Below are 113,138 nucleotides of genomic sequence, written 5' to 3'. Positions count from 1 at the left end.
GAGATTTTTGGCCAGTTCGTTAGCCAGAGCTTGCAACTGCTTTTCGTCCATAAATTAACCTGTTTTTGATGTTGGATTGAAGATATCAAAATCAGGCAATTACACAAATCTATGTACAGGCTCTTTTCAGCCTGGGAAATCTGAAACTCGGCGACTGACATGCCGATCAAGTCATTTCCCGCCACGATCGGACAGGCATGTCAAAGGTTATCCAATAATAACCCGCCCGGCCTTTAATAGCGCGCCGTAATCCTTCCACCAGTCCGTCCCCGCCGGTACCCATGTCACCTTTCCATCGTCGATAAGCTTTTGCTCCGGCGAGCCAATATCGCGCGCCCCCGCCAAAATTGCCGCCGATAAATCCAGACCACCGCCTGGGCCCGAGTCCCATAAACCCACCGGCCCCGCGATGGTAAAACCGCCAATATAACCCGTTGGATAGCTATGTGGCGTATTCAGATCGGCATGGGCATCAAGCCAGACGCCGCAGGCAACTGGATGATGCCGGGCAACCACCGGCAATGTTGCCATATAGGCCGTGCAACGGCTGGATGGCGTAAAGGGTTTGCTGTTTTTCGCGAACAGCCGGTGGACCATCCTACTGCTCCAGCAACTTTACATCTTCCGCCGACAACCGCACCTCGGCCGCCGCCAGGTTTTCTTTCAGATGCTCCGGCGACGACGTACCGGGAATCAGCAAAATATTCGGCGAGCGCTGCAACAGCCAGGCCAGCGCAACCTGCATGGGGGTGACGTTCAGCCTGTGGGCGACGTCGTTAAGCGCCCCGGATTGCAGGGGTGAAAAACCACCCAAAGGGAAAAACGGCACCAGGGGAATACCCTCTGCGGCAAGCGTATCGATAAGGCTATCGTCCTGGCGATTAGCCAGATTATAGAAATTCTGCACGCAGGCGATGGGGGTGATCTTCTGTGCGTCGGATAGCTGCGTGGGGGTGACGTTGCTCAAGCCGATATGCCGAATCAGGCCGCGTTCCTTCAGCTCGACCAGGGCGGTCAAAGGGGCTTCCAGTGAACCTTCCACGGGACGCTGGATATCCAGCATACTGCGCAGGTTGACGACATCGATCACATCCAGTCCCAGATGGCGCAGGTTGTCTTCTACCGCCCTGGTGAGCTCTTCCGGCGATGAGGCCGGTGACCAGCCGCCCTTTTCATCGCGAACTGCGCCCACCTTGGTGACAATACACAGATCGTCGGCGTAAGGATGGAGCGCTTCCTTGATAAGCTGGTTGGTAATATGCGGCCCGTAGAAATCGGACGTATCGATATGGTTTACGCCGGCGGCCACCGCTTCGCGCAGCACGCGCAGGCACATGGCGGGATCTTTGGGCGGACCGAACACGCCCGGCCCCGCCAGTTGCATCGCCCCATAGCCAATACGGTTGACCTGCCGATGGCCAAGTTGATAACTGCCGGAGGTATTGATGTTGGACATAGTGGCTCTCCTGTGCAATGTGTCACTCATTGTATGGCCGCCAGACCTGTGCGACTATAGGGTTAAATAGAGACAGGCTGTGCGGAATTCTGGACAATGCAGATTGATCTTGGACTGTTAAACGCGGTTATCGCCGTTGCCAAGGCAGGCGGTTTTCGGGAAGCGGCTCGGGCCATCAACAGCAATCCATCTCGCCTGAGCGACGCCGTACGGCGCGCCGAGCAGCAACTGGGCGTACGGCTATTTAATCGCACCACCCGTACCGTGGTCCTGACCGCAGCCGGAAAGATGTTATTGGATCGATTACTGCCGGCGATGAACGAAGTGGAATCGGCGCTCGACGCCGTTAACAAATTCCGCGATACCCCCGCCGGCATGCTGCGCCTGAATGTGCCTGTCAGCGCGGTGCGCTTGGTTTTACCCGCCATCGTCCCGGCGTTTCTGGCCAGATATCCTGAAATTAAGCTAGAGATCGTGGCTGACAGCAATGTGGTGGACATCTTTCGCGCCGGATGCGACGCGGGAATACGTTACGACGAAAAGCTGGAACAGGATATGATTGCCGTGCCGATCGGCCCGCGCAGGCAGCGTTTCGCCATAGCCGCGGCGCCCGGTTATCTTGACCGCCAGGGCAGGCCGCAACATCCGCGGGACCTGCTGCACCACGCTTGCCTGCGGGGTAAATATGCCAGCGGCGTCATGCCGGAATGGGAATTTGAAAGGAACGGGGAAATTGTCAGGTTGCAGCCTTCGGGGCCGCTTATCGTCACCGTGGGGGCGGCGGTTGAACTGGCGGTGGAGGCGGCGGTGGCGGGAGTCGGAGTTATCCAGCTCTTCGAGGAGTGGCTAAGGCCCCATATCGCCAGCGGCGCGCTCGAACCCATACTGGAACCCTGGTGGACAGATTTTCCAGGCCCTTATCTTTATTACCCGGACCGGCGACTGGTGCCGACGCCGTTGCGCGCTTTTATTGATTTTATCCGCGAAGATCAACAACAATTTTTCAACCGAGGTATTTAAAGGCCATAGCGTTAATTTTGACTATTGGCTGGATTGCCTGATGACAAGTGGTCCCACCCCCAAAATATTTTGTCCCCAGGCACATCTGAAGAAGGAATAAAAAAATCAATTAAGGTAAATTGATATTTAACAAACTAACGAATAAATAAACCTAATAAATATGTTTAGTGTCCATTTTTATTAATCTTATAACAAACAGTTCAATACTCACTCCTGCATGGCTAACGGAAACGACCCGACGATCTAATTTATTATTCTCCTGTTCATAAGCTGACCCAGCTCTCATTGATGCCGGTATGAGGCTGTTATTATTACTTTACTCATCACTGTCTGTTTAATACCTGGAAGGCGCTATTGGCCAAGCGGTTAGCCGGTTTTATTTCCTTGCAGGATAAAACGAACGCGTAAATGTCTTTTGCGAATAACCTATTTTTTTGCCATATGGAGGTCATTAAATGACTACTTCACCGGTAAAGTCGTCTGTTTCACCGCAGAACCCGGATATCGCCTGGTATAGGCTGGATACGGAAGAAACGCTGCGCCAGCTCGGGACCATCGATAGCGGATTAGAGCCGCAAGAGGCTGCCGAGCGGCTGCGCCGCCATGGTCCCAATGAGCTGCCGGCGCGCAAAACCCGCCATCCCTTATTGCAATTCCTGGCGCATTTTAATGATGTACTGATCTACATACTGCTGATTGCGGCGGTATTAAAAGGAATTATGGCGCAGTGGGTCGACATGGTCATTATCCTGTTGGTGGCGGTGATTAACGCGCTGATTGGCTTTGTGCAGGAAAGCAATGCCGAAAAATCGCTGAAAAGTATCCAAGGCATGTTGTCCAGCACGGCGGTGGTGATCCGCGAGGGGATTACCCAGACCATAGAAGCCAGGGATTTGGTGCCCGGCGATATCGTTACCCTACGCCCGGGCGATAAGATTCCGGCCGACCTGCGGCTACTGGAAGCTCATAACCTGCAGGTGGAAGAGGCCATTCTCACCGGTGAGTCAACGGTGGTGGTAAAGCAGACCGGGGCGATTGACCGCGAGGTGACTATCGGCGATCGCATTAATCTGCTGTTTTCCGGTACCACCATCAGCGCGGGCACGGCCAAAGGCGTGGTGACCGCCAGCGGCGGCGATACCGAATTGGGCCATATCAACCAGATGATGGCCGCCATTGATCCCCATCGCACGCCGCTTTTAACGCAGATGGATCGCCTGGGCAAAGGAATTTTTATGCTGATCCTGGTGATGATGGCGGTGCTGTTTGTCTTCGCCTTTTTCCTGCGCGATATGCCGTTCACCGAGCTGCTGCTGGCGCTGATAAGCCTGGCCGTCGCGTCGGTGCCCGAAGGATTGCCGGCCATTATCTCGATTATCCTGTCGCTGGGCGTGCAGTCCATAGCGCGGGCGCGGGCGATTATCCGTAAGCTGCCGACGGTGGAAACCCTTGGGGCGATGACCGTCGTCTGCTCCGATAAAACAGGCACGCTGACGATGAATGAAATGACGGTGAAAACGGTGGTCATGGCGGATCGCAGCTATCGGGTGGAAGGAGAAAGCTATGAGCCGGTCGGTAAAATTTACCCGCAGGGGAGTGAACGGTCCGTTAATCTGAGTGAAGATGCCACCCTGGAGCGCTTTATCACCGCGGTTGAACTGTGTAACGACAGCCAAATCCGGCAGGATGGGCAGGGCCATTGGGGTATTACCGGCGGACCGACGGAAGGCGCATTAAAGGTCCTGGCCGCCAAGTCCGGCCTGCGGCTCGGCAATGTGAATTTGCTGGATAAAATCCCGTTTGACTCTGCATATAAATACATGGCGACCCGCCATCAGATCGACGATCAGATTTATATCTTCCTGACCGGCGCGCCGGATGTGCTGTTTACCTTCTGCCCCCAGGAACTGACGCATGAGGGTTTACGACCGTTTCGCCGCGATTATTGGGAAGAGGAAATGGCGCGTTATGCCCGGCAGGGATTGCGCATGGTGGCCGCGGCGTTTAGAAGCCAGACGGCGGCGGAGCCGGCCCTGGGGCACGAAGCCATTCAGCAGGGCATGGTCTTTGCGGGCATCGCCGGAATGATGGATCCGCCGCGTCCGGAAGCTATCGATGCCATTGCCCAGTGCCAACGGGCCGGCATCCGCGTGAAGATGATTACCGGAGACCATCAGGAAACCGCGATGGCCATTGGCGCCATGCTGGGTATCGGCAATGGGACCGACTCCATTACCGGCAACCAGCTGGAGCATATGGAGGATGAATCCCTGGCCGAAGCGGCGGTGCATTATGATATTTTTGCCCGTACCAGCCCGGAGCATAAGCTGCGGCTGGTAAAAGCCTTGCAGACCAGAGGCGGGATAGTCGGCATGACCGGCGACGGCGTCAACGACGCGCCGGCGCTCAAGCAGGCCGATGTGGGCATTGCCATGGGGATTAAGGGTACCGAGGTCACCAAGGAAGCGGCGGATATGGTATTAACCGATGATAATTTTGCCACGATAACCAACGCGGTAAGAGAAGGGCGGCGCGTCTACGATAACCTGAAAAAAACCATCCTGTTTATTTTGCCCACCAACCTGGCGCAGGGCCTGTTGATTATTTTTGCCATACTGGCCGGCGCGATCATTCCTCTGACCGCCCTGCAGATACTGTGGGTCAATATGGCTACCTCCACCACGCTGTCATTCGGCCTGGCTTTTGAGCCGGCGGAAAAAGGCGTTATGGTACGCCCGCCGCGCGATCCCGCCCGGCACGTGCTGGACGGCCACGCCATCTGGCGCATCGGTTTTGTCGGCACGCTTATCGCCTGTAGCGCTTTTTTATTGGAATCATTCCTGCAACCTCGCGGCTATAGCGGCGAATTTATCCGTACGCTGGTAATGCAAACGCTGGTCACCGCGCAGTGGATTTACATGTTTAACTGCCGCGTGACGGACAGGTTCCCGCTGAACCGGGAAATGTTTTTGAATAAGGGATTGTGGCTGGTCACCGGGGTGCTGATATTGCTGCAGTTGGCCATCATCTATCTGCCGTTTATGAATCGGGCGTTTGGCACCGAACCGCTGCCGGCCTATTACTGGGGCGTAACACTGTTGGTCAGCATCGGTATATTTATCATTGTGGAAATTGAAAAATGGCTGTTTGCCCGGTTCCGCTCCACCGCTAAAGCGACCTGAGCCATGGCGGTCAAGCCCGGCCGCCGACGCCGGGCTTGTTACCGGCCCGCGCATAGCGTAACCACAACATCACCCGCAAACCCGCAAATAAGCAAACAGCAGGGCCAGCGCCACGATAATAATCCCGCTGACCAGAGCCAGCCGTTCGGCAAACAGTCGTTGCATAGCGTGTTTTCCTCAAGCAAAATTATAACGTTCGGTATGATATTTAACCATCGGCACGCCCATCCCGGACAGCGCGTTTTCAACGGCATCCATCATCACATTGGGCCCGCAAATAAAGTATTCATGCATGTCAAAGGGCGGCGGCAGGTGACGTCGGAGTATCCCGGCATTAATAAAGCCTTTTTCTCCCGTCCAGCTGTCATGGGGGCGGGCCAGGACGTATACCAGCGTCAGATCAAGCCGCGCCCGCAGCGCCTCGAGTTCCTCGCGAAAAGTCAGGGAATCCCAGTCCCCGCCGCCGTATATCAGCACCACCGGGCGTTTGTCGCCGCGGTCGGCCAAGGTGCGCACTATGCTCATCATAGGGGTAATACCGATACCGCCGGCGATTAACACATGCATATCCGCCGGGTGGCCGATGGTGAACGCTCCATACGGGCCGTCGAGATAAACCCGTTGTCCGGCGGCGACCTGGGAAATTTTAGCGGTAAAATCGCCCAAATTACGCACAGACATTTCGACGCGGCCGTCCTTGACCTCGGCGCTGGATGAGAAGGAGAACGGATGCCCGGTGATTTTAAACGGGCCGTTCCATAACGTCAGCCAGCCGAACTGACCCGGCGTAAACCGAAAACCCGTATGTCCTTCCGGCTTCATCACAAGCGTGGTGGTATCGCCGCGTTCGGCTTTCACCCGCGTTACCCGGTACGGCCGGCGCAGCATAAACAGCGGTTTCACCAGGCGGACATACAGCAGCAGGGACAGCCAAAACAGCGTCAGCCCGCACCACAGCGCCCTTTTCAGCGGGTCGTTCAGATAAAAGCCCCACGCCGCCATATGCAAAAGCCCGGCCGCCACGGCGACCACCGCCAAAATGATGTGGGTGAGATGCCAAAACTCGTAGCTTAATCTAAGCTTTACCCGCCACAACGCCATAACGATCAGGGCAATCAAAGAATAGGTGGATATTGCCGCCAGCCTGGCGCGCCAGGGGGCCTCGACAAAATTAAGCAGCGCCAGCAGTTCCGGGCGTACAACAAACAAAATCAGCGGGTGTGCCACCACCAGGCCAAGGGCGATTAACGATATCCGCCGGTGGAAATGATAAATAATATCCTCGCCCCAGGGTTTGGTTACCCAACGAAAGCGCGCTATCAGGCCGAATTGCAACCCCATTATCGCTAATCCCGAATATCCCAGGGCTATGGATAACTCGGTCCAGAAATCTCTCGCGGGCGGCAACGAACCCAGTAGTAATACAAAGAGCGGAGCTGAAATAAAGAACAGATAAACCAGCAGCCACAGGCTATTACGCAGCGCAAAGGTAAGCATGGTGAACTCCTTGCACAGACCGTTATTATCAAATTTCAGTCAGTATAATCCTGTATTGCTGGCAATAAATTGCGCTGGCTCTCCGTTTGTCAATAAAGTTTTTGCGGAAAAAAGCCTCTTAATATACTTCCGATTAAATGCATTGTGATTTCTGTCTGGAATAATAGTAATATTTCTTTAGGATCAGATATCACTCTAATTAAATCCTTGCCGTTTGGTTTCGATATTTTTATTAATAAAATTAATTAAAATATCATTCTACTGACTAATTCAATGCCATGAATGGTCCCGGCTCATTATAAAGGCGTTGGCAGATAATCTGCTGGTATAAAATGGGGTAACGCGGCGAATAAATAGGGTAATTTCAGGAAAATCACCCTATTTAATCACTTTGGCACACCTGAGAACGGCCGTGGCAGCGTGCCTTACCGCTCACCGCCAGGACTTTTGGCGCAAACCGGCTCAGCGTTGCGACAACGTATCGACAAACGCCGACAGATCGCGATTAAATCTTTCCGGCTCTTCGATAAACGGCGCGTGGCCCGAGTTCGCGTAGAGCTTGCCCTGTATTGCCGGATTCAGCGCCATCGCCCGGGCCATGGTCGGCTTCGCCTGCACCAGCGCGTCCTGCGCGCCATAGATCAGCAACACCGGTACCCGTGCCTTGCCCAAGGCCTTTGGCGCATCGACCGTTATCGACAGCACCGCCCGCTGCATATCCCACGAAGCCATGGCGGCATTGGCGAACAGACGCCCAGATGTGGCCGCGTCCGGCTGGGTGTGGAAGCACAGGCCGAGGAAATCACGCACGGCGTCGAGATGGGTCTTTAAGTCGGGAGAGTTCAGGTCGCGATACACCACCGGGTGCGGCGGTATCTGATCGGGCTTGAGTTCAATCACGCCATCGACATACACCGCGCCGGAAATCGAGTCATCGCCATATTTTTCCAGGTAGTTCGATATCACCACGCCGCCCAGCGACCACCCGACCAGAGCGGGCTTGCGCGCGTGCGACGACTGGATAACCGTGGCGAGATCGCCCGCCCAGCGTTGCCCGTCGGTATAGGCTTTGGCATCGGTCGGCTTGCCGGACAGACCGTGGCCGCGCATATCGTAGGTAATGATGCGATAGCGCTTAAGCTCGGGGCTGTTGATTTGCCCATCCCAATTAAGGTGGCTGCCGAGCAGACCGTGAATAAAAATAATGGCGCCGCCGTCGGGGTTGCCCGATTCCTGTACGGCTATCTTTACGCCGTCCGGCGCGCTGACCGTATAGCTTTTCGTCTCGGCAAAAACGGATGGAGATAGGGCGAATAAGGTAGCGGTAACCACCAGCGCGGACAACATGCGGCTAAACGTATATGTGGACATAAGCGGTGCTCTTTTGTTGGACAAGGGCCCACAGACTCAACCCTCACACTGATGTTAGGGTCAAGGTAAAAATGTGCTATGCTTTTTCCCATGAACAAAATGACTCCGCCAGACTCGCTGACCGTTGGCCAGCTCGCGCGCGCAACCGGCGCCAGCGTGCGCTCAATCCGCCATTACGATGAGCATGGCCTGCTCACGTCCATCCGCACCTGTAATGGCTACCGGTCATTTCCCCACGCGGCGGTGGCGCAGGTCAGGCAGATCCGGCGTATGATCGCCACCGGCTTCAGCCTGGCCGAGATCCGCGCGTTTCCCGACTGCATGCGGATGATCGAAGGGGCGGGCTCCTGCCCCCAGACCACCGAGGTCCAGCGCAAACGGCTGGACTCCATCGAGCGCCAGATTGCCGACCTCGAGCGCCGCCGCGCGCGCCTGCTCAAGACGCTGGCCGAAGGCGTTATCCCACCTCTGGACTAATTTTCGTGCGGCTAATCATCTCCGCCTTATCCTATGGGTTTCTGCTGCTAACGCTATAACTTATGGCGAAAACGAATTTCACCCGCACGGTGTTTTTGCGCTAACGTCGAAGGACGGTTCTTTCATGCTGGTGCAATAGCGCGGGCTTAACCAGCACAAACAGTGCCCATTGAAATTAACTAATTGATTAATAACAACTTACGTTATTGGCATAAATATTGTATATACCTGTCTATTCACACAACTTATTCTACGCTGGAAAAAAATGCGCATAACCACCCTTAAGCAGGTTTTATTTTTCATTGCCGGATTAAGCGCCGTAGCGTCCGCGGCCCAGGCAGCGGATTTTATCGTCGGCAGCAAGAGCTTTACCGAGCAGTATATCCTGGCGGAAATCTATGCCTCCGCATTGGAGCAGGCGGGCATTCCGGTGGAGCGCAAAATCAACCTCGGCGGCACGCTGATTGCCCAGGCGGCGTTGTTAAAAGGAGATATCGATATGTACCCTGAGTACACCGGCACCGCGCTGAGCGCCGTCGTGAAAGGGGAATTGTCATCCGACCCCGATAAAGTCTATCAACAGGTCAAAACGGTTTACGCCGAGAAATACCATCTCATCTGGCTGGCCCCGGCGAGGCTGAATAATGGCTATGCGCTGCTGGTCAGCAAAGCCACCGCCGATAAATATCATCTGAAAACCCTTTCCGATCTCGCCAAGGCGGCGCCGCAGCTGACCATCGGCGCGGGGGCGGAGTTCGGCGATCGCCAGGACGGCCTGAAAGAGCTGGAGCAAGTGTACGGCATTAAATTCAAATCATTCCGTCAGTTCGCCAAAGTCGGCCTGCGCTATGATGCGCTGGCCGCCGGACAGATTGATGTCGCCAACGGCTTCGCCACCGACTGGCAAATCGCCGACGGGCAATATGTCTCGCTTGCCGACGACAAGCATCTCTTCCCTCCGTATTTTGTTGCGCCGGTGGTCCGTGACCAGACGCTGAAAGCCTATCCCAACGCGGAAGCGGCGCTCAATAATGTCAGTGCGCTGCTTGATAACGCCACCATGCAAAAACTTAACGCCGCGGTGGAAAAAGGGAAAGAAGAACCGGCCGACGTCGCGCAAGCGTTTCTGCGTGAAAAAGGTATAGTGAAACCCTGAACAACCGGCTAAGAGCTAAAATGACGTTTAATCTCGGTGGCGACACGGCGTTAACCCTGGCGACGCTTGTGCGCATAGTTCAGGAAAATCAACCGGTAGCGTTCAGCCCGGCGGCACAACAGCGTATAAAAAAGGGCTTTGTTTTTCTTTGCCAGCGCATAACCGCCGGCGATCGGATCTACGGCGTGACCACCGGCCTGGGTGCCGGTGTGGATACCGCGGTACTGAGCGGCGCCGACGGCCGGCAGGATATCGCGCGGTTACATGACATCCAGCAGCGTATTCCGCTGGCGCGCGCGGTAGGCGTCGGCGCGCTTGCCGACCGCGATCAGGTCAGGGCGATGATGCTGGCGCGGCTGGCCGGCATTGCCGAAGGATATTCCGGCATCTCCTTGCCGACCGCGCAGGCCCTGCTTTATTTTTTAAATCGCGGCGTGCATCCGCAGGTGCCGTTGCTGGGTTCGATCGGCGAAGCCGACCTGGCGCCGCTGGCGCATATCGGCAGCGCGCTGGCGGGCGACGGTTTGGTGGAATACCAGGGACGGGTTGCCGATATCCGCACGCTGGCGCAGGCACTTGGCGTCACCCTGCCCGCCCTCACCGGCAAGGATGGGCTGGCGCTGGTGTCGTCCAATGCGGCAAGCGTCGGTTTGTCCGCGTTGCTGCTGGCCGATATTGCCCAGTTGATTAACGTGCAGGCCGGTGCCATCGCCCTGTCGTTCGAGGCGTTCCGCGCCAATATCTCCCCGTTATCGCCCTGGGCCGGGCGCATCCGCAGGCTGCCGGGAGGGGCGGAGTGCGCGTCCCATCTGCTCTCGCTCCTGGCCGGCGGCGCCCTGTCCCAGCCCGGCGGCGCGCGTTTGTTGCAAGACCCGCTGAGCTTCCGTTGCGCGGCGTCGGTGCTGGCCAGCGTATACCAGGCCTTCAATCTTGCCCGACAGGCAACCGAGCTGGAGCTCAACAGCGCCGATGATAATCCGGCCTTGATAGCCGAAGCGGATATCGTATTAGCCAACGCCAATTTTGACGCCACCCATTTGGCGCTGGCGTTTGAAGCCCTGGGTCTGGCGCTGGCGCGTCAGGCCAGCTGTGCCGCCGAACGCATGATGAAACTGATGTCCGAGAGCGCCAGCGGGTTACCGCGTTTCCTGACGCAGCACCGCGGGCAGACGGGGTTTGCCACGCTGCAAAAAACCATTTCCGCGCTGACCAGCGATATTGTGCATCACGCCAATCCGCTGTCCGCCATCACCATACCTGTGGCCGATCGGGTGGAGGATTACGCCTCGCAATCCATGGCCGTCGTCAGCAAAACGACGCGCCTGGTGGAAAGCCTGCGCTATCTGGTGGCGATTGAATTGATGGTGGCGGCACAGGCCGTCGATTTGCGCCAGGACCCGCAGATTCGGCTCGGCCAGGGCAGCGCGGCCGTTTATGCCCGCGTGCGCGGGCTGGTTGCCGGATTGGATCAGGATCGCTCCACCGCCCGCGATATTGAAAACCTGGCGCAGGCCATCACCGCCCCCGGCTGGCTGACCGCCGGCGAACAGCTTCTGGAGACTGAGTGCCATGCGTTGGGCCCCCAAACACCTTGATGATATCGGTCTGGCCTTATTACAACATCTTTACCTGGTGGGCATGTCGATAAGCTGCGCCTTCGTCATCGCCATGATATTAGGCATCTGGAGCGCCCGCCGGCCCAAAACCTATGCGCTGGTGCTGACCTTCACCGGTATGCTGTTTTCCATTCCCAGCCTGGCGCTGTTCGCGCTGTTTATTCCCTGGCTGGGGATTGGCCTGCTGCCGGCGATTGTCGGCCTCACCGCCTACGCGCTGATGATCCTGGTACGCAATATCGCCACCGGCTTTCACGCCATTGCGCCCGACGTGCTCAACGCGGCGCGCGGCATGGGTTATGGTTACTGGCGCATGCTGTGGGAGATTGAACTGCCGCTGGCGCTGCCTTTTATCATTACCGGACTGCGCATTGCCACCACCACCCTTATCGGCATCGCCACGGTGGCCGCCTATATCAACGCGGGCGGGCTGGGCACCATTATTTTTGCCGGACTGGATCAGCGTTTTCCGGAGAAAATTCTGGTTGGCGGCGGCCTGACCTCCCTGCTGGCCATCGGCGTCGACGCGCTGTTCCTGCTGCTGCAACGACGTCTGGCGCGGCGCCGCCATCCCGTCGCCCGCGTGGAGGCAAACGCATGATTTTTTATGATGCCTGGCGTTGGATTGCGGCTAATCCGCATCAGTTCCTGGACGCGTTGCGTCAACACTTAGTGATGTGCGGGCTGGCGCTGTTGTTTTCGCTGCTACTGGCTATTCCGATTGGGGTGAAGGTGGCGGCCTCGCCGCGCGCCACCTTTATCGCCACCAACATCGCCAGTACCCTGAGAACCATTCCCAGCCTGGCGATCCTGGCGGCGGCGCTGCCGTTTTTGGGCATCGGCCTGATGCCGTCGGTGGTGGCGCTGGTGATTCTCGCCCTGCCGCCGATCCTGCTCAATACCTGCACCAGCATCCAGGCGGTGGATACCGACACGCTCTCCGCCGCCAAAGGAATGGGGCTAACGCGCGCGCAAACGACGCGCCGGGTGATCCTGCCGCTGGCGGCGCCCGGCATTCTGGCCGGCGTGCGCACGGCCGCCGTGCAGGTGATCGGCGGCGCGGCGCTGGCCTCCTTTATCGGCGGCGGCGGGCTGGGCGATTTTGTCACCACCGGCATCGCCATTATGGATATGTCGCGCCTGCTGGTGGGCGCTATTCCCATCATCCTGTTGGCCATCGGCGCCGAGCTGCTGTTCACCACCGTTGAAAAAATCGGATTCAAGCACGTTCCCAAAGGGTAAACCCTATGATCAGACTGGAAAATATTACCAAGATTTATCCCGGGACAACGGCAAAAGCGGTATTTGACCTGACGCTTGAGATCCCGGAAGGCTCCACCACCGCGCTGATAGGCCCCTCCGGCTGCGGAAAAACCACCACCATGCGGCTGATTAACCGGCTGGAGGACGCCACCCGGGGACGCGTTTTCGTTAATGGCGAAGATGTGACCGCAGTCGATCCGGTGCAGCTTCGCCGCCAGATCGGTTATGTTATCCAGAACGTCGGCCTGTTTCCACATATGAACATCGCGGACAATATCGCCACCGTGCCGCGTCTACTGGGCTGGGATCGCCGCAAAACCGACGCGCGTATCGATGAGTTGCTGCATCTGGTCGGTCTCGATCCCGCCGCCGATCGCGGCCGCTATCCGGCGGAATTGTCGGGCGGACAGCGCCAGCGTGTCGGGGTGGCCAGGGCGCTGGCGGCCGATCCGCCGGTCATGCTGATGGATGAGCCTTTCGGCGCCATCGATCCGCTGGTGCGCGGCCGGTTGCAAAACGAATTTAAGCAAATCCTGCAGCGGGTTAAAAAAACCGTGGTGATTGTGACCCACGATCTCGACGAGGCGATCAAGATGGGCGATCGCATCGCCATTATGCGCGACGGCAAACTGTGTCAGTACGCTACGCCCGAGGCTATCCTCAGCAAACCTGCCGATGACTTTGTCGCCGCGTTTATCGGCAGCGATGCGTCGTTGAAGCTGCTGGCGCTGACGCCGGTCGGCCAGGCGATGACGCCGGCCGCCCAAAGCGGCTATCCCCTGTCGGTCAACGCCCGGGCGAGCCTGAAAGACGTGCTGGCCCTGATGCTGGCCCAGGATGCCCCGGGCGTGCGCGTTACCGATGACCAACACCAGGTGCTGGGGGAATTAAACCGCCAGCAGCTTTTCCATTACCAGCAAACATTGCTTGCGGCCTGAGCGCCGGATTAAGGGAATTAAATGACTCAACACGTCAATATTAGCTACCTCAACGGCCCGGATATTCAGCAACTGGCGATGACCGACAGCGAGATCCTCGCCGCCGTCGAAGCCGGACTGCTGGCGCAGGGGCAAAACCAAACGGTCATCGAACCCCGCATGCACCTGATCCCCGATCCGACGTTTAACGGCCATTTCAACGTGCTGCGCGGCTATATCGCGCCGCTCAACCTGGCGGGCGTGAAGGTGGTGGGCGACTACGTGAATAACTACCAACTGGGCTTGCCTTCCGAGATGGCGATGCTCAATCTGTTTAATCCGCGTACCGGCATGCCGGTGGCCATCATGGACGCCTCGGCCATTACCGATATGCGCACCGGGGCGATTACCACGCTGGGCGCCCGCCATCTGGCGCGTAAAAACAGCAAAATACTCGGGCATATCGGCGCACGCGGCACCGCATACTGGAACGTACGCCTGCTGGACAGCCTGTATGGCTTTGATGAAATCCGCGTCCACTCCCGCCGACCGGAAAGCCGTAACGCCTTTGCGCAGCGCCTGGAACTGGATTTAGGCAAAAAGATTATTGTCACCGCCGACTGGGAAAGCTGTGTGCGCGACGCGGATATCGTGGTCGAAGCGTCGCGGCTGGAAAAGCCGGCGCCCATGCTGAAAACCGCCTGGATCAAGCCCGGCGCGCTGGTGGTGCCCTACGGCACCATGAGCGCGGTCGAGCTGTCGCTGACCGACATCATGGATAAACTGGTGGTGGATGACTGGGGGCAGTGCAAAGGCGGCATGTTTGGCTCCCTGCGCGCGCACGTTGAAGCCGGTAAGCTCAGCGAGGAAACGCTGCACGGCGAATTAGGCCAGATCGTCGCCGGCTTGAAAAGCGGACGCGAGCGCGATGATGAAACCATCCTGTTCTGGCATCGCGGCCTGTCGCTCAGCGATATCGCCCTTGGCCATGCAATGCTGGAAAAAGCGCGCAGGCTGGGGATCGGCCAGGAATTACGCTACGCATGATCGCCAACGGACGCATGTATTCGGTCACGCCGGCGGCGGCGGCGGGCTGGAAAATGTTGCTGCGGGAAGTCTATCTCCGCGCCGGTGTCGACGGTGAGGTGATTGATTATCCTGCCCCGGCCCCGCTGGAAGCCCTTTGGCAACGCCCGGATCTGGCAGGCGTTTTCATGTGCGGCCTACCGTTTTCACTCGGGCTGTTCCCGGTAGTGGCCCTTGCCGCGCCGGTACCGCTGCATTCGCTGGGCGATGGGCCAGGCAGCTATCGCAGCCGCTTGATCGTAGCCCGTGAAGCGCCTTTCCGCCTATTGCAGGACACCTTTGGCCGGCGGCTGGCCTTCACCAATCCGGAGTCTCACTCCGGTTATAGCGCCCTGCGCTTTCACCTGCTGCCATACCTGCGACGGGGGCAAAAAACATTATATCGCGAAACCGTCGGCCCGTTGGTGACTCCGCGCCGGGTGGTGGAAACCATCGCCGACGGCATGGCCGATATCGGCCCGGTGGACAGCTACGCCTTTGAGCTGCTGGCGCGCGACGAGCCCGGGCTGATAGAAAAAGTCCGGGTCATTGACCAGACCGCGCCGGCCCCGATGCCCTTGCTGGTGGCATCGGCCTCATTGCCCCCCGCCATCCTGGCAAGCCTGCGGCGCGCTTTTATCGAATTACAGCACGACGGCGCGACCACCGGCCTGCTCACCCTATTGCAACTGCAAGGGTTTAAAGTCCCAGACCCGCGCGACTATCAGCTGCTGGCGCAGCGGGCGTCAGCAGCCGAACAGGCGGGTTACCGGCTGTTGGCATGACTATCATCGCTCATCTTTATAGGGCAGATCATCACGGGTCAGGCCGATATCCCGTAATTGCGCGTGATCAAGCGACCTCAGCGCCTTACGGCTGCGACTAATTGACCGCCAGTGTTGATAACGGCCAGATAACCAACGCCACCACCCCGTCTTTCCCAACGCAAGCCGCTCCGGCTGAGATGCCGCGATAAGCCCGCTATCATGACCCGTTTTCCTGGTGCTGTTCATCAGTGTCGTCCATCCGAAATCGATGGCACCAGCATGAATCCTCAGCGCAAAACAGAGTAGATTCAATCGATTAATGGTTTGATAGATACAGATAGTACAACCATGACACTTTGTGATATTTATAGAGTCAATCTGTACCCTTTTACAGGCTTTTCCCTCACAACGCCGGTTGATACTTGCATATGGCCATGACTCGCTACCAAAACCTGGCTTCCATACTGAGCCAGCGTATTGAACAAGGTTTATATCCCATCGGCGTTCGCCTGCCGTCCATCAGGGTGCTCAGTAAAGAGCATGGGGTCAGCATCACCACCGTGCAGCAGGCTTATCGCGAGCTGGAAGACCAGCAGCTGGTGGAGGCCCGCGCTAAATCCGGCTATTTTGTCGCCCGGCGCAAAATGCGCCCCGGCCTGCCCGACTGCTGTAATACCACCCAATGTTCGCTGACCATCCCGCAGTGGGATCGGGTGCTCGACATGGTCAATCCGGTGCAGCCCGGGGAGACAGCCTTTAGGTTTGCCGCGCCCGATATTACCGCCAGCAGCCTGAAGCCGTTAACGCGGTCGTTAAGCCACCTGAGCCAACGGCAATACCTGCGGACATTCGATGACGAGGATATCAGGGGTAGTTTTGAGCTGCGCGAGCAAATCGCCCGGCTGATGATTGACAGCGGTAGCCGTATGGATGCCGGGAATATCCTGATTACCGACGGATGCCGTGAAGCGTTGTCCATTGCTATTCGTTGCGTCTGCGCGCCGGGGGATGTGGTGGCGGTGGAAAAACCCTGTTTCCATGCCGGCTTGCAACTACTGCACGGGCTGGGCATGAACATGCTGGAAATTCCCACCGACCCGGTGACGGGCATCAGCGTCGAGGCGTTGGAGCTGGCGCTGGAACAGTGGCCGGTTAAAGCCATCCTGGTAACGCCCACCGGCAATAACCCTTTAGGCTACAACATGCCGATTGAGCGCCGCAAGGCGCTGCTGCGTCTGGCCCAGGAGCATGATGTGGCGATCATTGAAGATGATGCCTACGGCGAACTCTCCTACCCTTATCCCCGGCCGGCCACGATAACGTCAATGGATTTTACCGGCAATGTGCTGTTATGCAGCTCCTTCTCCAAAACGCTGGCGCCGGGCCTGAGGGTGGGCTGGATTGCGCCCGGCAGTTATATGAACCGCGCCATCCATATGAAGTATGTCAGTACCGGTCCCACCGCCAGCCTGCCGCAGTTGGCCATTGTCGATTTTATTACCCAAGGGCATTACCTCAAGCATGTCAGGCGAATGAGGAGCCAGTATCAGCATAACCGTGACCTGATAACCCGGTGGGTAACGGACTATTTTCCCTGCGGCACGCGGATAAGCCGTCCCCAGGGGGGATTTTTATTATGGGTCGAGCTGGATCACCGTATTGATACCCAACGGTTAAACCGCGCATTATCAGAACAGAATATTTCCATCGCCATCGGCGCTGTTTTTTCCGCCGCCGGTAAATACGACAGTTGCCTGCGGATAAATTTCGCGCGCCAGCCCACTACGGAGCTAAAAAACGCCGTACGGCAGATCGGCGTGGCGATACACCAGTTGTTAGAAGAAAAGTAATGCCGGGCCCGCGCTTAAGCCCTCAGTGATTTGGTCAGCGTAACCAACGCCAAATCGCCGCGCAGCGGGACGCCCACGCCGGGATCGTCATACGGGAAGGCTTCCGTATGCCCGGTTTTTACAAAACCGCGACGCTCGTACCATTCAATCAGTTTTTGCCGCACATTGATCACGGAGATTTTCAGGCTGCGGGCGCCGGCGCCGCGGGCAAAATCCTCCGCGCCCGTCATGATGGACTTGCCATTGCCGGAAGATTGCGACTGCGGGTCGACCGCCAGCATCGAGAGGTACCATTCGCCGTGATCCAGTGGGCTAAGCGCGACGCAACCGGTCAACCGCCCGGAGGCGCGATCCAGCGCGAGCAGAATGGTCGATGCGTCATTTTTTATCATTTCTTGCAAGGCGAGCCTGTTGGTACGAGGTCCGTCGATCAATCCAACTTCGCTGGTCCAATCCGGCGCCGAGATACCCCGGTAGGCCTGGTTAACCAGTTCAGCCACATTGTCGAGGACGTCCTCCGTTGCGATGGATAGCTCCATTTAATTTCCTCTGTTTTTATCAAGGCCTGACTGCCTTATTAAAGCCGTATTTCCCTCGGATCGTCAATATCGCTAAGTTTGATGCGTCATTTCCTACTGGGCAGCATGCCTTCCCTGGGCATCGCGCGGCCCAGGTTGCAGCATCGGCCGCATTTATGGCGGCGCTCGCCTCACCGGGTCATTGATTGCCAGGCGCGGGAAACTGACCCAACTGCAGGAACAGGCTGAACCAGTCCTCGAGATGCCAAGTCCTTTTGATACGCGCGCCCTCGAATTCGTGAAACTCGTGGATACCAAAGCTGACCTTTTTGCCCGTCGCCGGAATACCGAACAGCGGGCCCTGATGGGTACCCGTAATTTCGGCCCGCACGCCCATACGTCCGGCGACCTGGATCAGGTCGTGAATAGTGATCTTTACATCGGGCATGGCCTCGATAAAGCTACGGATAATCGGTTTTAGCCCTTCAGGGCCGGGGCCTTGGCCGGGCGCCAACGGAATGTCTTCCCAATCGGCGGCGACGGCGATATCGATCAGGTCCGGATTCTGGTCGCCGAACGCGCGGTACAGTGTTTCTACAGCCTGGCGTTCTATCCGCAGTTGTTCAATGCCGGCCATGGTGTAAGCGTCGCTCATAATCTGTTGATCCTTGTTAGTGGGATGCAATACATGGCGGAATTCTGGTGAATCCGCTAACATTTGTCCAACAGATATACTGTATAAACGAGTATTTGATTTATGGATTTTCACGGCATCGATCTGAATCTGCTGGTGGCTTTTGACGCGCTGATGGACGAGCGTAATGTGACCCGAGCGGCGATACGGGTGGGCGTGAGCCAACCGGCGATGAGCGCGGCGCTATCGCGTCTGCGGACGTTGTTTGGCGATCCGCTGTTCCTCAGGAGCGCCGAAGGGCTGCTGCCCACGCCTCGCGCCAGGGATATTGCGCAACCCACAGCCCAGGCGCTGCGGCAGCTCGAGGCGGCCCTGGTGAAAAAACCGGCGTTCGTGCCGCAAGAGGCGTCGTTGACCTTCACCCTGGGGCTATCCGACTATCCGGCTTTTGTATTGCTGCCCGCGCTGGCCATGGCATTGGAAAAGCAGGCTCCGGGCGTCTCGTTGAACGTACGCGCCTTCATCAGCCGGGATAGCGCGGTCGACCTGCTTGACGCGGGGACGATTGACGTGGCGATCGGTGTCCTGCCCGTTCACCCCGAGAACCGGATATTGACCAAATCGATCCTCAGTGATGAGTTCGTCACGATTGTGCGCCGCGACAGCGCGGCGGCAAGGGAGGGTATGGACATGGAAACCTTCCTTGCCCTGCCCCACGTGCTAGCGTCGCCGGAGGGCGATCGGCATGGCCTGGTGGATCAGGCGTTGGCGCAGATGGGTAAGCACCGCACCCTGGCGCTGACGCTTCCCCAAATGTTCGCGGTGCCCGCCGTCGTGGCCCGCACCAACGCGACGGCAACCGTGATGAAGCGAGTGGTTTCGGGTTCGCCCGCCCTTCGCGATCTGGTGTTGTTCCCGCCGCCGGTGATACTGCCGCCGATTGAATTCCACCTTATCTGGCACCGTAAGAGCGATGCGCACCCGGCCCAGCGGTGGCTTAGGGCATTGATCTCGTCGGAGGCCGCGTTATTGCCATAGGAAATAGGCTCTATTCCGGAACGCATAGCATTCATCATGCCTCTTATTCTTGATGAGTTAGACAAGATACTGCCTTTGGTTATCAATTATATTATACTGAGTTATGAAATGTTAATTACAAGCGAGAAGCCCATGAATGAACATAATAATGAAGACAGCAACAATAAATCCGAGGAATTATCGATAATTGCCATTGGCCAGAAGTTACAGGCATTGGCGCAAACGGGTCTCACCTATACCAAAGATCGCTATGATATTGAACGTTACATTGAATTACGCGATATCGCCGCACAGCTTAGCGCAAAAATGTTGTCCCTGGATAAGCCGCAGGTATTGGACAGTTTTAAACGGCAAGAAGGTTATGCCACGCCCAAAGTAGACACCAGGGCGATTATACTGCGCAAAGGTAAAATCCTGATGGTGAGGGAAGCCGACGATGGCTTATGGAGCCTGCCCGGCGGCTGGGCTGACGTGGGGGATAGCCCGTCCGACGCGGTTTGCCGCGAAGTTGAAGAAGAGACCGGCTTAACCGCGAAGGTAGACCGGTTATTGGGAGTCTGGGACCGGAATCAGCATGGCCATCCGCCTTATTCCTGGCATGTCTATAAGCTCATATTTTTGTGTCGGGAGCTGGGCGGGGATTTGCGCTTAAGTGAAGACTCGTTGGAACTTGATTTTTTTGACCCTCTCGATCTGCCGCCCTTATCATTAACGCGCATCGTGCCGATAGAAATAGCGACCAGCCTGGATATTATAAAAAATAATAAAAGTACCTGGTTTGATTAGCCATACCGGTAATAAACGACACATTATCATAAAAAATCGCCATGGATTTACAATATCACTCCTGGCGTTTTAATAACATTTGCTACTCCATATTGTCAGCGGCGCCTGAATCCACCTTGCGTTGCGACACCTTGCGCGATTGCAACTGGCTGGGGACAATACCCGTCGCGGAAAATACCGCCAGGCGCATCGGATGCGGTCCCAGCCAGCCAGTAACGTCCCGGCCACGATGGCCAGTGAAATACCGGAAAACACCCAGGCGGTTGCCCGGCTCGCCGGCATGCGCGGCGCAATTTTAACCGCGTAGGAAGCCAGGCTTGACCAGAATACGCCATGCCCCAGGGCCGCCGCGATGTGATAATCGCTATGGTATTCATCGGCCAGGGCAGTTATTTTTCAGCGTTGCGACCGGCGATAGCGAACGAGAGTCCGCGTTTTGCCGCTTCCGCCACTACCAGCCTGCCGGTGTAACCATTGGCGCCATAGATAAGTATTTTATTGACCATGAATGTTTCCCAGAGTGCTTGATGAGGGCAATTCCACCCGCGATCGCATTACGCATTTATTCATCCTTAGTTCCCTTATATCCTGTGCCGCCAACTTTTATACACAATTTCGATGCTGTACCCGTCAGGATCAAAAAAATGGGCGGCATAATAGCGGGGAGCATAATAAAGGCGCGCGCCGGGACGGCCATTATCGCCAAACCCTATCAAATCAGAATACCAGGCCGGCGCTTGCCCGCGGTCATAGTCCAGGACAAGATGAATGCCTAAAGGCGCCAGGGCATGCTGATAAAAGGCGACGTACGCCTCGGTGCCGCTGACCGACAGGAAAAGATGATCGAGAATATAAGCCTATGATAATTATTTATAAATATGAAATAAATTGATAAATGGCCGCGTATTGGCTTAAGCGATTGGCAATAAGCGCGGTGGATGATTACTGCATCTATTATTCCTCAATAAAGCGAACAGAGACCTGCCCCGTCCTAGCCTAATACTGCTTTTATTGCCGCAAACGCGTTAATCCGTCGCCCGGGGCTTATTTCTCCCGCGCGCGATCGCCGTCGGGCGCGGATTCACCCGCAACGGGCGGACGTAAATGCGCGCCAAAACCGGACCGGTCCGGCGCAATATCCGGCCGCAATGTCAGCCCGGGAATATCATAATCACCGGCATTCTGCGGGCGAAAGGCTATCGGCGCAGTGCGCCACAGGTCATCCAGGCGTTGTCCAAGCGCGTCGCACAGGGTGGAAAACCGGGCTTCGTCCGTTCGGCTGGTACGGTAGACCAGGAACGGCGGCAGCACGTCGAAGCCGGGGTAATACAGGATGCCGTGCTGAATAGGGAATAAAATATCGTCCATCGGGCCATTGATGCCGCGCGGGCTATAATGAGACTCCCATCCGCCAGTGGTAACCATCAGCATCGCCCGCTTTCCCGCCAGCGTGCCTTCCCCATAGCGGTCGCCCCAGCGCGCGTCGGAGTGCTCCCCTACGCCATAAGCGAACCCATAGGCATAGACGCGTTCAACCCAGCCTTTCAAAATTGCCGGCATTGAGAACCACCATAGGGGAAACTGCAGGATAACCGCGTCCGCCCAGCGCAGCTTGCCCTGTTCAAGGGCAATGTCCCGGCTCTGCCGGCCGCGCTCGAACGCGCGCCTGGAATCAAGCGAGGGATCAAAACGCGCGCCGGCCTGCCCGTCCAGGCTGTCGTCCGCGTCGAGCACGGCTTTCCACTTCATGGCATACAGGTCCGATACCCGCACCCGGTGGCCCGCGTCTTCCAGATGCTTGACCGCGAAGTCTTTAAGCGCGCCGTTTAATGACCGGGACTCGGGATGGGCGTAAACGATAAGGATATTCATGGCTGGGCCTCTGTTCCTGGAAAAGGGCAGCATAGGCCGGAGTCAGGTATAGTAGAAATTAATTTATATTATTTCAGGTATAGCGATGATTAATCTGCAACGATTGGATCTGAATCTGCTGGTCACCCTGGATGTGCTGCTCGCGGAACATAATGTCACCCGCGCGGCGCTTCGGCTGAATCTTTCACAACCCTCGGTCAGCGTTCATCTCGCCAAGCTAAGGGAAATATTCGGCGACCCCCTGCTGCTGCCGGGGCCGAGGGGAATGATCCCCACACCCAGGGCCGGCGAGCTGCGCGAACCGTTACGGCATGCCCTGGATGCGCTTTCGCACGCCTTGGCTCCCGCGGCGCCCTTTGACCCTTCCAGGTCCAGTCATACATGGCGGGTCGCCGCCTCCGACTACAGCGAATCTACCGCCCTGCTGCCCGCGCTGCCGGGATTGCGCTTAATGGCGCCCGGTAGCCGGCTGGCGGTGCTTGCGCAGGTTCCGTCGCTTATCGCCAGGCAAGCGGAACAGGGGGAGATCGATTTGGCTTTCCATACCAGCGAGGGGTCGCCCGCCGGCTTGCATCGCCGGGTGCTGTTTGCGGAAAAGTATGTTCTGGCCGGCCGCGCCGGCCATCCGTGCTTGAAAAAACCGCCGACGCTGGCGCAATTCTGCGAACTCGATCAGGTGATTGTGTCGCCGGATGGGGGTGGATTCCAGGGCATCACGGATAAAACGCTCGCCAAGGCGGGCCTGACGCGTCGGGTAGTGCTGTCCGTGCCGCATTTCCTGCTGGTAATGTCGGTGCTGGCCAGCACCGACCTTGTCGCGATGCTGCCTTCGCGACTGGTGCGCAACGCCGCCGCGCTGCGGGTTGTCGAGCCGCCGGTGGACGTCGAGGGCTTCGAACTGGCCATGCTCTGGCATGAACGCTCGCATCGCGACCCGGCGCATCAATGGCTGCGCGGGCATATCGCGGCTTCGGTGTGAGCATTGCCGTCTGCGTTAGTCAGTCCGCGATGGCCGGGCAGTGGACCGCAATAACCTGCCAATGCGCGGCCCGTCGTTGCCAGATAAGCGTGTTGCTAAACCCGCCGGCAAATAACGCACCGAATGGCGGCCCGACAATCCATCCAGGTTCTAACCCGTATTCTATGGCTCGCAGATGAATAAATACCGTGGCGGCAGCAAAATGATTTGTCGCAAAGGTTATTATCTCATCGATTCACGAATGTATACTGTAATTATTATCTAATAAATATCTATATCTTATTTTGCAAACCGTTCTACCCGTTAACTTATTAAACGTTAATTGTCATATTGTCTATTTTTTTCTCGGAGGAATGATGAAAATATTAACCACCATTGCGCTGATATTGTTAATCATTGGCGGACTTAACTGGCTATTGGTAGGACTGTTTCAATACGATCTGGTGGCCGCGCTGTTTGGCGGACAGGCCGCCGTGCTGTCGCGGATTATCTATGCGATTGTCGGCCTGTGCGCGATTTATGCCATTGCGCTTTTGCCAAAGCTGCGCACCGCCTGCCACCACGTTTGATTGCCCTGCGTCCAGAGTCATCCGGCCGGGTCGGCCGGATGTACAGTCCCGGCTTAAAGGGCGATATCGGCCTCGGAGCTACGGTGCTGCTCGTCAGGTTTAGCAGACGGCAGGGTATTGCCCCGGGTTTTGGCGCCGTCAATCGCCGGCGGTGGATCGAGTTGCAGCATCCGGCTGGAGTATTGCCATTCCTGCTCGGTCAGCGCCGGGTCGCCGTTAAGGGGTTTGCCATAGGTGGGGATCATCTGATGCAGTTTTTCCTGCCAGGCCGGTGTCGCCACCCGATCCTTAAATACCTTTTGCAACAGCTGCATCATGATCGGCGCCGCGGTGGAAGCTCCCGGTGACGCGCCCAGCAGCGCCGCAATGGTGCCCTGTTTATCACTGACGATTTCAGTGCCCAAACGCAGTACGCCGCCCTTTTCCTCATCCCGCTTGATGATCTGCACGCGCTGGCCGGCCTGCCATAAACGCCAGTCTTCTTTTTTGGCATCAGGGAAGTATTCCTTCAGCGCCGCAAAACGATCGTCATCGGACAGCATTAACTGGCCGGCCAGGTATTGCACCAGCGAGAACTCATCGATGCCGACGTGCATCATCGGCAGGATATTATGATAATTGGTGCTTTTCACCAGATCCCACAGCGAACCCTGTTTCAGGAATTTTGTGGAAAACGTGGCGAAGGGCCCAAACAGCAGAACACGTTTACCGTCCAGCACGCGGGTATCCAAATGGGGAACCGACATCGGCGGCGAGCCGACCGAGGCTTTGCCGTAGACCTTGGCCAGATGACGTTCGGTGACGGCCGGATTTTCCGTGACCAGGAACGATCCGCCTACCGGGAAACCGGCAAAGTCATCCGCTTCCGGAATGCCGGATTTCTGCAGCAGGTGCAGCGCCGCGCCGCCGGCGCCGATAAACACAAAGCGCGCATCAATGGCGCGCTCTTTACCGCCGGCCTTCAAATCGGCCACGGTCACATGCCAGGTGTTGTCCGGGTTGCGCTTCAGCTCGCGGACTTCGGTGGAAAGATTAAGGGTAAAACCAGGTTTTTGCTGCAGCGCGCCCACATACTGGCGCGTGATTTCACCAAAGTTAACATCGGTGCCGATCGGCATCCAGGTGGCGGCCACTTTTTGCGCCGGGTCGCGTCCCTCCATCACCAGCGGGATCCATTGCTTAATCCGCGCGGGATCCTGGGAATATTGCATACCCTGGAACAGGGTGCTTTTCTGCAACGCGTCATAACGCTTGTGCAGGTAATCAACGTTTTCATCGCCCCAGACGAAGCTCATATGCGGCGTGGAGTTAATAAAGGAACGCGGGTTCTTCAACACGCCGGTTTTCACCTGCCAGGACCAGAACTGGCGCGATATTTGGAAACCTTCATTGATTTCAACGGCTTTACCGATATCGATATCACCATTCGCTTTTTCAGGGGTGTAATTCATTTCCGCCAGGGCGGAATGGCCGGTGCCGGCATTATTCCATCCATTGGAACTCTCCTGCGCCACGCCATCCAGGCGCTCAACCATGGTCATCTTCCAGTCCGGTTCCAGCTCATTGAGCCAGACGCCTAGGGTAGAACTCATGATGCCGCCGCCAATCAACAGTACATCGACCGGTTTGGTGTCTTCGTCTGCGGCAAACGTCTGCTGCACGGGAATGATAAAATTAAGGCAGATAAGAGGAATCAATAGCTTTTTCATGCAAATACGATATCTCAGACTTGATGTACGCGGACGTACAATGATTGGAAGTGCTCACAGCACATACGAATGGCGGATCGTTACGGGTGGTACGTAAAATGGGTAATGCGATCCTCTTAGCGGCGGGATCCTTTTGTTTAAATCCATATTAATAACAATGTTTTACTTATTAATAATATTACTATAACTTTTTTTATGATTAATATGAAGGTATTAATCTTTCAAGCGGAGAATTATCAGGCAGCAGGGTTTACTTGAGCGCCGCTATTGCCGCAGCGGCGGCCTCGGAGGCGCATTAGCTATTTCGCTTGCCACATCATATTAGCTGGTATTAATATGTTTTCATATAGTCACTGTTGATATGTTGGGGCCGCCATGCCGACCACGGATATCCTGGATGTCAAAGTGAAGTTGCTGCGCGGGTTCGCCGACCGAACCCGCCTGGGCATCCTGAACGCGTTGCAGGAAAAAGAGATGACGGTCGGCGAGCTGGTCGCCCGCATCGGCGGCGGACAGTCGAATATTTCCCAGCATTTAGCCTGTCTGCGCGGCTGCGGCGTGATAAACAAACGCCAGGAAGGAAAATACTGTTATTACGCCCTGGCCGGCGATCGGATCGGTGAACTGCTGGCCATGGTCGACAGTATCATGGTCGACATCCGGCAGGACGTTGCCTGTTGCGGATTAAACGACCGGCTTTTGCCGCCGGCGGGGGGCGAATAAGATGATTATCCGCAGCCTGACGGGCATAAATGATAAGCCCGTCCCATCAGCCGCCGCGCCCTGCTGCGACGAATGCGCAACGTAGGCCCAGCCCGTGGCCGCCGGACCGGCCGCGGATCGGCGCGCGCCTAGGCTGACCGTCGATTACCGGGTGGCGGGCGTGGATGAATTCCGCGCCGGCCCGGGGGATAGTTGTGATAACGATAATCATCGCACGCCGGCCGGCGATGGCCGGGACCGCGATCCGGCCATCACGTCGCGCCCGCAGGGGCGAGGCGTTATGGCCGTAGGTCAGAAATCAACGTTCACGCCAAGCTGGAACGAGCGGCCCGGCTCGACGGCCAGCGCTTGATTAGCGAAATCCTGCTGGGTGACGCTGGTCAACTGCCGGCTGCTGAGATAATCCCAATATTTGCGATCGGTCAGGTTATAGACGCCGCCGCTGAGCTTGACGTTTTTAGCCACTTGCCAATAGGCGGTGAGATCCACCAGCCCATAACCGGGGATACGCATATATTCCGTCGTGGAGTCGGTCAGTTCGGTCCCGCTATTGGTATAGCTTTGACGGTTGGTGGCCGTGGCTTTTTTGCCTTTCTGGAAGGTCGAGGTCAGCGCGGTGCCATAACGTTTGGCCGGATCGTCCCAGGCAACGCCCACAATCGCTTTCATCGGCGCCACGCTGTCTAAATCAACATAGTCGTCGCCCATATAGCTGGACTTTGACTTGCCTTTATTATAACCGAACGCCACGGTGGCGCTTAAACCGTTAACCGATTCGAACCAGGTGCCGAAATTAAACTTGCTGCTGAATTCGCCGCCGTAGATATACGCCTTGTCGCGGTTCTCCGCTTTATAGGCAATATAAATATTGCTGGGCACATTGGTGAATTCCCCGGGATTGGCGCTGCGTGTATAACGGGTATTGGCAATAAAGTTTTTATAGGTGTTGTAGAACAGGGCGCCGTTGAAGGTTACCCCTGGGGTGACTTCTCCTTTCAGGCCCCATTCAAAGTTATTGCTGGTTTCGGTTTTCAGGTCGCTGTTGCCGATCAGGGCATACTGTTGGCTGCCGGCGTAGGTTGAGCCGAGATTCCACGAGCCATACAATTGGCTGGCGTCGGGGAACTGCGCGCCGCGTTTGTATTGCAGGTAGGTGGTCAGGGACGGGGTGATGTCATACAGGAAGCTCAGGGACGGCAGTATCTGGGTATCGCTGTTGGTCTTGCCGTACAGGGCTTCCACCTCGTCCGTGGTTAACGCGGAGCTGCCGGAGGCCAGGCTCGACACGTTGGTCGGTTTGCTGTTCTGGTAGACGGCCCGCACCCCGGGCACGATGGCAAAGCCATGCCCGGCCAGGTCGAAGCTCATGGTGTCCTGGGCATAACCGCCCAAGGTATAAGTCCGGCTGTCGGCCTCGGGCTGCATGATGGTGTTGTAGATGCTCGGCGCCGGATATTGCGCGAACGGCCGCTCGGTTTGCGATTCCCGCGCATTCAGGCCAAAACTCAGCGCATGGATGCCAATGGTTTTTAACAATCGGGTTTCAAAACCCCAGGTATCGACATTGTAATCCGACTGTACCCGCTCACGCGTGGCGGTGGTCAACGGCATATCGGTGTTGTCGTGGGCCTCGGCGTTCTGGTAGTAAAGCTGGGTATCCAACTGGTCCACCCAACCCAAATCCAGCGGCGTCCAGCGGTCCTTCACGCTCGCGCTCCAGCGGCGGGTATCGCTTTGCTGCTGCGACGTGCCGATGACACTGCTGCCGGCGGTATTCCAGGTATCAAAATGGGTATGGTTGGTCTTATCGTAATACTCCAGCGTACCGGTAAACTGATGCTCTTCATTGGGCTGCCAGATGCCGCTGGTCATGATGGCGGTGGAATGCCAGTTGGCCGGGAAGGCACCGGCGCTGTCGCTATTGGTGCGGGTTTCCTGCCCGTCCCGGCGGCTTATCACGATCAGGCCGCGCAGTTCCTCGTCGCCAGCCGCCGCGGTAATACCGTTGTGCCAGCTGCGATTGGACGAATCATAATCGCTTTGATAACCAAAATAGGTATTCTTTTTATAGGTCAGGTAATCATCCGGGGACTTGGGCAGGAAAGATACCGCGCCGCCGATGGAGCTGTTGGCATGATCGGTGGGCGTGGCGCCGGAGGCGATATCCACCTGGCCGTACATATAGGGATCGATATAGTCGCGGCCGATACCGAAGGTCCCCAAGCCGGCGCGGCTGGCGTAGGCGCGCCCGGTGGCGTTGGGCAACGGAATGCCGTCCACATCGATGGAGACCCGGTTGCTTTCCAGTCCACGAATGTTATAGCCGGTATAACCGCTGCGATCGAAACCACTTTTCCCCGACGACGAACCGGCGCTGGAGCCGGTGGCGCTGATTAACGGCTGGTAGCGCATAATGGTGCCGAAATCATTGCCGCCCTGGCGCTGCATATCGCCGGCGCTGATATGGGTGGTGGTGCCGGCCTTTGTGACCAGTCGGGGCGCGTTAACCTTTATCACATCCTCTACGGCAGACGGTTCCTTGGCTGTCTGTGCTTTGGCGTCATTATCAACGGTTCCCGGGGAAACGCTGTTTTCCACGGCACCGGCATGCAAGGTCGGCAAGGTAAAAAGCGTGGTCAAAATAAGGGCATTAAAAGGCACTTTCCGCCTTTTGTTAGTGGACATAATATAGCCTCAAGCCTGTCAAATTATTAGTTAATGCTCAATCATTGCCGGGGTATTAGTATGGATATATAATCCCAATTATTTTTATTATTAAATTTTCTTAATTTACCTTCAGAAGACCCTACCGAAATAAGCGGTATTATTAGCTACCATTTATATAAGTCAGATTCTGCGCCCAGCCGGACACCGGCCATAACCTCATTATGTATATGGCTATTTAGCGATTCTAGGTTTGTGACGCTTGCTGGCGTGGTCGCATATCCCTTAATACGTTGTGGCTAAAAAAAGATACATATCTTAATATGATAACGATAACGCTTACGATAACAGAAATCATTATCATCTTTATACATTTTTAAGTTATATTTGCAACTGTTTCACCGTGATTGATTTACACAATTATCGGTTTAAACCATAGCGGCGGCATTTTTACCATTAACGGCATGCGAATTTTTTACCTGGGGGCTTTCACCCGGCATGGCGCATATACAGTGAAAGGATACCGTACAGATACCGTTGGCATAGTGAAAAAAAGGAACCATAAATGAACGAGCATTATCAGCGCTATTTAGAGCTAAAACAGCAACACCCCAAAAAATATGCCCGGGAACTGGCGCAGTTAATGAACATCAGCGAAGCGGAACTGGCCTGGGCCAGGGTCGGCCATGACGCGCTGCGCCTGAACGGCGATATGCCCGCGCTGCTGGAGGCGCTGGCCGCCGTCGGCGAGACCAAATCCATTACCCGCAATGAATATGCGGTGCATGAGCAGATCGGCCGTTACGATAATCTGCGCCTTGGCGAACACGCCGGATTGATATTAAATCCGCGCGCCCTGGATTTGCGCCTGTTCGTCGGCCAGTGGTACTGCGCCTTTGCGCTAATCGAACAGGGGCCGCGCGGCGAAAGCCAAAGCGTGCAGATATTCGATTACCAGGGTGACGCGGTGCTGAAGATTTATATTACCGAACACACCGGGCGGGCAGCCTGGGATCGGCTGCTCGCCCGCTTTGCCATCGAGGGCAATCCAGCGTTGACGCTGACGGCGGCGGTGACCCCGGGGCCCAGCGCCGATACGGACCATCAGCGTATTGATCTCGATTGGCGCGCCATGACCGATGTGCATCAGTTCTTCCCCTTGCTCAAGCGCCACGGTATTACCCGGCAACAGGCGTTTCGCGCCGTGGGCGATGATCTGGCCCGCCAGGTAGATAACCGGGCGTTAAACGAGCTGTTGCATACGGCGCTTAAGGATGGCAACGAGATCATGATCTTTGTCGGCAATCGCGGCTGTGTGCAGATTTATACCGGGATCATCGAGAAAGTGGTGCCGATGGAAAAATGGATCAATATCTTTAATCGCCAGTTCACGCTGCATTTGGTTGAGGAGGCGATTGCCGAAACCTGGGTGACGCGTAAACCAACCCGCGACGGCATGGTCACCAGCCTGGAACTGTTTGCGCACGACGGCACCCAAATCGCCCAGCTGTTCGGCCAGCGCACCGAAGGCCAGCCCGAGCAAACCGAATGGCGCAGGCAAATTGCTTTTCTGACACAAAAAGGCGTACCGGCATGAAAAGATGGCTAATCATGCTGCTGGCCCTGCCGTTCTCCGTGCTGGCGCAAACGCGTGTGGTCAGTATCGGCGGCGACGTGACGGAAATCGTTTACGCCCTCGGCGCGGGCAGCCAGCTGGTGGCGCGTGACAGTACCAGCCTGCATCCGGCCGAGGCCAACGCCTTGCCCGACGTGGGATATATGCGCATGCTGAATGCCGAAGGCATCCTGGCCATGCGTCCGACGATGGTGCTGGCCAGCGATCGGTCAAAGCCGTCGGTGGCGCTGCAGCAGGTAGCCGATAACGGCGTCAGGGTAGTCACCGTACCCGGCGCGCCGGATATCGCCACCATCGACAGTAAAATCACCCTGATCGCCACGGCGCTGGGCAGGCAGGCGCAGGGCGATGCGCTGCGAGCGGACATCCGCCGCCAGATGGCGGCGATCCCCGCCACGCCGTTACCGGTAAAAGTGCTGTTTATCTTCAACCATAGCGGCATGACCACCATGGCCGCCGGCCAGGATACCGCGGCCGATGCGGCCATCCGCAGCGCCGGCTTGCAAAATGCCATGCAGGGCTTTAAGCATTATCAACCGCTGTCGCAGGAAGGGGTTATCGGCAGTGCGCCGGATCTGGTGCTGATCACCACCGACGGGGTAAAAACCCTGGGCGGCGAGGATAAGGTCTGGGCATTGCCGGGGCTGTCCTTAACGCCGGCGGGCAAGGCCAAGCGGCTGCTGGTACTGGATGATATGGCGTTGCTCGGCTTTGGCATTGAAACACCGGCGGCCATTGCCCGCCTGCGCCAGACCGCTGAAACGCTGCCATGATCCATCCTGTCCGGCCGGGCCGCTTTTTGCTGTTGCTGGCGCTGGTCCTGCTGGCGCTGGCCGCGCTGGCGGTCAATATCGGCGCGATGCATCTATCGCTGGCACGACTGTGGCAAACGCCTTTCGACGCGGCCCTGTGGCATATCTGGTGGCATATCCGGCTACCGCGCGTACTGCTGGCGGTGATTATCGGCGCGGCGCTGGCCCTGTCCGGCGGCGTGATGCAGGGGTTGTTTCGCAATCCGCTGGCCGACCCCGGCCTGCTGGGCATCAGCAGCGGCGCGGCGCTGGCGGTGGCCCTGTCGGTGGTGCTGTCCCTGCAACTGCCGCCGCTGCTCGCGCTTTATTCCCCTATGCTGGCGGCCTTTGCCGGTAGCCTGTCGATTACGCTTATCATTTTCAACCTTGGCCGTCCCGGCCACAGCGCCCTGTCGCGTTTACTGCTGCTGGGCATTGCCATTAACACCTTATGCGGCGCGGCTATAGGCGTGCTGTCCTGGATAAGCGACGACCGGCAGCTGCGGCAGCTGTCATTATGGGGCATGGGCAGCCTGGGGCAGGCGCAATGGCCGACGGTACTGGCCTGCGCATCCCTGGTGCTGCCCGCCGCACTGCTGGTCCAGCGCCAGGCGACCAGATTAAACCTGCTGCAGCTGGGCGACGAAGAGGCCCATTATCTTGGCGTGGACGTGAAGCGCACCCAGCGGCATTTGCTGATGCTCAGCGCGCTGCTGGTGGCCGCGTCGGTGGCGGTCAGCGGCATTATCGGCTTTGTAGGGCTGGTGATCCCGCATCTGGTGCGCATGTACCTGGGCGCCGACCATCGCTGGCTGCTGCCCGGCGCCACCCTGGCCGGCGCCGCCCTGCTGCTGCTGGCGGATACTATCGCCCGCACGGCGGTGGCGCCGGCGGAAATGCCGGTGGGATTGCTGACCAGCCTGATCGGCGGCCCGTGGTTCCTGTGGCTTATCCTGCGCCGCCGCGGGGTCGATAGTGAATAAGACCTTAACCGCCGAAGGCGTCGGCTACCGCGTGCCCCATCGGCAGCTGCTACGGGATATCTCGTTATCCCTGGCCCCCGGTGAGCTGGTCTCGTTAATTGGCCCCAACGGCGCCGGTAAATCCACCCTGATGCGCCTGCTAACCGGCTATCTGACGCCAAGCGCCGGGGAATGCCGCTTGCAAGGCCGCCCGTTGCAACAGTGGCAGGCCAACGAACTGGCCCGGCTGCGCGCGGTAATGCGCCAGCAAAGCAGCGTGGCCTTTCCGTTTACCGTTGCCGATGTGGTGGCCATGGGCCGCGCGCCGTGGCAACAGCAGCCGACACGCGATCGGGTGGCGGAGATCATGGCATTTACCGGCTGCGATTCCCTAGCCAAACGCGATTTCCGCCGGCTGTCGGGCGGCGAGCAGCAACGGGTGCAGCTGGCCCGCACGCTGGCTCAGCTATGGCAGGACGGCGGTCCGGCCGGCTGGCTGTTTCTGGATGAGCCCACCTCCGCCCTGGATTTATATCACCAGCAGCATATCCTGCGCGTGCTGCGTCAGCTCACGCAGACCGGCCGCCTGACGGTATGCTGCGTACTGCATGACCTGAACCTGGCGGCGCTGTGGTCCGATCGGATTTTGCTGTTGCATGAAGGCCGGCTGGTGGCAACCGGCACGCCGGCAGAGGTGCTGACCGAGGCGCAGCTGACGCGCTGGTATCAGGCGGATCTGGTGGTGCGGCCCCATGCGGAATATGGGGTACCGCAAATTTCCTTGAAGCGCTAAACAGGAACACTACGGCATGTATCGCCGGTGATGACCCGCGCACAAACCCTGCGCCCGGCCCTCTACGATGTTTTCGCCCGCAAACGCAGCGCGCTGAACGCTGCGGCGACCAGGCCACAATGGTGGGGCGATAGCCGGAACATTACCGCCACCGCGTATTGTCAGCCCTGGCGGGTGCCGCCCACCACCAGGTTATCCACCTTAAGCGTCGGCTGCCCCACGCACACCGGGACGTTTTGCCCCGCCTTGCCGCACACGGCGGTGCCGCGATCCAGCGCCAGGTCGTTGCCGACCATGCTAATTTGCTGCAGGGTTTCCGGGCCGTTGCCGGTCAGGGTGGCACCTTTGACCGGCGCGGTGATTTTGCCGTCCTCAATCAGGTACGCCAGGGCGGTCTGGAAACTATATTGCCCGCTGACGATATCCACCTGCCCGCTGCCCAGGTCGGCCAGATATAACCCGCGTTTGACCGAGGCGATAATTTCCCCCGGATCATATTGCCCGCCGCGCATAAAGGTATTGGTCATCCGCGGCATGGACAAATGCGCATAGGACTGGCGGCGGCCGTTGCCGGTGGGCGGCAGCTTCATCAGACGCGCGCTCAGGCTGTCGTGCATGTAGCCTTCGAGAATACCGTCCGCGATAAGCGTGGTGCACTGCGCCGGCTGCCCCTCGTCATCTACGTTCAGCGACCCGCGGCGCCCCGCGACGGTACCGTCGTCGACGATATTGATGCCCGGCTGCGCCACCCGTTCGCCGATCCTTCCGGAATAGATCGACGTTCCCAGCCGGTTAAAGTCGCCCTCGAAGCCATGTCCCATGGCTTCGTGCAACAACATGCCCGGCCAGCCCGCGGCAATCACCACCGGCATGCCGCCGGATGGCGCGGCTACCGCTTCCAGGTTAACCAGGGCCGTATTGATCATGGCGCGCAGCGCGGCCTGCAAAGCGCCATCATTAAACATGCCGAAATCGCCGCGTCCGCCGATGCCGGTATTGGCCGTCTCTTTGATGCCACGTTGCTCAACCACCACGCCGACATGCAAGACCAGCATCGGCCGGATATCTGCCGCCTGATGGAAGTCGTGGCGCAGGACATAGTTTACCGAATGGGTTAACTCCAGGCTGGCCGTCACCTGGACCACCCGGGGATCGACAGCCCGGGTCATGCGGTTGATTTTTTCCAGCAGGCCGATTTTTTCCGCCGTGTCGCAGGCTAACAGGGGGTCTGCGGCAATGAAATGCAGCCGGCCTGCGGGAGATGAAACCGGCGCGGGCAGGGATAACCGACCCGGCACCGCGATGGTTTTTACCGAACGGGCGGCATCCTGCAAATGCTTCAGGTCAATATGCTGTGAGTAGGCAAACGCGGTCTGGTCATGCTCCACCGCGCGCAGGCCGAAGCCCTGGTCGACGTCGAAGGAACCGAAATTCACCACGCCGTTTTCCATTGACCAGCTTTCCCGCCGCAGGCTCTGGACATAAAGGTCGGCGTAATCCACCCGGTGCGCCAACACCTGATCCATAATGTCCTGCAGTTGGCCGTCGTTGATGCCGTGCGGTTCCAGCAACAGCTGCTTTGCCGGCGCCAGGTGGATTGTGGTTAATTTCTCACTCATGGTAAAACTCCTCTGGCTTAGCGTCCTGCCACCTGCAGGCTGTCGATTAACACAGAACCGCTGGTCAGCGCGCCCCGGGTGAGACGATCGGCGCCAACGGCGGCGATATTGCGGAACATATCCGCCAGGTTGCCCGCCACCGTGACGCCGTCAACGGCATGGCGAATTTCTCCGCCCTCCACCCAATAACCACGCAGGCTGCGGGAATAATCACCACTTATCAGGCGCGGTCCGCCGCCGCTGAAGGCGGTGACCAGCAGGCCGGTATGGAGCTTTTTCACCATGGCGGTTAAATCATCGCCGTCGCGGGTATGGCTGCTGCATAAAGCCAGGTTGCCCGGCCCCCACGCGTTGCCGGTGGGTGCCATCCCGAGGCGCCGCGCCGCATAGGCGGACAGGAAAAAACCCGCCAGCAGGCCGTGGTCCACCACTCGGCGCGCCGCGCCGCCGATGCCGTCGCCGTCGAACGCCCGGCTGGCGAGTCCCCGCGGCACAAACGGGTCTTCCTCGATGCTGATATGCCCGCTGAAGACCTCCCGGCCGAGCTGTCCGGCAAGAAAACTATTCTGGCGATACAGCACCGCGCCACTGGCCGCCTGCACCAGATGATCAAGCAGCGATAGGGCGCAGCTGGGATCGAACAGTACCGGGCAGCGCCGGCTGCCGGCCAGCGGGGCGCTGTCCAGGGCCGCCAGCGCCCCGCTCCCCGCCCGGTGGCCTATGGCTTCCGGCGTCATCAGCGACGCCGCCAGGTGAGAGTGCGAATGCCAGAAATCCAGCTGGCTGCGCCCCGGTTTTTTAGCCAGCGCCTTGGCGCTCATCCCGTGATTGGTTTGCCGATCGCCCTGGGCGAAACCCCGGCTGTTCATCAGATACCAGCAGGATTGTCCGGAACGGACCCAGGCCCCGTCGCTGGCAACGTCCTTGCCCGCCGACGCGATACCGGACTCGATGCGATGGGCCAGCGCCAGCGCGCCGGCCTCGTCTAGATCCCAGGGATGCCACAGATCGAGCTCGCGCGGCCCCGGGCACAGGTATTGCTCCGGCGCCAGCCCGGTGAATTCATCTTCCCCGGTATAACCGGCAATCCGGCACGCCGCCTGGACGGTTTCCCGCAGGCGCGCGGGTGAAAAGTCCGTGGAGCTGGTGGTGCCCTGGTGGTGTCCCCGGTAAACCGTTAGCGACATGCTGGACTGCGCGTCGCGGGTGCGCGCCCGCACCCGGCCCTGGCGCATTTCAATCAGCAGGCCGTTGCTCTCGGAAAAAATCACCTGTGCATCGGACGCGCCTTCCCGGATGGCCTGCGTAATAACGCTATCGGCTAATTCAGCCAGTTGCTGCGGGCGGTGCGCAAAGCTATTCGGCATAGCTGCCCCCTGGTCAAAGGTCATGGTTCAAAAGTCCGGCGCGTCGGCCAGCAATCGGTTTAATGCCTGCTGCATACGCGCGCTCACCGGCAGGGCGAGCCGCGCAAGGTTTTGATGGAAGGCATTTTCCCTGGCGAAAAATTCCGTGTTTTGCTCCAGCCACTCCGCCCTGAGCTGGGTAATCTCCTCCTGGGTAAGCTTGCCTGCCGGGCTTAGGCGCTCTTTTTCCTTAAACCAGCCCATACGGATCTCGGGCGTGGCGCGATCCCCGTCGCTCCAGCCCGACAGGATTTCCAACTGCTGGAACTGCGCCCAATTGATGTTGAGCGCGATATTGCCCCATTTATCGCCCTCGGTGGTAACGGGCACCGGCGAAAGATCCCGCAGCAGCGCGGCGATAACTTTCTCCAGTTGCCGGTCCGGTTGCTGATAGCTTTGCAGCAACAATGCCGCCTCCCCGCCCACGGCGGACCAGTCGTCCGCCGCCATTTCCCGGCCCGCAAGCTGTTCGGCGCATAACGCCTGCCACCGCGCCAGCAATCGCACCAACTGCGGATCCCGCAGGTAACCGGCCCAGGGCGCCGACTCTTCGCCAAGCCACCACTGCATAAACCGCTGCGGCACCAGCCGGTAATCCTTGCCGGCGCGCAGCGCCGCGAATAATCCGCCGACCTGCCCGGCGTTAAGATAACCGCAGCGGTCCATCAGCCGGCCGAGGGCAATCGGCAGCCCGGTCATCCGCTCAAAGGCGTGAGGGTCGGGCTGATGCACCATGGCCGCCGACGTGGTACCTTTGCCGTCCATCCAAAAGCTGCCCAAGCCTAAGGTGATATCCCCCGCCCCGGCATGCCCGATAACCCGTTGCGCAATAAATTCATGCAGCCCCTCATCGCCATAAAAACTGGCCCATTCCAGCGCTTCGGCCTGCCGCACCGGCGGTTGCGACACCATATCCACCTGGTGATTTGCCAGCCAGGCGTTAAGCTGGCCCAGGGATAAGGCGCCCACCTGGCGCGCCGGTTCTCCAGTGTCCCGGAACAGCAGCAGGGTAGGAATGCCGCGCACGCCATAGCGCTCCATGATGGCCGGATATTTCTCCACATCGATCTTGGCCACCAGCAGCTTGCCGCCGCTGTTTTTGGCCAGGTTGTCGATAATCGGCGCCATGGTGCGGCACGGCACGCACCATGGCGCCCACAGGTCCACCAGTACCGGTAGCCGCGCCTCGGCCAGGAAACGATCAAAGCTGGCGTCGGATAATTCGTTTGGTTTATTCAACATAGGGATTCCTGTAAAAAGGTTAACTGCCCTGCCCGGGCGTCAGGGTGAGGATATGCTGGTGGAAGTGTTCCAGCTCCTTGCGGTGGGCCACGCTGATGATGGTGCTGCCGGGAAGCCGATCGAGGAGCGCCTGGTACAGCCGGCGTTCGGTTTCCGGATCCAGCGCGCTGGTCGCCTCGTCGAGGAAAATAAAGTCCGGACGGTGCAGCAGTACCCGCGCCATCGCCAGCCGCTGCTGCTCGCCGCCGGACAACACCTGCTGCCAGCGATCGGATTGGGTCAGCGAATCGGTCCGTTCCGCCAGGCAGCAATCCGCCAGCGCCTGACGGCATTGCAGGTCGGTAAAGGCGTCCGGCTCGTCGGGATAGGCCAGCGCGCTTTTTAACGTGCCGACCGGGATATAGCTTTTTTGCGGCAAAAACAGGATACGCGCCGTCTGGGGCCGGGTGATGGCGCCTTCCCCAAAAGGCCATAACCCCGCGCAGGCGCGCAGCAGGGTGCTTTTGCCGCTGCCCGAGCGCCCCCGCACCACCCAGCGTTCGCCGGCCAATACCCGCCAGCGCGGCAAATGCGCAAGCGCCGCGCCGTCCGGACGCCGCAGGGTTAATCCTTCGCAGCAAAGCGCCGAACCCCGGCTTTCCAGCCGGATGCCGGCGGGCTGGTCCCGGGCTTTATTTAACGCCCAAAGCATATCCCGCAGTCGGTTGGCAAGCGCTATCCAGTTAGTAAAGGATTGATAAGCCTGGGGGAAAAACGCCAGCGTACTGAGCAGCATGCCATAGGCCATGGTAATCTGCGTCAGGCCGCCCATGGTGATTTTTCCCGAGAGCAATAAAGGCAGCGCCAGCAGGGTGGGCAGCGGCGAAAAGACCTGGGAAAACATGCTCTGGAAAAAATTCAGCTTAAAGGTTTTACGCATCATCAACAGCGTATTGTCCCGCACCCGGACGAAGCGGGATAACAGCCGCCGTCCCTCGCGTCCGCCGCCGCCAAAAAAGGCGATTTGCTCGGCGTTTTCCCGTACCTGCATGCCGAGGAAACGAAAATCCGCTTCCACCGTTTGTTTATTCATATTGACGCCAATCAGCACCTTGCCCAGCCAGTGGGCCAGGGCGAGATGGGAAAATGAATAGACATAGACGGCGATCACCATATAACCGGGTATCGACAACGCCCTGCCCCCCAGGGGAATAGACAGGGCGCCGGATAATCCCCACAGCATAATGGTAAAGGTCACGACGTTGACCACCACGTTGATGATATTGGTGGACAGGTTGATGCTGATGTCGGTAAAGAGATTAATATCCTCCGCAATACGCTGATCGCCGTTGCTGATTAAATTATCCCGCTCCAGTTGATAATAAGCGGAACCCTGGGTCCAGCGCTCCACATAACGGACGGTCATCCAGGTGCGCCAGCGCAGGGTCAGGTAATTAATCGCCAATACGCTGACCATCGGCAACAACACGGTTATCGTGCCGATGCCCAGGCTTTTCACCATGGTGCCGCTGATAAGCGGCCAGTCCAGCGCCACCAGGGCGTCGGTTAAGCGCCCATGCAGTTTATTCAGGGCAACAAACGCAAACGTGGTGGTGAAATTAATCGTCAGGATGATGGCAATTAATAATAAGGCCAGCCACTTTTCCGACGATACCCAAAAAGGGCGAATTAATTGCCATACACCCGGACGATTGCCGTCGCTGGGCAGCGCTTTATTGATCGATTGTGCCTTCATATTTCCCACGGATTAGAACGAATAGGTCACCGACAACCGCGCGGTGCGGCCCGGCTTCACGCCGATATACGTTGCCGTGGTCGAATAATAATAAAGATCCCGGTCGAATATATTTTTCACACCCAGCGTCACCGTATATTTTGGCTGATGGTAAAACACCGAAGCGTCGGTTTGCGCCCAGCCGCCCATTTTGAAATAATTGCCCGTAGAGCCATTCACGGTGTCGCTGGCCGCCTCGACGCCGATGCCGGCGCCCAGGCCGCGCAAGCGTCCGTCCTGCAGCTCATAGGTACTCCAGATACTGCCGGAATGTTTGGGCTGCGCGGTAACCTTGGTTTTATAGCCGGTAAGCTCGGAGGTATCCGGATCCTTGGGCTGGGCAAAGGTATAGCTGGTGCTGATATTCCAGCCCGGCAAAATTTGCCCATTTAAATCAAAATCAAAGCCTTTGGTTTCCCGCCCTTGCGCGCCAACCGCGTCGCCCGCGATATTGTAAACCGCCACGTTGTCCTGCACGATATGGAATACCGCGGTGGTAATGGTCAGGTTATCGTCCAGCAGGTTAAATTTAAACCCGGCTTCCTTGGATTTGCCGGTGGACGGCGCCAGCGGTTTACCGGTGAGGGTATTGACCGTGCCGACGGTGGCGAAGCTGTTCAACAGGTTGGCGTAGACCGTCACTTCCGGCGTGATATCGTAGCTGACGCCGTAGCTGGGTATCCATTTGGTCTCGTCGGAAAACGAGGTCTTGGTACGGGTTGGGGAGTAAAAGACGTTGGTTTGCGATGTCCATTCAGCCCGTTTAGCGGATAACTGCAAATGCAGTTTTTGCCAGAAATCGATCTGGTCTTGTAAAATCAGCCCCTTTTGATCCTGGGTGGTTTTATACGATTTAAAGGTGGGATCGGGGATATCGGGAAACGACAGGCTATCGGGATCGTTATAGTTGCCGGTGGTAGAAATCCGGCCGCTGTATAAATCCCAGCTAGTGGTCTTTGAATGCTGATAATCGTAGCCGACCAGGATATTATGGGTTATCGGGCCCATATCGATCTTGCCGCGAATATCGTTTTGCAGGCTTATTGCGTTGAGATCCTGCTTATTGGCCAGCTCATGGGTGACTAACGAGCCGTCGGGGTACGCCGCATAAGTCTCATGAATGCGGTAATTCATGGTGTTATCAAGATAGGTGGCTTTACTGTTAAAAGACCAGTCGTCGCTTAAATCCTGGTTCAGTTCGTAATAAGCGGTCTTGGCATTGCCCGCGAAATGGTTATCCTTATCCCCCAGGCGATATACCGGCAGGCGCTGTATACGGCCATTGTTATACAGGGTCGCCGCCGGACCGGAGGTCCTGCCGGTGCTGAATTCCGCGCCCACTTTGAATTTGGTTTTATCCGTCACCCAGGCCAATACCGGCGCGATATAGTCGGCGCGCTTACCGTTAAAATCGGGAAAACTATTATCCGCGTGCATGGTGGAGGCATTTAAACGGTATTGGAAGGTTTTATCATCGTTTAACGGGCCGCCAAGATCGATGGCGGTTTTCACCTCGCCATATTTGGACGTCTCGAATTTTATCGTATGCAGCGGGTCGGCGGTGGGGGCCTTACGCACCACGTTGACCGAACCGGCGGGAGAGCTGTTGCCCGCCAGCACCGCCTGCGGTCCTTTTAACACTTCCACCCGCTCGATACCGTCGATATTGGAGTAGCCGGTGGCGCTGCCGTTGACGGAGCTATTCGGGTTGGACATCCCGTCGGTGGAACCGGACATGACATTAAAACCGCGTATATTGATTGAATTAATGCCGCGGTTGCCGCCCTGCGTCGTAACGCCGCCGGCGTTGCGCAACGCGTCTTCCACCGAGACCGCCTGCCGGTCCTCAATCAGTTTGCGGCTAACCACCTGCACCGACTGCGCCGTGTCCTGCAACGCGAGGTTGGTGCGGGTGGCGGAACTGGACGTCGATGGGTTATAGACCGTGGCGTCTTCGCTTTGATCGGCGGCGCCGCTGACGGTAATGGCCGGCAGCGTCTGGCCGCTGTCCTTCGCCGCCTGCAATTCCGATGTGGCGGCGGCCGGCACGGCCGTGGTCACCGCGTCAATAGTCAGGGTGCCGTTGGCGGTGGTGGTGACGGACAGCGGCGTTCCCTGCAACTGGCGTAATATCGCTTGTTCAACAGTGAAATTGCCGCTGATGGGCTTGGCCTGGTAAGGCGCCACCAGCGTGGGATTAAAAGAGATAGTCTGCTGACTTTGGCGCGCAATGGCTAATAAGCCTTGTTCCAGGGAACCCGCCGGCACCGAATAGTGCATCGAGGGCGCCGGCGCCGCGTATGCCTCCTGCGGCGGCAATAATGCGCTATTTGCCACGACAACCGTGATATTTATCGCCAACGCCAACCGGCCTGGTGTAATACGACTCTTCCATGCGCGTTGCAGTACTGCATTCATTGATACGACTCCCGGAGAAAAGGCAAAAGTATAGCGACGCCATAGTGTTATGGGTCAGTCCGACATCTCAGTGTGTATGTGCAACGCGGGCCGAAATGTGTCACCGGGTGGCTGATATTTTTTTTATTATTTACGTTGTTATTGCCTATGACGCTGCCGGCTGTTCGCCCCCATAACAAGCGTATTGCGGCGCGCCGGCACTATTTTGGTGCGAAACGGCGGATCAACGAATCTAAAATGCCCCACGTCCCGTCCGCTTTTGTGCGACGTTGCGCATTAATGCGGCGCTTATAACAAAAGTGGTCTTAGTAAATAAAAAAATATACTTATACTCTATGGATATAACCTAGAGATAAAAATTATTGGCTCGCTTATTGCTGGGCAGGCTTGAATGAACCCCCGCTCTGCCCGCGATAACCTGCGCGGCGGGCAAGAGCGGCACTATTTGTTGAGGATTGGTGGTAATAATCCTTTGTTGAGGCCTGAGAAAGGTTTTACGCTTAGATTAAGCCAGACGGATGAGATGATGCCTGCTGAATTTACCAGCCGAACAGATGCATTAACGCTTATTTTTCGCAGCGATTATCGGTGGCTCACCGATAAGCTGAGACGGCGGATCAGCTACGGCACCGGCGCGGAAGATATCGCCTCCGAGGCGTTTGTGCGGCTGGCCGCGATCCCTGAGCTGCTTAATATCCGCGAGCCGCGGGCCATGCTGACCACGCTTGCCCAGCGGGTATTATACGAAAACTGGCGCCGCCGCGACCTGGAGCAGGCCTATCTCAACGCGCTGGCAAGTAGCCCGCAGCGCTGCCATCCCTCGCCGGAAGAGCAGGAGATGGTTATCGAATCATTGCTGGCCATTGACCGCGCGCTGGATGGGTTGTCCGTCAACGCGCGCAAGGCGTTTTTATTTAACCAACTGGACGGCATGACCTATGCCGACATCGCCCGGGAGCTGGGCGTCTCGGCCAGCATGGTGCGCAAGTATGTGGCGAAGGCGCTTACCAACTGTTATCTGGTGACCGCGGGGCAGAATGAATAACCGGCCGGAACACGAATGATAAAATTGACCCAGCGACCCGATTCCGCCGCTCAGGAAGCCATCGAATGGATGGTGCTGCTACGTTCCGGCGAGGCCACGGACGACGATTTCCGGGAATATGAACGCTGGCGTTATGCCGACGCGAGCCACGACGCCGCCTGCGCCAAAATAGAAACCACGCTGGGTAAAATCCAGTCCCTGACGCATACCATGCCGCCGGAAAATGTACGCCAGGCCCTGCTGGCGCCTTCCAGCCGCCGCAAGTTTTTGCACAATACGCTGGGTATCGCCGCCGTCGCCGTAGTCGGCGGCCTGGTGGTAAACCAGAAATATCCCGTGCCTTACCTGTTGTCCGATATCCATACCGATACCGCCCAGCGGCGGCGTATCGAGCTGGACGACGGCAGTACCCTGGATATGAACGCGCGCACCGCGCTGAATATCGCCATCAACGATAAACTGCGTAACGTTGACCTGCGCACCGGCGGTTTTATCGCCCGCGTGGTGGACGACACCCGGCCGTTCAGCGTCAATACCGGCATGGGACGCATCCTGGCGGGCGAAGCGCGTTTTCATGTGCGCCAGGAATCCGGCGGCATCCATCTGGCGGTGCTGGAATCGGTGGTAAAAGTCACCAACCGGCGCGGCGACAGCCAGCGGGTCGAGGCTGGCCACGGCCTGTGGTTCAACCAGGATATGCTGATGCCGGTGGGCATTTCCCCCTACGCGGAGACCGCCTGGACCCAGGGCCGGCTGGAGGTGAAGGATACGCCGCTGAGTTCGGTTATTGCTGCGCTGAAAAACTACAGCCCGGCGGTTATCCGCCTGGATCCGGCCGTCGCCAACCTGCGCGTCAGCGGCAACTTCCCGCTGGACGATGTGCCCTATGCGCTCGACGCCCTGGCCCAGACCATGCCGATTGCCATCACCCGTACCACGGGATACTGGATTCGCATCACGGCGGCCGACGTTTGACCGCGCTCAAATTTCCGCATTTTTTTTACCCGGCGGGTGTCACTTTTGCCTCTTCGTTGCACATACAGGATAAGTCTCCCAGCGATTGCCGCTAATGCGGGTGTGCGGTCGGTCTGGATTTATCGCGAGGTAGTGGTGAAAGCACAGCGCCTGATGTTGAAAGATAGGATTGAAGTGCCTGAAAGAGCAGCTACCGCCGTGCTTTTGCCCGCGGGGCCCGCGGCGGCTAAAAAAGATTACCGCCCCAGACTGACGGTTGCCGCGGTGGCGCTGGCCCATCTGGCGCTGATTGCCGCGGCCATTACCCATACCACGCAATACCGGCCGCTGGACATCATTAATCCGGCCGAACAGACCAGCGTGCAGGTAACCATGGTCGAGCAGCCGCAGCCCGAGCCGCCGCCGGTTCCCCTGGTCAGCGAGGCGCCGCCGGTATTGACCGCGGACAACAGCGAACGCGAAGTGGCGCAAAACGAGTCGGCCCCGGTTGCGCCCGCGCCGGAAATCAAGCCGGAAATACCGCCGCCGCCCAGGCCGAAGCCTAAACCCGCGCCGAAAATCAAACCAACACCCCAGCCGGTGCGCGAACCCTCCCGGCCGGTGACTCAGGAAAAGCCTTCGCCGGTACAAAACGCCAAGGTCGCCGATCGGGTGGCCATACCGGCGGCGACCCAGGGTGAAATGCTGAAAAGCGTACCCAACGCCACGCCGAAAAATGTATCGACCGTAGGCTGCCAGGTGCCCGCGCCCGACTACCCCCGCAAGGCGAAACGTCTGCAGGAAGAAGGCGAGGTGCTGATCCGCCTGATCATCAATGCCAACGGCACCCTGAGCCGCGGCGAGGTCGCGCGCAGCAGCGGCTATGAGGATCTCGACCAGGCGGCAATGGCGGCGGTGTCCCGCATCCGGTGTAACCCCTACGTGGAAAACGGCCAGGCGATTTCCGTTATGACGGTGCAACCCATTACGTTCAAATTATCCCGTTAGCCCGCAGGGGTTGGCGCATGAAGATGGCCGATAGCGTTTTTTGATAATAGAGGTAGCATAATGAATGAGTTTGGCATTGAGCACGTTTGGCTGCAGGGCGATATAATCACCCGCGCGGTGGCCCTGGTCCTGCTGGTCATGTCCATAATGTCCTGGTCGGTGATCGCTATTAAATGCATACAGGGCGCCGGGCTGCGCAAAATCGCCCAGCGTACCAAGCACCGGTTCTGGCGCGAAAAAACGCTGCCGTCCGCCATTGAATCATTGGGCAACAACGGCAATAACCCGTTCCGCGACCTGGCGATTGCCGGCCATGCGGCCATGTCCCACCAGTACAATATCGAGGCCGGCATCAGCAATAATCTCGATATCAGCGACTGGCTGGCGCGCGGCCTGAAAAACAGCATGGACGACAGCAGCGCCAGGCTGCAGTCGGGCCTGGGCATCCTCGCCTCCATCGGCAGCACCGCGCCGTTTGTCGGGCTATTGGGTACCGTTTGGGGCATCTATCATGCGCTGCAATCCATCAGCCTGGCGGATCAGCCGGATCTGGCCCACGTCGCCGGCCCGGTCGGCGAAGCGCTGATTATGACGGCATTCGGCCTGTTCGTCGCCATTCCGGCGGTACTGGGATTTAACACCATCAGCCGGCGCAACCGCGGCCTGCAGCATGCCATCGCCCGTTTCGCCCACGATCTGCACGCCTACTATCTCACCGGCTCGCGCATTACCACCGCCGATGTGACCGAGCTGCGCGCCGGCGACATGGCCGCGCCTAATCTGGCCCAGCCGTTTCGCGCCGGCCAGTCGATGTGAATGCGGGTTTGAGGAGTCAATGTAAATGAGCATGTCCGATAATTCACAGTTCGAGATAGACGAGGATCCGCTGGTGAACGATATCAATATGACACCGTTTATTGATGTCATGCTGGTCTTGCTGATTGTATTTATGATCACCTTGCCGGTGATCAATCACGCGGTAAAGGTGAACCTGCCCAAAGCCAACGCCAGCGTGGTGGATAAAGACGTCAAGGCAATAGATATTTCGGTCATGGCCGACGGCAGTATCGCCTGGGACAAGCAGGCCATTGACGACGCCACCTTTAAAAGCCGGCTGGAAGAAACGGCAAAACTGCCGCAGTTGCCCCACCTGCGCATCTACGCCGACCAGGCGTCGGAATACGGCCGCGTCGCGTTTGTCATGACCAGCGCGCAAAGCGTCGGCCTGACCAAATTTGATTTTATCGTCGATAAACACGGCGCTTGAGCGTGATATCGGCGACCGGCTCCCCGGCTGGACAAGCCGCGCCAGCAGCACGCCGGCGGCGGTGCCGATCGCCATATCGCTTTAGGCCCGGCGCTCAGAGCGCCTGGATATCCTCCTCATGGATGGCGCCATGATCCAGCCGGAAAAGACGATTGCACAAACGTTTAACCAACCCCTGGTCATGGGAGGCAAAAACAAAAATATCGGTGCCGGCAATCCAGTCGTGCATACGCGCTTCGGCCTTTTTTTGGAAGGAGGCGTCGCCGGTGCCGAACATTTCGTCAATCAGCAGGATGTCCGGCCTGACGGAGGTGGCCACGGCAAACATCAGCCGCATGGTCATTCCGGACGAATAGGTACGCACCGGCAGGGCAAGGAAGTCGCCCAGCTCGCTGAAATCCTCGATATCCGGCACATTGGCCCTGGCCTGCGCTTTGGAATTGCCCATCAGCAACAGCATGCGCATGATATTTTCATACCCCGAGAGCTCCGGGTCCATGCCGGCGCCCAGTTCAAACACCGTCGCCACCGACCCGGTACGAATGACTTTTCCCGCGGTGGCGCTGTAAATCCCGGCCATGGTCCTGAGCAGGGTGCTCTTGCCGGCGCCGTTATGTCCGGTTAATCCCACGGCGTCGCCGCTGCGCAGCGTAAAACTAACCCGATCCAGGGCGGTCACCGTGACGACGGCCCCGGCGCCTTTGCCAATGCGGCCGCCGGTGCCGATCCTGACCAGCTGATTGCGCAGGGACTGCGCATGGGCGTTATAAATCGGGTACGCAACCGTGACATTATCAAAGATCAGTGACGCCATAATGAAATCCAAAAAGTTGCGGCAGCCGCGTTAAATCCAAAACGCCAGACGAGGCGCGCGCCGGTTAAACAATATTAGCGTTACCGTCCAGCCCAGCAGCGCCATGGCGCCCGTCACCAGATAGACAAAACCCCCGGGGATGGCGCCGAAGATGGGTTCCCGCACCAGGGCGATAAAATAGGTAAAGGGATTCATCCAAATAATCGCCTGGTTGACACCGGCATGGCCCGCCTTATAGATAACCGGCGTCAGGAAAAAGACAATCGGCATCAACGACTGCACAATCTGCTCCACATCGCGAAACCGGGCGCCGATTAATCCCAGCAGCACCGATATCCACAGCAGGTTAACCAGCACCAGCGCCAGACCCGGCAAGCACAGCAGCGTGACCCATCCCACCGGCTGGGGATAGGCCAGTAGCACCAGTACCAGCACTATCAGATTATGCATAAGCGTGATCGACTGGCGCGCCATCAGCTGAATGGGATGGATACAAAAAGGCAGCTGCAGGTTGCGGATGATTTGCGCCTGCCGCACAAATACCGACGTGCTTTCCGTCACGCAGCCCGAGATAAATTGCCATAACAGCAATCCTACGGTTAACGAAGGAATCAGTTGGCCGGGCTCTTGGTTCAGCAGCTGGCTCCAGACCAGGCCCAGGCCGACCACGCCGATGGCGGCGCCAAGCGTTAGCCATAATGGCCCCAGCATGCTGCGCTTATAACGCGCCTTGGTATCGCTATAGGCCAAATGGCAAATAAGCGGCAGATGGCGCAGGCTGTTAAATAAGTCGTTAATGGCAAAGTCCATTGCGGCGGCTGACCCTAAAAGCGCTGTAAAATATCGGATAGGCATTTAATGACGGGCGTAATCTCCAGAAGCTTGCACCGTTCATTGATCAATATGGCCTGGGTGATATCTAAATCCCGCTGGCGCCACAATAGCTATTTTATAGTGTAAGGCGCGCAGCACCAGAAATTCCACCGCAATATATCATTTACTGAATTCATGCCAATATGGATAATATTTTTATGTGGATATAAAAAAATAAATTAATTAACAACATAGTTAATCTTGATAAGGTTAATAATACATTCCCCCTCTTCCGGTTATAGATGAACTAACCTAGCAGAATGTAAAAGCTGCCTCAACAGTGACCCTCATGGTGAATGCAGGGTTAATTTTTGTCGTGATTTTCAGGAAGATTTGACGATATGAGCATATTGGTGACAGGCGGTGCGGGATTTATCGGGTCTAATTTTGTGCTGGACTGGCTTGTCCGGCACGATGAGCGGGTGATCAACCTGGACAAGCTGACCTATGCCGGCAACCGGCAAAACCTGGGGGAGCTCTCCTACGATCCGCGCCATATTTTTGTCGAGGGTGATATTGGCGACCGGGATTTGGTCGATCGCCTGCTGGCGACCTATAGGCCCCGGTGTATAATCCACTTCGCCGCCGAAAGCCATGTCGATCGTTCCATCCTTAATCCGGGCGAGTTTATCCAGACCAATGTGGTCGGCACCTTTAACCTGCTTGAAAGCGCGCGCCGCTATCTGGAATGCGCCGATATCGCCGCTAAGACCGCCTTTCGCTTCGTACACGTGTCCACCGATGAAGTCTACGGCACCCTTGATCACGACGCGCCGGCATTTCGTGAAAGCCATAAATACGAACCCAATAGTCCCTATTCCGCCAGCAAGGCGGCCGGCGATCATCTAGTGCGGGCCTATTGCCATACCTACGGCCTGCCGACTATCACCACCCATTGTTCCAATAACTATGGCCCCTATCATTTTCCGGAAAAGCTTATCCCGCTGGTGATCCATCATGCGCTGGCAGGCAGGCCCCTGCCGGTTTATGGAGACGGACGGCAAATCAGGGACTGGCTGTATGTAAAGGATCACTGCGCAGCCATTCGCTGCGTGCTGGCATCGGGCCGGGTGGGGGAAACCTATAATATCGGCGGGTGGAATGAGCAAACCAATATCGACGTGATCACCAAAATCTGCTTCCTGCTCGACCAGCTGCGGCCGAGGGCGGACGGCAGGCCTTACGCCGGCCAGATCCAGTTTATCAAAGACCGGCCCGGGCACGATCGCCGCTATGCCCTTGATGCGTCGAAGATTGAAACCGAGCTGGGATGGAGGCCGGTGGAAACCTTCGAGACCGGCATCCGCAAGACGGTGCGGTGGTATCTGGACAACCAGGCGTGGGTCGACAATATTACCACCGGCGCCTATGCCCACTGGGTGGAAAAACAATACCAGTGATTTCACCTGCACCCTGTGTTTGCGCGGTTATCGTCACCTATCATCCCGATCCGGTCCTGTTCGCCGAACTGCTCGCCGCCATCGCCGGACAGGTACAGGAACTGGTGATCGTGGATAACGGATCGTCCGCGGCCCGCGTCGAGGCCCTGACAGCCTTTGCCCGGGGTTCGCCCCGCCGGCATATCCTCCCGCAGGAAGGGAACATGGGCATCGCCGCCGCCCAGAACCGGGGCATCTGGCGCGCGCTGGACCTGCGCTGCACCCACGTGCTGCTGCTTGATCACGACAGTATCCCGGCCGCCGACATGGTACGGCAGCTATTGTTACTGGAGAGCCGGTTGCTGGCCGACGATATCCGCGTCGGCGCGATCGGCCCCACCCAGGTGGACAGACGCACCTTTACCCGCGCCGGATTCGTCCGCAGACAGCAGATGTTTATTCGCCGCCGTTATCCGTGCCGCGTCGCCGGTTATGTGGAAACGGATTTCCTCATCTCTTCCGGCATGCTGATTCGCGCCCCGGCGCTGCGCGCGATCGGCGTGATGAACAGCGGCTATTTTATCGATCACGTGGATACCGAGTGGTGTTTTCGCGCCACCCACCTGGGGTATCGCCTGTTTGGCGCCCAACGGGCGGTGCTGCACCATACGTTAGGCTACGGGGTAATCAAAATCTGGCTCGGCCGCTGGCGCGAGGTGCCGCAGCATAGCCCGCTGCGGAATTACTATATCTTCCGCAATACCCTGAAGATGGTGCGCCGCACGCCGATGACCATGGCATGGCGCCTGGCCCATCTTTACCGCCTGGGAATGTTCCTGTGCTTTTTTCTGATCGTGGGCAAGCCTCGGGCGCAACGGCTGCGCATGATGCTGCTCGGCATCCGGGACGGCATCAAGGGAGTGGAGGGCATGATTGACAGCGGCAAGATTACGCTTGGCAAATAGACCCGGCATGATTACCCCGCCCCGGCCGCCCGCCGATGCCAAGCCGTGAAGCGTTCCGGGTCCGGGCGTCCAGCTTAAGCGCCAGGTCGTAAAGCACCGGGACCTACCGGGGTAGAAGATATGTCATCCGATATTGGCCGTGACGTACTCATAGATCCCGGCCATCTGCGATTCCCAGTCCAGGTGCTCCATGGTGGCCAGGCCGCCGTCCGCTAATTTTTGCCGCAGCAAACGATCATGGTAGAGCGCGGTAAACGCCTCCAGCACCGCCTGGGGAGTGGGATCCGCCAAATACGCGTTTACGCCATGACGGCAAAACCATTCTACCTGCGGCCCGTTATTGGAGATAACCGGGACGCCGCAGGCCATTAACTCCACCGGCAGATACGACAGGTTGGTGCCGGAGAACGCCATACCCACATCGCAGGTCCGGTACAGGTCCCCCGTGTCCTTCAGCGTCATGTTGCCCAGCAGGGTGGCCGGGAACGGCGGGCGGGCTTTTAAATCCAGGCCGGCGATGACGATTTCAACCTCGGGAAAATGGCGGGCAATTTTTTTCAGCGACGCCATGCCTAAATCAAAACAGCGTCGCTCCGTGGAGGGACGACCGTAAAAAAACAGTCGGGATACCGTCTTGCGCACCATCGTCTTGCCCGCCGCCGGATAAAAGATGTTGCGGTCGGCGGCAAACAGGTAGTTGCGGGCACGGCCGCCGTGGGATTCATAACACTGCTTAAGCCAGCCTCCCCCGGTAATGCCGGTAAAACCAAAACCGTAGGTGGCATTGGCCTGCATTGACGCCGTGCCATATGCATAAAACTGGCTTTCATAATCCTGCATGAAATAAAATTTTTCCCGCGCAAAGGGGAAAGCCCGCACGTTATACGCGGATTGCCAGGTGGTGGCAATCGCGCCGGCGCAGGCGGGTAGCAAAGCGGGATCGATAATCACCTCCAATAAACACCCGGGCAGGGCGCGCTTCAACTCATTTTGCAACTGCCTGGAGGAATTGTGGCGTTCATTATTATAAATAAATATAATATTCTTGGTATCATATTTCGCAAAGTGGTTGGCGAAACGGAATAACGTATAATGGCCGCCGCCCCAGACATTAGACCAGTCGGGGACAAACCAGATAAAGGTCGGCCGCTTATCCCCGCTGGCGGCGGGAATCAACGCGCCGCCATATTCGGCCCAGGGTTTATAATCAAGCACGGCGTTGGCGGAAACGATCGGATCTACCGTCGCCATTTCCGGCCAGACATTATTGGTGCCGGCATTGACCCTGTGATGCAATAAGACGAAAAAACGCGGAAAAAGTTTAAACAGCGAAAATATCAGCGCATTACCATAGCCAAATTCCCTGGCATAGTGCATAAAATATTGTACTTTGCTTTTCATAATACCGGTTCATCCTTGGAATGAGGCAACATACCTTGCCAGGTCATCTTTCCAATAACCTGGTATACATGACTCGCTTAACGACGGAAGATAAATGGATTGAATACCCTCGGAGAAAGGACGCGGCGCGGACAAGGGAAACCTGGACGACTCCACCGGCATGATGCTGCCTTTGAATTTTAATATTTCGCCGATAGCGCGCGCAATATCAAAACGGCTAATGGTGCCGTGGCTGGCAAAATGATAGGTCCCGGTCTGACGGTTAGCCATCGCCTTGATAATAAAATCACTCAACTGGCCGGCGGAGGTAAGGCTGCCCAAACGGTCGCTTACCGCTTTCAGCTCGGTGGCGCCGTCCTTGATCTGTTGGATAATCTTACCGACAAACTTATGATCCTTTCCTGGCCCGCCGCCAATCATCCAACCGGCGCGCAGTATCAGATGATTATCGGGACAGTTGGCCCTAACCGCGTCCTCGCCATTTAATTTCGAGCGGCCGTAATAATTGGTCGGCTGCGGAATATCGAGTTCGTTGTAGCTGATCTTGCCCTCGGCGCCAAATACGTTAGACGATGAAATATATAACAACCAGGCGCCGCAGGCCTGCGCCGCCTTGGCGATTTGCTCCGTGGCCAGGTGATTGCAGATCCCGGCCCGCGCCGGTTCACGCTCACATAAATCCACATCGGTTTCGGCGGCGAAATGCAGGATCACATCCGGCCTGGCCTCTTTAACATAGTCATAAATGGCCTTGTGATTGGCCAGGTCAAAACGGCTGCGATCGGCAACGATGGCCTCATAGCCGTAATCATTGAGGGTACTGGTAACATAGGTACCAAGCATGCCGGTACCGCCGGTCAGGAAGATTTTATTCATGGGTTAAAATACCTCGGCGTCGGCAAGGACTTTGCCGGATTGGTCTTTATCGGATAATATCGGTTCGAGCATTCCCGCCGCGGGCGCCATGACTTTCCGCCATTGCACCTGAATATCAGGATCATCGAAGCGGATACACCGGTCATATTGCGGGCACCAATAATCGGTCACCAGGTATTGCAGTTTTGCCGTGGCCGATATCACCTGGAAGCCGTGGGCAAATCCTTCGGGGATCCAAAGCTGATGATTATTTTCCGCGGACAACAGCGCCCCCACCCATTGGCCGAAGGTCGGGGAATGCTTGCGCAGATCCACCGCCACATCAAATACTTCTCCCGCCACCACGCGCACCAATTTGCCCTGCGGCCTGCCCACCTGGTAATGCAATCCCCGGATGACATTTTGCCGGGAAAAGGATTCATTGCCCTGGACAAAACTGAGGTCACGATTGAGCGCCCGTTGTAATTTTTCGAGATTAAAGCTTTCGAAAAAATAACCCCGCTCATCGTTAAACAGGCACGGCTCAATTAATACGACGTCGGGAATGTGCTGTGGAGTAAAATTCATGGCGTATTCTCTTCCAGTAAAAATTGCAAATATTGCCCGTAGCTATTTTTCATTAACCGCCGGGCCAGTTCGGCCAACTGTTTATCATCGATCCACCGCTGTTTGTAGGCTATCTCCTCCGGGCAGGACACTTTTAACCCCTGCCGGCTTTCCAACGTGGCGATAAATTGCCCGGCCTCCAATAAAGCGGTATGGGTGCCGGCATCCAGCCAGGTATAACCCCGACCCATTACCTGCACCGTTAGCGCCTCCTTCTCCAGATAGAGCCGGTTCAAATCGGTAATTTCCAGTTCACCGCGCGCCGAGGGTGTTAATGTCCTGGTTAATTCACATACCTCCTCATCGTAAAAATACAGCCCCGTGACCGCACAGGTGGAAGTGGGATTTGACGGTTTTTCCTCAAGGCTTAATACTTTCCCCTCCGAGCTGAATTTTACAATGCCATAGCGTTGCGGATCCTGAACATGATAGGCAAAGGCGCATGCGCCCTTCTCGCAGCTCATGGCGTTTTTCAGCAGTTTTGGCAAATCATGCCCATGAAATATATTATCGCCCAGGATAAGGGCGCAGGGATCGCCGTCCAAAAATGCTTCTCCCAGGATAAAAGCCTGGGCCAGGCCGCCGGGCGAGGGTTGCACCAGATAATTAAGATTAATGCCCCATTGTTCTCCGTTGCCTAATAACTGCCGGAAGCGCGGCGTATCCTGTTCGGTCGAAATGATTAATATCTCTTTAATACCCGCAAGCATCAGGGTACTCAAGGGGTAATAGATCATCGGCTTATCGAATACGGGTAAGAGCTGTTTTGATATGGCCAATGTGGCCGGGTGCAGGCGGGTACCCGCGCCTCCGGCAAGAATGATTCCTTTCCGTTTCATTTAAATAGTCCTCGGCCCTCACATCGCGCCCTGCCTATTGCCTACGGATACGCTTAACGGATATGATTAATAACCGTAGTTAACAAGAATAGTTAACGAACGTAGTGAGTGGACAGGGTTAACGGACATGATTTTAATAAAATTATTTTAATTAAGTATTAGCTAAGCATTTCTTTAATAAGATATTCCGCCGCTGTAGATATAATTTATTTAATATAACCTATTCCGGCGGGATGATGACATTCCCGCCGGCAATATGTAATTGCATCAGTTGTCCGTACGCAGCAGCGGACCGAATTGCGCAGACGCCTTATCCAGTGCAATCGATGCCGGGGCAAGGGCGCTGAACCTGGCCTTTAGCTCGCTTATCGGCGCAAAATAACCCATGGTCATGGCCGCCAGCTGTTGCCGGGTGCCGGTATCCAGCGCCTCAATTTCCACCGACGCGCCGCCCCGGTCCAATGGCGCGGCAAACATCGCCACGCTCAGCACATTTAACGATGGGGATACGGTGGCGATATCGGTGATCGCGGCGCGAATCTCCGCAGGCCGCCCTTCAGCCGTTGCCGGCAGGCGGTTTACCTGCGCCTGCAGCCCCGCCCGGAGTTTGTTCAGCAGCCTGGCGCGCTCTTCAGGGGACAGGTTGTTCGCCGACGTTACCCGCCATTCAACCGTGGTGATAACCGTATGCGCCGGATCCAACGCCTCCGGGGTACGCAGCATACGCATACTGCCATCGGACGAGAGCGTCAGGCGATTGTAGGAACCAAGGAACCCGCTGGCTTTGGTCGGCATGGTGCTGCTGCAGGCCGATAACAGCAATACCGCCGCTGCCAGGGCCGTCCATACCCGCTGACGCTGATGACGCATGTTGACTCCAGTGATGATCGATCGCCGCGTTGCCGCGGTTATGCCGGCGTTGCTGCACTATATGCCGACCAAATTATCATCCGCCGCCGCAGAAAGCGACTGCATCACAGGCCGCGGGGGATTGCCGTGAGCGTGCGACGGGAACAATATCCGGAGCAGCGTTGCGCTGTTGGCGGCCGGGCGGTTAATCCGTGAACTATTTCACACATTGTACACGGGTCTGCCGCGTTTCCATGAATACCCTCACAAAAGCTCGGCAAACTCATGGAAACCGGTTTCCATTTTGTATCCAATGGCAATGGTAAACACATTCCCCCAGAGGCTGAAAAATGAAAAGCATCATGTTGTGCTGTTCCGCCGGGATGTCCACCAGCATGCTGGTGAGAAAAATGCAGGCCGAGGCTGAAAAGCGCGGGCTGGAAATCAACATCGACGCCTTTGGCGTAGGCGAATTCGACGAGCAGTTTGCCCGTTACCAGCTGGTGCTGCTGGGGCCGCAGGTCAAATATATGCTGGAATCGCTGTCGGCCAAAACCGCGGAACAGGGAATTCCGGTGGCCGCCATCGATATGATGGATTACGGCATGCAGCGCGGCGACAAAGTGCTCGACTTTGCCCTTTCCCTGATGAAATAACCGCCATCGAATAACAATAACAGGACGACACCATGAGTACCTTATACCAAGCTATGGTCGGAGTCATTGAGCGTCATATTACCCCGATGGCCGGTCGCGTCGGCCAGCAAAAACATATTATCGCCATCCGCGACGGCTTTCTCGCCGCACTGCCGTTTATGATCATCGGCTCGTTTATGCTGGTGTTTATTTTCCCGCCCTTTTCTCCCGATACCCAGTGGCGCTTTGCCCGCGGTTGGCTGGATTTTTCCGTGCGCTACCGCGATCGGCTAATGCTGCCGTTCAATCTCAGCATGGGGGTCATGACGTTTTTTATTTCGGTCGGCATCGGCGCCAGCCTCGGCAAACACTATAAGCTTGATCCCATCATGACCGGCCTGCTGTCTTTTATGGCGTTCCTGCTGGTGGCGGCGCCTTATCACGATAAGCAGATATCGGCGGCCTATTTCTCCGGCCAGGGCATTTTTACCGCCATCATTACCGCCATCTACGCCAGCGAGATGTATGCGTGGCTAAAACGCCGCAATGTCACCATCCGCCTGCCGAAGGAGGTGCCGACCGGCGTGGCGCGCTCGTTTGAAGTCCTGATCCCGGTGGTGGTCATTGTCGCCACCCTGCATCCGCTCAACCTGCTGGTGGAGCATTACACCGGCATGATCATCCCCGAAGCCATTATGCAGCTGCTGGCGCCGCTGGTGTCCGCCTCGGACTCGCTGCCCACCATGCTGCTGTCGGTGCTGATCTGCCAGATCCTCTGGTTTGCCGGCATCCACGGCGCGCTGATTGTCACCGGTATCATGAACCCCTTCTGGATGACCAACCTGGCGCTGAACCAAAGCGCCCTGGCCGCGGGCGCCCCTCTGCCGCATATCTACCTGCAGGGGTTTTGGGACCATTACCTGCTGATAGGCGGCGTTGGCTCCACCCTGCCGCTGGCGTTCCTGCTATTGGTCAGCCGCTCGGTCCATCTGCGCACCATCGGCCGCATGGGCGTGGTGCCGAGCTTCTTTAATATCAACGAGCCCATCCTGTTCGGTACGCCGATTATCATGAATCCGGTGATGTTCCTGCCCTTCACCCTGGTGCCGATGATTAACGCCACCTTCGCCTGGACCGCCACCAAACTGGGTTGGGTATCCCAGGTGGTGCAACTGACCCCCTGGACAACGCCCGCGCCTGTCGGTGCGTCCTGGGCCGCCAACTGGACCTTGAGTCCGGTAATCATGTGCCTGTTCTGTATGCTGATGTCGGCGGTGATGTATTACCCGTTCCTGAAGGCCTACGAGCGTACCCTGTTGAGGAAACAAGCAGAAAGCCAAACCGCCGATGCCCGCGTGGCGCTGGGGTCCTGATGTCAAAACCAAATTATGACCTTTCGCGAGACGCTATCGGCAACGGTAGAACCGCGCCCGGCGCGGCGTTCCGCCGACACGAATGGGGGACAACCTGATGCAGTATCAATTTCCGGATGATTTCTGGTGGGGCAGCGCCAGCTCGGCGCCGCAAACCGAGGGTGAGAGCCTTGGCGGCGCAAAGAGTCCAACCGTATGGGATCACTGGTTCGCCCTGCAGCCCGGGCGTTTTTTCCAGCAGGTGGGGCCGCAGGATACCTCGACCTTTTACCGCCACTGGCGGGAAGATATCGCCCTGCTGAAACAAACCGGCCATAACAGCTTTCGCACCTCGATATCCTGGGCGCGGCTGATCCCGGACGGCCGGGGCGATGCTAACCCTCAGGCGGCGGCGTTTTATAACCAGGTGATCGACGAACTGCTGGCCCAGGGCATCACGCCGTTCATTAACCTGTTCCACTTCGACATGCCGATGGCCATGCAGGCCTTGGGCGGCTGGGAAAACCGGCAGGTGGTGGATGCCTATGCCGATTATGCCGCCGTCTGTTTCGAGCTGTTCGGCGATCGGGTCAGGCACTGGTTTACCTTTAACGAGCCGATAGTGCCGGTGGAAGGCGGTTATTTATATGATTTCCATTACCCCAACGTGGTGGATTTTAAACGCGCCGCCACCGTGGCCTACCACACCATGCTGGCGCACGCCTCGGCGGTAAGACATTTTCGCAAGTCCGGCCAGGGTGGTGAAATCGGCATTATCCTGAACCTGACGCCGTCTTATCCCCGTTCGCAGCATCCAGCGGATCTGGCGGCGGCGAACCATGCCGATCTGCTGTTTAACCGCAGCTTTCTCGACCCGGCGCTGCGCGGCCATTACCCTGAGGAACTGATCGCGCTGCTAAAGCGTTACGGTCAGCTGCCGGCCAGCCAACCCGGCGACGACGAACTGCTGTCCGGCGGCATCGTCGACCTGCTCGGCATCAATTATTACCAGCCGCGCCGGGTGCAATGCCGGATTAACCAGGTCAACCCCGACAGCCCGTTTATGCCGGAATGGCTATTTGATCACTACCAGATGCCCGGGCGTAAAATGAATCCGTGGCGCGGCTGGGAAATCTACGAGCGCGGCGTCTACGATATCCTGACCAACCTGCGGGATAATTATCACAATCCGCGCTGCTATATTTCAGAAAACGGCATGGGCGTGGAGGATGAGCTGCGTTTTCTGCGAAACGGCAGCATCGAGGATGACTACCGTATCGATTTTGTCCGCGAACACCTTATCTGGGTTCACCGCGCGCTGGCGGAAGGCAGCCGCTGCCTGGGCTATCATATCTGGACCTTTATCGATAACTGGTCGTGGACCAATGCCTATAAAAACCGCTACGGCCTGGTGCAGCTCGATCTTGCCACACAGCGGCGCACGGTGAAAAAAAGCGGCCGGTGGTTTGCCGACGCGGCGCGCAATCACGGTTTTGACGAAGACGCGCGCTGATGGACAATAAAACCACGATAATGATCCTGCTGGTCATGCGCGGAATTATTTAATGAATGCCTTCTTGGCGCGGGAATTGATTAATGAGATGGTGATCCTTTATCAACGGCAATCTCCACAGCAGGAATATGGCGAACATAAATGATGTCTCCCGTTTGGCCCGGGTATCGAAAGCCACGGTATCCCGCGTGCTCAGCGGCAACCGGGGCGTCAGGGAAGAAAGCCGCCAGGCGGTGCTGAAGGCCGTCCAGGCGCTTAACTACCAGCCCAACCTGATAGCCCAATCGCTAAGCGGCCAATCCACCGGCTGCGTGGGGGTCATCTGCGCGATGGAATCCATGCAGCATGCGGTGAACTACCTGCCGGCGCTGGAAAAACAGTTCCGGCGCCATAACAAACATTTACTGCTGCGCTTTGCCGACAGCGCCGCCGGCGTCGAGAGCGCCATCTCGTCGCTGGGGCGGGGCTTATGCGATGCCATGATCGTTATCGGCGCGCGTTTTGAACTGCCTAAGCTTGACGGCAGCGTTGTGTTAATCGACTGCCTGAACGCGCCGGGCGCCTACAGCATCAGCTTTGATCACGCCTTTGCCGCCGAAACCGCCTGCCAATACCTGATAAGCCATGGGCGCCGTCAACTGGCATTACTGAATTACCCAGACGGCGAGACCGCGGAAAACGTGCTGCACGGTTATCGCCGCGGTCTTGAATACCATCTGGTGCCCTATAACCGCCGCCTGGTCGTCTGTCGCGATCCCTCCCCGCGCGTGGCGCTCCAGGCCCTGGTTAACAGTGGTGCCCGGTTTAACGGGCTATTGGTGATGAACCAGGCCGACGCCCGGGAGGCGATTTCGGTGCTGCACGCCTACCGGCGCGCCGTGCCGGACCAATTGGCGATTATCAGCCTGGACGGCGCCGCGCCGCTGCCCGGCTCCCTGCTGCCGCTGCCGGCCATTGAATACCCTCTGGAAAAACTGGCGGAACAGGCGCTGGAGATGATAACCGGCCACAGCGGCACTGGCCCGCTGGTGATTCGCGGCGATCTGGTGGCCGGGTAACGGGTTCAGCGTACATTGCAACGCCATACCGCGCTAAGAAACGCTTATGCTAATGCCCATCGGACGTCAGGTCAGAATGCGCCGGGACGGAATCGGAACGTCTGGGTAATGCGATCCCATATATCCACCAGTTGGGCGTCGCTGTAGGTGGTGGTTCCTATTCCCCGGTTACTCAGCTTGGCGAAAAGCACCGGATGGTGATAATCCGCCGCTTTCTCGTTAGCGTAAAACGTAAAGCTGTATAAGATATTTTCAGCTTCCGGTTGGTAGGTGACCTGCTTGCCCCTGACCAGCCAGTCTTCGGCATCCATGCCGGCGATATTCCGCTTCCTTTTATAGATGGTATGAATGTTGCCTTCACGCAGCGCGGGCTCAATCTCATCGCCACGCTCAAGCAAACTGTTGCTTTTACCAAGGGTATTGTCGGTGCTTACATAAAAGCCAAAATTATCATTCCTGTAAGCGAAACTGAGGTCTTCTTTGTTTTGTTTGCTGTTATCCCGAATAAAGCCATCCGCGATACAGATGCCCGGTTGAGTGGGGATTTCGTCATCTTTACGTCCGCTCAGGCGGGACAATAAATCCTGCATCTCTGCCAGTTTTTGTGGTTTGGTGTTTGCCTTCGCCACAGGCCTACCGACTTCAGGGCGTAGATAAAATTCACGCTCGCTGGCATAACGCTCGTCGGAATAGTCGGTTATTTCGGTCTGTACGATAAAGGCCACGCCGCCAACGTAAATATGTCCCTCCAGTATCCGCCCCCATCCCGCAGTACTCCCATTTTCATTGCGATCAAATATAATGGCATTGTCACTTAAGCGATAAACCTGCTTTAAGAAAGGGCCATCTATCGAAGCAACGGTGCGCTCATTTTTTAGTGCCTGTTCACGCAATCGAATACGCTGTTCAAAAGCGGGCCGGTACAGGCGCTGACTGTTAATACGGAAATCGTTTAGGAATACGTAATTTTTTTGCTCATTAACATAACTTTCCGGAACGTCGAAAACATAACGCCCAATGCACTGCGGTTTTATCTGGTTAAATAAAGCGTCTGTCACTTTTTTTTCCTCAACGGTGAGCGTCGGCGGGGGCATATCGCGGTGAATAAATGCGTAGCCGCAGATCGAGGCGATCCCCACAGCGGCAAACAGAAGCAGCGTTTTTTTTACCTGCATCGGCATTCTCCACAGGCGGGGATATTTTGCACCATTTTAACGATGGCGCGCAGGGTGAAGTTAAGCGCTACGGCAGTTTCTTCGCCATTCTGGTTATTGCTCGCGTAAGCGCCCTCATGGTCTACATCGACGGCTATCTGACTGCGGATGCCCGGCCAGGAAATATATCCGGATTTTACCGGTACCGTGCCATCGCCGGGGCTTCCCGATGAAACCAGTTTATACTGCCTGTGGTTTTGCCTGTCCTTACGTTCGGTCGGGGGCACGGGGATTTTTATTCTGCTGCCCGACGGATAGGCAATCGCGGGCGCGGGGCCAGGATATTGCCAAGATGCCGGCGATTCCACCTCATCGGGGTAATAGCGGGTCTGTTTCCACATCAGGTATTCATCGGATTTATATTTTTCGGAGGCACCGTAGAAGGCCCAGGTGTTGGGATGATATTTACCATTTAAATTATCTATAAAATCAATAACTTTATCTTTAATTATATCATGATATTTTTTCCACTCATCTTCGGGATTACCACCTGAAATACCGGCTTCATACAGCCGCCACCAGTCCTTTTTATTCTGGTAGATTTCTTTATAAGGATCGGACAGCGGCCTGCTTTCCATTCCATTATCGCCCTGGATTTTCAACCAGCCGGGGCCATAGGCTTTACCGGGTAATAACTGTAGCGGCCCCGGGGACTGCGCCAGTACCGGCATCAACTTTTCCGCGCTATTGCCAATCACATTACCCACCGCGAACGCCTGCTCGCCGACTTTCATGCGGCGGTATGCGGCGGGGGAACCCAGATCGGGCATCACGCCATGAACAATGCCGAGTATATTTTCATTGCCACCCATATTTTCAGAATAATGCCGGGCAACCAACCCGCCCATGGAGTGAGTGACCAGAATGACTTTGTTCACCGCCAGTCTGCCATGGTACGTAATCATGACCTGGTCGATGTAGTCTTCCAGATGCTTTGCCGATTCCACATTGGACTGTAACCAGTTGTAACCGAAGACATGCAGAGGATATAAGAATTCATAGCTGTGCCTGACCTCTGCTTCCGTCAATCCATCCTCTCCCTGCGCGTTTAGCTCCTTGCCAATAAGCAATTTGCGCGAAGTGGGGTAATTTGTTCCATGAACGATATTTTCCGCAAGAACTTTCCAGTCATTAAGCATAAGCTGCAATACATGCAGCGGATAACCATAGCTGGTGAATAGTCCGGCTCCCCAGCCCCGCTCGCTGCGCAATGGGAATACGTTACCTTCCAGACCGTCATAAAGGATTTTGCCACCATCATCCACCTCGGTTGTTTCGGGATTTAATAGTTTTTTCCGCTCTTCCGCGGTTTTCAAAACCCATCCCCAGGCGGTGTCTAGGCTTCCTGGACTATTGCCGAACCATATTGGTTCTTTACCTTTGATATTTCTTAAGTTTGTGCCCATCACTCCCGGCAAAAATATCACCGGGATGACTTTATCGGCGATTTTTACGCAAGCGGCGACGTGGTTGTTCTCTGCCGGCTGAGAGCAAATCCTATAGTACTGACGCCCCTGTTTATCCCATTCAGGCAGATGATAAGTGACATTTTCTTTCTCGGGTTTATCCATATGTTTATTCTTCCTTTATTGTGATTTCATGGCCCAAGTGATAATGGTGATCGAGGTTAATAATTTCACTACCTGAAAACTTTAAGTTGCGAATACGGAACGGCCACTCCATCATAACCAATTGATAAACGATGGATCACGCTAATGCCCTATCGGTTTTACAAGTCATTATTTACATTCAGTAAAATATTAGAAAAACATCATCACTTCTAACATTAAGCCTAGGACCGTTTCTCGTCATCTAAATTTATAAAAATTAGTAATATAATGAAGATTGTATTACTCCTCCCGATTTTCCAGTAATGAATCATACCCGTTGTTTTTTCGACCGCCAAGCAAAAGCGATTTAGCGACGGTTTCCTGAGTAATTTAATTAAGTGCAGTTGCTCAAATATTTTATTTTGATAAATATAAACTACTATTAATAGTAATAGTCCGACGCTGAAGTGATCGCCATCGGGTGGGATTGGATGGTAAGTGAATTCCTATAAATTATATTTTAGCGATAAAATTACCGCTTAGCTTGGTTTTTCGCTCTGTTGGATGCCTAAGCCCAGTGAAAGATCCGCGCCCCCGCTTTCCGTGCCCGCTCCGGTTAAGCTTGCTATGACGCCAACGCCTTCCTCCCTGGCGTATCCTGAGTCGAATAGCGTCATTTGCGCGGAAATTCCGCCCCCGTTACCGCCTGGCACCGGGCATCCCGATCGGAAAATCCTCTACAATGGCCGGCAAAGATGACTGCAGGCATACTCTCGACTCCCTGTCGCCTCGCCGGCGATTGAGGCTTAATGCGCAACGTCGCCTTAAACTATCAAGGCCGGCCGGTTACGGGAAAAGAGCCGATGCAGGTGGTACCGGGCCGTATAGATTGGCCAAGAATAGACTTTCCCGTCCCGCCCCGAGAGGTACGGGAGGCTGAGTTGGTCCATCTCCTGGCCTGGTTTAACCAAAGCCGGACGGCAGGTAATTCAGCCCCATTGCTTCCGGCTACTTTATGCCATTTCTGGTTTGTTATCCTGTACCCTTTTAATGACGGCAACGGCCGTATTCCCAGTGCTTTAACCGATCTGGCCCTGGCGGATAACCAAGCGGTACGGCTGTATGCCAGGTAGACGGCGTTGAAAACGGCTTCGAAGACGCAATCGGCGCATCGTAGTCTCAAAAGCCGTTAAGGCCGGCAAAGCCACGGCAACCCGTCAACTTGCCGAATCGGTGGATAAGGGTCGGCTGAAAAAAGTATCCGCCGGGGATGCAGCGCCCGTTATCAAATCGTTAATAAAAATCGCCAATAATATTTTTATATTTTTTATTAACGCCATATTATCGATCTATTCAGATCGATATTTACATCACCGCTACGGTTGTTTAAAATGCTTGCTCCGCCGCGCGCATAACCTGAAAAGGGATAATCCATTAGCTGATTTTTCCAGCATCACGATAATTATAATGAATTAATCTAACAGGTTGTCCTAACGGACATTATATCAATATCGTCATTACTTAACCAAAATTAATTACATGGAAACGTATAAACAATGAAAATGATTAAACCAATTTTTATTTGTCTGGCGTGTATTCTCTCTCTGGCCGGCTGCGCCCGCACCGCCGCCATCAATAACGTCAACACCTCGCTGACGGCCCAGTATCCGGAAGAACAGCTTAAAACCGCTATTCTGCAGGCCGGTCTGGCGGATAAGTGGATAATGACCCCGGCGCAGCCCGGCGTTATCAACGGCCGCCTGAACCTCCGCACGCATCAGGCGGATATCCGGATCACCTATAACGCCAACGGCTACAAAATCACATATGTTGCCAGCAAGAATCTGCTGGCGGATGGTAAAGGCCAAATCCATCGTAATTACAACAATTGGATAAGCAACCTGGATAGGGATATCCAGTTGAAACTGTCCGCAGCGCATTAGGTCAATATATCGGCTCCCGGGCCGGTATATCACTGGCCCGGCGCCGACGCTATCGGCTTCCACCTTTTTCCATTCATCGTGGCGTGATGTGCCGCGCACCGGCGAATCCTCGCCGGTTCCGCCGAATCGACTCATACAGGTGTATTATCCTGCCGCTGGCGGCCCACGGTTCGCGGCCATTGGCTCGTTTATGCAATGTAAACAAATGTAAACGTAGTCAACATGAATCGGCTATGATAGATCAAGGAGCGAAGAGGTGTTATGCCCGAGAGATTATATGAATGTATCGTTGAATATCCATGACTGGCAGGCCTCGGCGCCAGGTTTGTCCGGGCAGGAGCACTGGCGGCGGTGGAGCGCCGGCGCGGCGCTCATCGCCCGCGACGCGCCGCTGCCGGCCTGTCTGCACCTGCCGATGATGACGGCCAGGCGCCTGAGCGCGGGCAGCCGGCTGGCGGTGGACAACGGCCTGGCGTTATTGCAGCGCCATCAGCCCGATGCGGTGATTTTTACCAGCCGTCACGGCGAGCTGGAGCGCAACCAGCGTATCCTTGAGGCGCTGGCGGGTCTCACGCCGCCATCGCCCACCGACTTTGCCATGTCGGTGCATAACGCCGCCGTCGGCAGCCTGACCATAGTGTCAAAAGCGCCGCTGGTATCAACCTCGCTCTCCGCCGGAGAAGACAGTTTCCAGCAGGGCCTGGTGGAAGCACAGGTATTTTTGCACAGCGGCTATCAGCGGGTGCTGCTGGTGGATTTCGACAATACTATCCCGGCATTTTATCGTCCCCACCTGCCCGGGCAGACCCCAGACTACCCCTACGCGGTGGCGCTGCTGCTGACGGCGGGCGAAACATTGCATTGCCGGTCGCAACGATTGGATGAACCGTCACCCCCGCGCGACCTGCCGCAAAGCCTGGCTTTCCTGCACGGCTGGTTAAGCGGTGAGACAGCATTTAACGTCAGCGGCGAGCGGCTGCGCTGGCACTGGAGTTGTTGATGAATACCCGCGTGGTAACACCCGTCGTCCGCCGGCCCGATAATCACCTTAAATTCGTCTGGCGCATGTTAATGACCGGCGGTTGCTTCGCGTTATTCGGAATCGGCGGATTGCTGCTGACGGCGTGGTTTCATATCCTGTGCCTGCGGCAAAAAAATCCGGCCCGGCGCACCCAGCTCGCGCGCCGGGTGATCTCCTGGAGCTTCCGGTTATTCCTGGCCGTCACGCGCCGGCTGGGGGTGCTTGATTACCACATCCGCGGCGCGCATCTGTTGCGCCAGGATCGCGGCAACCTGGTGTTGGCCAATCATCCGACGCTGCTCGATTACGTACTGCTGGCCTCGGTCATGCCGCAATGCGATTGCGTGGTCAAGCAGGCGCTGCTGGATAATGTGTATGTCAGCGGGGCCATCAGGGCGGCGGATTACCTGATTAACTCGCAGGCGGAAATCTTGCTCGCGGAAAGCGAAAAACGCTTGCGTGCCGGGGACAGCCTGCTGATTTTTCCGGAAGGAACGCGCTCGCCTCATGGCGCGCCGATGAAGTTGCAACGAGGCGCGGCAAACCTGGCGGTGCGCAGCGGATGCGATATTCGCATCGTCCATATCTACTGCAGCCAGCGGTTCCTCAGCAAGGGCAGCAAGTGGTACCAGATCCCGCGCACCAAGCCGCAGTTTACCGTTGAAGTAAAAGCGCGGTTTTCCGCCGGTGATTTTTTTTCCCAGGGAGATCGTTCGCCGGCGCTGGCGGCACGGCGTCTGACCCAGCATTTAGCCGGGGTCCTGGTACCGGAAAATAGTCAATCTTTTGAGATAACGTAATGGAACAGCTTAACCAGGAAATTAAACAGTTGATCATCGATACCCTGAACCTGGAAGGGATCGGCAGGGAAGACATCGACACCGACGCGCCGCTTTTTGGCGACGGATTGGGCTTGGACTCTATCGACGCACTGGAACTGGGACTGGCGGTAAAAAACCGCTATAACGTCATACTTTCGGCGGAAAACCAGGAAATACGCAGGCACTTTTTTTCGGTGGCCACCTTGTCGGCATTTATTCAGTCGCAACGCGCCGCCGGATAAGTTTTAACCCCACTATACGTATAAAAACAGGTTCACAGATGGATAAACACGCAATTTACCAGGATGTGTCGCAACTGCTGACCGCCTTGTTCGATATCGAACCGGCGCTCATCACACCGCAGGCGCGGCTCAACGAGGATTTGGATCTCGACAGCATCGACGCCGTGGATATGGTGGTACACCTGCAGAAAAAAACCGGTCGCAAAATCAAGCCCGAGGCATTTAAATCCGTGCGCACGGTGCAGGATGTGGTGGACGCCGTGGCCGCTCTGCTGGCGGAATAAGCACGTGAATCCCGGGTCTTTGGCAGTCCCGGCCCGCACCCTGGCGCTCAGGGCTGCCCGCCTATTCAGCCTGGCGGTGATTACGCTTTACCCGTTCGCCGTTTGGTATGGGATAACCCACGGGCGGCCCGACCGGGTGGCGCTGGCGTTAGCGGGCATTTTCCTGTTGCGCCTGCTGGTTTTCCGCGGCCTGCTGCCGGCGCTGAACTGGCTGGCGAAAGCGCTGGCGCTGTTCGGCATCCTGTTATGCGCGGCCAGCTGGCTGCTGAAAAGCCATCATTTGCTGCTGTGGTATCCGGTGATGATGAGCGGCCTTATGCTGGCGCTGTTCAGCGCATCGTTGTTTAGCCGGGCCAGCATGGTGGAGCGCCTGGCCCGGCTGCGGGAGCCGTGGCTGTCGCCGCGAGCGATAGCCTATACCCGGCGGGTGACGCAGGCCTGGTGCCTGTTTTTTATTATTAACGGCGGCGCGGCGCTGTTTACCTGCCTGTACGGAGACATGTCCCTATGGGCGCTTTACAACGGCGTCATCAGTTATCTGCTGATGGGGCTGCTGATGGGAACGGAATGGATAATCAGGAAACGGATACAACCCGGCGGCTAGCGCCTTTCGCCGTCATCGCGCCCGCGCGCTGGCTCAGCCTGGAGCGCCCCGACGCCACACCCATCGCCTGGCGGGGAGATTGTTGCCTGGATCTGGGACAGCTGCGCCACGATGTATCGGTATTATGGCATGCCCTGGCCGAGGCCGACGGCGGGCGCTGGGCATTGTGCTTCGATGACGGCTACCGCTTCCTGGTGGCGCTACTCGCGCTTTGGCTCCGGGGTAAAACCCCGGTCATCCCCGGCCATAACAGGCAAACGTTACTGGAAGAACAGCAGGCTTTATTCGACGGCGTTATCAGCGATTTACCGCTTACCCCGGACTGTCCGCTGATCGATCCGCGGCAATATCACCAGCCCGCCTCCCTGCCCCTGCCGCCCCTGGCGGACGACGCCAGGTTGATACTCTTTACCTCAGGCTCCACCGGCCGGCCGAAAGAAGTCATCAAAACGCTGCGCGCCATGGAAACCGAATCCCGCTGGCTGGCGGCGTTGTTGCATGATGGGGCCGGACAGGAGACGCTTGCCGGGTGCCGCGTGGTCTCGAGCGTAACCCACCAGCATTTGTACGGCCTGACCTTCGGCATTTTTTTACCGATAAGCCTGGGGTTGCCTTTTGCCCTGGAAACCACCAGCTACCCCGAACAGTTTATCCGCCAATGCAACCGGCATCCGGTGCTGTTTATCAGCAGTCCGGCCTTCCTGACGCGTATTGACCGCCGGCTGCCCTCACCGCGTTGTATCGGGATATTTTCCGCCGGCGGGCCGCTGCCCTGGTCCGACGCCCGGGCCGCCGGGCAATGGTTGTCGGCCGCGATAACCGATATTTACGGCGCCACTGAAACCGGGGTCCTGGCCTGGCGGCGGCGCCTGCGCGAGACCGATTTATGGCAACCGTTCGGCGGCGTTGAATTTCATACCGCGCAGGGCCGGCTGCGGGTAACATCGGCGCTGATAGCGGAACCCGAGGGACATTTGCTCGACGATCGGCTGGTATTCGGCGAAGATGGCCGTGAGTTTTCCCTGGCGGGACGCGACGATCGGGTGATCAATATCGAAGAAAAACGAGTGTCGCTGACCGAGGTAGAGCTGCGCTTAAAGGCGCTGCCGGACGTCGACGAGGCGGTGGCGTTGCCGCTGACCAAACACGGCCGCCATTGCCTGGGCGCGGTAATCGTGCTGTCAGCGGCGGGCCGCGCGCGTCTTGCCGCAGGTTCCCTGCCGGTGCTGGCGCGGCAATACCGGCGCCGGCTCGGCGCGTGGCTTGAACCGGTGGCTGTGCCGCGGCACTGGCGCGTGGTGGGCGGGATGCCGCGCACGGCGCGGGGCAAATACGACGGGGATAGGCTCAAGGAGTTATTTTTTACCATGCTTCCCACTGAGATTTCCCGCAGGACGCTGGCTGGGAGCCAGGCCGAGCTGCTGTTGCAGCTGGACCCGGCGCTGTTCTGGTTTCGCGGGCACTTTCCCGCGCAGCCGATATTACCGGGCGTGGCGCAGGTGGATTGGGCGCTGCACTACTTCCGGGAACTGCTGGCCCTGGAGCCGCAAGCGCCCGACGCTCGCTTCAGCGGCATCGAGAGCGTTAAGTTCCAGCGGCCGGTCAAGCCGGGTCAAACACTGCGCCTGCACCTGGAATGGCAAGCCCCGCGCCGGTTATTAACGTTTCGCTATACGCTTTGCAACCTGAACCTGACGGACGAGCCCACGGTTAGCAGCGGAAAAATAAAATTATGCCACTGACCGACAATCGCGCCGCCGGGCTGGCGTCCTGTATCGTCATCCCCTGCTTCAACCACGGCGCCATGATCGCCCGGGTACTGGCACGCCTGCGGCCTTTTGGCCTGCACTGCTTTATTATTGACGACGGCAGCGACGCCCCTACCCGGGATACCTTAGAACACCTTTGCGCCGGCCGGTCCGACGTCACCCTGCTGCGCCTGGCTGAAAACCAGGGTAAAGGCCAGGCGGTATTGACCGGGCTGGCCGCGGCGGCGGCGGGGGGTTATACCCATGCGCTGCAGGTGGACGCCGACGGCCAGCATCAGCTGGAGGATATTCCCCTGCTGCTGCGCGCCGCCGCCGGCGCGCCGGATAAGTTGATCTCCGGGCGGCCGCTGTACGATCGCTCGGTGCCGCGCGCCAGGCTGTACGGCCGCTATATTACCCACCTCTGGGTGTGGATCGAAACGCTGTCGCTGTCGCTGCAAGACAGCATGTGCGGTTTTCGCGTCTACCCGATCGCCGCCACCCTGGCGCTGGCGCGGCGGGTCAGGCTTGGCAAGCGCATGGATTTCGACACCGAGGTGATGGTCCGGCTCTACTGGCAGGGCAATGAGAGCCTGTTTGTGCCGACCCGGGTCATTTATCCCGCCGACGGACTGTCGCATTTCGACGGCCTGCGTGATAACTGCCGCATTTCCTGGATGCATACCCGGCTATTTTTCGGCATGCTGCCGCGTATCCCCACCCTCTTGCTGCGCAACCGGCGGCGTCGCCGGCCGCGCCGGCACTGGTCCGGCATGGCCGAGCGGCACGGCGCCCCTGGCATGCGTTTTATGCTGGCCGCCTACCGCCATGGCGGCAGGCGACTGTTTAACGCCCTCCTGTATCCGGTTATCGGTTATTTCTGGCTCACCGGCCGGGTCCAGCGTCGCGCGTCCGAACAATATCTGCAACGGGTGAAACAGACCGCCGCTCTCAAGGGCATCGAATTGCCCCGCCCCCTGTCCAGCTTTCGCCATTTTATGCGCTTCGGCGACGCGATGCTGGATAAGCTGGCCGGCTGGCAAGGCGATATCAGGCTGGGGGAACAGATTGATTTTGCCGCGCAGTCCCCGGCGCAGCCGGATATTGACCGCCAGCGCGGCCTGCTGATCCTGGCATCCCACCTGGGAGATATCGAAGTTTGCCGCGCCCTGGCGCAGGGGAGCGGTCGGGTAAAGATCAACGCGTTGGTATTCAGCGCCCATGCGCAGCGCTTTCAGGCGCTGCTGTCGCAGGTCAACCCGGATGCGGGCATCAACCTGATCCCGGTGACGGATATCGGGCCGGACACCGCCATCCTGCTGCGCCAGAAGCTGGACCTGGGCGAATGGGTGGCGATTGTCGGCGATCGCACCCCGGTACAGGCGCAGCAGCGGGGCGCGGGGCGCCGGGTAGTATGGAGCGACTTCCTCGGCAGGCCCGCGCCGTTCCCCCAGGGCCCGTTTGTGCTGGCGGCGGCTCTGCGCTGCCCGGTGGCCCTGATGTTTGCCCTGAAAGAGCAGGGGAAATTACGCATCTATTACGAACATTTTGCCGACCGGCTTGAGCTGCCGCGTCAACAGCGGCAACAGGCGCTGCAGCAGACCGTCGACCGTTATGCCGGGCGTTTGCAGCACTATTGCCTGCGTTCGCCGCTTGACTGGTTTAATTTCTTTGATTTCTGGCGCTTGCCCGACGAGCAGGCGCCGCCACCCGAGGCCTGATATGCTGTTAACCGACCCGCGTTTTACCGCGGAAATAGACATGACCGTCCCGTTTCATGATGTCGACGCCATGGGCGTCGTCTGGCACGGCCACTATTTACGTTATCTGGAAATCGCGCGCGAAGCGCTGCTAAGCCAGTTTAATTATGGTTACCGGCAAATGGAAGCCTCCGGTTATCTGTGGCCGGTGGTGGACGCGCGCGTAAAATACCGTGCGCCGCTGACCTTTGAGCAACGGATCCGGGTTCAGGCGCGGGTCGAGGAATACGAAAACCGCCTGCGCATCGGCTATCGCATTTTCGACCGGCAAAGCGGCGGCAAAACCACCTCCGGCTATACCATCCAGGTGGCGGTGGAACAGCAGAGCCGGGAACTCTGTTTTGTCAGTCCGCCGGTCCTGTTGCAGCGCATGGGGATAACAGAATGAAGAAACTGTCGATGATCCTGCTGCTGTGCGGCTTTATCGCCGTCAACGCCCGGGCCGTCACGCTCGACGCGCTGCAGCAGCGCTTTGCCGGGCAGCCGGTGGTGCGCGCGCATTTCGATCAGCAGCGCCGCATCGGCGGCATCGCCCGGCCGCTGCGCTCTTCGGGCGAGTTGCTGGTCGCCCGGCAAAACGGCCTGTGGTGGCAGCAGCAGCAGCCGTTTCTGCTGACGCTGATCCTTAACGACAGTCGGATGGTGCAAATTACCGGTAACCAGGCACCGGAGGTGATCACCGCCGCCAGCAATCCGCAAATGTTCCGGTTCAATCATCTGCTGCGCGCCTTGTTCCAGGCCGATCGCGCGGTGCTGGAGCAAAACTTTACCCTGCAATTTACCGATCAGGGCCAGGATAACTGGCAACTGGTGCTGGTGCCCAAGACCTCGCCGCTGGACAAGCTGTTTACGTCCATTACTCTGACCGGCCGGACCTATCTTGATCATATCCTGCTTGAGGATAAGCAAGGTGACAGCACCGCTATCACTTTCAGCCAGCAACGCACCCAGCCCGATGTGCTGAGTCATGACGAGCAGCAACGCTTTGTCCAGTAAATCGTTCAGTAAATTTTACCTGCGCGCGGCGGCGGCCTGGCTGATGATTTGCCTGGGCCTGCTGCTGGCTCTGGTGCTGCTGCTGCCGCGCAGCCAGGTCAACAGCAGCGTATTGGCGTTACTGCCGCGCCAGGCCATGGGCCAGTTGCCGCCGGCGGTGTATGACGGGTTTACGCTGCGCCTCGACCGGCAACTGGTGTGGATGGTCAGCCCCGCGCCAGGCCAAGGACTGGCGCCCGTGGAATGGTGGGCGCGGCAGGTGGCCGCCCTGCCCGGCATGGGTGCGGTTAAAGGCCCGATGACCGGGCAGCAGCAGCAGCAATGGGGACAGTTTTATTTCCAGCACCGCAACGCCATGATTGACGACCAGACCCGGGCGCGGCTGCAACAGGGCGGCGGCGCCCAGGCCGAATGGATTGCCGCCCAGCTCTACTCCGCTTTTGCCGGGGTGGGCGGGCAGGAGCTGAAGCACGATCCGCTGCTGCTGGTGCGCGGTTCCCAACTGGCGCTGCAGCAGTCGACCGGACGGCTGACGCTTGATAACGGCTGGCTGACGGGCCGTGACCCACAGGGCGCCAACTGGTATCTGATCCACGGCGAACTGGCCTCCTCCTCCTACGATATGCAGTCGTCCCATCGGGTGGTCCTGCGGCTGGCGCAGCTGCGCGAGCAGCTGGCAGCCCGCTGGCCGGGCGCCAGGGTGTTATCCCGCGGCACGCTGTTCTACAGTGATTTCGCCAGCCAGCAGGCCAGGCATGATATTTCCACCCTCGGACTGGCAACGGTTATCGGGGTGCTGCTGCTGGTCGGCCTGGTGTTCCGTTCGCCGCTGCCGCTGCTGTGCTGCGCCCTGTCGGTGGCCGTCGGCGCGCTGGCGGGCACCGTGGCCTGCCTGCTGGTGTTTGGCGAGCTGCACCTGATGACGCTGGTGATGAGCATCAGCATCGTCGGTATATCCGCCGACTACACGCTCTACTACCTGACCGAACGCCTGGTCCACGGCGGGCAAAACACGCCGATGGCCAGCCTGCGCAAGGTGTTGCCGGCGCTCCTGGCGGCGCTGGCGACCACGGTGGCAGCCTATCTAATCATGCTGCTGGCGCCCTTCCCCGGCCTGCGGCAGTTGGCGGTATTCGCCGCCACCGGCCTGACCGCCGCCTGCCTCACGGTAGTCTGCTGGTATCCGTTGCTGACCCGGCGTCTGCCGGTGCGTCCCACCCCGGCGCTGCCGCTTATCCGCGCCTGGCTATCGGCCTGGCGGTACCGTAAGACAATGCGCGTCGGCCTGCCGCTGGCCTTGGCCTTGTTTACCCTGGCCGGGCTGCTGCAACTGCGGGTTGACGATGATATCGCCCAACTGCAGGCGCTGCCCCGGCAGATTCATCAGCAGGAAGAGGACATCGCCCGGCTCTCCGGCCAGGGACAGGATCAAAAATGGTTTGTCGTCACCGGCGACAGCGCGGAACAGACCCTGCAACGCATGGAGCAGTTGGCGCCGCGCCTGGCGCAGGCGCAAACCCAGGGAGCGCTGGCGGGCTATCGCCTGCCGCCGCTGTTGTCGCAACAGCGGCAGCGGCAGGATTTGGCGCTGTTAACCCAGGCGGCGCCGGCGATAGTCGAACGTCTGGAGCGGATTGGGGTTGGCGCGGCGATCCCCGATCTCAGCCCGATGCCGGTATTGCCCGCGGACTGGCTGGCGAGCGTGGTCAGCGAAGGCTGGCGTCTGTTATGGCTTTCCCTTGCCGACGGGCAAAGCGCGGTGCTGATCCCGGTGAGCGGCGTGACCGACAGCGCGGCGTTGCAGCACCTGGCCCAATTACAGCCCGGCGTCAGCTGGGTCGATCGCAAGGCCGATTTCGATGAGATGTTCGCCGCCTACCGGCATAAGCTCGGCTGGCTGCTGCTGGCGTCGATTGTGGTGATTGCGCTGAGCTTTGTGGTGCGCCAAGGCTGGCGGCAGGGCCTGCTGAGCATGATCCCGACGCTGTTATCCCTGGGGGCGGGCCTGTCGGTACTGGCACTAAGCGGCCATGCGCTGAATTTATTTTCCATGCTGGCGCTGGTGCTGGTACTAGGGATAGGTATTAACTACCAGCTGTTTTTTGCCAATCCGCGCGGCACGCCCACGACGTCGATGCTGGCCGTTACCCTGGCGGTAATGACCACGTCCCTGACGCTGGGAATGCTGATTTTCAGCCACACTCAGGCTATCGCGAGCTTCGGCATCGTCTTATTCAGCGGTATCCTTACCGCCTTTATCCTGTCGCCGCTGGCGTTGCCTCGCGGTCGGGGGAATAATTGATGAAAGCGTTATACACACTTGCGCCAGCACTGCTGGCATTGCTGCTGACCGCCTGCGCCACGGGATCAAAAACGCCCTCGGCCTGGTTAAAACCGGGCGTGTCCGTGCGGCTGCCGGCCCCAGGAATAACACCTGCCATCAGCGAACAACAATTGCTCACCGCCACGGTCCAGGGGCGTCGGCAATCCCTATTGGTGTTGCTCACCGCCGACGGGCAACAATTAACCCTGGTGGGGTTATCGTCGCTCGGCATCCGCCTGTTTAAACTCACCTATGACCGGCAGGGGATCCATACCGAACAATCGGTGGTGTTGCCGCAGTTGCCTCCGGCCAGTCAGGTGCTGGCGGATATCATGCTAAGCTATTGGCCCGCCGCCGCCTGGCGCGCGCTCCTGCCGACAGGCTGGACCCTGGTGGATCATCAGGATCGGCGGGTGCTGTCGGATCCCGGCGGCAATATCGTAACCGAGATACACTATGGGTTAACCGCCGGCCGGCGTCAGCCGATCGGCGTGCGTAACCCGATTTTCCATTATCAGATCGCCATTCAACATCTGGACGACTAAACGATGATTTTTATTTCAGCGGTCGGCATGCTTAACGCTTTGGGTAACGATATGGCGGAGATCGCCGCCAATCTTACACGCGGCCGGGCGCCGGGCATGCAACCCAGCCACCAATGGCTGTTGCGGCAACGCCCCTGCTGGCTGGGCGAGGTTACCGCCCAGTTGCCGCCGGTGCCCGCCGCCCTGAAGCGGCACGATAGCCGCAATAATCGCCTGCTGCTGGGCGCGCTGGCGCAGATTCGCCCCCAGGTCGAGCAGGCAGTGGCCGCCTGCGGTGCCGACCGGGTGGCCGTGGTGCTGGGCACCAGCACGTCGGGACTGGATGAATGCGACCGGCAGGTCACCGCCGTTGCGCAGGGGAAAACAATGCCGGGATATTATTACCAGCTTCAGGAACTGGGGGATCCGGCGCGCTTTCTCGCCGCCTTCCTGCAGTTGGACGGCCCGGCCTATACCTTGTCCACCGCCTGTTCTTCCAGCGCGCGGGCAATTATCAGCGGACGCCGGCTGATTGAAACCGGCATGGCGGACGTGGCCATTGTCGGCGGCGCCGACAGCCTGAGCCGGATGCCGATCAACGGTTTCGACAGCCTGGAATCGTTGTCCGCAAAACGTTGCCGGCCGTTCAGCGCGGAACGCGACGGCATCAGCATCGGTGAAGGGGCGGCGCTGCTGCTGCTGACCCGGGAGCCGGGGGGCGTAGCCTTGCTGGGCATCGGTGAATCCTCCGACGCCTGGCATATGTCGGCGCCTCATCCCGACGGCACCGGCGCCGTCCGCGCCATTGAAATGGCGCTGGCGGACGCGCGCCTGTCCGCCGCGGAGATCGGGTATATTAATCTGCACGGCACCGCCACCGCGCTTAACGACCGAATCGAAGCGCTGGTGATTAACCGCCTGTTCGGACGTCAGGTGCCCTGCAGCTCGACCAAACACCTGACCGGCCATACGCTGGGGGCCGCCGGGGCGATAGAAGCGGGGCTGTGCTGGTTATTGCTGGCCGGCGATGTGCCGTTGCCGCCGCAGGATTTTTCCACCGGCACCCTCGATCCCGGCCTGGCGGATTTTGGCCTGCTGACGGAGCCAGGCCGCCTGGCGCGGCGCTATATTATGTCCAATTCCTTCGCTTTTGGCGGCAACAATACCAGCCTGATCCTGGGGGATTGCGCGGACAACCACGAGGGAAACCATGCTGCCTGAACAACCAGCCATGCCTGATGCCCTGCCCGCGGCGCAGTATTTGCCGCACGATACGCCGATGGTGCTGGTCGAGAGGTTATGCGGCATAAACGCCGATTCCGCGCGCTGCCAGGTAACCGTCGGCAGCCAAGGCGTACTGCGGCCCTTTCTGGATGCTGACGGCAACCTGCCCGCCTGGTACGCGCTGGAGATGATGGCGCAAACCATCGGCGTCTGGTCCGGCTGGCACGGCCGGCAGCGCGGCGAAACGCCCCGTGCCGGCCTGCTGCTGGGCGCTCGCGCCCTAAACTGCGCCCAGCCGGTATTTACCTCAGGCAGCGAGTTGGATATTAGCATCATCCTGTTATTACAGGATGAACGTATCGGCAGCTTTGAATGCCTGATACAGCGGGCCGGGGAAACCCTCGCCTCGGGACGGCTGAATACCTATCAGCCCGATGATAATGAAATCAACCAGTTATTAGCACAGGAATAAAGAGATGACACGCTCGGTATTGGTGACGGGAGCCAGCAAGGGAATAGGCCGCGCGATTGCCTGCCGGCTGGCGCAGGATGGCTTTGCGGTGATCGTTCACTATCATCATGACCGGGCTGGTGCGGAAGAGACGCTGCAACGGATTACGGCGCTGCGGGGCGCGGGCAGGATCATCGCTTTCGACGTCGCCGACCGCGACGCCTGCCGCCGGTCGATAACCGCGGATATCGACCGGCACGGCGCGTATTACGGCGTGGTCAGCAATGCCGGCATTACCCGCGACGGCGCCTTCCCGGCGCTGAGCGGGGAGGATTGGGACAGCGTGATGCATACCAACCTCCATAGCTTTTACAACGTGCTGCATCCCTGCATTATGCCGATGATCGGCCTGCGCGCCGGCGGCCGCATCATTACGCTATCCTCGGTATCCGGCCTGACCGGCAACCGGGGCCAGGTCAACTACAGCGCGGCCAAGGCCGGCATTATCGGCGCCACCAAAGCGCTGGCGGTCGAACTGGCGAAACGCCATATCACCGTCAACTGCATTGCGCCCGGGCTGATTGACACCGGCATGATTGAAATGGAAGAAAGCGCCTTAAGCCAGGCCATGAGCCTTATCCCGATGAAACGCATGGGGCAGGCGGATGAAGTGGCCGGGCTTGCCGGCTACCTGATGTCGGATATTGCCGGGTACGTCACCCGCCAGGTGATATCGGTCAACGGAGGCATGCTATGAACCGCCGCGTCGTCATTACCGGCATGGGCGGCGTCACCGCCTTTGGCGAAAGCTGGCAATCGGTGGCCGAGGGCCTCAGGCGCCAGGAAAATGCGGTGGTCTGCATGCCGCAGTGGCGTGAGTTCGACGGACTGAACACCCTGCTGGCCGCCCCGTTGCCTTCCTTTACACTGCCGGAGCACTATACCCGCAAACGCATCCGGTCCATGGGCCGGGTTTCGCTGCTGGCAACCAGGGCCACCGAGCTGGCGCTGGAACAGGCGGGGCTGCTGGGCGATGACATCCTTACCGGCGGCGCCACCGGCATAGCCTACGGCTCGTCCACCGGCAGCACCAAACCCATCAGCGATTTTGCCACCATGCTGACGGAAAAACACACGCATAATATTACCGGCACCACCTACGTGCAGATGATGCCCCACACCACGGCGGTTAACGCCGGGCTGTTTTTCGGGCTGCGCGGCCGGGTAATCCCCACCTCCAGCGCCTGCACCTCGGGCAGCCAGGCCATCGGTTATGCCTATGAAGCCATCAAGCATGGTTACCAGACGGTAATGGTGGCCGGCGGCGCCGAGGAGCTGTGCCCTTCCGAGGCGGCGGCCTTCGATACGCTGTTTGCCACCAGTCAGCTCAACGACCGCCCGAAGCTAACGCCCGCTCCGTTTGATAAGGATCGGGACGGACTGGTGATTGGTGAAGGCGCGGGCACCCTGGTGCTTGAGGAACGGGATTTTGCCCTGGCGCGGGGCGCCACTATTTACGGCGAGCTGGTGGGGTTTGCCACCAACTGCGATGCCAGCCATATCACCCAGCCCCAGCAGTCCACCATGCAAATCTGCATGGCTCAGGCGTTGCAAAACGCCGGCTTATCCATCGGGGATATCGGGTATATCAGCGCGCATGGCACCGCCACCGAGCGGGGCGATATTGCCGAGAGCCAGGCCACCGCCGCGTTATTCGGCAATAAAACCCCCATATCCTCCCTCAAGAGCTATTTCGGCCATACCCTGGGCGCCTGCGGCGCGCTGGAAGCCTGGATGAGCCTGGAAATGATGCGAGAAGGCTGGTTCGCCCCCACGCTTAACCTGCGCCAGCCGGACCCCGAGTGCGGCGACCTGGACTATATCACCGGGCAGCCCAGGCTTATCGACACCGGTTATATCCAGTCCAATAACTTTGCTTTCGGCGGTATCAACACTTCGTTGATTATCAAACGCTGGGCTGATTGACGCTATCCAAGCCCCCATTGGCGGAGCCGGTGTCCGGCACATTGGCGCCCTCGGTCGCAGCGCTGGCCAGAAGATTGCCCCACAGCGAGGCCATGTTGTTCAGGGGTTTATCAGATTCTTTACAAAGGGTATGCGACCTAGCCATACAGCCTATTTGCACTGCCAGGACAACCAGCTTGCAGGCATCATCTTTTTGCTCTTGGCAATGATCGTCAATATACTTTAGTAAGCCTAAACCAGGATGGTCATAATCGTTAGCAAGTATATCACAAGCACTTTTCCTGGCGCGGCTATCGGCTATTTTATCAGAATGAGATTGTGCCAACTGTATAATGGCAAGGGTGATAAAATAAACCAATTCTTCAATGCCATATATCTTGCCTTCATAGGATGAAAGATGAATCCGGAAGTTATTCATGATGTGTTTAGCCCGTTCTGAAGAATGCGCATCAAGTAATGGAGTCATGCTATTCATGGCAGGATAAATGTTGCTTCTGGCCCCGCCGGATATCTTTTGAAAACCATGCTGGAAATAGTTACCGACATTTACCAGCATAGCGACCATTCGCTGCGTCAGCCGACAAAACACCGATTGATGACCAGGGGTTTTAATCTCATTTTCCTTTAACATCGTCGAAATTGAGATTTGACTACTGCTTGTCGAATCGGTTTCGGATAAAAGATGATAGTTCCGGCCGCTATTATCGACATAGTAATCACCTGTATTATATTGCATATTATTCTTCACCTATAAATTCCACATATCAATTCTATGCGGTGATTAATTTAAATATACATCCCCTCTACATCTAATGATAAAATAACGAAGCTGCATATGTACTTCTGTGAAAATATAATTTTCTTTTTCAGTGAAATCGATTATACAAATTCAAACTGAAACAGCAGGCAAACATTGTCCCGCTATTTTTTTGGTTTTGCCGCAATCATCTCAACCTGGACGGAAGGGTCCATGGCCTCGACCGCTTTTTGCAGCTCCGCCAGGGCAAATTTCAGCGAGGCGATTTCCTGCTGCAACGCCTGGACTTCGAGCGCGGTACGGTTGGCTTTGGGAAACGCGTCAAGCACGTCATGTTCATGAAACATGCGCACCTGACGGTTATCCAGGTTCACCACCTGATATTTTAAGCGGCCGCTGTTGATCGCGTTATAAACGGTCTTACGGCTGACCATTGCTATCTCAATCACCTGGCTTATTCTTAACATCGCATATCTCTGAAGGCGTAGGGAAACTCCGGCTTCATTCTAACGGGTAGTGATGGATTCAGTGAACAGTTTCGCAATGTCCTCCGGTGAATTTCCGCTGATTTTGTTAACCTGCGCAACATCCCCCAGCAATGCAAAAAGGGATTGGATAATGGCCACTTTTTCACACGACTGATCGATGGCCATCAATACCACGACGGCCGGTTTAACCACCTGTTCCGGCTCATCGGAGCGGTGAAATTTCACCCCCGCCTGGTTTACCGCCACGGAAAACCCGGTGGCGACCACATGTTCAAACTCGGTATGGGGTATGGCGATACTGTGCGTCTCCATATCGATGCCGGTAGGGTAAACCACCTCCCGGTCAAGCACCCCCTGACAAAAGCTCCCTTTCACCAATCCGTCCGCATACAGGCTGCCGGCCATCCGGGTCAGCAGTTCATCGCGGCTTACCGGCCGGGTAATGATAAAAACACGCTTGGCGCTGAACATCATGATTATTCTCCCGCCTCTATGCCGGCGGCGTCCGTTTGCGCCGACAGCTGATTCTCATGGAGGATTTTTTTGCGGTTCCATACCGCCAGCAGCAATGTGCAGAGGATCAGCAAGCCGACGCCGAAGGCCTTGAAATAGAACCCCTGGATTATGACCCAGGGCAACATGGCGCCGGCATAGTCAACGCTGCTGATGCTGGTAGCGCCATGGGGTAACGAGAACCCGGTGCTGACGGCGGTACTGGTCACCAACGGCGCCAGGCTGGTGCCGATCAACAGCGCCAGGCTCAGGGTCAGCATGCCGGTGAGCAGGGTACGGAACATATCGCCCCGACATACGGCGGTAACCAGCACAAAGGCAAACGGCAGGCCGGTCAGGGAAGCAAACGGCAGGAACTGATTGCCCGGGATAATCGCCGCCAGCACCAGCATAATCGGGATCATCAGCATGGACACCGACAGGGTAACCGGATGGCCTACGCTTACCGCGGAATCCAGCCCGATGGAAATTTTCCCGAACGAACCGGCCCGGGACTGCGCAATTTCTTGAATACGCTCGCTGATGGGATACACCCCTTCCATCAGCATTTTTGCCATACGGGGAATAATGGTCATCACCGCGGCCATGGTGATGGCGGTTTGCAAGATCGCTTTAACATCGACCCCGGCGATAATGGCCAGTATGGCGCCGATAATAGCGCCCAGGCAGGCGGGATCGCCCAGTATCGATAAGCGTTTCTGTATTACCTCGGTATCGATTTTAATATCGCGCACGCCGGGAACGCGGTCGACGAACGCATTAACCAGCCAGGCGGCGGGCACAAACGACGCCGAAAAGCCGTGCGGCACCGAGATACCCGGCAAGTTAAGGTATTTTTCCACATCGGCGGTGGTGCGATCGGCTATCACGATGGTAACGATACAGTTCAGGCCGGCGGCCAGCACTCCCAGCCACAGGTTATTGGTGATAATGGCCACCAGCGAGCCGGTAAACGCATGGTGCCACAGATTCCAGATATCCACGTTCAGGATGCGGGTGGTCTTGGTGTAAAGCATCAGGATGTTGATGGCGACGCACACCGGGATAACCAGCGCGCCCACCCGGGTGCCCATGGCAACGGCGGCGGCGGCGGGCCATCCCATGTCCAATACGGTCAGGTTCAGGCCGAAGCGCTCGACAATGGCGTGGCTGACGGGCGTTAACGAATCAATCATCAGGTTGACAGTAATACTTAATCCGATAAAACCGATCCCCGCCATCAACCCGGCTTTGATCGATTTGGCGATGGATAAACGCAGCAGCAGACCCAACAGGATAAAGATCAGGGGCATCATCACCGAGGCCCCCATGCTCACGATATAATCGATAACAAACATGGTATTAACCCTCGGCGAGAATCAATTCTTTTACGCGGCTGAATACTTTGTCGGTCCCCATTCCGGTCAACAGGGGCAAAGCGTTAATTACCGGGACAGACACTTTTACCGGCGAGGTGGAAACGATAAAATCCACATCGTCCCGGGTGATGGCTTCCGCCACGGTGCCCTGGGATATGCGCACTTTATCCAGCAACTTTTCACCCTGCAGGTAGGCTTCCAGTTTTTTCAGCGCCACCGTGCTGGTGGCAACACCGGCGCCGCAGCAGATCATCATATGTTTCATCGTTAATTCCCACTTTAAGAAGTGGGATAATTAAAACATGTTAATGAATCGCTAAATGTGATCGGTGTGTAATTTTACACACCAAGACGGCACTATTTTCCATATGTGGATGAATAATCTTATTTTACCATTGATTTATATGTTTTTTTATAAAATAAAAAGTATCAATCCCAAGCCACACGCTGTGTAATGTTACTTTCAACACTTTCTGGTGATAAACCGTGCCCGCTATCGGCGCCAAAAAACCGGCGCGGCGAAGGGTTAACCGATCGCTTGCCCGCCCTGATAAGGTAAAGTAGGACCAGACATTCCAGGCAACAGCAGAAGGACAGGATTAATGACCGACAAAACATGCGTATTATTCGATTGTGACGGCACGCTGGTGGACAGCGAAATCCTCTGTTGTGAGGCCTATGTACTGCTGTTCGCTCAGTACGGCATCGCGGTGACGCTTACCGAGGCCATCAAGAATTTCAAAGGCGTAAAGCTCAACGAAATCTTCGACCGTATGAAAGAGCGGCACGGCCTGTCCCGGCGGGCGGATATCCTGGAAGCCGAATACCGCGCGCATGTGGCCCGCCTGTTTGATGAACGGCTGGTTCCCATCGATGGCGTGCATGAACTGTTGCGGCTTATCACCGTGCCGGTGGCGGTGGTGTCCAACGGTCCGGTCAGCAAAATGGAACATTCTCTCGGCCTGACGGCGCTGCTGCCGTTTTTTGCGCATCATTTGTACAGCGGTTACGATGTCCAGCGCTGGAAGCCCGACCCGGCGGTAATTTACCATGCCGCCGCTCAACTGCGGCTGCCGGTGGAGCAGTGTATTTTAGTCGAGGATTCGGTATCCGGCGCCCAGGCAGGCATCGCCGCCGGCATCCCGGTATTTTATTACTGCGCCGACCCGCATAATCCGCCGATTGTCCATCCGCTGGTCACCCGCTTTGATGATATGGGCCAATTGCCGGGATTATGGTGCAAACAGGGCTGGATGCTTACCCGCCCCGCTGTTTCCAGGGAAATCTTTTAAAATCGGGCCCATGCGTTGCGCATCAAACCCCACGTCCTTGGTGGTTGCCATAAAATGACGAGGGAACAACCGGTGCCAAAGATTCTTCCTGCGGTAGCCTTTTTCCAAAGGATCTTGTTATCGGCATCATTTTTTTTGCGTCTGATTTCTCGGCTCGATATGCAACTCCAGATCCAGTGCAGCTAAAATCTTGGAAAATGTTTCCATCTTTGCCGATTACGTCGCTATATCGAATTTCGATACGGTATCTCGCCTAATGCCGATTTTTCGCGCCATATCCATCTGCATTGCGTTTTGTTAACCACGCCCCTTAATGAAATATCATTATTCGGTGGGCGTTGTCGCCGGCGGAGTGCCATTCTTGCCCGTCAGCAGGGTTTCCAGCGCGTCGCCGCCCACATGGCGGAAATCCTGGCCTTTAACAAAATAAAATATATATTCGCAAATGTTCTGGCACCGATCGCCTATACGCTCGATGGAGCGGGCGCAAAACAGCGCCGTCAGCACGCTGGGAATGGTGCGCGGATCTTCCATCATATAGGTCATCAGCTGGCGCACGATGCCCTCATATTCCTGGTCGACTTTTTTATCCTCGCGGTAAATCCGGATGGCCTCATCCAGATCCATACGCGCAAAGGCATCCAGCACGTCATGCAGCATTTGTATCGTGTGGCGCCCCAGCGACTCCAGGCTGACCAGCATCTGTAGATGCTGCTGGGAGTATTTTTCCAGCGCGGTGCGGCAGATTTTATCCGCGCCGTCGCCGATACGCTCCAGCTCTGAAATGGTTTTGATGATCGATATTACCAGGCGCAAATCGCTGGCGGTAGGCTGGCGCTTGGCAATAATGCGCACGCAGGCCTCATCGATGGCCACCTCCATCGCATTGACCTTGGCGTCGCCGGCCACCACGCGTTTGGCCAGCTCTTCATCCTGGCTGTGCATGGCGCTGATGGCGTCGGTAAGCTGTTGCTCCACCAGGCCGCCCATGGCCATCACCTGGGTGCGGATGTGTTCCAGCTCGGCGTTAAACTGGCCGGAAATATGCTTATTGAGATTCAGGTTTTCCATGATATGTCCCGTAATTAACCATAGCGGCCAGTAATATAATCTTCGGTTTGTTTATGCTTCGGCGCGGTAAAAATGCTGTCCGTATCGCTGAACTCGATGAGCTCACCGAGGTACATAAATGCCGTGTGATCGGAACAACGCGCAGCCTGCTGCATATTATGCGTGACAATCACTACGGTATAATCCGCTTTTAACTCTGAAATCAGCTCTTCGATACGCCCGGTGGAAATAGGGTCCAGGGCGGAGCAAGGCTCATCGAGCAACAGCACGTCGGGGCGAATGGCAATGCCGCGCGCGATACATAAACGCTGCTGTTGGCCGCCGGACAGGCTGTAACCGCTCTGGTGCAGCTTATCCTTGGTTTCGTTCCACAGCGCGGCCTTGGAGAGCGACCACTGCACACGTTCTTCCATCTCGCTACGCGAAAGTTTTTCAAACAGGCGCACGCCAAAGGCGATATTGTCATAAATCGACATCGGAAAAGGGGTCGGCTTCTGGAATACCATGCCCACCCGGGCGCGCAGCAGGGAAACATCGCGCTTATCGGTCAGGATATTTTCCCCGTCCAGCAGTATTTCCCCTTCGGCGCGTTGCTCAGGATAGAGTTGATACATTTTGTTAAAGCAACGCAATAGGGTGGATTTGCCGCAGCCCGACGGACCGATGAATGCCGTCACCTGGTTACGGGCAATATCCAGGCTGATATTTTTCAACGCATGAAATTTGCCGTAATAAAAATTAAGATCGCGGACCCGTACTTTGCTGCCGGTGGCGATGTTGATCCTGCTCATGCAACACTCTCTCTTTCGATCAAAGGCGCGTCGGCGCCTGACGCTTAATAGGTTTTTTTGGCAAAAATAATCCGGGCGATGATGTTCAGCAACAGCACGCACAGGGTAATCAGCAACACGCCGGCCCAGGCCAGCTGTTGCCATTCGGCAAACGGGCTCATGGCAAATTTGAATATGGTGACCGGCAGGTTGGCGATAGGCTGCATCAAATCGGTACTCCAGAACTGGTTGGAGAGCGAGGTAAACAACAGCGGCGCCGTTTCGCCGGCGATGCGCGCCACCGCCAGCAGTACGCCGGTAATGATGCCGGACACCGAGGCCTTAAGCGTAATGGCGGAAATCATCTTCCATTTGGGCGTGCCCAGGGCATAGGCCGCCTCGCGCAGCGTATCGGGCACCAGCCGCATCATGTTTTCCGTGGTGCGGATAACAATAGGCACCTGCAGCAACGCCAGGGCTATCACCCCGGCCCAGCCGGAGAAATGCTCCATTTTCGCCACCACCAGCGTATAGACAAACAGACCGATAACGATGGACGGCGCGGACAGCAGGATATCGTTGATAAACCGGATCACCTCCGCCAGGGCGGATTTGCGGCCGTATTCCGCCAGGTAAATTCCCGCCATGATGCCAAGGGGCGTGCCGAAAATGGTGGCCCAGAGGATTAACAAGCCGCTGCCGGCCAGCGCATTGGCCAGGCCGCCGCCGGCGGTATTGGGCGGCGGCGTCATTTCGGTAAACAACGCCAACGACATGCCGTCAAAACCCCGGCTTATCGTGGTCAGCAAAATCCAGCATAACCAGAACAGGCCGAACGCCATGGTGGTCATGGATAAAAATAGCGCCAGGCGGTTTTTCTGCCGGCGCCAGGCCTGCATTTTACGCCGGGCTTCCATTTGTGGCTCGGTATGGGTCAGTTGATGCTCAACGGTCGCCATTATTTGACCCCCTCGTTTTTGGCCAGGCGCATAATCATGAATTTGGAACAGGCCAGCACGATAAAGGTAATCACAAACAGGATCAGCCCAAGCTCCATCAGCGCGGCGGTATGCAGCCCCGCCTGGGCTTCGGCGAACTCATTGGCCAGGGCCGAGGTAATGCTGTTGCCGGGCATAAACAGGGAAATGCTGTCCAGCTGATTGGTATTGCCGATGATAAAGGTGACCGCCATGGTTTCACCCAGCGCGCGTCCCAAGCCCAGCATCACGCCGCCGATAACGCCGTTTTTGGTGAAGGGCAGCACGATACGCCAGATCACTTCCCAGGTGGTGCAGCCGATGCCATAAGCGGATTCCTTCATCAGCACCGACGTTTGTTCAAATACATCGCGCATCACGGCGGCGATATAAGGAATGATCATGATAGCCAGGATAATACCCGCGGCCAGGATGCCGATACCAAACGCCGGCCCTGAAAACAGCACGCCGATAAAAGGAATGGTCGACATGACATCGCCCAGGGGCTGTTGGAAATATTGGGCAAACAACGGCGCAAACACGAATAAACCCCACATGCCGTAGACAATACTGGGGATCGCGGCCAGCAGCTCAATGGCGACGCCGAGCGGGCGCTTTAACCAGTTGGGGGCCAGTTCGGTAAGAAACAGGGCAATGCCGAAGCTGACGGGAACGGCAATCAGCAACGCGATAAATGAGGTGACCAGGGTGCCGTAGATAGGAACCAACGCGCCGAATTGTTCACCGGGCGGATCCCATTCCTTAGTCCAGAGGAAAGCGAAGCCGAACTTTTCCATGCTCGGCCACGAAGCGACAATCAGCGAAACGATAATTCCGCCCAGCATCAATAAGGTAATCAATGCGGCCAGCCTGACCAACGTACCGAATATCAGGTCGCCTTGTTTTCCAGGGGCATGCAGTGACGGCGTGTTGTCAGCCATAGAATACTCTTTTAGTTGGTTCGTAATCCCTTCCGGTTAAGGAAGGGACGAAACGCACGGACTTAGTAGAGCGCTTTTCCGTTACTGTCTTTGATATTGGCCTTCCAGGCGGCGCGGATCTGCTCAACCACATCCTTCGGCAAGGTAGCGTAGTCAAGGGCATTCGCCTGTTCGGCACCCTTGTTATAAGCCCAGTCGAAGAACTTCAGGGTTTCGCTGCCCTGCTCAGGTTTGGTCTGGGTAGTATGCAACATAATAAAGGTGGTGGAGGTGATAGGCCAGGCATTGTTGCCCTTCTGGTTGGTCAGGTCCTGGGCAAAGGATTCCTGCCAGTTTACGCCTTTCGCCGCCGCGCTGAAATTGGCCTGGGTCGGCATCACCGGCTTGCCGTCGGCGGAAATCAGCTTGGTATAAGCCAGGTTGTTCTGCTTGGCGTAGGCATATTCAACGTAACCAATCGAACCCGGTAAACGCTGTACAAAGGCGGCGATGCCGTCATTGCCCTTGCCGCCCAGTCCCACCGGCCAGTTAACCGTGGAGCCGGCGCCGATTTTTTCTTTCCAGGTCGCGTTCACCTTGGACAGATAGCTGGTGAACACGAACGACGTGCCCGAACCGTCGGCGCGACGCACTACCGCGATATTCTGATCGGGCAGCTTCAGGCCCGGATTCAGTTTAACGATCGCCGGGTCGTTCCATTTTTTAATGTTGCCCAGGTAAATTTCACCCAGCGTTTGGCCGTCCAGGGTCAGTTCACCGCTTTTAATGCCCGGAACGTTAATGGCCAGCACCACGCCGCCAATCACGGTCGGGAATTGGAATAAACCTTCTTTTTTCAGGTTGTCATCGCTTAGTGGGGCATCGGAAGCGCCGAAATCGACGGTATTGGCGATAATTTGCTTTATGCCGCCCGATGAGCCAATGCCCTGGTAGTTTACTTTTACGCCGGTTTCTTTTTGATAGGTATCGGCCCATTTAGCATAAACCGGGGCGGGGAATGTGCCGCCGGCACCGGTCAGGTTTGCGGCAGCGAACGAAGAAAGACTCGCCAGGGCGAACGTGGCTGCTACAACACTGGCAACGGTGGTATGCATCAGTTTCATAATCCCTCCTGTGGGATATTAAATTCGGCCCATGGCCGTTTTCTTCAATAATTATAATTGCTGCAGGAGGGAAAATAGGACAATTAGGTTACAGATACATGTCGGTAATATGACATTTTTATGACAACAGCACAGGCAAGGAATATAGCTGCATATAATTGTTTTTTTTCAATCGCCTGCCCCCGCCGGCAAGGCCTTATTACGCATAATACCGGCCGGCGGCCTATGATGCGCCAGCTCATCGGCCATATATATCATATAAGGCGCGATATGGGAAAAGATGGCTTTATAACCGTTACACAGATGGTTGTGCCACTGCCCGTCAACCCGGTGGATGCGGTGCTTTGGGCAGCCGCCGTGACAGGCAAAACGGTATTCGCAGGCTAAACAGGGTTTGGCCACATTCGCTTTTAGCTGGCCGAACTGCCGCTGTTGTTTACCGCCGGCCATATCAGCCAGTGTTGTCGTCATCAGGTTGCCCAGCTTATGCTCAGGATAAACAAAATGATCGCAGCTATAGATATCGCCGTTTTGCTCGGCCACCAGCGCCTGGCCGCAGGTGGGCCGCATCACGCACAGGCCCGGGGTCACACCGCTCCAGGCGGCCAGCGCATTATCGAATAACTGCACGAATACCCTGCCGACATCATGCCGGACCCAGTAATCAAACAGGGTATTGATAAACGAGCCGTAGGCCTCGCCGCTCACCGACCACGGCGTCAGCATTTTATCACCCGCGGCGCGCGGATAAATCAATTCCCCCCGCCCCGGCCCTGACGACATTTGCTCCACGGCGGGGATAAACTGTACATAATGCGCGCCCAGTTCCTGGGTAATAAAACGATAAATCTCCAAAGGCGCCCGGGCGGTTTCATCATTCACCACGGCCAGCACATTAAAATCGATATGATATTGCTTAAAGAGTTGTATTGCGTTGATTACCTTGTCAAACACCGGCCGGCCGCTGGCGGAATGGCGATAGGCATTATGCAGCCGGGCTGGACCATCCAGCGAAATACCCATCAGGAAATGGTTATGCGCGAGAAAACGGGCCCATCGATCATCAATCAATACGCCATTGGTCTGCATACTGTTGGAGATCCGTTTTCCCCTGGCGTAACGTTGCTGATAGCGCAGCGCATCGGCATAAAAATCAATACCGGCCAGGGTCGGCTCGCCGCCCTGCCAGGCAAACATCACCTCATCACCGGCGGTGGCGTCTATATATTGTTTGATATACTCCCTGAGCACATCATCCGCCATATGCTTTAACGACGCCGCCCCATTGGGAATGACGGTATTTTTCTTATCGATATAAAAACAATAGTCGCAGCGAATATTGCATTGATAGCTGGTAGGTTTCGCCATAAGGGAAAAAGGGCGTTTGATGGCCACGGCGTTGTGGTTCCTTTGTTTTAGCAGCTTATTTATGACCATGATCATAAGCCAAAATGGCTTCGTTTTACCTGATCATTATTGGTATATTCCGGCCGACAACAAGGGATTTATCTCAAATAGCCATGCGGAAATTAAGCAAGCTTATTTGATTTTCGCATAGGCAATAAAGGCAGGTCAGTTTTCTTTTGGCATTATCAAGACAAAAAAATTCGGTGAGACATTACCGGCCCTCACCGAATCAGCGTGATGCCATTCCAGGTTAACAATGCCATCCGGCACAGCCTGCGGCATGCCCCGCCGCAGGCAACAGGTTTACTCTACGGTTACCGACTTGGCCAAATTGCGCGGCTGATCGACATCCGTGCCCTTGATCAGCGCAATGTGATACGCCAACAGCTGTAACGGTACGGTATAGAATATCGGCGCCACGATCTCTTCCACGTGCGGCAGCGGGATGATTTTCATATTCTCGCTGTCGGCGAAACCGGCGTTCTCTTCGGCAAACACGTACAACAGGCCGCCGCGGGCGCGCACTTCCTCGATGTTCGACTTGAGTTTTTCCAGCAATTCGTTATTGGGCGCAATAACAATCACCGGCATGTCGGCATCGATCAGCGCCAGCGGACCGTGTTTCAGCTCGCCCGCCGCATAGGCTTCGGCGTGGATATAAGAGATCTCCTTCAGCTTCAGCGCGCCTTCCATGGCGATGGGATAAAGCTCGCCGCGGCCGAGGAATAACGCATGATGTTTGTCGGAGAACCCTTCCGCCAGCTGTTCAATCGGCTTATCCAGCGCCAGCATCTGCTCAATGCGCGCCGGCAGGGCCTGCAGCGCGTGCACAATCTGCTGCTCGACCTGGATATCCATGCCCTTCAGGCGGCCCAGGCGCGCCACCAGCATCAGCAATACCGTCAGCTGGGTGGTGAACGCCTTGGTGGAAGCGACGCCGATTTCCGTGCCGGCCCGGGTCATCAGCGCCAGGTCGGATTCGCGCACCAGCGAAGAGCCGGCGACGTTGCACACCGCCAGGGAACCGAGGTAGCCCAGGGTCTTGGTCAGACGCAGGGCCGCCAGGGTATCGGCGGTTTCGCCGGACTGCGACAAGGTGATAATCAGGCTGCCCGGACGCACGGCGGATTTGCGATAACGGAACTCGGAGGCTATCTCCACATCACAGGGCACGCCGGCCAGCGCCTCGAACCAATACTTCGATACCATCGCCGAATGATAGGAGGTGCCGCAGGCAATGATTTGCACATGCTGTACCTGCTCTAACAACCGGTCACCGGCCTCACCCAGTTCGGACAGGGTAATCTCGCCGTGTTTGAAGCGACCTTCCAACGTATTTTTAATCGCCTGCGGCTGTTCAAAAATTTCTTTTTGCATGTAGTGGCGATAGATGCCCTTGTCGCCGGCATCATATTTTACCTGGGACTCGATTTCCGGCCGTTGCACCGGATTGCCGCGCGTATCCCATACACGCACGGTGCGACGGGTAATTTCGGCAATATCGCCCTCTTCCAGGAACATGAACCGGCGGGTCACCGGCAATAACGCCAGCTGATCGGACGCCAGGAAGTTTTCCCCCACGCCCAACCCAATCACCAGCGGACTACCGGATCGCGCCGCCACCAGCACGCTTGGGTCCTTGCTGTCCAAGATAACGGTGCCGTACGCGCCGCGCAGCTGCGGAATGACGCGCAGGATAACGTCGGCCAGCGTGCCGCCGCCCTGGCTTTGCTCCCAATGCACCAAATGCGCGATAACTTCGGTATCGGTTTCGGAAGCAAAGGTATAGCCGCGTTCCATCAACAACTTACGCAGGGGTTCATGGTTTTCAATAATACCGTTGTGCACCACCACGATATGACCGGACACATGGGGATGGGCGTTGGCTTCGGAGGGTTCGCCATGGGTCGCCCAACGGGTGTGGGCAATGCCCGTGCCGCCGGTCAGCGGATGCTCCGCCGCCGCCTGCGACAGCGCGGCAACCTTGCCGACCCGGCGCAGCCGCTGCAGATGCCCTTCATTGTCCACCACCGCCAGGCCGGCGGAATCATACCCACGATACTCGAGCCGGCGTAATCCCTCTAACAGGATTTCGGCAATATCACGCTGCGCAACCGCGCCTACTATTCCACACATCAGTGTTATTCCTAAATGAACGGCGTTGATGAGCCGTTTCGATGTCTTTGACCTGACAGATTACCGGTGTTTTCCGGTTCCCCGAGCCTGTAGAACTGGGGATTATTATGTTTTGTCAGCCACTCTCGTGAAAATGGCTGACAAAACAGGACGGATACCCGTCCTGGCCGCCTTAGACTATCTCGTTAGCTTTTTTTCTTCACCGGCCGCTCCCAACCGGTGATATTCACCTGCCGCACCCGGCTGAGCGCCAGCTCTTTTTCCGCCACGTTGCGGGTCACGGTGGTGCCGGCGCCGATGGTGGCGCCGTTGCCCACGGTAACCGGCGCCACCAGTTGAGTATCCGAGCCGACAAACACATCATCGCCGATCACGGTCTGGTGTTTATTGGCGCCATCATAGTTGCAGGTGATGGTGCCGGCGCCGATATTCACCCCGGCGCCAATCTGCGCGTCGCCCAGGTAGCTCAGGTGCCCGGCTTTCGATCCCCGGCCCAGGCGCGCTTTTTTCATCTCGACAAAATTACCGACGTGGGCGCCCTCTTCCAGCTCGGAGCCGGGCCGCAGGCGGGCAAACGGACCGACGGTACAATCCGCCTGCAATTGCGCCTGGTCAATCACCGTATAGGGGCTGATGACCACGTTATCGCCGATGGCGCAGTCCTTTAACACGCAGCCGGCGCCGATAACCACATTGTTGCCCAACGATACCCGGCCCTCGATAATGACGTTGGTATCAATGGTGACGTCGCGACCATGCGTCAGTTCGCCGCGTAAATCAAAGCGGGCGGGATCGCACAGCATCACCCCGGCCAGCAGCAGGTTTTCCGCCTGTTGCCGCTGGTAGATCCGCTCCAGGCCGGCCAGCTGCAGGCGGTTGTTTACCCCCTCCACTTCACTGGGCCGGCCAGGATTTACGGTATTGATGTGTCGTCCTTCGCCCCATGCCAGGGCGATAATGTCGGTGATGTAATACTCGCCCTGCGTATTATTGGTGGTCAACCGGCTTAACCACCGCTTCAGGTCGCCACCGTTGGCCACCAGGATGCCGGTATTGATTTCCCGGATGCCCCGCTGCGTCTCGTCGGCGTCTTTTTGCTCAACGATACCGCTCACCTTGCCGTTTTCACGCACGATGCGGCCGTAACCGGTGGGATCGTCCAGGGTCACCGTCAGCAGGCCGATGCCGCCGTCGGGCTTGGCCGCCAGCAGGCGCTCAAGTGTGGCGGGCGCGATCAGCGGCACGTCGCCATACAGCATCAGGATATCTTCATCATCCTGGAAAAAGGGGGCCGCCTGCTGCATGGCATGGCCGGTGCCCCGTTGTTCCGGCTGCAACACCCAGTTCAGTTCAGGATCCGGGCCGGCCAACGTTTGCCGCAGGCGCTCGCCGCCGTGGCCGTAAACCAGATGGATGCGCGCCGCGCCCAGGGAGGCGGCGGCATCGATAACATGCCGTACCAGCGGTTTGCCGGCAAGCGGATGCAATACCTTGGGCAGATCTGAATACATGCGGGTGCCCTTGCCTGCGGCAAGGATCACTACGCTCATCAATCGATTCGACATAACCATCCTGATGAACCTAATTCAATAGACGAAAGTAAACCCGTTCATAGCGGGGATTACCACATATTTTGGGCTGAAAAACACATTATGACCGCATAAGGTCGCAAGCCGCGATCATTTTACCCGGTTTAGGGCAATGTGGGTTAAAAGTGGACGTTTCGAAGCGATTTACCCGGGCCAGCGGGGCCAAATACCGGCTTGAACAGCCGTGAGGGGTCAAACTTATTTTAAGATGGAAAATAAGAGCTGGAACGGCTGGGCCCTGTCCCAGCCGAAATGCAACCCAGCCCTGCCTGAATTTGAAGCCGTTCCAAGGCGGATTAGTTCGTTAACCGGTCCGATTTCCTACCATCCCTGCCATCTTGCGACTATCACTAGAAAAGTGAGGTTTTTTAGAACTGGCGGGGGCCGTTTAAACGGAGCTACTTGGCATGGCGTGGTGCGTCTAGGGATGCCCGAAGAGATAGCTGCCACAAAATATGGGCCAAAGCGCCCAAACCGCGCATCCTGACGGTCTGATCGGAAGAATTCGACCTGCCGCCCCCCACGAATGCGGAGGGCCGTCCAACTCATCGGTTCTTCAGCTTACTGCTAGGGCAAACTGTCGCGCTCGGCGAAAATGCTCGCCATTTCCGCCATGTTCTCGGTTCCCCAGGTGCACAGCGGGACGATCGCGGCGGCCAGGCTGCGGCCGAGCGGGGTCAGCGCGTAGTCCACGCGCGGGGGTACCTCTTTGTAGTCGGTCCTCGCCAGCACGCAATCGGCCTCAAGCTCCTTCAATTGCTGGATCAGCACCTTGGCGCTGACGCCCTGAATCGTGCGCTTGAGCTCGCCGTAGCGCTTCGGGCCGTCGAGCAGGAAGTACAGGATCAGCGGCTTCCACTTGCCCGAGATGATGCGGAGCGTGGCGGCGAGCCCATAGGAGTAGCCCACACCGCAGCTTTGAGAACACGTAGTCATTTTTTCATGGTTACCAAAAGGTGCATACTTGTCCTCAGGTTAGCATAACTGCATACTTGTCCTCAAGTAAGCAGTTCCCTGCTTCCATACAACTCCAACGAAGGATGCACGACATGACCAGACTGAATGGAAAGACCGCGGTGATCACCGGTGGCGCTACCGGCATCGGCCGCGCCGCAGCAAAGCGCTTCATCGAGGAGGGCGCCTTCGTCTTCATCTTCGGCCGCCGGCAGGAAGCGCTCGACGCCGCTGTGGCCGACCTCGGGCCCAATGCCCGCGCGGTGAGGGGCTCGGTCTCCGATCTGGCCGACCTCGACCGACTCTACGCGGCGGTGAAGGCTGAGCGCGGAACCCTCGACATCGTCTTCGCCAATGCCGGGGCGGGAAGTCAGCTTCCGCTCGGCAAGATCACCGCCGAGCACCTTGACGAAATCTTCGACACCAATGTGAAGGGTTTGATCTTCACGGTTCAGAAGGCGCTGCCGCTGATGGGCGAGGGCGGCTCGATAATCCTGACCGGATCGAGCGCCGGCACCACGGGCGCCCCGGCATTCAGCGCTTACAGCGCGAGCAAGGCCGCAGTGCGCAACCTCGCGCGGTCCTGGGCGGAGGACCTGAAGGGCACCGGCATCCGGGTAAACGTGCTGTCGCCCGGGCCTACGGCGACCGAACTCGCGAAGGAAGCGCTGGGCGAGGAGGGCATGAAGGCCTTCGCCTCGATGAATCCGCTCCAGCGCATGGCCGATCCTGCGGAACTCGGGGCGGCGGCCGCCTTTCTCGCGTCGCAGGACAGCAGCTTCATGACCGCCAGCGAGGTCGCCGTCGACGGCGGCCTGGCGCAAATCTGACGCGCTACGCCCGGCCGGTCACTCCATTCGATATCCGGAGCCCGTAGGGCGTGCGTGGTAAACCTAAGGAGAATATATGAGCTACGCAATTATCGGCTTCGGCAAGATCGGCCAGGCTCTTGCTAAGGCGTTTGCCCGAAGCGGCATCGAAGTATCCGTTGCAACCACTCGCGAGCCGGAAAGCTTTGCATCCGTTGCGGCCGCGATCGGACCCGAGATCATTCCCAAAAAACTGGCGGAAGCCGTCAAGGCGGACATCGTCTTTTTGGCTGTCCGTTACGAGTCGCACCGGGATGTCGCGAAGGCGCTGCCGACCTGGAAGGGAAAGACCATCATCGATGTGACCAATGCCTACGGCGTGTCCCCTGAGGAACTGGGAGGACAGCCTTCTTCCAAGGTCGTCGCGCAGGCCTTCACCGGTGGAAGGCTGGTTAAGGGCTTCAACCATTTGGCCGCCGCCGTCCTTGACCAAGATCCGGCCGTACATGGCGGCAGGAGAGTCGTGTTCCTGGCGAGCGACGATGACGGCGCAGCAGCGGAGATTGGTGCGCTGGCGGAAAATCTCGGTTTCTCGCCGATTAAACTTGGCGGGCTTTTGGAAGGTGGACTGCTTGTGCAGGCGCGAGGAAATAGCTGGGGTCAACTGATCTTTAAGGACTTGGTCAAGTTCGACTGATGAATCGTGATCGCACATTTCAATGCGATCCTGCCTTGTGGACAAAAGGCTGCCACAGTTTGATTGAAGCGAGGGCGACGCCGGCAGTAATGACGTTGGGCGAGGCATGCACTGCAAGACGCTCATGAATGTAACCGGCCACCTCTTTATGCTGGGCAAACTTCTTATGCGCCGATGCGTTGGAACGTCTGGTGGCAGCCGTATTTTGCGCAACCTGATAACAATACAGTCCGTTGAAATCTGGTGCCGTATTTCGTTGGATTTCTCGCACTATCGTGCTCCGATGCACGCCTAACTCTTTGGCAATTTGCGCCGGTGAAATCTTTTCTGCCAACCGCTGTTTTCCTTTGTCAGAGGCTTCGCACCCATTTGATTGCTTCAACGTGTTTTTCTCGTAGCAAATTTTAAACTTTTCCTTGCCAGCATTGGATTTGTATCCCGTGTTGCATTTCATTTGGGACGTTGGGCTGGCCGCCAAGACCCGGCCATAAGGCGGCACCAATAAAAAAGCCAGTCAATGGTGACTGGCTTTTTAAACATAATAGCTTGATTACATAGCTTTTCGGGTCAATTCAATCACCCGCAGCTTGGCGATGGCTCTGGACAGTTCGGCCGAGGCCTGAGCATAATCCACGTCACCGTGTGAATTATTGATATGCTCTTCCGCCATGCGCTTGGACTCCATTGCCCGCGCTTCATCAAGATCTTTGCCACGAATGGCGGTATCGGCCAGCACGGTAACGACGGTGGGCTGCACCTCGAGAATACCCCCGGACAGGTAGATAAACTCTTCTTCGTTATGTTCTTTGACGATACGCACCATACCGGGCTTAATGGCAGTGAGCAGCGGGGCATGACCGGGATAAATCCCCAGCTCGCCTTCGCTCCCCGTCACCTGGATTTTTTCCACCAGCCCGGAAAACATTTTCTGCTCCGCGCTGACGACATCCAGATGGTAAGTATTTGCAGCCATGTCACCCTCCTTTCACAGCGTTACAGTTTCTTGCCTTTTTCCACTGCTTCATCAATGGAACCGACCATATAGAACGCCTGCTCGGGCAGGTGATCGTATTCACCGTCCATGATGCCTTTAAAGCCACGGATAGTGTCTTTCAGGGAAACATATTTGCCCGGCGAACCGGTAAATACTTCGGCAACGAAGAACGGTTGAGACAAGAAACGCTGGATCTTACGTGCGCGGGACACCACCAGTTTGTCATCTTCAGACAATTCGTCCATACCCAGGATGGCGATGATATCTTTCAGCTCTTGATAACGCTGAAGGATGGACTGCACGCCACGGGCCACGTCGTAGTGTTCCTGGCCGACAACCAAAGGGTCCAGCTGACGGCTGGTGGAGTCGAGCGGGTCAACCGCCGGGTAGATACCCAGTGAGGCGATTTGACGGCTCAATACCACGGTGGCGTCAAGGTGGGCGAAGGTGGTCGCCGGCGACGGGTCGGTCAAGTCATCCGCGGGTACGTATACCGCCTGTACCGAGGTGATGGAACCGGTCTTGGTGGAGGTGATGCGTTCTTGCAGCACGCCCATTTCCTCGGCCAGTGTCGGCTGGTAACCTACCGCTGAAGGCATACGGCCCAGCAGCGCGGATACTTCCGTCCCGGCCAGGGTATAACGATAGATATTATCGATAAACAGCAGCACGTCACGGCCTTCATCACGGAATTTCTCCGCCATGGTCAGCCCGGTCAGCGCCACGCGCAAACGGTTTCCCGGCGGCTCGTTCATCTGCCCGTACACCAACGAAACTTTGTCGATAACGTTCGAATCGGTCATTTCGTGGTAGAAGTCGTTCCCTTCGCGGGTACGTTCACCCACGCCGGCAAATACCGAATAACCCGAATGCTCGATGGCGATGTTACGGATAAGCTCCATCATGTTGACGGTTTTACCCACGCCGGCGCCGCCGAACAGGCCGACTTTACCGCCTTTGGCAAACGGGCACATCAGGTCGATAACCTTGATGCCGGTTTCCAGCAATTCCTGCGAGCTGGACAGATCTTCATAGCTCGGCGCCGGACGATGGATGGACCAACGTTCTTCTTCGCCGATTTCGCCTTTCATGTCAACCGGTTCGCCCAGCACGTTCATGATGCGTCCCAGCGTGGCTTTGCCCACCGGCACTTCAATCGAACGTTCAAGGTTGGTCACTTTCAGGCCGCGACGCAAACCGTCCGACGAGCCCATGGCGATGCAACGGACAACGCCGCCGCCTAACTGCTGTTCTACTTCCAGCACCAATTTGGTGGCACCGTTTTCCACTTCAAGGGCGTTGTACACCTTAGGTACAGCATCCTGCGGGAACTCGACGTCGACCACGGCGCCGATAACCTGGATAACATTTCCAGTAGCCATCTTGAATCCTCTACGTAATTCGTAACCCTAAACCTAAACCGCGGCGGCTCCCGAAACGATCTCGGTGAGTTCCTGAGTGATGCTGAATTGGCGAGCCTTATTGTAAACAAGTTGCAACTCTTTGATCAGGTTGCCACCGTTATCCGTTGCGGCTTTCATCGCTACCATTCGCGCGGCCTGTTCGCTGGCCAGGTTTTCAACGACGCCCTGATAAACCTGTGATTCCACATAACGGCGCAACAGGGTATCCAGCAGCGCCTTGGGATCGGGTTCATACAGGTAATCCCAGGTTTTCTTCTTCAGCTCTTCCCCATCTTCCGCGGGCGGCAAGGGCAGGACCTGAAGCAGTTGCGGTACCTGGGACATGGTATTAACGAATTTATTGCTGACAATATAGAGCTTGTCCAGGCGGCCTTCGTCATACGCTTGCAGCATGACTTTAACCGGCCCAATCAGTTCAGACAGCGTGGGGTTATCCCCCATGCCGGTGACCTGGGCAACCACATTGCTGCCGACGGCATTAAAGAAAGACACTGCCTTGGAGCCGATCAGCGCCAGTTCCGTTTCAACGCCTTTTTCACTCCAGCCTTTCATGTCCGTCAGCACTTTTTTGAACAGGTTAATGTTCAGGCCGCCAGCCAGACCACGGTCGGTGGACACCACCAGGTACCCGACGCGCTTAACGTCGCGCTCTTCCAGATAGGGATGTTTGTATTCCAGATTTCCCAAAGCAAGGTGACCAATCACATTACGCATAGTTTCTGCATAAGGACGGCTGGCCGCCATACGCTCCTGCGATTTGCGCATTTTTGATGCGGCAACCATCTCCATCGCTTTGGTGATCTTCTGCGTGTTTTGCACGCTGGCGATCTTAGTACGTATTTCTTTGGCGCTGGCCATCTGTGCTTCTCCTCATGGCGTTATGGCCCGCAATAGCAGGCCACATCGCGTTACCAGGACTGGGTTGCCTTGAAGTTATCGAGGATGCCTTTCAGCTTGCCTTCGATCTCATCGTTGTAAGCGCCGGTCTGGTTGATTTGTTGCATCAAATCGCCTTGTTCACGGTCAACGTAGGCCATCAACGCGGCCTCGAAGTCGCCGACCTTTGCCAGCTCGATGTCTTCCAGGTAACCACGTTCAGCGGCAAACAGAACCAGGGACTGCTGCGACACGGACATTGGAGCATACTGCTTTTGCTTCAGCAGCTCGGTCACTTTCTGGCCGTGATTCAGCTGCTTGCGGGTTGCTTCATCCAGATCGGAGGCGAACTGGGAGAACGCAGCCAGCTCACGGTACTGGGCCAATGCCGTACGAATACCGCCCGACAGTTTTTTCATGATCTTCGTCTGGGCCGCGCCGCCCACACGTGAAACAGAAATACCGGGGTTAACGGCGGGACGAATACCGGCGTTGAACAGGCTTGATTCCAGGAAGATCTGGCCGTCGGTGATGGAAATCACGTTGGTCGGAACAAACGCGGAAACGTCGCCCGCCTGGGTTTCGATGATCGGCAACGCGGTCAGCGAGCCGGTCTTGCCCTTCACTTCACCCTTGGTGAATGCTTCAACGTATTCGGCGTTGACACGCGATGCGCGTTCCAGCAAACGGGAGTGAAGATAGAACACGTCCCCAGGATAGGCTTCACGTCCAGGCGGACGACGAAGCAGCAGGGAAATTTGACGGTATGCCACGGCTTGTTTGGACAAATCATCATAGATGATCAGCGCATCTTCGCCGCGATCGCGGAAATACTCGCCCATCGCGCAGCCTGAATACGGCGCCAGGTACTGCAGGGCGGCGGATTCTGACGCGGTGGCCACCACGACAATGGTATTAGCCAGGGCGCCGTGCTCTTCCAGTTTGCGCACCACGTTCGCGACGGTGGACGCTTTCTGGCCGATGGCCACATAAACGCATTTAACGCCGGATTCGCGCTGATTGATAATCGCATCGATCGCCAGGGCCGATTTACCGGTCTGGCGGTCGCCGATGATCAGCTCGCGCTGGCCACGGCCGATAGGAATCATGGCATCCACGGATTTATAACCGGTCTGTACCGGCTCATCGACGGATTGACGTTCGATAACGCCCGGTGCGATAGCTTCAACGGCGGAAAAACCGTCGTTCTCTACCGGACCTTTACCGTCGATGGGCGCGCCCAGCGTATTGACCACTCGGCCCAACAGGCCACGGCCAACCGGCACTTCCAGGATACGGCCGGTGCACTTGACCTTCATGCCTTCGGCCAGATCTTCATAAGGCCCCATCACCACGGCGCCGACAGAGTCGCGCTCCAGGTTCAGGGCGATGGCGAAACGGTTGCCCGGCAGGGCGATCATTTCACCCTGCATGACTTCAGCCAGGCCATGTACACGGATAATACCGTCGCTTACCGAGACGATAGTACCTTCATTGTGAGCTTCGCTCACTACATTAAACTGAGCAATGCGCTGCTTGATCAGTTCGCTGATTTCGGTGGAATTCAGTTGCATGCTCCAGTCCCCTTAAGACTGCAATACGTCTGTCAGGCGATCCAGACGGCCGCGTACGCTGCCGTCTATGACCATATCACCCGCGCGAATAATCACGCCGGCGATGACAGACTTATCAATTTTGCAATTCAGCTTAACTTTGCGTGACAGACGTTGTTCCATCGCGGCAGTAATTTTCGCCAGTTGCTCGTCTTTTAGCTGGCTTACGGAAATGACTTCCACTTCCACAGTTGATTCGTGCGCGGCGCGCATCTCCATAAACTGTTCCAGCACATCCGGCAAAACCGCCAATCGTCCATTTTCGGCCATGACCTTGATAAGATTTTGGCCCGCCTGGTCGAGTTGATCGCCGCATACCGCGATAAACGTTTCCGACAGTGTTTCTGGTGCGACCGCACCGGATAACAGTTCAGCCATCTGATCGTTGCGGCTGACCTCGGCGGAAAACGACAGCATGGATTGCCATTGTTCAACGCTTTGGTGCTCGACGGCAAAGTCAAAAGCTGCTTTGGCGTAGGGGCGAGCTACAGTTACTAAGTCAGACATCAGCCCCTCCCTCCTTACAGTTCAGCGACCAGTTTATCTATGATGTCGCTGTTGGCAGCTTCATCTACGGAACGTTCGATGATCTTCTCGGCACCCGCTAAAGCCAGCAGCGCGACCTGCTTACGCAGCTCTTCACGAGCCCGTTTGGTTTCGGCCTGAATTTCTGCCTGAGCCTGCGCTACGATTTTGTTACGTTCGTCTTCCGCTTCCGCTTTCGCTTCGTCCATAATCTGAGCTTTGCGCTTGTTGGCTTGCTCGATGATTACCTGGGCTTCGGCTCTGGCCTTCTTCAGTTGATCGGTCGCAGTGGCTTGCGCTATGTCCACCTCTTTTTTAGCCATATCCGCAGAAGCGAGGCCATCAGCAATTTCTTTCTGACGCTTCTCGATGGCAGCGATAAGCGGCGGCCATATGTATTTCATGCAGAACAGGACAAACAGGATGAACGCGATGGCCTGGCCGAGGATTGTTGCGTTAAGATTCACAGCACAATGCCTCTTATAAAGTTAACGGTTTGATGTTGTATTAATTTCACGCCGTGATACACACTACGCTACGGCAAACATCACGTACAGTCCCAGACCAACAGCGATCATGGGGATGGCGTCGACCAGGCCCATAACGATAAAGAACTGAGTACGCAGCAGAGGAATCAGATCCGGCTGACGCGCTGCCCCTTCCAAAAATTTGCCACCCAGGATGCCGATACCGATCGCAGCACCGATTGCCGCCAGACCCATCATCACAGCGGCAGCCATGTACAGCAGATCGAGATTCAGGTTTTCCATGACAGTCTCCAGTTTGTTTCAGATTAAACGCAACAGTATTGTAAAAACATCAGTGTTCTTCGGACGCCATCGCAAGATAGACAATCGTCAGCACCATAAAGATAAAGGCTTGCAACGTGATGATCAGTATGTGGAAAATGGCCCATGGCACATTCAGGATCCACTGCGACCACCACGGTAACAGACCGGCAATCAGAATGAAGATCAACTCACCCGCATACATATTGCCGAACAACCGAAGGCCTAAGGAAACTGGTTTGGACAGTAAGCTCACGCCTTCGAGAATCAGGTTGATGGGTATAAACGCCCAATGGTTAAACGGCTGCATGGTGAGTTCTTTGACAAAACCACCGATTCCCTTCATCCGCACGCTATAGATAAGAATGAGGATAAACACTCCCAACGCCATGGATATGGTGATATTCACGTCGGCGGACGGCACTACGCGCAGCGCGGGCAATCCCATATAACGCTCGGCGATGGTCGGTAGCAAATCGATTGGCAGCAAATCCATCAGGTTCATCAGGAAAACCCAGACGAAGATGGTTAACGCCAGAGGCGCGATAAGCTTGCTCTTACCGTGGAACATATCCCGCACGCTGCCGTCGACAAAGCCGATAATCAGTTCAACCGCGGTCTGCAGTTTACCGGGAACGCCGCTGGTCGCCCCTTTGGCGACGCGGGAGAAAATCGTAATGAAAATCACGCCGAGCAGCACGGAAAAGAACATGGAGTCAATGTTCAACGTCCAGAATGTTGCCGGGCCGCTATGGGGATTAACCAGTTCAAAGGTACGCAGGTCCAGCTGAAGGTTCTTCAGGTGGTGGCCTATGTATTCCTGTGGAGTAGAGATTTCTCCTGATGCAGACATGATGCCTCTTACCCTTTGTTGTTAATTACGGCCGGTGCCAAAATCTGCACAATCAGCACCGATAAATAGGTCAGGCCCAATGGAACAAACGCGGCCCTGAACATCCCAAGCGCTACGATAAGCAAGGCTATGGTAGCGACGACCTTGAGCGCCTCTCCGATGGCAAAAGACCAGGCAACACGTCCCGCGGCCGGAACTTTTACCTGATGGCACCAGGTAAACAGCACAAAAAACACGTTCGGCAGCCAGGCCGCCAACCCACCGCCAACGGCGGATACGCCCCACTGCGGGCTGCGCAAGGCAAACAGCGCGCCGAACACAAGCAAGCTCAATAACTGGATAAACAACACTTTGCCAGCAACTTTTCCACTGTAGAGGGATAAGGACATAAATTCACTTCCCCCATGCCTGTTCCGGTCGAGCCGAAGGTGTATAAAACTGCCTTTAGCGCGATGAGTCAAGTACCGAAAAACGTGCAAATTATACGGGTAGACACTACGAATTCAATGCATAAGTAGCGAAAAGGTGAACAATAATTTAAATTCCCTCGTTTTAGCCGTTTTTCCCGCCAAAGCGCGGGAATGATACCATGCATAACTTTATACTGCTTGAGCAATTATTGCTTACGAAACTGTGCGTCTGATCACGTTATACGACGCTATTATTTTTGCCGCGCCGGCGTAAATTTCCCGCCCGGTATAAAAATAACTATAAAAAATAACAATAAATCAAATAGTTATATATTACACCATTAAAAACAGACCTTATATCGCGCCAATCGGGCCTGGCGGAGGTTACGCGGCTTATTTTCCGGCAAACCCGCCGGTAATATCACTGACATTTTTGGACACATATATTTTACTAAGTGACTATTAGTCTTAGAACTAAATTATCACCATGCTATAATGATAATAAAATGTAAAAATCAAGTAACCGAAATTTGAAATCATAGCCCCGTTGAATTTATCGGCCCGGTAAAGACAGCGATTATTCTATTCAATGTTTTATTGATAAAAAACAAATTTAACGTGTCTTGATGACAACTAAATGCCGCTCGCCCTGCAATTGCGGAACGGCCAGCGTAATTACCGACTCCACCTCGAATTTTTCCGGCAACGCGGCCAGCTCTTCCAACGGCGCCACGCCTTTCAGCGCGTAGAAACGCCCGTCAGGCATCGCGGGCAGATGGTGACACCACGACAGCATATCGTTAACAGAGGCGAAGGCGCGGCTGATAACGCCGTCAAAACCGACGGCGGGAACGTACTCCTCCACCCTGCTCTGCACAGGTTCGATATTGTCGAGCCGCAGTTCATGCTGTACCTGGCGCAGGAAGCGAATACGCTTGCCCAGGCTGTCGAGCAATGTGAAGCGGGAATCGGGGCGGACTATCGCCAGCGGAATCCCGGGCAGGCCGGCGCCGGTGCCCACATCGATAAAGCACTGCCCGCGCAGGTGTGGATTGACCACGATACTGTCCATGATATGGCGGATCAGCATTTGCGCCGGATCGCGCACCGACGTCAGGTTATAGGCCTGGTTCCATTTGTCCAGCAGCAGGACGTAGCGCACCAATTGCTGCTTTTGCCCGTCGGAAAGCGCAATCCCGGCGGCGTTGAGTAATACATCAAGTTTGCCCAGCATGGCGGGATCCTTAAATAATGCGGCGTGGCGCCAACCATTGCCGGTCAATGGCGCCAGGGGGGTGAAGGGTATTATGGCGCTGCCGCCGGTATGTCCGACGGCGTGAGTCAGGCACTGCGGCGCAATATTCCCTGCTTTTTCAGCCAGACCAGCAAAATGGAGATGGCCGCCGGCGTGATGCCTGAAATACGCGATGCCTGCCCGATGGAATTCGGTTTGTGATCGTTAAGCTTGGCGATCGCTTCGTTGGACAAGCCCGACACCTGCCCGTAGTCCAGCTCAACCGGCAGCAAGGTATTTTCATTACGCGACTGGCGGTCGATCTCTTCCTGCTGACGGGTGATATATCCTGCGTATTTAATCTGGATTTCCACCTGTTCTGCCGCCCGTGGATCCGCCAGCGCAGGAGCGAACATCGGCAGTCCGGTCAGGATGTCGTAAGTCATCTCCGGGCGCCTGAGCAGCTCTTCGCCGCTGGCTTCACGTGATAACGGCGCCTTGAGCAGCAGGTTGATCTGTTCGACCTCGGCGGTGCGGGGATTGACCCAGACGTCGCGCAGGCGCTGGCGTTCGCGTTCTATGCTATCCAGCTTTTCGCTGAACCGCGCCCAACGCTCATCGTCCACCAGCCCCAGTTGCCGACCGGTTTCGGTCAGGCGCAAATCCGCGTTGTCCTCGCGCAGCAGCAGCCGGTATTCGGCGCGCGAGGTAAACATGCGATAGGGTTCCTTGGTGCCGAGGGTACAGAGATCGTCCACCAGCACGCCCAGGTAAGCCTGATCGCGGCGCGGCGACCATCCGTCCAGGTCGTTGGCCAGCCGGCCCGCGTTGATGCCCGCCAGCATGCCCTGGGCGGCGGCTTCCTCGTAACCGGTGGTGCCGTTGATCTGGCCGGCGAAGAACAGGCCGGCGATATATTTGCTCTCAAGCGTTGGCTTTAAATCACGCGGATCAAAAAAGTCATACTCAATGGCATAGCCGGGACGGACGATGCCGGCGTTTTCCAGCCCTTTCATCGAATGCACTATTTTCATCTGCACGTCGAACGGCAGGCTGGTCGAAATGCCGTTGGGATAAACCTCGTTGCTGGTCAGCCCTTCCGGTTCCAGGAAGATCTGATGCGAGTCGCGATCGGCAAAACGCATCACCTTGTCTTCAATGGAAGGACAGTAGCGCGGCCCCACCCCTTCGATGACGCCGGCGTACATCGGGCTGCGATCCAGGTTCTGCCGTATCACCTCATGGGTTCGCTCATTGGTGTAAGTGATATAACAAGGCACCTGCCGGGGGTGCTGATCAACCGAACCCATAAACGAGAATACCGGTAACGGCACATCGCCCTGCTGGGTCGCCAACTGGCTGAAGTCGATGGTTCTGGCGTCCAGGCGCGGCGGGGTGCCGGTTTTCAGGCGCTTGACCCGGAACGGTAGCTCGCGCAGGCGTTTGGACAATGAGATCGACGGCGGATCCCCGGCCCGGCCTCCGCTGTAATGATCCATGCCGATATGGATCTTGCCGTCCAGGAAGGTACCGACGGTCAATACCACCGATTTGGCCCTGAATTTTAATCCCATCTGGGTCACGGCTCCGACCACCCGATCGTTTTCGACGATAAGATCTTCCACCGCCTGCTGGAAGATCATTAGGTTGGACTGGTTCTCCAGCGCGGTGCGTATCGCCAGGCGATACAGTAGCCTATCGGCCTGGGCGCGCGTAGCCCGCACCGCCGGTCCTTTGCTCGCGTTTAGTATCCTAAACTGAATGCCCGCCTGGTCGATCGCCTTGGCCATCAGGCCGCCCATGGCATCAATTTCCTTGACCAAATGGCCTTTACCGATCCCGCCAATTGCTGGATTACAGGACATTTGTCCAAGCGTATCAATATTATGCGTCAACAGCAGGGTTTTGCACCCCATTCTGGCTGACGCCATGGCCGCTTCCGTACCGGCATGGCCGCCACCAATGATGATGACGTCAAATTGATCGGGATAAAACATGGTAAATACACCTCGCTTGGGGCGAACGATCGTCAAGGGGCCGTTGGGAAATTGGATTCTACTCAACTTTGCGAGTGAAACAAGCCCCGGGGATCCGCTGGTAATTAAAGAAAGATCTTTTTATTTAAAGATCTCTTTATTATGTCTACTACTAGGATCGCGATCCTCTGTGGATAAGCCTTTAAATGCTTGCTAAAACAGATCGTTGCTGACGATCCTTTGCTGTGAATGATCGGTGATCCCATCCGGTATAAGCTGGGATCAAGATCGGCACTTATCCACTGATTGAAAAACGAACAAGGGTTATACAGTGGATAAGTACCGGTTATGGGCGGGTTTTAAGCAGACTTATACACAATGATTAGGCGATCTTTTTTTAAATTATATAAACCCGATCCAGCTTTTGGCCCATTCTTCCGCCGGATCCTCCGGAATTTCATGTTGGGTGATGTCGATCTTTAATATCTCACCGATCCGTAACGCGCCAAGCGCGATCATTTGACGATCGATAGCATCGATCGCGCCGCAGAAGGTGTCGTATTCGCTGCTGCCAATGCCGATCGCGCCGAATTTCACCTTGGAAAGAGACGGTTGATCCGCGTCCATCTGTTCAAACAGCGGTTGCAGGTTATCCGGTAAATCGCCGGCGCCATGCGTCGAGGAAACGATCAGCCACAATCCTTCCAGAGTCATTTCCTCCAGTTCGGGACCGTGCAGCACATTGGTGGTAAACCCCTGATTTTCAAGAATACCGGCCAGATGTTCTGCCACGTATTCGGCGCTGCCCAGGGTACTGCCACTGATGATCGTTATGTCGGCCATAATCTTTCCGTCTGATTGAAGAGCCGATATTGTACGCTGTGTATCGCCTGGGATCTACCTGTGGATAATAGGGGTATAAGAATTTGCTGTCAGGGGACGATCGTGCGGCTGATGGGGTTTTGCAGCGAGATCAGCGTCTCCGTGGACTGGATTTCATCTATGGTCTGGATCTTGTTGATAAGTACTTCCTGCAGGGCATCGATAGAGCGGCACATGACTTTGATAAAGATGCTGTAGTGGCCGGTGGTGTAATAGGCTTCCACTACTTCCTCCAGGGCATCGAGCTTTTTCAGCGCCGACGGATAGTCCTTGGCGCTCTTCAGGATGATGCCGATAAAACAACATACGTCATAACCCAGATGCTTCGCGCTGACGTCTATCCGGGCGCCGGTGATAATGCCCGCCAGCTTCATTTTCTCCACCCGCACGTGAATGGTGCCGGCGCTGACCGCTAATTGCTTGGCCAGCTCGGCATAAGCGGTACGGGCATTGGCCATCAACGCCTGCAATATGGCGCGATCGAGACTATCTATCTGATAAGTTTCCGGCATTGTTTCCTCTTTATTGATAATAAGCGCCCGCCGGGCCGCGGGAAACGGCGGGCAAAAGGCCTTCAGTCCCGACGGTGCCAGCGCCGTGACAAACGACTTTTCAGGCTGGTATCGAATCGCCAGATATGATCGAATATTTTCAGGATACCCGGTTTTCCCAGTGACGACAGGGCGACGGCATGGAAACGCTGAAGCTGTTGCCGTTGTTTTTGCTTTATACGGGCGACCAGTTCATCCGGTAATCGCTGGGCGATAAAATCCGAAATCACCACCGCGTCCGCGTCCCGCCACTCCGGCGTCGCCAACCGATCGGCCAGGGCGCTGATGCAGGCGCTTAAATCGGTGCCGCCGCTAAAGCGCTGGCTGAGAAAACGGATAGCCTGTTCCAAGCCGGACAGGGCACTCAGCTCATAGCTGACCATGCCGGTGGAGAACAACGTTATATAACAGCGGCGGTTATCCGCCAGCGCAATACGCATCAGCGCCAGGCAAAAAGCTTTCGCGCACTGCTCGTTAAAGCCGCCCATCGAACCGGAGGTATCGACGCAAACGATAAAGGGTCCCCGGGGCTGGGGTTGCCGCAGCCGCTCCTGCGCCGACTGTTTTACCTCCCGCTCCCGCCAGCCCTCGCCCTGCAGGCGATAGGTCAGCAAACGCTTCTCCAGCAACCGGCGGTAAAATTCATACTCCAGCTCGTCTATCCCCAAGGTGGCCAGTTCGGTAGGCAGCAAACGCAGCAGATCGTCACTCTGATGGATTCCGCTGACTTCTTCCGGCTGCACCATAGGTTCCCGGATGCGCAGCCGGATCCACTGCTGCGGCGCCTGAGGGGCGGCGGCGGCATGGGATTCGCTGCTGCGCCCCAATTGATCGGCCAGTTGGCGCAGTTCCGGCTGCTGGCGTAAAAACTCACCGTAATGTACTAACTGCCGGTAATCCTGCTGTTGCCTTTGCGCGGCGGTCATATCCCACAACCGGCCGGCGGACGTTTCGTTTTCCGCCATCACGGGGGCCAGCGCGCCGCTTGCCGCCAGCTGCTGCGCGAGCTCGTCCAGCAACTGTTCCCGTTCCTTATCCAACAGTTGATGATGCAGGGTAACCGACCGCAGCGTCAGGTTAATACGCCAGCGCTGCAAAAACAGCGGTTGAAAGCTTTCCTCCGGTCGGGCGTGCGCAAAGGTTGCGGCCTGTACCAGGCTGCCGGCTTCCGGATAAAAGGGCGAGGATATCTGCTCCAGGCGCGCAAGCGTTGGGGCAAGGGCGGTCCTGAACTCTCCGGGCGATAACAGCTGGCATTCCTGGAACAGGTAAAACTCCGTTGCCAGGTCAGGCGAAACCCGGGTCTCGATTAACATCCGCTCCAGGCGTTGCCGGATAACCGGCATTCGTTTAAGCAGGGCCTGCTTGAACAGCGGGTATTTTTCCAGGAAAACGGCCAACTGCGGGCTAGCCAGCAGCGTCAGGACAAAATCATCCAGCAGCTCGCCTTCATTAATCGATAAAAATAAATCCAGAGTGCTTAAGGCCAGCACGGTGAATTAACCCGGCCTGGCTTGCTGAAGCTGGCGTGAAACCTCCAGCAGGCTTTGTTCGATTTTCGCTACCCACTCCTGCGGGATAAACAGGCAGCCATGCTGTGCGCTGAACCGGGCACGCTGCTGGTGATACTGTCGCTCCACGGCGGCCAAGGTTTCCTGGAGCTCCGGCGGCAGCTCCGCGGGCGGCTGTTGCCCCTGCGGCGCCAACAACGAAGCTTGCCGGCTGATATCCAATATTTCCAGCTGCCGTTCGGCGTTAATACGCACCTCCAGCGGCTGGGCAAAACCTATGTTATTCAACCGGCCCTTTAACGGCGTATCCTTAAGCAGCCATTGTTGCAGAGCCTCGCGCTCGACGGTGATATGAGTCACCTGGATATCGTGCAGCATCAGCGGCGTTTGCAGCGCCAGCCGCAGGATATGATCGGACATAACATCAGGCAGGGAATAGACCGGCTTACGATTCATCAGCCCTTTACGCGACTCAAAGGTTAGGGCCTGCAGCTGGTTTCGCCGGCGATAATGAGCCAGTTTTTCCCGCTCGATATCCTGGATCCGCAGCAGCATGGCCTGTTGTTGATAGCCCTGCTCGATAAGCAATAGTTCGACCTGGTGTTCCACCAACTGGAGACTGTCCGGATCGTGCCACAGGCAATCCTTTAACAGGATGATGTCTATCGGCGCGATGGCCGGCCTGTCGCTGAAAAACGCGCTGGCCTGAAGCAGGCGCAAGGCTTTTTTCCAACGCCGGTCGGAAACATAGGGCGCTTCCGGCAAGGCATCCAGCCGCTGGCGCAGCTGATAAATTAATTCAAAGCATTCCGTCGGCAAGGTGATGCGGTCTATTTTCGGCTGCCACGCCTGATACTCTTCATCGGTAACGCCCAGGCCTTCGGGAAACCTATGTTCCGCGCCGTCGGCCGTATGGATCAGCAGCGCGTGAAAATTAGCTTTCTCTTTCACCTTATGCAGCCACAAACGGATCAGCATCCGGTCATACAGCGCTTCCAGACCGCTGTCGTCGTCCGGCAATTCATTAGAGGCGGTTATCAGCAAACGCATCGGCAGTACCTGTTCGGTATCGCCGTTGCGAAAGCGTCGTTCATTGATGGCCGTCAGCAGGGTATTCAAAATCGCCGGCCCGGCTTTCCAGATTTCATCCAGGAAGACAATTTCCGCCTCCGGCAGGTAGCCCTTGGTCAGGCGGTGGTAACGTCCATCCTCTTTCAGGGCCTGGATGGACAGGGGGCCGAAGACTTCTTCCGGGGTGGAAAAACGCGTCATCAGGTAATCAAAGGCGCGTGCATGGCTGAACGCCAATTTAAGGCGCCGCGCGATAAGGCTTTTGGCAATCCCCGGCGGGCCCAATAAAAATACGCTCTCGCCGCATAATGCCGCCAGCAGGCACAGGCGCACGGTATGCTGCCGTTCGTACAGCCCGCTTTCCAACGCGCTGCTCAGGCGATAGATTCTCTCAACCAGCAGGGATGAATGAGCCATAATAAATGTCTAATCCTGAATAATCATGATGACGCAACAATAAACTACCGCTTTTTATAATGATAGGGCTGAAAACAGGCGGGGAGCAGTCGTTTTTCTTCCCAACGGGCTGATATTGACGTGAAGAAAGATGATATTAGATTAGGTATTCTGCTAGTTTCATGCATACTGTGCGCTTTTTGATGAGCTATGAATCCAGCCCACCAAACGCTACGGATACACTACAGCGCGAAGAGGTTATGAGCAGAGAGAACAAGCAATCCCTATCGGCGGTAACATTGGCCGCCATCGGCGTGGTTTATGGAGATATCGGCACCAGTCCTCTATATACCCTGAGAGAATGCCTGGCAGGGCACTATGGCTTCGGCGTTGAACGTGGAGCGGTGCTTGGCTTCCTTTCGTTAATCTTCTGGCTACTGATCCTCATTGTTTCATTTAAATATCTGTCTTTCGTTATGCGTGCGGACAACGCCGGGGAAGGCGGGATATTAACGCTGATGTCGCTGGCCGGCAGGAATACGTCCGCGCGCATGACCTCGGTGCTGGTGATCATGGGACTTATCGGCGGCAGCTTTTTTTACGGCGAGGTCGTGATTACGCCGGCCATCTCGGTACTGTCGGCCATCGAAGGGCTGCAAATCGCCGCGCCGTCGCTTGATGCCTATATTGTTCCCTTATCTATCTCCGTGCTGACGCTACTGTTCCTTATCCAGAAAAAAGGCACCGGCGGGATTGGCAAACTGTTCGCACCGGTCATGGTGGTGTGGTTCCTGACGCTGGCGGTGTTGGGCGTGCGCGGCATCATGGCCAATCCGGAAGTGCTGTACGCCCTCAATCCCCAGTGGGCGGTAAACTTTTTTTTCCAATATAAAACCATCTCATTTTTTGCCCTTGGCGCGGTGGTGCTTTCCATTACCGGCGTAGAGGCGCTGTATGCCGATATGGGGCATTTTGGTAAGCTGCCAATCCGTATTGCGTGGTTCAGCGCGGTCCTGCCTTCTCTGGTACTAAACTATTTTGGCCAGGGCGCTCTATTGCTTAAATACCCCGCGGCCATCAAGAACCCCTTCTTTTTACTGGCGCCGGACTGGGCGCTGATCCCGTTATTGATATTGGCGACACTTGCCACGGTGATTGCTTCGCAGGCGGTGATTTCCGGCGTCTTTTCCTTGACCAGGCAAGCGGTGCGCCTGGGTTATCTGCCGCCGATGCGCATCGTCCATACCTCCGAGATGGAATCCGGCCAGATCTATATCCCCTTTATCAACTGGCTGCTGTATGTTGCCGTGGTGCTGGTGATCATGAGCTTCGAGCACTCCAGCAACCTGGCGGCGGCGTACGGTATTGCCGTGACCGGCACCATGGTGCTGACCAGCATCCTGTCCTGTACCGTCGCCATGAAAAACTGGCACTGGAATCGTTTTGTTGTGCTGGTCTTGCTGCTGCTGCTGCTGGCGATGGATATTCCGATGTTCGCCGCCAACGCCCTCAAGATTTTCTCCGGCGGCTGGCTGCCCCTGCTGCTGGGTTTCCTGATGTTTATCGTGATGACCACCTGGAAGAGCGAAAGATTCCGGCTGCTGCGCAGGATGCATGAGCACGGCAACTCCCTGGAGGCGCTGATCGCCTCGCTGGAAAAATCGCCGCCGGTCAGGGTATCGGGCACGGCGGTATTTATGTCGCGGGCGATGAATGTGATCCCTTTTGCGCTGCTGCATAATCTCAAGCACAACAAGGTATTGCACGAACGCGTGGTGCTGCTGACGCTGCGCACCGAGGATGCGCCGTTTGTGCACAACGTGCGACGCGTGACCATCGAACAGCTTTCGCCGACGTTCTGGCGGGTGGTGGCCAGCTACGGCTTTAAAGAAACGCCGGATATGGAGGAAATATTCCATCGCTGCGGCCTGGAAGGGCTTTCGTGCCGGATGATGGAAACCTCCTTCTTTATGTCCCACGAATCGCTGATCCTGGGTAAACGCCCCTGGTATCTGCTGGTGCGGGGCAAGCTGTTTATTGCCTTAAGCCGTAACGCCCTGCGCGCGCCCGACCAATACCTGATTCCGCCTAACCGGGTGATCGAACTGGGTACCCAGGTGGAAATCTGATTCATGACGAGGCCTGCTTCCTGGATTACAGGGAATCATCGGGGCGGGCCGCCCGTTAACGGCGGCGACCGGTCCGGACGCTGTTCTCTCCCGCCCTTGATTAATCGTTCCCGGCCAGCAGCCGCTGGCAGGCCGCAAACGCCTCTTTTGAATCGGATGCCAGGATGGCGTCTACGATAGCCTGGTGCGGATCGGATTTTACCGTTTCGTCGCTGACAATGGCGCGAAAATAATTCTGATAGATGGAACTGAACAGATTGGCGAAGGATGACAGAAACGGATTGCCGCTTATCTCATAGATATGCCGGTGAAACCGGGCATCGACGGTTATCCAGCGTTCACGGTCAAAATGCACGTGCAGCAGCTGCATCTCCTCCATCAGCATGACCAGCCTATGCTTTTCGTCGTAGGTGGCATTCACCGCCGCCAGCGCGCAGGCCTGAGGTTCCAGGCTGGTGCGCATCACCAGGAAGTGTTTCATCACGCCATCAAAATTCTCGCGGGTGACCCACCAGCTCAGCAGTTCTTGATCCAGGAAATTCCACTGATGCCGCGGCAATATGCGGGTGCCGATACGCGGCCTGGGTAGGAGCATGCCTTTGGCCGCCAATATCTTTACCGCTTCCCTGACCGCGGTACGGCTGACGCCAAACAGGTCCCCCAGCTCGATTTCGCCCGGCAGGATGTCGCCGGCGGCATATTCCCCCGCCAGGATGCGTTGCCCCAACTTCTCGGCCAGAAGATAGGAAAGGTTTCGTTGTGCGGCTTGTTGTTGCGGTGTCAAATGCATCGCGGCCCGTCCATGCTGTTTTGAATGTACCTATATTATGCCTGCGAGCGGCCATGTGGCGGTGTAAATGTCGTAAATGCAGCCGCGATCCCTGAATTTAGTCAACATTTGTTGAAAAATAAACCGATCGGCTTGTTTTTACCAATTAAGCCTTGTCAGACTGAGGAAAGTCCCTATAATGCGCCTCCACTGACCGGGAACAAACGCTAACGCGATGCCGGATCGGGAAGGGAACAGCGCCCCGTCCGGGCAAATAAAAGCTTGACTCTTCAGCGGGAAAACGTAATATACGCAACCCGCGCCAGGTGAGATTTACGCACGCTGGCCATGCTCTTTAACAATTTATCAGACAATCTGT

Annotated in this window: 107 protein-coding genes; 52 read left to right on the top strand and 55 right to left on the bottom strand. The window is 56.9% G+C overall.

The genetic code is table 11. The features are described from left to right. Window positions 1–207: 207 nt before the first annotated feature. Entirely contained in the window at window positions 208–597 is a 390-nt protein-coding gene (locus GRH90_RS23420; RefSeq protein WP_162368394.1) for an arginase family protein, read from the bottom strand. A 1-nt stretch (window position 598) separates the two neighbouring features. Further along, window positions 599–1,456, bottom strand: coding sequence for an aldo/keto reductase family oxidoreductase (locus GRH90_RS23415; RefSeq protein WP_162368393.1), 858 nt, complete (start codon window positions 1,454–1,456; stop codon window positions 599–601). Between the two features lie 96 nt (window positions 1,457–1,552). Here GRH90_RS23415 and GRH90_RS23410 point away from each other — a divergent pair, with 96 nt between their 5' ends. Both GRH90_RS23410 and GRH90_RS23405 read left to right on the top strand, forming a co-directional pair. Next, a complete protein-coding gene (locus GRH90_RS23410; RefSeq protein ID WP_162368392.1) occupies window positions 1,553–2,476 on the top strand; it encodes a LysR family transcriptional regulator in 924 nt (307 codons plus the stop codon). A gap of 455 nt (window positions 2,477–2,931) precedes the next feature. Beyond that, window positions 2,932–5,658 carry a cation-transporting P-type ATPase gene (locus GRH90_RS23405; protein WP_162368391.1) on the top strand — a complete coding sequence of 909 codons (2,727 nt, stop codon included), beginning with the start codon at window positions 2,932–2,934 and terminating at the stop codon, window positions 5,656–5,658. Window positions 5,659–5,835: 177 nt separating this feature from the next. Here GRH90_RS23405 and GRH90_RS23400 read toward each other — a convergent pair whose 3' ends face one another. Continuing rightward, a complete protein-coding gene (locus GRH90_RS23400) occupies window positions 5,836–7,155 on the bottom strand; it encodes a ferredoxin reductase family protein (RefSeq protein ID WP_162368390.1) in 1,320 nt (439 codons plus the stop codon). Between the two features lie 462 nt (window positions 7,156–7,617). Next, entirely contained in the window at window positions 7,618–8,526 is a 909-nt protein-coding gene (locus GRH90_RS23395; RefSeq protein WP_162368389.1) for an alpha/beta fold hydrolase, read from the bottom strand. A gap of 99 nt (window positions 8,527–8,625) precedes the next feature. Between GRH90_RS23395 and GRH90_RS23390 the strand changes: the two genes are divergently transcribed. From GRH90_RS23390 to GRH90_RS23355, 8 genes are all read left to right on the top strand, one after another. Then, entirely contained in the window at window positions 8,626–9,003 is a 378-nt protein-coding gene (locus GRH90_RS23390; protein ID WP_218586282.1) for a MerR family transcriptional regulator, read from the top strand. A 265-nt stretch (window positions 9,004–9,268) separates the two neighbouring features. Further along, window positions 9,269–10,159, top strand: coding sequence for a glycine betaine ABC transporter substrate-binding protein (locus GRH90_RS23385; protein WP_162368387.1), 891 nt, complete (start codon window positions 9,269–9,271; stop codon window positions 10,157–10,159). Between the two features lie 20 nt (window positions 10,160–10,179). After that, window positions 10,180–11,754, top strand: a complete 1,575-nt coding sequence (locus GRH90_RS23380) for an HAL/PAL/TAL family ammonia-lyase (RefSeq protein WP_162368386.1) — start codon at window positions 10,180–10,182, stop codon at window positions 11,752–11,754. Then, window positions 11,729–12,376: an ABC transporter permease gene (locus GRH90_RS23375; RefSeq protein ID WP_162368385.1), complete on the top strand. Its 648-nt coding sequence runs from the start codon at window positions 11,729–11,731 to the stop codon at window positions 12,374–12,376. Before GRH90_RS23380 ends, GRH90_RS23375 begins: the two co-directional genes overlap by 26 nt. Beyond that, the gene (locus tag GRH90_RS23370) at window positions 12,373–13,017 is read left to right on the top strand and encodes an ABC transporter permease (protein WP_162368384.1); all 645 of its coding nucleotides are present in this window, start codon (window positions 12,373–12,375) and stop codon (window positions 13,015–13,017) included. Before GRH90_RS23375 ends, GRH90_RS23370 begins: the two co-directional genes overlap by 4 nt. Window positions 13,018–13,022: 5 nt before the next feature. Then, a complete protein-coding gene (locus GRH90_RS23365; protein ID WP_162368383.1) occupies window positions 13,023–13,976 on the top strand; it encodes an ABC transporter ATP-binding protein in 954 nt (317 codons plus the stop codon). 21 nt (window positions 13,977–13,997) lie between these two features. Then, window positions 13,998–15,002: an ornithine cyclodeaminase family protein gene (locus GRH90_RS23360; protein ID WP_162368382.1), complete on the top strand. Its 1,005-nt coding sequence runs from the start codon at window positions 13,998–14,000 to the stop codon at window positions 15,000–15,002. Next, window positions 14,999–15,805 carry a phosphate/phosphite/phosphonate ABC transporter substrate-binding protein gene (locus GRH90_RS23355; protein ID WP_162368381.1) on the top strand — a complete coding sequence of 269 codons (807 nt, stop codon included), beginning with the start codon at window positions 14,999–15,001 and terminating at the stop codon, window positions 15,803–15,805. The genes GRH90_RS23360 and GRH90_RS23355 overlap by 4 nt, the downstream gene beginning before the upstream one ends. A 3-nt stretch (window positions 15,806–15,808) precedes the next feature. Here the strand turns inward: GRH90_RS23355 and GRH90_RS26750 are convergent, their stop codons facing one another. Beyond that, window positions 15,809–16,033 (bottom strand): DUF1127 domain-containing protein, encoded by a 225-nt coding sequence (locus tag GRH90_RS26750; protein WP_162368380.1) that lies wholly within the window; start codon window positions 16,031–16,033, stop codon window positions 15,809–15,811. A 188-nt stretch (window positions 16,034–16,221) separates the two neighbouring features. Between GRH90_RS26750 and GRH90_RS23345 the strand changes: the two genes are divergently transcribed. After that, window positions 16,222–17,637 carry an aminotransferase-like domain-containing protein gene (locus GRH90_RS23345; protein ID WP_162368379.1) on the top strand — a complete coding sequence of 472 codons (1,416 nt, stop codon included), beginning with the start codon at window positions 16,222–16,224 and terminating at the stop codon, window positions 17,635–17,637. Between the two features lie 14 nt (window positions 17,638–17,651). On the opposite strand, the gene GRH90_RS23340 is transcribed toward GRH90_RS23345, so the two are convergent. Both GRH90_RS23340 and GRH90_RS23335 read right to left on the bottom strand, forming a co-directional pair. Continuing rightward, window positions 17,652–18,176: a GNAT family N-acetyltransferase gene (locus GRH90_RS23340; protein WP_162368378.1), complete on the bottom strand. Its 525-nt coding sequence runs from the start codon at window positions 18,174–18,176 to the stop codon at window positions 17,652–17,654. A gap of 178 nt (window positions 18,177–18,354) precedes the next feature. Continuing rightward, window positions 18,355–18,810, bottom strand: coding sequence for an ester cyclase (locus GRH90_RS23335; protein WP_162368377.1), 456 nt, complete (start codon window positions 18,808–18,810; stop codon window positions 18,355–18,357). Between the two features lie 102 nt (window positions 18,811–18,912). On the opposite strand from GRH90_RS23335, the gene GRH90_RS23330 reads away from it, so the two are divergent. Both GRH90_RS23330 and GRH90_RS23325 read left to right on the top strand, forming a co-directional pair. Further along, entirely contained in the window at window positions 18,913–19,827 is a 915-nt protein-coding gene (locus tag GRH90_RS23330; RefSeq protein WP_162368376.1) for a LysR family transcriptional regulator, read from the top strand. A gap of 36 nt (window positions 19,828–19,863) precedes the next feature. Beyond that, entirely contained in the window at window positions 19,864–20,613 is a 750-nt protein-coding gene (locus tag GRH90_RS23325; protein ID WP_246236213.1) for an NUDIX hydrolase, read from the top strand. Window positions 20,614–21,657: 1,044 nt separating this feature from the next. Here the strand turns inward: GRH90_RS23325 and GRH90_RS23320 are convergent. Beyond that, on the bottom strand, window positions 21,658–22,485 hold the full coding sequence (locus GRH90_RS23320; RefSeq protein WP_162368375.1) for an NAD(P)H-dependent oxidoreductase: 828 nt from the start codon (window positions 22,483–22,485) through the stop codon (window positions 21,658–21,660). 85 nt (window positions 22,486–22,570) lie between these two features. Here GRH90_RS23320 and GRH90_RS23315 point away from each other — a divergent pair, with 85 nt between their 5' ends. After that, window positions 22,571–23,464 carry a LysR family transcriptional regulator gene (locus GRH90_RS23315; RefSeq protein WP_162368374.1) on the top strand — a complete coding sequence of 298 codons (894 nt, stop codon included), beginning with the start codon at window positions 22,571–22,573 and terminating at the stop codon, window positions 23,462–23,464. Between the two features lie 353 nt (window positions 23,465–23,817). Beyond that, a complete protein-coding gene (locus tag GRH90_RS23310; RefSeq protein WP_246236212.1) occupies window positions 23,818–24,033 on the top strand; it encodes a DUF378 domain-containing protein in 216 nt (71 codons plus the stop codon). Between the two features lie 53 nt (window positions 24,034–24,086). On the opposite strand, the gene mqo is transcribed toward GRH90_RS23310, so the two are convergent. Beyond that, on the bottom strand, window positions 24,087–25,742 hold the full coding sequence (gene mqo / locus GRH90_RS23305; RefSeq protein ID WP_162368372.1) for a malate dehydrogenase (quinone): 1,656 nt from the start codon (window positions 25,740–25,742) through the stop codon (window positions 24,087–24,089). Window positions 25,743–26,117: 375 nt separating this feature from the next. Here mqo and GRH90_RS23300 point away from each other — a divergent pair, with 375 nt between their 5' ends. Next, window positions 26,118–26,465 (top strand): ArsR/SmtB family transcription factor, encoded by a 348-nt coding sequence (locus tag GRH90_RS23300; protein WP_162368371.1) that lies wholly within the window; start codon window positions 26,118–26,120, stop codon window positions 26,463–26,465. A gap of 291 nt (window positions 26,466–26,756) precedes the next feature. Here GRH90_RS23300 and GRH90_RS23295 read toward each other — a convergent pair whose 3' ends face one another. Then, the gene (locus tag GRH90_RS23295; RefSeq protein ID WP_162368370.1) at window positions 26,757–29,150 is read right to left on the bottom strand and encodes a TonB-dependent receptor domain-containing protein; all 2,394 of its coding nucleotides are present in this window, start codon (window positions 29,148–29,150) and stop codon (window positions 26,757–26,759) included. A gap of 544 nt (window positions 29,151–29,694) precedes the next feature. Between GRH90_RS23295 and GRH90_RS23290 the strand changes: the two genes are divergently transcribed. Genes GRH90_RS23290 through GRH90_RS23275 form a run of 4 tightly spaced genes read left to right on the top strand, consistent with a single transcriptional unit; the run spans window position 29,695 to window position 33,311 of the window. Then, entirely contained in the window at window positions 29,695–30,726 is a 1,032-nt protein-coding gene (locus tag GRH90_RS23290) for a hemin-degrading factor (RefSeq protein WP_162368369.1), read from the top strand. Then, complete coding sequence (locus GRH90_RS23285) at window positions 30,723–31,538, top strand: heme/hemin ABC transporter substrate-binding protein (RefSeq protein ID WP_162368368.1); 816 nt, start codon at window positions 30,723–30,725, stop codon at window positions 31,536–31,538. Before GRH90_RS23290 ends, GRH90_RS23285 begins: the two co-directional genes overlap by 4 nt. Next, window positions 31,535–32,539 carry a FecCD family ABC transporter permease gene (locus GRH90_RS23280; protein ID WP_162368367.1) on the top strand — a complete coding sequence of 335 codons (1,005 nt, stop codon included), beginning with the start codon at window positions 31,535–31,537 and terminating at the stop codon, window positions 32,537–32,539. Before GRH90_RS23285 ends, GRH90_RS23280 begins: the two co-directional genes overlap by 4 nt. Next, window positions 32,532–33,311 (top strand): heme ABC transporter ATP-binding protein, encoded by a 780-nt coding sequence (locus GRH90_RS23275; protein WP_162368366.1) that lies wholly within the window; start codon window positions 32,532–32,534, stop codon window positions 33,309–33,311. The genes GRH90_RS23280 and GRH90_RS23275 overlap by 8 nt, the downstream gene beginning before the upstream one ends. Before the next feature lie 161 nt (window positions 33,312–33,472). On the opposite strand, the gene tldD is transcribed toward GRH90_RS23275, so the two are convergent. The 5 genes from tldD to GRH90_RS23250 are packed head-to-tail and all read right to left on the bottom strand — an operon-like array spanning window position 33,473 to window position 41,770. Then, window positions 33,473–34,930, bottom strand: a complete 1,458-nt coding sequence (tldD, locus tag GRH90_RS23270; protein ID WP_162368365.1) for a metalloprotease TldD — start codon at window positions 34,928–34,930, stop codon at window positions 33,473–33,475. A gap of 17 nt (window positions 34,931–34,947) precedes the next feature. Beyond that, window positions 34,948–36,297: a TldD/PmbA family protein gene (locus tag GRH90_RS23265; protein WP_246236211.1), complete on the bottom strand. Its 1,350-nt coding sequence runs from the start codon at window positions 36,295–36,297 to the stop codon at window positions 34,948–34,950. 27 nt (window positions 36,298–36,324) lie between these two features. Beyond that, window positions 36,325–37,578, bottom strand: coding sequence for a thioredoxin family protein (locus GRH90_RS23260; RefSeq protein ID WP_162368363.1), 1,254 nt, complete (start codon window positions 37,576–37,578; stop codon window positions 36,325–36,327). A gap of 19 nt (window positions 37,579–37,597) precedes the next feature. Next, the gene (locus tag GRH90_RS23255; RefSeq protein ID WP_162368362.1) at window positions 37,598–39,313 is read right to left on the bottom strand and encodes an ABC transporter ATP-binding protein/permease; all 1,716 of its coding nucleotides are present in this window, start codon (window positions 39,311–39,313) and stop codon (window positions 37,598–37,600) included. Window positions 39,314–39,325: 12 nt separating this feature from the next. Further along, window positions 39,326–41,770 (bottom strand): TonB-dependent siderophore receptor, encoded by a 2,445-nt coding sequence (locus GRH90_RS23250; protein ID WP_162368361.1) that lies wholly within the window; start codon window positions 41,768–41,770, stop codon window positions 39,326–39,328. 526 nt (window positions 41,771–42,296) lie between these two features. Here GRH90_RS23250 and GRH90_RS23245 point away from each other — a divergent pair. The 5 genes from GRH90_RS23245 (at window position 42,297) to GRH90_RS23225 (ending at window position 46,044) form a co-directional block, all read left to right on the top strand. Further along, entirely contained in the window at window positions 42,297–42,815 is a 519-nt protein-coding gene (locus GRH90_RS23245) for a sigma-70 family RNA polymerase sigma factor (protein ID WP_162368360.1), read from the top strand. 18 nt (window positions 42,816–42,833) lie between these two features. After that, complete coding sequence (locus GRH90_RS23240; protein WP_162368401.1) at window positions 42,834–43,790, top strand: FecR family protein; 957 nt, start codon at window positions 42,834–42,836, stop codon at window positions 43,788–43,790. Window positions 43,791–43,892: 102 nt separating this feature from the next. Next, window positions 43,893–44,777, top strand: a complete 885-nt coding sequence (locus tag GRH90_RS26555) for an energy transducer TonB (RefSeq protein ID WP_312857214.1) — start codon at window positions 43,893–43,895, stop codon at window positions 44,775–44,777. A 60-nt stretch (window positions 44,778–44,837) separates the two neighbouring features. Further along, the gene (locus tag GRH90_RS23230) at window positions 44,838–45,593 is read left to right on the top strand and encodes a MotA/TolQ/ExbB proton channel family protein (protein WP_162368359.1); all 756 of its coding nucleotides are present in this window, start codon (window positions 44,838–44,840) and stop codon (window positions 45,591–45,593) included. A gap of 25 nt (window positions 45,594–45,618) precedes the next feature. Further along, on the top strand, window positions 45,619–46,044 hold the full coding sequence (locus tag GRH90_RS23225; protein ID WP_162368358.1) for an ExbD/TolR family protein: 426 nt from the start codon (window positions 45,619–45,621) through the stop codon (window positions 46,042–46,044). A 94-nt stretch (window positions 46,045–46,138) separates the two neighbouring features. Here the strand turns inward: GRH90_RS23225 and GRH90_RS23220 are convergent, their stop codons facing one another. Beyond that, window positions 46,139–46,858: an ABC transporter ATP-binding protein gene (locus GRH90_RS23220; protein ID WP_162368357.1), complete on the bottom strand. Its 720-nt coding sequence runs from the start codon at window positions 46,856–46,858 to the stop codon at window positions 46,139–46,141. 30 nt (window positions 46,859–46,888) lie between these two features. Further along, a complete protein-coding gene (locus GRH90_RS23215) occupies window positions 46,889–47,668 on the bottom strand; it encodes an ABC transporter permease (protein ID WP_162368356.1) in 780 nt (259 codons plus the stop codon). A 404-nt stretch (window positions 47,669–48,072) separates the two neighbouring features. Between GRH90_RS23215 and rfbB the strand changes: the two genes are divergently transcribed. After that, complete coding sequence (rfbB, locus tag GRH90_RS23210; protein ID WP_162368355.1) at window positions 48,073–49,131, top strand: dTDP-glucose 4,6-dehydratase; 1,059 nt, start codon at window positions 48,073–48,075, stop codon at window positions 49,129–49,131. Continuing rightward, the gene (locus tag GRH90_RS23205) at window positions 49,128–50,075 is read left to right on the top strand and encodes a rhamnosyltransferase (RefSeq protein ID WP_162368354.1); all 948 of its coding nucleotides are present in this window, start codon (window positions 49,128–49,130) and stop codon (window positions 50,073–50,075) included. Before rfbB ends, GRH90_RS23205 begins: the two co-directional genes overlap by 4 nt. A gap of 123 nt (window positions 50,076–50,198) precedes the next feature. Here GRH90_RS23205 and GRH90_RS23200 read toward each other — a convergent pair whose 3' ends face one another. The 5 genes from GRH90_RS23200 to GRH90_RS23180 all read right to left on the bottom strand — a co-directional run bounded on the left by GRH90_RS23200 (window position 50,199) and on the right by GRH90_RS23180 (window position 54,667). Continuing rightward, window positions 50,199–51,476 (bottom strand): rhamnosyltransferase WsaF family glycosyltransferase, encoded by a 1,278-nt coding sequence (locus GRH90_RS23200; protein ID WP_162368353.1) that lies wholly within the window; start codon window positions 51,474–51,476, stop codon window positions 50,199–50,201. A gap of 9 nt (window positions 51,477–51,485) precedes the next feature. Then, complete coding sequence (locus GRH90_RS23195) at window positions 51,486–52,352, bottom strand: SDR family oxidoreductase (protein WP_162368352.1); 867 nt, start codon at window positions 52,350–52,352, stop codon at window positions 51,486–51,488. 3 nt (window positions 52,353–52,355) lie between these two features. Next, the gene (gene rfbC / locus GRH90_RS23190; protein ID WP_162368351.1) at window positions 52,356–52,919 is read right to left on the bottom strand and encodes a dTDP-4-dehydrorhamnose 3,5-epimerase; all 564 of its coding nucleotides are present in this window, start codon (window positions 52,917–52,919) and stop codon (window positions 52,356–52,358) included. Further along, complete coding sequence (gene rfbA / locus GRH90_RS23185; RefSeq protein ID WP_162368350.1) at window positions 52,916–53,797, bottom strand: glucose-1-phosphate thymidylyltransferase RfbA; 882 nt, start codon at window positions 53,795–53,797, stop codon at window positions 52,916–52,918. The genes rfbC and rfbA overlap by 4 nt, the downstream gene beginning before the upstream one ends. A gap of 267 nt (window positions 53,798–54,064) precedes the next feature. Then, window positions 54,065–54,667, bottom strand: coding sequence for a DUF3313 family protein (locus GRH90_RS23180; RefSeq protein ID WP_162368349.1), 603 nt, complete (start codon window positions 54,665–54,667; stop codon window positions 54,065–54,067). A gap of 329 nt (window positions 54,668–54,996) precedes the next feature. Between GRH90_RS23180 and GRH90_RS23175 the strand changes: the two genes are divergently transcribed. From GRH90_RS23175 to GRH90_RS23160, 4 genes are all read left to right on the top strand, one after another. Further along, window positions 54,997–55,302 carry a PTS sugar transporter subunit IIB gene (locus GRH90_RS23175; protein ID WP_162368348.1) on the top strand — a complete coding sequence of 102 codons (306 nt, stop codon included), beginning with the start codon at window positions 54,997–54,999 and terminating at the stop codon, window positions 55,300–55,302. 32 nt (window positions 55,303–55,334) lie between these two features. Next, entirely contained in the window at window positions 55,335–56,654 is a 1,320-nt protein-coding gene (locus tag GRH90_RS23170) for a PTS sugar transporter subunit IIC (RefSeq protein ID WP_162368347.1), read from the top strand. 97 nt (window positions 56,655–56,751) lie between these two features. Further along, entirely contained in the window at window positions 56,752–58,146 is a 1,395-nt protein-coding gene (gmuD, locus tag GRH90_RS23165; protein ID WP_376766099.1) for a 6-phospho-beta-glucosidase GmuD, read from the top strand. A 128-nt stretch (window positions 58,147–58,274) separates the two neighbouring features. Further along, entirely contained in the window at window positions 58,275–59,204 is a 930-nt protein-coding gene (locus GRH90_RS23160) for a LacI family DNA-binding transcriptional regulator (RefSeq protein ID WP_162368345.1), read from the top strand. A gap of 71 nt (window positions 59,205–59,275) precedes the next feature. Here GRH90_RS23160 and GRH90_RS23155 read toward each other — a convergent pair whose 3' ends face one another. Next, window positions 59,276–60,379, bottom strand: a complete 1,104-nt coding sequence (locus GRH90_RS23155) for a Tli4 family immunity protein (protein ID WP_162368344.1) — start codon at window positions 60,377–60,379, stop codon at window positions 59,276–59,278. Next, on the bottom strand, window positions 60,370–61,989 hold the full coding sequence (locus GRH90_RS23150; protein ID WP_162368343.1) for a Tle4 family T6SS lipase effector: 1,620 nt from the start codon (window positions 61,987–61,989) through the stop codon (window positions 60,370–60,372). The genes GRH90_RS23155 and GRH90_RS23150 overlap by 10 nt, the downstream gene beginning before the upstream one ends. A gap of 788 nt (window positions 61,990–62,777) precedes the next feature. On the opposite strand from GRH90_RS23150, the gene GRH90_RS26745 reads away from it, so the two are divergent. The 17 genes from GRH90_RS26745 (at window position 62,778) to GRH90_RS23065 (ending at window position 77,895) form a co-directional block, all read left to right on the top strand. Beyond that, window positions 62,778–63,101, top strand: coding sequence for a Fic family protein (locus GRH90_RS26745; RefSeq protein ID WP_162368342.1), 324 nt, complete (start codon window positions 62,778–62,780; stop codon window positions 63,099–63,101). Between the two features lie 423 nt (window positions 63,102–63,524). After that, a complete protein-coding gene (locus GRH90_RS26365; RefSeq protein WP_246236208.1) occupies window positions 63,525–63,911 on the top strand; it encodes a hypothetical protein in 387 nt (128 codons plus the stop codon). Between the two features lie 277 nt (window positions 63,912–64,188). Then, window positions 64,189–64,911 carry a beta-ketoacyl synthase chain length factor gene (locus tag GRH90_RS23135; protein WP_162368340.1) on the top strand — a complete coding sequence of 241 codons (723 nt, stop codon included), beginning with the start codon at window positions 64,189–64,191 and terminating at the stop codon, window positions 64,909–64,911. Further along, on the top strand, window positions 64,911–65,732 hold the full coding sequence (locus GRH90_RS23130) for a lysophospholipid acyltransferase family protein (RefSeq protein WP_162368339.1): 822 nt from the start codon (window positions 64,911–64,913) through the stop codon (window positions 65,730–65,732). Before GRH90_RS23135 ends, GRH90_RS23130 begins: the two co-directional genes overlap by 1 nt. Beyond that, window positions 65,732–65,995, top strand: a complete 264-nt coding sequence (locus tag GRH90_RS23125) for a phosphopantetheine-binding protein (protein WP_162368338.1) — start codon at window positions 65,732–65,734, stop codon at window positions 65,993–65,995. The genes GRH90_RS23130 and GRH90_RS23125 overlap by 1 nt, the downstream gene beginning before the upstream one ends. 38 nt (window positions 65,996–66,033) lie before the next feature. Next, complete coding sequence (locus GRH90_RS23120; RefSeq protein ID WP_162368337.1) at window positions 66,034–66,279, top strand: acyl carrier protein; 246 nt, start codon at window positions 66,034–66,036, stop codon at window positions 66,277–66,279. A 4-nt stretch (window positions 66,280–66,283) separates the two neighbouring features. Next, window positions 66,284–66,883 (top strand): COG4648 family protein, encoded by a 600-nt coding sequence (locus tag GRH90_RS23115; protein ID WP_376766098.1) that lies wholly within the window; start codon window positions 66,284–66,286, stop codon window positions 66,881–66,883. Next, on the top strand, window positions 66,847–68,625 hold the full coding sequence (locus GRH90_RS23110) for an ApeI family dehydratase (protein ID WP_162368336.1): 1,779 nt from the start codon (window positions 66,847–66,849) through the stop codon (window positions 68,623–68,625). Before GRH90_RS23115 ends, GRH90_RS23110 begins: the two co-directional genes overlap by 37 nt. Then, complete coding sequence (locus GRH90_RS23105) at window positions 68,616–70,352, top strand: glycosyltransferase family 2 protein (protein ID WP_162368335.1); 1,737 nt, start codon at window positions 68,616–68,618, stop codon at window positions 70,350–70,352. Before GRH90_RS23110 ends, GRH90_RS23105 begins: the two co-directional genes overlap by 10 nt. Before the next feature lie 4 nt (window positions 70,353–70,356). Next, window positions 70,357–70,779, top strand: a complete 423-nt coding sequence (locus GRH90_RS23100; protein ID WP_162368397.1) for an acyl-CoA thioesterase — start codon at window positions 70,357–70,359, stop codon at window positions 70,777–70,779. Then, window positions 70,776–71,387, top strand: coding sequence for a LolA family protein (locus GRH90_RS23095; RefSeq protein WP_178113348.1), 612 nt, complete (start codon window positions 70,776–70,778; stop codon window positions 71,385–71,387). Before GRH90_RS23100 ends, GRH90_RS23095 begins: the two co-directional genes overlap by 4 nt. Beyond that, window positions 71,359–73,689: an MMPL family transporter gene (locus GRH90_RS23090; protein WP_162368334.1), complete on the top strand. Its 2,331-nt coding sequence runs from the start codon at window positions 71,359–71,361 to the stop codon at window positions 73,687–73,689. The genes GRH90_RS23095 and GRH90_RS23090 overlap by 29 nt, the downstream gene beginning before the upstream one ends. Beyond that, complete coding sequence (locus tag GRH90_RS23085; RefSeq protein ID WP_162368333.1) at window positions 73,689–74,255, top strand: DUF3261 domain-containing protein; 567 nt, start codon at window positions 73,689–73,691, stop codon at window positions 74,253–74,255. The genes GRH90_RS23090 and GRH90_RS23085 overlap by 1 nt, the downstream gene beginning before the upstream one ends. 3 nt (window positions 74,256–74,258) lie before the next feature. After that, on the top strand, window positions 74,259–75,455 hold the full coding sequence (locus tag GRH90_RS23080; RefSeq protein WP_162368332.1) for a beta-ketoacyl-[acyl-carrier-protein] synthase family protein: 1,197 nt from the start codon (window positions 74,259–74,261) through the stop codon (window positions 75,453–75,455). 10 nt (window positions 75,456–75,465) lie between these two features. After that, window positions 75,466–75,930: a hotdog family protein gene (locus GRH90_RS23075; protein WP_162368396.1), complete on the top strand. Its 465-nt coding sequence runs from the start codon at window positions 75,466–75,468 to the stop codon at window positions 75,928–75,930. 4 nt (window positions 75,931–75,934) lie between these two features. Further along, window positions 75,935–76,666 (top strand): 3-ketoacyl-ACP reductase FabG2, encoded by a 732-nt coding sequence (locus GRH90_RS23070; protein WP_162368331.1) that lies wholly within the window; start codon window positions 75,935–75,937, stop codon window positions 76,664–76,666. Beyond that, window positions 76,663–77,895: a beta-ketoacyl-ACP synthase gene (locus tag GRH90_RS23065; RefSeq protein ID WP_162368330.1), complete on the top strand. Its 1,233-nt coding sequence runs from the start codon at window positions 76,663–76,665 to the stop codon at window positions 77,893–77,895. Before GRH90_RS23070 ends, GRH90_RS23065 begins: the two co-directional genes overlap by 4 nt. On the opposite strand, the gene GRH90_RS23060 is transcribed toward GRH90_RS23065, so the two are convergent. The 5 genes from GRH90_RS23060 to GRH90_RS23040 all read right to left on the bottom strand — a co-directional run bounded on the left by GRH90_RS23060 (window position 77,876) and on the right by GRH90_RS23040 (window position 81,276). Then, window positions 77,876–78,643: a hypothetical protein gene (locus GRH90_RS23060; protein WP_162368329.1), complete on the bottom strand. Its 768-nt coding sequence runs from the start codon at window positions 78,641–78,643 to the stop codon at window positions 77,876–77,878. The genes GRH90_RS23065 and GRH90_RS23060 overlap by 20 nt on opposite strands. A gap of 173 nt (window positions 78,644–78,816) precedes the next feature. Beyond that, window positions 78,817–79,119, bottom strand: a complete 303-nt coding sequence (locus GRH90_RS23055) for a helix-turn-helix domain-containing protein (protein WP_162368328.1) — start codon at window positions 79,117–79,119, stop codon at window positions 78,817–78,819. 39 nt (window positions 79,120–79,158) lie between these two features. Next, window positions 79,159–79,614, bottom strand: a complete 456-nt coding sequence (locus tag GRH90_RS23050) for a PTS sugar transporter subunit IIA (protein ID WP_162368327.1) — start codon at window positions 79,612–79,614, stop codon at window positions 79,159–79,161. 2 nt (window positions 79,615–79,616) lie between these two features. Further along, complete coding sequence (locus GRH90_RS23045) at window positions 79,617–80,990, bottom strand: PTS galactitol transporter subunit IIC (RefSeq protein WP_162368326.1); 1,374 nt, start codon at window positions 80,988–80,990, stop codon at window positions 79,617–79,619. Window positions 80,991–80,994: 4 nt separating this feature from the next. After that, complete coding sequence (locus tag GRH90_RS23040) at window positions 80,995–81,276, bottom strand: PTS sugar transporter subunit IIB (protein WP_162368325.1); 282 nt, start codon at window positions 81,274–81,276, stop codon at window positions 80,995–80,997. Between the two features lie 337 nt (window positions 81,277–81,613). On the opposite strand from GRH90_RS23040, the gene yieH reads away from it, so the two are divergent. Beyond that, window positions 81,614–82,303, top strand: a complete 690-nt coding sequence (gene yieH, locus GRH90_RS23035) for a 6-phosphogluconate phosphatase (RefSeq protein ID WP_162368324.1) — start codon at window positions 81,614–81,616, stop codon at window positions 82,301–82,303. Between the two features lie 324 nt (window positions 82,304–82,627). Here yieH and phoU read toward each other — a convergent pair whose 3' ends face one another. From phoU to GRH90_RS22990, 9 genes are all read right to left on the bottom strand, one after another. Then, the gene (gene phoU, locus GRH90_RS23030; RefSeq protein ID WP_162368323.1) at window positions 82,628–83,374 is read right to left on the bottom strand and encodes a phosphate signaling complex protein PhoU; all 747 of its coding nucleotides are present in this window, start codon (window positions 83,372–83,374) and stop codon (window positions 82,628–82,630) included. A 14-nt stretch (window positions 83,375–83,388) separates the two neighbouring features. Then, window positions 83,389–84,165, bottom strand: coding sequence for a phosphate ABC transporter ATP-binding protein PstB (gene pstB / locus GRH90_RS23025; protein WP_162368322.1), 777 nt, complete (start codon window positions 84,163–84,165; stop codon window positions 83,389–83,391). Between the two features lie 44 nt (window positions 84,166–84,209). Continuing rightward, window positions 84,210–85,103, bottom strand: a complete 894-nt coding sequence (gene pstA, locus GRH90_RS23020; RefSeq protein WP_162368321.1) for a phosphate ABC transporter permease PstA — start codon at window positions 85,101–85,103, stop codon at window positions 84,210–84,212. Beyond that, complete coding sequence (gene pstC, locus GRH90_RS23015) at window positions 85,103–86,062, bottom strand: phosphate ABC transporter permease PstC (protein WP_162368320.1); 960 nt, start codon at window positions 86,060–86,062, stop codon at window positions 85,103–85,105. The genes pstA and pstC overlap by 1 nt, the downstream gene beginning before the upstream one ends. A gap of 62 nt (window positions 86,063–86,124) precedes the next feature. Then, a complete protein-coding gene (gene pstS, locus GRH90_RS23010) occupies window positions 86,125–87,165 on the bottom strand; it encodes a phosphate ABC transporter substrate-binding protein PstS (RefSeq protein ID WP_162368319.1) in 1,041 nt (346 codons plus the stop codon). 168 nt (window positions 87,166–87,333) lie between these two features. Next, window positions 87,334–88,554, bottom strand: coding sequence for an anaerobic sulfatase maturase (locus tag GRH90_RS23005; RefSeq protein ID WP_162368395.1), 1,221 nt, complete (start codon window positions 88,552–88,554; stop codon window positions 87,334–87,336). 321 nt (window positions 88,555–88,875) lie between these two features. Further along, window positions 88,876–90,708: a glutamine--fructose-6-phosphate transaminase (isomerizing) gene (glmS, locus tag GRH90_RS23000; protein WP_162368318.1), complete on the bottom strand. Its 1,833-nt coding sequence runs from the start codon at window positions 90,706–90,708 to the stop codon at window positions 88,876–88,878. A 185-nt stretch (window positions 90,709–90,893) separates the two neighbouring features. After that, entirely contained in the window at window positions 90,894–92,273 is a 1,380-nt protein-coding gene (gene glmU / locus GRH90_RS22995) for a bifunctional UDP-N-acetylglucosamine diphosphorylase/glucosamine-1-phosphate N-acetyltransferase GlmU (RefSeq protein WP_162368317.1), read from the bottom strand. 591 nt (window positions 92,274–92,864) lie between these two features. Beyond that, window positions 92,865–93,206 (bottom strand): winged helix-turn-helix transcriptional regulator, encoded by a 342-nt coding sequence (locus GRH90_RS22990; protein ID WP_312857213.1) that lies wholly within the window; start codon window positions 93,204–93,206, stop codon window positions 92,865–92,867. Between the two features lie 140 nt (window positions 93,207–93,346). Between GRH90_RS22990 and GRH90_RS22985 the strand changes: the two genes are divergently transcribed. Further along, on the top strand, window positions 93,347–94,081 hold the full coding sequence (locus GRH90_RS22985) for an SDR family NAD(P)-dependent oxidoreductase (RefSeq protein ID WP_162368315.1): 735 nt from the start codon (window positions 93,347–93,349) through the stop codon (window positions 94,079–94,081). 76 nt (window positions 94,082–94,157) lie between these two features. After that, window positions 94,158–94,757, top strand: a complete 600-nt coding sequence (locus tag GRH90_RS22980) for an NADPH-dependent F420 reductase (RefSeq protein WP_162368314.1) — start codon at window positions 94,158–94,160, stop codon at window positions 94,755–94,757. A gap of 19 nt (window positions 94,758–94,776) precedes the next feature. On the opposite strand, the gene GRH90_RS22975 is transcribed toward GRH90_RS22980, so the two are convergent. The 16 genes from GRH90_RS22975 to ravA all read right to left on the bottom strand — a co-directional run bounded on the left by GRH90_RS22975 (window position 94,777) and on the right by ravA (window position 109,882). Beyond that, window positions 94,777–95,211: a helix-turn-helix domain-containing protein gene (locus GRH90_RS22975; RefSeq protein WP_162368313.1), complete on the bottom strand. Its 435-nt coding sequence runs from the start codon at window positions 95,209–95,211 to the stop codon at window positions 94,777–94,779. A 96-nt stretch (window positions 95,212–95,307) separates the two neighbouring features. After that, a complete protein-coding gene (locus tag GRH90_RS22970) occupies window positions 95,308–95,730 on the bottom strand; it encodes a F0F1 ATP synthase subunit epsilon (protein WP_162368312.1) in 423 nt (140 codons plus the stop codon). Window positions 95,731–95,750: 20 nt separating this feature from the next. Continuing rightward, window positions 95,751–97,133, bottom strand: a complete 1,383-nt coding sequence (gene atpD / locus GRH90_RS22965) for a F0F1 ATP synthase subunit beta (RefSeq protein WP_162368311.1) — start codon at window positions 97,131–97,133, stop codon at window positions 95,751–95,753. 33 nt (window positions 97,134–97,166) lie between these two features. Beyond that, complete coding sequence (atpG, locus tag GRH90_RS22960) at window positions 97,167–98,033, bottom strand: F0F1 ATP synthase subunit gamma (protein WP_162368310.1); 867 nt, start codon at window positions 98,031–98,033, stop codon at window positions 97,167–97,169. 50 nt (window positions 98,034–98,083) lie between these two features. Then, complete coding sequence (gene atpA, locus GRH90_RS22955; protein ID WP_162368309.1) at window positions 98,084–99,625, bottom strand: F0F1 ATP synthase subunit alpha; 1,542 nt, start codon at window positions 99,623–99,625, stop codon at window positions 98,084–98,086. Window positions 99,626–99,637: 12 nt separating this feature from the next. Then, window positions 99,638–100,171: a F0F1 ATP synthase subunit delta gene (gene atpH, locus GRH90_RS22950; protein WP_162368308.1), complete on the bottom strand. Its 534-nt coding sequence runs from the start codon at window positions 100,169–100,171 to the stop codon at window positions 99,638–99,640. Between the two features lie 14 nt (window positions 100,172–100,185). Then, window positions 100,186–100,656 carry a F0F1 ATP synthase subunit B gene (gene atpF, locus GRH90_RS22945; protein WP_162368307.1) on the bottom strand — a complete coding sequence of 157 codons (471 nt, stop codon included), beginning with the start codon at window positions 100,654–100,656 and terminating at the stop codon, window positions 100,186–100,188. A 63-nt stretch (window positions 100,657–100,719) separates the two neighbouring features. Further along, window positions 100,720–100,959, bottom strand: a complete 240-nt coding sequence (gene atpE, locus GRH90_RS22940) for a F0F1 ATP synthase subunit C (RefSeq protein ID WP_132924133.1) — start codon at window positions 100,957–100,959, stop codon at window positions 100,720–100,722. Between the two features lie 49 nt (window positions 100,960–101,008). Next, on the bottom strand, window positions 101,009–101,830 hold the full coding sequence (gene atpB, locus GRH90_RS22935; protein ID WP_162368306.1) for a F0F1 ATP synthase subunit A: 822 nt from the start codon (window positions 101,828–101,830) through the stop codon (window positions 101,009–101,011). 8 nt (window positions 101,831–101,838) lie between these two features. After that, window positions 101,839–102,219 carry a F0F1 ATP synthase subunit I gene (gene atpI, locus GRH90_RS22930; protein WP_162368305.1) on the bottom strand — a complete coding sequence of 127 codons (381 nt, stop codon included), beginning with the start codon at window positions 102,217–102,219 and terminating at the stop codon, window positions 101,839–101,841. 634 nt (window positions 102,220–102,853) lie between these two features. Beyond that, complete coding sequence (gene rsmG / locus GRH90_RS22925) at window positions 102,854–103,474, bottom strand: 16S rRNA (guanine(527)-N(7))-methyltransferase RsmG (RefSeq protein ID WP_162368304.1); 621 nt, start codon at window positions 103,472–103,474, stop codon at window positions 102,854–102,856. Window positions 103,475–103,581: 107 nt separating this feature from the next. After that, on the bottom strand, window positions 103,582–105,471 hold the full coding sequence (gene mnmG / locus GRH90_RS22920) for a tRNA uridine-5-carboxymethylaminomethyl(34) synthesis enzyme MnmG (protein WP_162368303.1): 1,890 nt from the start codon (window positions 105,469–105,471) through the stop codon (window positions 103,582–103,584). Between the two features lie 381 nt (window positions 105,472–105,852). Continuing rightward, window positions 105,853–106,293 (bottom strand): FMN-binding protein MioC, encoded by a 441-nt coding sequence (gene mioC / locus GRH90_RS22915; RefSeq protein WP_162368302.1) that lies wholly within the window; start codon window positions 106,291–106,293, stop codon window positions 105,853–105,855. Window positions 106,294–106,382: 89 nt separating this feature from the next. Beyond that, window positions 106,383–106,844 carry a transcriptional regulator AsnC gene (gene asnC / locus GRH90_RS22910; RefSeq protein ID WP_162368301.1) on the bottom strand — a complete coding sequence of 154 codons (462 nt, stop codon included), beginning with the start codon at window positions 106,842–106,844 and terminating at the stop codon, window positions 106,383–106,385. Window positions 106,845–106,906: 62 nt separating this feature from the next. Beyond that, window positions 106,907–108,376, bottom strand: a complete 1,470-nt coding sequence (gene viaA / locus GRH90_RS22905) for an ATPase RavA stimulator ViaA (RefSeq protein ID WP_162368300.1) — start codon at window positions 108,374–108,376, stop codon at window positions 106,907–106,909. Between the two features lie 6 nt (window positions 108,377–108,382). Beyond that, window positions 108,383–109,882, bottom strand: coding sequence for an ATPase RavA (gene ravA / locus GRH90_RS22900; protein ID WP_162368299.1), 1,500 nt, complete (start codon window positions 109,880–109,882; stop codon window positions 108,383–108,385). Between the two features lie 239 nt (window positions 109,883–110,121). Between ravA and kup the strand changes: the two genes are divergently transcribed. Beyond that, entirely contained in the window at window positions 110,122–111,990 is a 1,869-nt protein-coding gene (gene kup, locus GRH90_RS22895; RefSeq protein WP_162368298.1) for a low affinity potassium transporter Kup, read from the top strand. Between the two features lie 100 nt (window positions 111,991–112,090). Here the strand turns inward: kup and GRH90_RS22890 are convergent, their stop codons facing one another. Next, a complete protein-coding gene (locus tag GRH90_RS22890) occupies window positions 112,091–112,780 on the bottom strand; it encodes a FadR/GntR family transcriptional regulator (protein WP_162368297.1) in 690 nt (229 codons plus the stop codon). Window positions 112,781–113,138 lie beyond the last annotated feature (358 nt).

This window comes from Acerihabitans arboris (genome assembly GCF_010131535.1).
GTDB classification, from domain to species: domain Bacteria; phylum Pseudomonadota; class Gammaproteobacteria; order Enterobacterales; family Enterobacteriaceae; genus Acerihabitans; species Acerihabitans arboris.
This window is presented reverse-complemented; position numbering and strand designations above follow the sequence as displayed.

What these genes read in the sequence shown, in the direction of transcription:
- GRH90_RS23420 (WP_162368394.1), bottom strand. Translation starts at nt 597, where the DNA reads ATGGTCCACCGGCTGTTCGCGAAAAACAGCAAACCCTTTACGCCATCC.
- GRH90_RS23415 (WP_162368393.1), bottom strand. Translation starts at nt 1,456, where the DNA reads ATGTCCAACATCAATACCTCCGGCAGTTATCAACTTGGCCATCGGCAG.
- GRH90_RS23410 (WP_162368392.1), top strand. Translation starts at nt 1,553, where the DNA reads ATGCAGATTGATCTTGGACTGTTAAACGCGGTTATCGCCGTTGCCAAG.
- GRH90_RS23405 (WP_162368391.1), top strand. Translation starts at nt 2,932, where the DNA reads ATGACTACTTCACCGGTAAAGTCGTCTGTTTCACCGCAGAACCCGGAT.
- GRH90_RS23400 (WP_162368390.1), bottom strand. Translation starts at nt 7,155, where the DNA reads ATGCTTACCTTTGCGCTGCGTAATAGCCTGTGGCTGCTGGTTTATCTG.
- GRH90_RS23395 (WP_162368389.1), bottom strand. Translation starts at nt 8,526, where the DNA reads ATGTCCACATATACGTTTAGCCGCATGTTGTCCGCGCTGGTGGTTACC.
- GRH90_RS23390 (WP_218586282.1), top strand. Translation starts at nt 8,626, where the DNA reads ATGACTCCGCCAGACTCGCTGACCGTTGGCCAGCTCGCGCGCGCAACC.
- GRH90_RS23385 (WP_162368387.1), top strand. Translation starts at nt 9,269, where the DNA reads ATGCGCATAACCACCCTTAAGCAGGTTTTATTTTTCATTGCCGGATTA.
- GRH90_RS23380 (WP_162368386.1), top strand. Translation starts at nt 10,180, where the DNA reads ATGACGTTTAATCTCGGTGGCGACACGGCGTTAACCCTGGCGACGCTT.
- GRH90_RS23375 (WP_162368385.1), top strand. Translation starts at nt 11,729, where the DNA reads ATGCGTTGGGCCCCCAAACACCTTGATGATATCGGTCTGGCCTTATTA.
- GRH90_RS23370 (WP_162368384.1), top strand. Translation starts at nt 12,373, where the DNA reads ATGATTTTTTATGATGCCTGGCGTTGGATTGCGGCTAATCCGCATCAG.
- GRH90_RS23365 (WP_162368383.1), top strand. Translation starts at nt 13,023, where the DNA reads ATGATCAGACTGGAAAATATTACCAAGATTTATCCCGGGACAACGGCA.
- GRH90_RS23360 (WP_162368382.1), top strand. Translation starts at nt 13,998, where the DNA reads ATGACTCAACACGTCAATATTAGCTACCTCAACGGCCCGGATATTCAG.
- GRH90_RS23355 (WP_162368381.1), top strand. Translation starts at nt 14,999, where the DNA reads ATGATCGCCAACGGACGCATGTATTCGGTCACGCCGGCGGCGGCGGCG.
- GRH90_RS26750 (WP_162368380.1), bottom strand. Translation starts at nt 16,033, where the DNA reads ATGAACAGCACCAGGAAAACGGGTCATGATAGCGGGCTTATCGCGGCA.
- GRH90_RS23345 (WP_162368379.1), top strand. Translation starts at nt 16,222, where the DNA reads ATGACTCGCTACCAAAACCTGGCTTCCATACTGAGCCAGCGTATTGAA.
- GRH90_RS23340 (WP_162368378.1), bottom strand. Translation starts at nt 18,176, where the DNA reads ATGGAGCTATCCATCGCAACGGAGGACGTCCTCGACAATGTGGCTGAA.
- GRH90_RS23335 (WP_162368377.1), bottom strand. Translation starts at nt 18,810, where the DNA reads ATGAGCGACGCTTACACCATGGCCGGCATTGAACAACTGCGGATAGAA.
- GRH90_RS23330 (WP_162368376.1), top strand. Translation starts at nt 18,913, where the DNA reads ATGGATTTTCACGGCATCGATCTGAATCTGCTGGTGGCTTTTGACGCG.
- GRH90_RS23325 (WP_246236213.1), top strand. Translation starts at nt 19,864, where the DNA reads ATGCCTCTTATTCTTGATGAGTTAGACAAGATACTGCCTTTGGTTATC.
- GRH90_RS23320 (WP_162368375.1), bottom strand. Translation starts at nt 22,485, where the DNA reads ATGAATATCCTTATCGTTTACGCCCATCCCGAGTCCCGGTCATTAAAC.
- GRH90_RS23315 (WP_162368374.1), top strand. Translation starts at nt 22,571, where the DNA reads ATGATTAATCTGCAACGATTGGATCTGAATCTGCTGGTCACCCTGGAT.
- GRH90_RS23310 (WP_246236212.1), top strand. Translation starts at nt 23,818, where the DNA reads ATGATGAAAATATTAACCACCATTGCGCTGATATTGTTAATCATTGGC.
- mqo (WP_162368372.1), bottom strand. Translation starts at nt 25,742, where the DNA reads ATGAAAAAGCTATTGATTCCTCTTATCTGCCTTAATTTTATCATTCCC.
- GRH90_RS23300 (WP_162368371.1), top strand. Translation starts at nt 26,118, where the DNA reads ATGCCGACCACGGATATCCTGGATGTCAAAGTGAAGTTGCTGCGCGGG.
- GRH90_RS23295 (WP_162368370.1), bottom strand. Translation starts at nt 29,150, where the DNA reads ATGTCCACTAACAAAAGGCGGAAAGTGCCTTTTAATGCCCTTATTTTG.
- GRH90_RS23290 (WP_162368369.1), top strand. Translation starts at nt 29,695, where the DNA reads ATGAACGAGCATTATCAGCGCTATTTAGAGCTAAAACAGCAACACCCC.
- GRH90_RS23285 (WP_162368368.1), top strand. Translation starts at nt 30,723, where the DNA reads ATGAAAAGATGGCTAATCATGCTGCTGGCCCTGCCGTTCTCCGTGCTG.
- GRH90_RS23280 (WP_162368367.1), top strand. Translation starts at nt 31,535, where the DNA reads ATGATCCATCCTGTCCGGCCGGGCCGCTTTTTGCTGTTGCTGGCGCTG.
- tldD (WP_162368365.1), bottom strand. Translation starts at nt 34,930, where the DNA reads ATGAGTGAGAAATTAACCACAATCCACCTGGCGCCGGCAAAGCAGCTG.
- GRH90_RS23265 (WP_246236211.1), bottom strand. Translation starts at nt 36,297, where the DNA reads ATGCCGAATAGCTTTGCGCACCGCCCGCAGCAACTGGCTGAATTAGCC.
- GRH90_RS23260 (WP_162368363.1), bottom strand. Translation starts at nt 37,578, where the DNA reads ATGTTGAATAAACCAAACGAATTATCCGACGCCAGCTTTGATCGTTTC.
- GRH90_RS23255 (WP_162368362.1), bottom strand. Translation starts at nt 39,313, where the DNA reads ATGAAGGCACAATCGATCAATAAAGCGCTGCCCAGCGACGGCAATCGT.
- GRH90_RS23250 (WP_162368361.1), bottom strand. Translation starts at nt 41,770, where the DNA reads ATGAATGCAGTACTGCAACGCGCATGGAAGAGTCGTATTACACCAGGC.
- GRH90_RS23245 (WP_162368360.1), top strand. Translation starts at nt 42,297, where the DNA reads ATGCCTGCTGAATTTACCAGCCGAACAGATGCATTAACGCTTATTTTT.
- GRH90_RS23230 (WP_162368359.1), top strand. Translation starts at nt 44,838, where the DNA reads ATGAATGAGTTTGGCATTGAGCACGTTTGGCTGCAGGGCGATATAATC.
- GRH90_RS23225 (WP_162368358.1), top strand. Translation starts at nt 45,619, where the DNA reads ATGAGCATGTCCGATAATTCACAGTTCGAGATAGACGAGGATCCGCTG.
- GRH90_RS23220 (WP_162368357.1), bottom strand. Translation starts at nt 46,858, where the DNA reads ATGGCGTCACTGATCTTTGATAATGTCACGGTTGCGTACCCGATTTAT.
- GRH90_RS23215 (WP_162368356.1), bottom strand. Translation starts at nt 47,668, where the DNA reads ATGGACTTTGCCATTAACGACTTATTTAACAGCCTGCGCCATCTGCCG.
- rfbB (WP_162368355.1), top strand. Translation starts at nt 48,073, where the DNA reads ATGAGCATATTGGTGACAGGCGGTGCGGGATTTATCGGGTCTAATTTT.
- GRH90_RS23200 (WP_162368353.1), bottom strand. Translation starts at nt 51,476, where the DNA reads ATGAAAAGCAAAGTACAATATTTTATGCACTATGCCAGGGAATTTGGC.
- GRH90_RS23195 (WP_162368352.1), bottom strand. Translation starts at nt 52,352, where the DNA reads ATGAATAAAATCTTCCTGACCGGCGGTACCGGCATGCTTGGTACCTAT.
- rfbC (WP_162368351.1), bottom strand. Translation starts at nt 52,919, where the DNA reads ATGAATTTTACTCCACAGCACATTCCCGACGTCGTATTAATTGAGCCG.
- rfbA (WP_162368350.1), bottom strand. Translation starts at nt 53,797, where the DNA reads ATGAAACGGAAAGGAATCATTCTTGCCGGAGGCGCGGGTACCCGCCTG.
- GRH90_RS23180 (WP_162368349.1), bottom strand. Translation starts at nt 54,667, where the DNA reads ATGCGTCATCAGCGTCAGCGGGTATGGACGGCCCTGGCAGCGGCGGTA.
- GRH90_RS23175 (WP_162368348.1), top strand. Translation starts at nt 54,997, where the DNA reads ATGAAAAGCATCATGTTGTGCTGTTCCGCCGGGATGTCCACCAGCATG.
- GRH90_RS23170 (WP_162368347.1), top strand. Translation starts at nt 55,335, where the DNA reads ATGAGTACCTTATACCAAGCTATGGTCGGAGTCATTGAGCGTCATATT.
- gmuD (WP_376766099.1), top strand. Translation starts at nt 56,752, where the DNA reads ATGCAGTATCAATTTCCGGATGATTTCTGGTGGGGCAGCGCCAGCTCG.
- GRH90_RS23160 (WP_162368345.1), top strand. Translation starts at nt 58,275, where the DNA reads ATGGCGAACATAAATGATGTCTCCCGTTTGGCCCGGGTATCGAAAGCC.
- GRH90_RS23155 (WP_162368344.1), bottom strand. Translation starts at nt 60,379, where the DNA reads ATGCAGGTAAAAAAAACGCTGCTTCTGTTTGCCGCTGTGGGGATCGCC.
- GRH90_RS23150 (WP_162368343.1), bottom strand. Translation starts at nt 61,989, where the DNA reads ATGGATAAACCCGAGAAAGAAAATGTCACTTATCATCTGCCTGAATGG.
- GRH90_RS26745 (WP_162368342.1), top strand. Translation starts at nt 62,778, where the DNA reads ATGCGCAACGTCGCCTTAAACTATCAAGGCCGGCCGGTTACGGGAAAA.
- GRH90_RS26365 (WP_246236208.1), top strand. Translation starts at nt 63,525, where the DNA reads ATGAAAATGATTAAACCAATTTTTATTTGTCTGGCGTGTATTCTCTCT.
- GRH90_RS23135 (WP_162368340.1), top strand. Translation starts at nt 64,189, where the DNA reads ATGAATGTATCGTTGAATATCCATGACTGGCAGGCCTCGGCGCCAGGT.
- GRH90_RS23130 (WP_162368339.1), top strand. Translation starts at nt 64,911, where the DNA reads ATGAATACCCGCGTGGTAACACCCGTCGTCCGCCGGCCCGATAATCAC.
- GRH90_RS23125 (WP_162368338.1), top strand. Translation starts at nt 65,732, where the DNA reads ATGGAACAGCTTAACCAGGAAATTAAACAGTTGATCATCGATACCCTG.
- GRH90_RS23120 (WP_162368337.1), top strand. Translation starts at nt 66,034, where the DNA reads ATGGATAAACACGCAATTTACCAGGATGTGTCGCAACTGCTGACCGCC.
- GRH90_RS23110 (WP_162368336.1), top strand. Translation starts at nt 66,847, where the DNA reads ATGGATAATCAGGAAACGGATACAACCCGGCGGCTAGCGCCTTTCGCC.
- GRH90_RS23105 (WP_162368335.1), top strand. Translation starts at nt 68,616, where the DNA reads ATGCCACTGACCGACAATCGCGCCGCCGGGCTGGCGTCCTGTATCGTC.
- GRH90_RS23095 (WP_178113348.1), top strand. Translation starts at nt 70,776, where the DNA reads ATGAAGAAACTGTCGATGATCCTGCTGCTGTGCGGCTTTATCGCCGTC.
- GRH90_RS23090 (WP_162368334.1), top strand. Translation starts at nt 71,359, where the DNA reads ATGACGAGCAGCAACGCTTTGTCCAGTAAATCGTTCAGTAAATTTTAC.
- GRH90_RS23085 (WP_162368333.1), top strand. Translation starts at nt 73,689, where the DNA reads ATGAAAGCGTTATACACACTTGCGCCAGCACTGCTGGCATTGCTGCTG.
- GRH90_RS23080 (WP_162368332.1), top strand. Translation starts at nt 74,259, where the DNA reads ATGATTTTTATTTCAGCGGTCGGCATGCTTAACGCTTTGGGTAACGAT.
- GRH90_RS23075 (WP_162368396.1), top strand. Translation starts at nt 75,466, where the DNA reads ATGCCTGATGCCCTGCCCGCGGCGCAGTATTTGCCGCACGATACGCCG.
- GRH90_RS23070 (WP_162368331.1), top strand. Translation starts at nt 75,935, where the DNA reads ATGACACGCTCGGTATTGGTGACGGGAGCCAGCAAGGGAATAGGCCGC.
- GRH90_RS23065 (WP_162368330.1), top strand. Translation starts at nt 76,663, where the DNA reads ATGAACCGCCGCGTCGTCATTACCGGCATGGGCGGCGTCACCGCCTTT.
- GRH90_RS23055 (WP_162368328.1), bottom strand. Translation starts at nt 79,119, where the DNA reads ATGTTAAGAATAAGCCAGGTGATTGAGATAGCAATGGTCAGCCGTAAG.
- GRH90_RS23050 (WP_162368327.1), bottom strand. Translation starts at nt 79,614, where the DNA reads ATGATGTTCAGCGCCAAGCGTGTTTTTATCATTACCCGGCCGGTAAGC.
- GRH90_RS23045 (WP_162368326.1), bottom strand. Translation starts at nt 80,990, where the DNA reads ATGTTTGTTATCGATTATATCGTGAGCATGGGGGCCTCGGTGATGATG.
- GRH90_RS23040 (WP_162368325.1), bottom strand. Translation starts at nt 81,276, where the DNA reads ATGAAACATATGATGATCTGCTGCGGCGCCGGTGTTGCCACCAGCACG.
- yieH (WP_162368324.1), top strand. Translation starts at nt 81,614, where the DNA reads ATGACCGACAAAACATGCGTATTATTCGATTGTGACGGCACGCTGGTG.
- phoU (WP_162368323.1), bottom strand. Translation starts at nt 83,374, where the DNA reads ATGGAAAACCTGAATCTCAATAAGCATATTTCCGGCCAGTTTAACGCC.
- pstB (WP_162368322.1), bottom strand. Translation starts at nt 84,165, where the DNA reads ATGAGCAGGATCAACATCGCCACCGGCAGCAAAGTACGGGTCCGCGAT.
- pstA (WP_162368321.1), bottom strand. Translation starts at nt 85,103, where the DNA reads ATGGCGACCGTTGAGCATCAACTGACCCATACCGAGCCACAAATGGAA.
- pstC (WP_162368320.1), bottom strand. Translation starts at nt 86,062, where the DNA reads ATGGCTGACAACACGCCGTCACTGCATGCCCCTGGAAAACAAGGCGAC.
- pstS (WP_162368319.1), bottom strand. Translation starts at nt 87,165, where the DNA reads ATGAAACTGATGCATACCACCGTTGCCAGTGTTGTAGCAGCCACGTTC.
- glmS (WP_162368318.1), bottom strand. Translation starts at nt 90,708, where the DNA reads ATGTGTGGAATAGTAGGCGCGGTTGCGCAGCGTGATATTGCCGAAATC.
- glmU (WP_162368317.1), bottom strand. Translation starts at nt 92,273, where the DNA reads ATGTCGAATCGATTGATGAGCGTAGTGATCCTTGCCGCAGGCAAGGGC.
- GRH90_RS22985 (WP_162368315.1), top strand. Translation starts at nt 93,347, where the DNA reads ATGACCAGACTGAATGGAAAGACCGCGGTGATCACCGGTGGCGCTACC.
- GRH90_RS22980 (WP_162368314.1), top strand. Translation starts at nt 94,158, where the DNA reads ATGAGCTACGCAATTATCGGCTTCGGCAAGATCGGCCAGGCTCTTGCT.
- GRH90_RS22975 (WP_162368313.1), bottom strand. Translation starts at nt 95,211, where the DNA reads ATGAAATGCAACACGGGATACAAATCCAATGCTGGCAAGGAAAAGTTT.
- GRH90_RS22970 (WP_162368312.1), bottom strand. Translation starts at nt 95,730, where the DNA reads ATGGCTGCAAATACTTACCATCTGGATGTCGTCAGCGCGGAGCAGAAA.
- atpD (WP_162368311.1), bottom strand. Translation starts at nt 97,133, where the DNA reads ATGGCTACTGGAAATGTTATCCAGGTTATCGGCGCCGTGGTCGACGTC.
- atpG (WP_162368310.1), bottom strand. Translation starts at nt 98,033, where the DNA reads ATGGCCAGCGCCAAAGAAATACGTACTAAGATCGCCAGCGTGCAAAAC.
- atpA (WP_162368309.1), bottom strand. Translation starts at nt 99,625, where the DNA reads ATGCAACTGAATTCCACCGAAATCAGCGAACTGATCAAGCAGCGCATT.
- atpH (WP_162368308.1), bottom strand. Translation starts at nt 100,171, where the DNA reads ATGTCTGACTTAGTAACTGTAGCTCGCCCCTACGCCAAAGCAGCTTTT.
- atpE (WP_132924133.1), bottom strand. Translation starts at nt 100,959, where the DNA reads ATGGAAAACCTGAATCTCGATCTGCTGTACATGGCTGCCGCTGTGATG.
- atpB (WP_162368306.1), bottom strand. Translation starts at nt 101,830, where the DNA reads ATGTCTGCATCAGGAGAAATCTCTACTCCACAGGAATACATAGGCCAC.
- atpI (WP_162368305.1), bottom strand. Translation starts at nt 102,219, where the DNA reads ATGTCCTTATCCCTCTACAGTGGAAAAGTTGCTGGCAAAGTGTTGTTT.
- rsmG (WP_162368304.1), bottom strand. Translation starts at nt 103,474, where the DNA reads ATGCTGGGCAAACTTGATGTATTACTCAACGCCGCCGGGATTGCGCTT.
- mnmG (WP_162368303.1), bottom strand. Translation starts at nt 105,471, where the DNA reads ATGTTTTATCCCGATCAATTTGACGTCATCATCATTGGTGGCGGCCAT.
- mioC (WP_162368302.1), bottom strand. Translation starts at nt 106,293, where the DNA reads ATGGCCGACATAACGATCATCAGTGGCAGTACCCTGGGCAGCGCCGAA.
- asnC (WP_162368301.1), bottom strand. Translation starts at nt 106,844, where the DNA reads ATGCCGGAAACTTATCAGATAGATAGTCTCGATCGCGCCATATTGCAG.
- ravA (WP_162368299.1), bottom strand. Translation starts at nt 109,882, where the DNA reads ATGGCTCATTCATCCCTGCTGGTTGAGAGAATCTATCGCCTGAGCAGC.
- kup (WP_162368298.1), top strand. Translation starts at nt 110,122, where the DNA reads ATGAGCAGAGAGAACAAGCAATCCCTATCGGCGGTAACATTGGCCGCC.
- GRH90_RS22890 (WP_162368297.1), bottom strand. Translation starts at nt 112,780, where the DNA reads ATGCATTTGACACCGCAACAACAAGCCGCACAACGAAACCTTTCCTAT.